This is a genomic window from Halobacteriovorax marinus SJ, from assembly GCF_000210915.2.
GTDB classification, from domain to species: domain Bacteria; phylum Bdellovibrionota; class Bacteriovoracia; order Bacteriovoracales; family Bacteriovoracaceae; genus Halobacteriovorax; species Halobacteriovorax marinus.
Window position 1 is genome coordinate 230,687 of record NC_016620.1, and the last position, 115,343, is coordinate 346,029.

The window sequence follows — 115,343 nt, forward strand, 5'->3', positions numbered from 1 at the left end:
AGTCAGAGGGTTAGGAACAAATATTGCTCTAGTAACTTTCACTGTTGATCCGGAATACGATACGCCTGAAGTCCTTTTTAAGTTCGCTCGAAAGAGACATGCTAATCCTTACGTGTGGAGCTTTGTAACTGGAACTGAAGAGCAATTATCAAAAACAATAATAGATGGCTTTAAAGTCCCAATGGGCAAGCGTGAGCCTATAACAGGTAATGTTGACGGAGAAGAAGTTTCACTGATTGATATTGCCCATAGTGAGAAGTTTGTTTTGGTAGATTGGAACGGTTACGTTCGCAAATACTACGAGACAGATAAGCACAGTATTAATCAGATGATGATTGATGTTGGCCTACTTGCTAATAGTAACGAAAATAAATAAGGAGAAATATAATGTCTGAAGTTCATCACCATAGCCACAAGAAGTTGTATATAATTATTTTCTTCGCTCTAGCGATCTTAACAGTTGTTGAAATTATCATTCCAGAACTTGATATAGCTTATTACTTAAAAGCATCTTCACTTGTTGGACTTGCTCTTGGAAAAGCTTTCTTAGTTGCATACTTCTATATGCACTTAAATGAAGAAACAAAGTGGATGAAATGGATCGCAGCAGTTCCTTTATCAGCATTTTTATATGCAGCTGTTTTGATTGCAGAATCAATGTTTAGATAAATTAAAATACATTTAAAAAAAAGAGAAAGCTCCCAGAAAGGGAGCTTTTTTTATGTCTATTTGTATTGTGCTTCTTTCATTAAACGCTTGGCACTTTCTATTAAATTACCAATTGTCCCAACATTTGTACTGTCTACATTGAAGCTTCCAAAGTCTTGAAGTTGAGCAGAGATCTGTGCTTTTGGATTAACAGGATACTGGTTAAAAGCATTAGCAACAGGAGCCTGAACTTCTGCTGAAGAAAGGTACTCTAGAAGCATTGTTGCTTCTTTTAATTTTGTAGAATGCTTAACAATTCCGATTCCAACTCCATTCACATGTGCATTTGAACTTCCTTGATTTGCAAAGAATGGTCTTACAGGATAGTCAGGGTTTTCTTCAATGAATGGAACAAGATAATAAGAATTAACTAAAGCAACATCACACTTTCCGGCAGCAATCGCACGAATCATATCACGATCACTTGATGTAACTTCCATTGATAAATTTCTTACCCATCCTTTGAAGATTTCAAGTGCTTTTTCTTCACCATTGTGAGCAACAACAGATGCCGCGAGAGACTGAGTATAAGAGCTTCCTGAAGTTCTTACACATAATCTACCTTGCCACTTTTTACTTGCAAGTTGAGAGTAAGTAGAAAGCTCGCTTCGTGAAACAGTATTCTTGTTATACATGATAAGTCTTGATCTATAAAAAATTGTGAACCAATTCTTATTCGTTTCAATGAAGTTTGCAGGAACATTTTTTTCAACAAGCTTAGAGTTGAAAGGTTGGTAAATTCCTTCGTTAGTTGCAAGCGTATGATAAGCAAGATCTTTGTCTAAGTGAAGATCTGCTTCAGTGTTCACGCCTTCTTCTTTAATTCTTTTAATAAGATCTTTACTCTTTCCACTTACAACTTTGATTTCAATACCAGTTCTTTCTGTGAATGGTTTAAAAACAGCTTGTAGTTGGTCACCTGGGTAAACAGAGTAGATCGTTAAAGATTTAGCTGCGAATACATTTGTACTAAAAAGTACAAAAGCTAATAGAAAAGTTTTTAATGTCATGTTCATTCTTTGCTCCATAGTTGTAAATTTGTTTAGAGCTATATATGAAATGAATGTTTGGGTTGTCAAACAAAAGCGACAGGCTTAAGTAAGTATGAATAATTTCTGCTACTTAAGCCTTGGTGAAGTTATAATTGAAGTGAGATAGTTATGATCGTATCGTTAAGATTAATCTTATCTAATACATCTAAACCATCAACTACTTGACCAAACACTGTATAGTTTGAATCTAAATGAGTTAGCGTTGTTAAAGCTATATAGAACTGTGAATCGGCACTATCAATGTCTTCTGGCTTACGGGCCATTGCAACTGTTCCCTTGATATGTTGAAGTTTATTAAATTCAGCCTTAAGTTTTACTCCACTTCCACCGTTACCTGTACCTGTAGGATCTCCAGCTTGAATTAAAAATTTAGGATGTACTCGATGGAACTTTAGCCCGTCGTAGAAGCCCTCTTGAACCAATTGAAGAAAGCGAGTTACGGTGTTTGGTGCATCTTTTGGATAGAGTTTTATAACAATATTTCCCTTGGCCGTTTTTAAGATAACAGATTCGGCGGAAAGCCCGCTATCACTGACTTTAAGGTCGCTTGCAGTAATGCTTTTTGTAGCATTTATTTCGTTAGGAATGACTTGTTTTTTCTTTTCACTACATGAATTGAAAAAGATAAGGGCGAGAATTGGGAGAATTTTGATAATTTTCATAAAACCTACAGTTTTTTAAATGTTTTTTATAGTAAATAGTAGTGCTGACTAATGGCTCCTATAATTAGGGGCTTAAGTCAATAAAATCACACAATAGAATTATGGAAAAAAAAGTAAAAAAACACAAATATTTTTAAAATCTTTGTTGACAGGTGAGCAGGAAACTCATAAATTACGTCTCACATCGAAACAACAAGTTTTGGAAACGCACGGGGGTGTAGCTCAGTTGGGAGAGCACTTGCTTTGCACGCAAGGGGTCGCAGGTTCAACTCCTGTCATCTCCACCATTACTTAAAAAGTTTCGGCTCTTTAAAATTCGAATAATAGTTAAAGATATGCGGCTTCGGCCAAATATCAAGATGAGAAGATCCCAAATAAGTATAAGTGCAAACTTAAAGACTTGGCGTAACTAAATCTTGGATGCTGTAAAAAGTTGATGTTGTTTATGTTGAATTCCAAAAGCCAAGAGCCAAATTTAATTTGGAAGATTTAGAGCACTGTATATTAATTCAATTTTTATAATGAAGACAACAGTTCATATTTGCTTGGAGAGTTTGATCCTGGCTCAGAACGAACGCTGTCGGCATGCCTAACACATGCAAGTCGTACGAGAAAGCACCTTCGGGTGTGAGTAGAGTGGCGCACGGGTGAGTAACGCGTAGGTGATCTACCATTTGGCGGGGGATAACCAGGAGAAATTCTGGCTAATACCGCATACGTACTGCAATTTTGAAAGTAGCAGTAGAAAGAATGCCTCTCCTTGGAAGCATTTACCAAATGATGAGCCTGCGTAGCATTAGTTTGATGGTGGGGTAATGGCCTACCATGACTACGATGCTTAGCTGGTCTGAGAGGATGATCAGTCACACTGGAACTGAGACACGGTCCAGACTCCTACGGGAGGCAGCAGTGGGGAATATTGCGCAATGGGGGAAACCCTGACGCAGCAATGCCGAGTGAGTGAGGAAGGCCTTCGGGTTGTAAAGCTCTGTCAGAAGGGAATAATGGTGTAGGGTCCAATAGGCCTTACATTTGAAGGTACCTTCAAAGGAAGCACCGGCTAACTTCGTGCCAGCAGCCGCGGTAATACGAAGGGTGCAAGCGTTGTTCGGATTTATTGGGCGTAAAGCGCGCGCAGGCGGATTGTTAAGTCAGATGTGAAATCTCGGGGCTCAACCTCGAAACTGCGTCTGAAACTGATAATCTAGAATCTCGGAGGGGGAAGGGGAATTTCGCATGTAGGGGTAAAATCCGTAGAGATGCGAAGGAACACCAGAGGCGAAGGCGCCTTCCTGGACGAGTATTGACGCTGAGGCGCGAAAGCGTGGGTAGCAAACAGGATTAGATACCCTGGTAGTCCACGCCGTAAACGATGTGCACTAGATATTGGAGGTTTGACCCCTTCAGTGTCGTAGCTAACGCATTAAGTGCACCGCCTGGGGAGTACGGTCGCAAGACTAAAACTCAAAGGAATTGACGGGGGCCCGCACAAGCGGTGGATTATGTGGTTTAATTCGAAGCAACGCGCAGAACCTTACCTAGGCTTGAAATCCTGAGAATCTAATGGAAACATTGGAGTGCTCTTCGGAGAATTCAGTGACAGGCGCTGCATGGCTGTCGTCAGCTCGTGTCGTGAGATGTTGGGTTAAGTCTCGCAACGAGCGCAACCCCTATCCTTAGTTGCCAGCATTAAGTTGGGCACTCTAGGGAGACTGCCCGGGCTAACCGGGAGGAAGGTGGGGATGACGTCAAGTCCTCATGGCCCTTATGTCTAGGGCTACACACGTAATACAATGGTACATACAAAGGGAAGCGACCTGGCAACAGTGAGCAAATCTCAAAAAGTGTATCTCAGTCCGGATTGGAGTCTGCAACTCGACTCCATGAAGTTGGAATCGCTAGTAATCGGAGATCAGCACGCTCCGGTGAATACGTTCCCGGGCCTTGTACACACCGCCCGTCACACCACGGGAGTTGGTCTTACCTGAAGTCGTGGCCCTAACTGCTTGCAGAGGGGAGCGCCTACGGTCGGACCGATGACTGGGGTGAAGTCGTAACAAGGTAGCCGTAGGGGAACCTGCGGCTGGATCACCTCCTTTTAAAGGAATACGAGTATCATTGATACTCTATACCGGTCAAAGCGCTTATGCTTTGGGATCTTTTTTCATCTTATAACTTTAGTTATTTTAACCAATTTTATGGGTCTATAGCTCAGCTGGTTAGAGTACGTCCCTGATAAGGACGGGGTCGCTGGTTCAAGTCCAGCTAGACCCACCATAAATTTGATCTTTAACATTCACATAACAGAATCAGATAGAAGACGAGAACCTAAAATAAAAATAAAATTCAAACCAAGAAACAAAAACTTGTGTAAAACTTTAGATAGATAAAAGCTACTAAGGGCATATGGTGGATATCTTGGCAGCAAGAGGCGATGAAGGACGTTTACTAGGTAACGATATGCTTCGACGAGTGATCAAGTACGCTTTGACTCGAAGATTTCCGAATGGGGTAACCTCGCTAGCAGAAATGCTAGTGACTATACAGTGAGTAAAGTAGCTGTATTAGAGCGAACGCAGGGAACTGAAACATCTAAGTACCTGTAGGAACATAAATCAATAGAGATTCTGCTAGTAGCGGCGAGCGAACGCAGAAAAGCCCAAACCGGCCAGTTTACTGCCCGGGGTTGTAGGACCTCATTTAGGATTCATGAAGATTAGGAGAACGTGTTGGGAAGCACGACCAAAGAGAGTGAAAGTCTCGTATCCGAAAGTTTGATTGACCGAGAGGTATCCTGAGTAGGACGGAACACGAGAAATTCTGTCTGAATCTGGGAGGACCACCTTCCAAGGCTAAATACTCCTTGCTGACCGATAGTGAACCAGTACCGTGAGGGAAAGATGAAAAGAACCCCGATAAGGGGAGTGAAATAGAACTTGAAACCATATGCTTACAATCGGTGAAAGGGTTATTGTAAAGCCTGATCACGTACCTTTTGCATTATGAGCCGCCGAGTTACGGTGTGTAGCAAGGTTAAGCCGTCGCAGGTGTAGCCGTAGGGAAACCGAGTCTGAATAGGGCGATTAGTTGCATGTCGTAGACCCGAAACGGGATGAGCTTGCCATGAGCAGGTTGAAGCGGAGGTAATACTTCGTGGAGGACCGAACCCATATAGGTTGAAAACTGTTGGGATGACTTGTGGTAAGGGGTGAAAGGCCAATCAAATTCCGTGATAGCTGGTTCTCTCCGAAATGCATTTAGGTGCAGCGTTTGATGATTACTGACGGGGGTAAAGCACTGAATTGGCTAGGGGGCTTACCAGCTTACCAAACCATATCAAACTCAGAATACCGTTAAGTACAGTCAAGCAGTGAGACTATGGATGCTAAGGTCCATAGTCGAAAGGGAAAGAGCCCAGACCGACAGTTAAGGTCCCTAAATCGTGTCTAAGTGGGAAAGGTTGTGGAATTACTTTGACATCCAGGAGGTTGGCTTAGAAGCAGCCATCCTTTAAAGAAAGCGTAATAGCTCACTGGACTAGTGATTCTGCGCCGAAAATGTAACGGGGCTAAAGATACGTACCGAAACTTCGGAATTATTTATAATTGGTAGGAGAGCATTGTGTTTACTGATGAAGGCGTACCGGCAAGGAGCGTTGGAGGCATCACAAGAGCTGATGGCGGCATGAGTAGCGATAAGAAATGTGAGAATCATTTCCGCCGAAAATCTAAGGGTTCCTGGACCAGGTGACTCCGTCCAGGGTTAGTCGGATCCTAAGGTGAGGCCGAAAGGCGTAATCGATGGGTAACGGGTTAATATTCCCGTACTTGGTAATTGTCGCTTGACATGAAGGAGTGACGGAGAAAGGTAGCAGAGCCAACTGTTGGATGTTGGTTTAAGAGTGTAGGAGGAGATCTTAGGCAAATCCGGGATCTTGTTAACTCTGAGACTTGATGACGAGGGCCTAGCCCGAAGTTTGTGATCCTATGCTTCCCAGAAAAGCTTCGCATGAAGATAATTATCAATCCGTACCGTAAACCGACACAGGTAGATGAGAAGAGAATTCTCAGGCGCTTGGGAGAACTCTAGTTAAGGAACTCTGCAAATTGGTGCCGTAACTTCGGGAGAAGGCACGCCTTGCTTGGTGACATCACTTGCTGGTGAAGCTGAACGAGGTCGCAGTGAAGAGGGGGTAGCGACTGTTTATCAAAAACATAGGTCTATGCAAACTCGCAAGAGGATGTATATGGACTGACGCCTGCCCGGTGCTGGAAGGTTAAGAGGAGAGGTTAGCTTTCGGGCGAAGCTTCGAATTGAAGCCCCAGTAAACGGCGGCCGTAACTATAACGGTCCTAAGGTAGCGAAATTCCTAGTCGGGTAAGTTCCGACCTGCACGAATGGCGTAACGACTTCCCCACTGTCTCAACTAGAGGCCCAGCGAAATTGGAGTGCGCGTGAAGATACGCGCAACCCGCGGAAGGACGAAAAGACCCCGTGAACCTTTACTGTAGCTTGACATTGGGTTTTGATTAACATTGCGTAGGATAGGTGGGAGTTTTTGATCCCTGCATTCCGGTGTAGGAGTAGACATCCTTGAAATACCACCCTTTGTTAATTGAAATCCTAACCTACGATCCTGATCGGGTCGGGGGACAATGTCTGGTGGGCAGTTTGACTGGGGCGGTCGCCTCCTAAAGAGTAACGGAGGCGCACAAAGGTTCGCTCAAGCCGAATGGAAACCGGCTGTAGAGTGTAAACGCATAAGCGAGCTTGACTGCAACACAAACACGTGGAGCAGGGTCGAAAGACGGTGTTAGTGATCCGGTGGTTCCGAGTGGAAGGGCCATCGCTCAACGGATAAAAGGTACTCCGGGGATAACAGGCTGATCTCCCCCAAGAGTTCACATCGACGGGGAGGTTTGGCACCTCGATGTCGGCTCATCGCATCCTGGGGCTGGAGCAGGTCCCAAGGGTTAGACTGTTCGTCTATTAAAGCGGTACGCGAGCTGGGTTCAGAACGTCGTGAGACAGTTCGGTCTCTATCCTCCGTGGGCGTAAGAAATTTGAGAAAATCTGACCTTAGTACGAGAGGACCGGGTTGGACGAACCTATGGTGTACCGGTTATGTCGCCAGATGTACCGCCGGGTAGCTAAGTTCGGAAAGGATAACCGCTGAAAGCATCTAAGTGGGAAGCCCATTTCAAGATAAGATTTCTATTAGACAGCTTGTAGACCACGAGCTTGATAGGTTGGGGGTGTAAGTGCAGTAATGCATTGAGCTGACCAATACTAATTTGTCGTTTTGCTTTTATCTATTTTATTTTAGGTTCACTTCTATTTGGTTTTGTTTTGTGAATGCCAAAGATTGATTGATTAAATTTTCATGGTTGTATTGACTCTGGCAGCTGTGAGTATTATAAGAGTTCATCTAAATTGAAAATTCGATTTGGGTGTGTCGATAGCGACGAGGAAATACCTGATCCCATCCCGAACTCAGAAGTCAAGCTCGTCAGCGGCGAAAGTAGTGCCAGGGGGACTTGGTGTGAGGCTAGCACGATGCACCCATTATTTTAAAAAAGCTCATCTTCGGATGAGCTTTTTTTTTGCCTTTTTTTCAAATTTGATTCTTCAAATATGCCTTTAAACCTTAAGTATTTCGCAGATTTTTCTTTTAGTGCAATAACTTGCGCGATACAATATTGATATGACTTCAAGAATCTTAAAATTACAATTAATAGGCTTTTTTGTTATTACTCTAATTGCATTTTATGCATATTACTTTTCAGACGTTTTACCAGATAATTTCTTTCTCATTTCCTCGAGTACTAGTGACGTTAACTTTTTTAGTTATTATTTAACCACTTTTGTAGCATTGGTTGGTTATTATACTGGGCCTTGGATATTTCTACCTTTCTTTTTCTTTGGTCTTCTCTATACTTTTATATTTTCTAAGAGAGACTCTGCTCTAGATTGTTTTAATGCTTTAACAATTCTAGGAACATTTCTCTTTATGACATATCTAGTTTACCCAAGCTTTATGGGTGCAGGAATTTTCTATATCTTAGAGAATAATTTTTCAGGAATGATGATTTTTCTCTTTACGACTTTTAGTCTAGTTGGCTTTTTAGCAGGCTCTTTTCGTGAATCATTTAAAGATAGTGTTATTGCTGTATTTGAGTTCATTAAAAGTTCTCCATCTAAGCTTGCAAAGGCTTCAACTCAGATCTCTCCCGCTCAGATAAATACTAAGATTCAGAATAAGGGTGATGATTTTGTTTCTAAGGTAAAAACTAAAGTTCCTCTTCTTCTTAAAGGTGAATCCAAAAGCGATGAAAAACCAAGCTTTGTTCAAAGAATGGAGCAGGCCAATAGTTCTGCCCCTAGTGAAGCAAGTACTGAAAAGAAAGAAGAAAAGTCTCCATTTTCTTTATTTAAGAAGTCTATGTCTGATGAGGATGTAGAAGATGTAACACCAATCGAAAAGTCTGAAGCTAGTGAAGCTGAATCTAAGAGTGTTATTAATGAAGAAAAACAGGCTCCAGGTGGTGGTGTTGTAAGAATGGCATCTTCACTAGGCTCGGCTAAACTTAAGAATTCAAAGGCCGGCGCAGAAGAAGAAAGCCAATACTATTCTCTAGTAAAGACAATATCTCGAAAGAAAGAAGTAAAGAGAGTAGGACACCCAGATGATAAATACTTTGATGAAATTACTGAAATTATCGAAGAGAAGTTAGCAGAATTTAAGATTGATGGGGTGATTATCAATGTCTTAAAGGGACCTGTCGTAGATACATTCGAATTAGAATTGGGCTCTGGGATTAAGGTTTCTAAAGTGACTGGTGTGACCGAAGATCTTTCAATGGCGTTATATGGAGCACCTATTCGAATTGTTTATCCCATGAAGGGAAGAACAACTATTGGGATTGAAGTTCCTAGAAATCCACGTGAAATTATCTACTTAGACGAAGTACTAGACTCACAAGACTTTAAAGATTCAAAGACAATGCTTCCAGTTGCAATGGGGAAAGATGCTTTTGGTGATACATTTGTTGTCGATTTAGCGGCCATGCCTCACATGTTAGTTGCTGGTGCAACAGGTGCTGGTAAGTCGGTTTTCATTAACTCTCTTCTCGTTTCATTGCTGGTAAAGAAATCTCCAAGACAAATGAAATTGATTCTAATTGATCCAAAGCAACTTGAACTTGCTGTTTATCAGAAGCTTCCTCACCTTGTTATGCCTGTTGTAACTGACGCAAAAACTGCTTCAATTGCTCTGCTTTGGGCAGTTCAGGAGATGGAGAGAAGATATTCAATACTTAAAGAGTTTGGTGTTAGAAATATTGCTGGCTTCAATGAAAAACTTAAGACTGCAGATCCAGCAATGATTGCTAAGATTCACCACTTCTATGAAGACTCTGGAGCTGATGAGTATGAGCTTCCATGTTTAGTTGTCGTCGTTGATGAATTTGCTGATCTTATTTTAACGAAGGCCGGAAAAGAAATTGAAATGAATATTGCAAGACTCGCGGCCAAAGCAAGGGCGGCAGGTGTCCACCTCGTTCTTGCAACACAGAGACCTTCTGTTGATGTTATCACAGGGGTTATTAAGTCTAACTTCCCGACGAGAGTCTCGTTTAGAGTGACTTCATCCACGGATTCAAGAACAATTCTTGATAAGATGGGTGCTGAAAAACTTCTTGGTAAAGGTGATATGCTTTATAAAAGAGGCGTTGAGATGACACGTGTTCACTCATCTTTTGTTGATGAGGCCGAGATTGAAGTTCTGACTGAAGAACTGAGTAAGATCCCACAAGACTTTAATGAGAATGCTATGGAGTTCTTGGAAAATGGTGGAGAAGTTGAGACTGATGAATACACCTATGGGTCTCACGTCGTTTCTCCAGACAGTACAAGCTCTGATGATGATATGTATAATCAGGCTATTAAGATTGTGATGGAGTCTAGATCTGCCTCGGCATCGATGCTTCAGAGAAGACTTAGAATTGGTTATAATAGAGCAGCAAATCTTATTGAGGAAATGGAGACAAAAGGAATTGTTGGTCCAGCGCAAGGCTCAAAGCCTCGCAAGGTTCTCGCTGCGTCAGACTCTCTGTAAAAGATAAATTTTTACCCTGCAAATAATGCTTTTTGGTGGTCATTTACACCTTGAAGCATTATGATCTCTATGCTATTTAAAAGCACCTAAATTATTGCAATAGTGCAAAATAACATTCCCTCTTGGGACGGTCTGCCATTTTTGGTAGCTAGAGGGATTAGACTAACCAACCTAGGAGTAAACATGTCTAATGAATTAAAGATCCAAGATTTATTATCTGCTGGTGCACACTTTGGTCACCAAACTCACAAGTGGAACCCAAAAATGAAGAAATACGTTTTTGGTGAGAGAAACGGTATCTACATCGTTGATCTTGGAAAAACTATTCCAGCTGCAAAGAAAGCTTATGACTTCTTAAAGAAAGTTTCTGCTGAAGGGAAGCCAGTACTATTCGTAGGAACTAAGAGACAAGCTTCTGAAACAGTTAGAAATGCAGCGATCAGCTGTGGAGCTAACCACGTAACTTACAGATGGCTAGGTGGAATGCTTACAAACTATAAAACAATCACTCTTTCAGTAGATAAACTAAGAAAAGTTGAAAAAATGAAAGAAACTGGAGACTTCGGACTTTTAACTAAGAAAGAAAGATCTAAAATTGAAAAAGATGTAATCAAGCTTGAGAAAAACCTTGGTGGTATCAAAGATATGAGAAAGATCCCAGGTGCTCTTTTTGTTGTTGATCCAAATGCTGAGAGAATTGCTGTTCAAGAAGCTAACGTTCTAGGTATTCCTGTAGTTGCTATCACTGATACTAACTGTAGCCCAGACGGAATTGATTATGTTGTACCAGGAAATGATGATGCAATTAAATCTGTATCTCTATTTGCTGATTACTTTGCAAGTGCTGTAAACGAAGGTCTTGGACAAGCTAAGAAAACTGGAAAGCTTTCTAAAGATGCTAAGGGCGTTAGAGACACTTCATTAGAAAAAGAAATCATTTCTAAGTATGAAAATGATATCGATCTTAAAGAAGAAGAGTAATTAAAAATTATATTTTAGCGAGGAATAAAAATGGCAATTTCTGCAAAAGACGTAAAAGATCTTAGAGAAAAAACTGGTGCAGGTATGATGGACTGCAAGAAGGCACTTACTGAAACAAATGGTGACCTTGAAGCAGCTGTAGATTACCTAAGAACAAAAGGTTTAGCTAAGGCAGCTAAAAAAGCTAGCCGTATCGCTGCTGAAGGTACAGTTGTAACTTTAGTAGAAGGTAACAATGGTGTAATCCTTGAAGTTAACTGTGAGACAGACTTTGTTTCTAAGGGTGATGACTTCCAAGGTTTTGCAAAGAATATGGCAGAGTATGCTCTTTCAAATAAGTCTGGTTCTGTTGACGAACTTAAGTCTGCAAATGAAGGTGCTATTACTGAATTAACTATGAAGTGTGGAGAGAAAGTTGATCCAAGAAGACTTGTTTCTCTTTCTACAAACGGACTTTTAGGTTCATATAACCACGGTGGAAAAATCGGTGTAATCGTTGATTTAGAAACTGATAAAGCTGATGCTCCTGAGGTTGTTGAACTTGCAAAAGATATCTCTATGCACGTTGCAGCTGCAGCTCCAACTTTCCTAAGTGGAGATGATATCGACGAAGGTTATAAGACAAGAGAAGCTGATGTTTATAGAGCTCAGTTAAAAGAAGAAGGGAAACCAGAAGAAATGATTGAAAAAATCGTTCTTGGTAAACTTGGAAAACTAGCTAAGGAAGTATGTCTTCTAGAGCAAGCTTTCATCAAGAACCCTGATTTAAGCATCAAGAAGCTTGTTGCTGAAACAGCTTCAAAAGTAGGTGGAAATATTGCTGTTAAATCTTTCCACAAGATCAACTTAGGTGAAGGTATCGAGAAGAAAGAAGATAACCTTGCTGATGAAGTTGCAAAAATGACGAGCGGTCAATAAGCGATTTAAAATTTTATATAAAAGAGGGGACAATTTAAGTCCCCTTTTTTTTGATCTACTTTAGGGCATTGGAGTGTGAGTGAAATATAATAGAATTCTTTTAAAGTTGTCTGGAGAAGCTTTGGCCGGGAGTCAGGGTAGCGGTGTCTGTAATGAAGTTTTGAACCAGATTTGTGATGAGGTTAAAAACCTTCATAAAATGGGCGTAGAGGTAGCAATTGTTATCGGTGGTGGAAATATTCATAGAGGTGTTGCTGGAGCGACAAAGGGAATGGATAGAACAACTTCTGATCATATGGGAATGCTTGCAACTGTAATTAACTCACTAGCAATTCAAGACTGTTTAGAGAGAAAAGAAGTTAAGACTCGAGTAATGACAGCGATTGAAATGGCCGAGATAGCAGAGCCTTATATTCGCCGCCGTGCTGTGAGACATTTAGAGAAGAAAAGGGTTATAATATTTGCCGCGGGAACAGGAAATCCTTACTTTACAACTGATACTGCTGCGGCGCTTCGTGCCAATGAAATCGATGCCGACGTTATCATGAAGGCAACTAAAGTTGATGGTATTTACGATAAAGATCCTGTGGTACACAAAGACGCTGTAAAGTTTGAAGAATTAAAGTATATTGATGTACTAAATAAAGGTATAAAGGTAATGGATTCTGCAGCAATTTCATTGTGTATGGATAATGAAATTGAGATTATTGTCTTCAATATGTTTGAGAAAGGTAATATCCAGAAGGTCGTTATCGGTGACCATGTAGGCACAGTAGTTAAGAAATAAAACGGAGATATATATATGATGGATGAAATTAAATTGGCGTTAAATACACAGATGACAAAGTCAATTGATTCGTTAAAGTATCAACTAACAAAAGTGAGAACTGGTAGAGCATCAGCAAGTGTTCTAGATGGAGTTCATGTTGATTATTACGGGTCTCCAACTCCAGTTGCTCAGGTAGGACAGATTAGTACTCCTGAAGCAAGACTTCTTCAAATTCAACCATTTGATAAGACAATGATTGCTGCAATTGAGAAAGCAATTCTAGGTGCAAATCTTGGCTTAACTCCATCTAATGATGGAAATTTAATTAGAATTCCTTTTCCGGCCTTAACGGAAGAAAGAAGAAAGGAACAAGTTAAAGAGATTAAGAAAAGTGGTGAAGACGCGAAAATTGGGATTAGAAACTCAAGACGTGACCAGAATGAAGTTGTAAAGAAAGCTGAGAAAGCAAAAGAGATTTCTGAAGATGAGTCAAAGAAATTTCAAGCTGATATACAAACTATTACTGACAAGTACGTTGCTGAAGTAGATGTAATTATCGAAGCAAAAGAGAAAGAATTACTTTCAATTTAATCTATGAAAGAAACGAACCTCAAACATATTGCAATTATAATGGATGGCAATGGGCGCTGGGCCCAGAGTCGTTCGCATGAGCGCATTTGGGGTCATATTCGTGGTTCAAAGATTGTATCTAATATAGTTGAAGAGGCAGATGACTTGGGAGCTAAGGCCCTAACTCTTTATGCTTTTTCAACTGAGAACTGGAGCCGACCTGTAGGAGAAGTGAAGGTTCTCTTTAAGCTGTTAAAGAAGTTTCTTTTGAAAGAGAGAAATAGAATATTAAAGAATAATATTCAATTTAAAGTAATGGGTGACATTACAAAGCTACCTGAAAAAACTCAATCACTTATAGCAGAGCTTGAGAATGACTCTAAAGATAATAAGGGTCTTAAGCTTACTTTTGCTTTTGGTTATGGTGGAAGAGATGAAATAGTTCAGGCCGCTAATAAATTTATCAAAGAAAACCCTGGAAAAGAGTTAACGGAAGAGCTTCTCCAGTCCTATCTATTAATGCCTCACCTAGGAGATGTAGATCTTCTAATTAGAACAGGTGGGGATCAGAGAATTTCAAACTTCTTGTTATGGCAATCAGCTTATGCTGAGCTTTATTTTACGCAAACAAAGTGGCCAGACTTCACTAGAAAAGAATTTAAAGAAATATTTGAATTTGTTTCAAAGAGAGAGAGAAGATTTGGAAATGTATGCTCTTCCGATTTACAGACATCAAAAATGATGGCCGTAGAAAACAAGGAATTAATTACTAACCTTTAAGGTGAACTCTCATGTCTAACACACAAAAAAGAATTGCTTCGGCAGTAGTCCTAGCTTTAATTGTAGCGATTTGTATTTACTTTGGTACAAAGACCGCCATGGCACTTATTTTAGTAATTGGTGTAATAAGCATTGATGAACTATTTGTTAACTTCCTTAAAGGCTCGAGAAAAACAATTACCTATCTTCTCTCACATGGTGCCTTGATTGCTCCCTATGTGTACTTAAACTTTTTAGACTCTAGTCCTCACTTGGTTGAAGCTTTTGTAAATGCGGGTCTAGTTCTAAATTTATTATTACTGATTTATTTATTTTACACACCAATGAGTTCAAAGTTTGTTGTAGGGAAGTTACAGCAATACAGAATGAGCATTACACTATTAGTACTCCTTCCTCTCATGTCGCTGGCTTCAATCTTTCAATATAATAAATGGATCTCCCTCTTAGTTATTCTACTGCTAGTTAATTTTGGAATGGATACAGGAGCTTGGTTTTTTGGAAAAAACTTTGGAAAGCATAAGCTGTGGCCAAGTGTGAGTCCGAATAAAACAATAGAAGGGGTTGTTGGTGGAGCTCTGACTTCGGCCTTTGTTGGTGGGATCTTCTTTCACTTTCTCTTTGGAAAGATGGAAGTAAAATTGTTTATATTCTTTGCATTCCTGGGCTTGATGTCTCAAGTTGGCGATTTAATACAGTCTAAACTAAAGAGGCAATGCGAAATTAAGGATAGTTCTGCACTTATACCGGGACACGGTGGAGTTTATGATAGAATAGATAGTCTAATGTTCTTGACTCCGTTCTATGCAGCGGCGATCAAGTATTTTTATTTTGGATAGGTTAAAAAGATGATCGAAAAAGTACTTATATTTATTTTATTCTTAGGCCCTTTAGTTTTCTTTCACGAGCTAGGACACTTTTTATTTGCCCGTCTTTTTGGGGTTAGAGTCCAAGTCTTTTCAATCGGATTTGGTCCTAAGATTTTGAAGTTTAAAAAAGGTGATACTGAGTACGCTATCTCTTTAATACCACTTGGTGGTTATGTGAAAATGTTTGGAGATGATCCATTCAATGGAGATGCGATTCCAGTTGAAGAGAGAAAGTATAGTTTTACTCATAAGAGTAAATGGGCAAGATTCTGGATTGTTTTTGGTGGTCCATTGGCCAACTTTATTATGGCCTATGTTATCTTCTTCTCTCTACTTTTAGGCGGAGAGAAAATGCCTGAACTTAGAATGGGTCTAATCCCTGAAGGTACTAAGTTCTCAACTCTTGGTATTAAAACAGGAGATGTTTTAAAGAAGGTGAATGGAGAAACTATTTCGTCTGCTGCAGATATGGCCTTAACAGATGGCGGAATTCAAACGCTAACAGTTGAGCGCTTTAACAAGTTAGAGACTGTAAATATTGGAATGACTGGAGAAGAGTTCTTTGAAGAGATGGCAAATTATCAACCATTTCTTAGAAGGCCAGTTATGTCTTCAGGAAGTGGAGAGATTTTCGCACTCTCACTTAACAAAGATAAAGTAGATTGGAGTGAATCCTTAGATGAAATTGCTGAGAATGCTCAAGATCAAAGTCTCTATATTTTCAAGCTACCTAAAGGTGTAGACTTAGGGCAAGCTGAAATTAAAGAAGAAACTCCGTTTGTAAGAGAAGTTAAGCTTGGTTCAAAGGGACTAGAGAGCTTCTTCACTACTATGAGAAATGAAGATCTATATCCGAAGGATATGTTTGTTAAAAGTATCTCAATGAATTCCCCTGCAGAGAAGGCCGGAATCCTTGGTGGAAATGTTATCCTTGGTTTAAATGGTGCTGCAATATTTAGCTTCGAAAATCTTCGCGCTACACTACAGAAAACTGACTCTAAAGATGTGATGGTAAGTATTCTTGCCAATGGTGAGGTGAAAGAGTTAAGCCTTACTCCAGATGTTAAGCCTCAAGGAGATAAGAAAGTAAAACTTATAGGTGTATATTCTGATGGAGTATTTCAAGGAATGCGATTCGTAGATACACCTTCAAAAGGACTTGTCGGATCATTTACAGGTGCCTTTGCAAGAACTTGGGATTCTATTGTAAAAACAGTGGCCGGCTTTAAGAAGTTAATCGTAGGTGAAGTATCTTTAAAGTCGATTGGCGGACCATTAGCAATTGGAAAAGTTGCATCTGATTCATTTCAAACTAGTTTGTCTTACTTTTTTCAATTAATGGCCCTTATCTCAATTAATTTGGGTGTCATTAATCTCTTCCCAATTCCAGTCTTGGATGGTGGACATATTTTATTTTTAGGACTTGAGTTCTTAAATAGAGGTCCTGTTTCAAGAAGAAAAATGGAAATAGCACAACAATTTGGCCTATCGATGCTTCTAATGCTAATGATAGGTGCGATTTTTAATGATGTTGTGAGATTTTTCTAATGGCCTATTTATTTATTGATACGTCTGACCACTTGGTTCTCGGTTTATTGGATGAGAATTATAGGTGGTTGGATTTTGTGGAAACTGAGGATAAGAAGAGCTCAGCTTCCATTCATTCCCATGTCTACAGCTTACTTGAAAAGAGAAATTTAAAAATTAAAGAAGTTCAAGGTCTCTTTCAAGTTGCAGGTCCTGGATCATATACGGGGATGCGAATCTCTGAAGGGATGGCCCAAGTTCTAGAGTGGCAAGACATTCCAATTTATTCATTTTACCATTTCTCAGTTCCATTTATCTTAGGCATTGAAAGAGGCGCTTGGGTATCTAAGGCATTTAAGGGTGAGATTTTTCTCTATGAATGGAGGGGAGAGAAGGTAGAGAAGTCACTGCATAGTGAAAAAGACCTAAGTTCTCTTCAGGAGAAATTGTCACCGGAGCTAGGAGAGTTTTGGACTCACTTTGATGGTGTCATTGATCAAATCTCTCGCTCTAGTGCTCAATTGATTAAGGAGAAACCAGAGGAGGTTTTTTCTTATGTTGCTGAGAGTCAGTTAAGGGAGAAACCCTTTTATTACAGATCTTTAGAAAATGAGTTCCACGTAAGCAATAAATGACATTGGCGCAATTTGTTGATAGATTTATTGTATGGGATTAACTTACCTTCCTAAATGGATATATTCTTGTATCACTTTTGTGGCATTGCTCTTAATGCTAATTATTGGCGTGTGGGGATTTCTATTTGCGGCCCTTGTCTACGGAATACTCTTTGCCATTTTTAGAAAGCAGAAAGAAGACTTTAGAAAAGATTCGAATGAGAATGTAATTGTCTCACCAGTTAATGGAAGAGTTTATAAGATTGAAAAAAATGTTGATCATGAATTCTTTGGCAAAGATATGACAAGTGTCCTCATTCAAGTTCCATTTTGGAAAGAGTTTGGACTTTTCTTTCCAGTAAAATCAGAGATACATGATGTTCAAGCAAGCTGTGATTCATGCTTAGATCACTTAGTGAAATTTAGACTAGTGAATGGAATGGATATCGGTCTTGCTGTTGGACAAAATATATTGCGCTTAGCTCCTCAAATAATGGTCTTACCAGGTGATAGAGGAAAGCAGAAAGTGAATTTTGGATTTCTTCCAATGGGTGGGGAAGTGAGAGTTTTCATCCCATCTGCATTGGAAGTATTAATTAATGAAAAAGATGAAGTAGTTGCTGGGCAAGGAATCCTTGCAGGTATTCCTACTGATATTGAGGAAAAATAATATGATTGATCAGCCTAAAAGGTTAGCTTTCTTTCTACCTAATACATTTACAGCTTTAAATATGGCCTGCGGTTTTGCGTCTATAATAATGGCCTGGAAGGGACAATTTTATAATGCAAGTATGATTCTATTGCTGGGGGCGATTTTTGATTCTGTTGATGGGAGAGTTGCCAGAATGACGGGGACTCAGTCTCAATTTGGTGAGCAATTTGATTCTATTAGTGATGTTGTCTCTTTTGGAATGGCTCCTGCTTTCTTGGTTTATAATTGCTTCTTTAAAGATTTAGGGCGACTTGGAATGGTTGTTTCTTTCTTATATCTACTATGTGGTGCTTTAAGACTTGCAAGGTTTAATGCCAATATTGATAAAGTTAGTAGTGACTACTTTCAAGGTCTACCAATTCCAACTGCGGCTCTAGGTCTTGTGGGTTATGTTCTTTTAGCGATTGAATTTCATTTAATTAAAACGCTAACGCCATTTACTATTTTCTATGTTGTTCTCTATTCTCTTTTGATGATTTCGAATATCCCTTTCTATTCTTTTAAGAATGCGACTTGGGTTAAGACTCATAAGAAGAGAGTGCTCGCAATTATCTTTTTATTGCTGGCCCTCATCTTCACTTACGAGCAGTTAATGATAGGTGTGATTACTGGAGCATATGTTCTAGGTGGATTAGTTTATTTTATAACTCATAAAGGCGCTTTAGAAGATGTCTTTTCATGGAAGAGCGAAAATGATGAAATCAATGAAAGTAATTAAAGTAGCATTTACAATTTTACTCATGAGCGCAAGTTTTGCGCAGGACTTTGGTCAAAGAGTAGATGGTGATATTCCAAATGCAATGGATGAAGTCGAAGGTGGAAATAGTCCTTATATACAAGGCTCTGATGAGAGGCCTATGGATAAGGTTGAGAAAGGGAAGACTTCGGCGATGGTTCCGGGTGAAAGTGATTATGGAACTAAACAGTCTGAGGGGAAAGACGCCACTCAATTTAATATTGGAGCACCATTTAGTGGAACAGAGTCCGATCAGTATATCACTTACACAAATAAAGATATTTTAAAAGGCCTCTCTAAAAAATCTAAGTCTTCGTTCTCGTTAAAGTTTTTTCAAAATAATTTTGATTACACAGATAATAGAGGAGTTTACGATAGAACATTCGGAGGAGACTCTGGAGCAAAGGGTGGCTCAATTCACTTATCAAGAGATAAATTTCTCTACAAAGGTTTTATAAATATTGGCTACGGTGGTGGAGCCGGTGTTGGCTATAGTACAGGAAAAGGGATTTTCTCTGATGACGGTACTGTGAGTAATACTAGATTTAATCTCTACTCACTTCCTCTCGATTTAAGATTGGTTCTTGAACTTCCAATTGGTGAAGTCATTAAGCTCTCGGCGGCCGGTGGTCCTAGTGCTATGGGACTTATTCAAAATAGAAGTGACAGAGACGACGGTGATAAAGACAAGGAAAAGAAGCAAGTTGGATTTGGATATTTTGCTGAGGGAAAATTTAAGTTGAACCTTGGCCATCTGTTTACAGATACAGGATTCGAATTTTATAGAGATCATGAAGTGAGTTTTATGTCTCTAGATCTTGCTGTTCGTATGCAAAACTATAGTGGTTTCGGTGATGATATCGAGATTAGTGGAATGTCTTACGGAGTAGGTTTTACTTTTGAGTTTTTATAAAATAATTCTTAGGTATAAGGGAACTCAATATCAGGGCTGGCAAAAGCAGCCCCACACTAGTCAAACTATTCAAGGTCAATTGGAAAAGGCTTTGAAGAAAATATCAAAGTCAGATGAAATTCATACGATAGGCTCGGGAAGAACTGACTCTGGGGTACATGCCTTGGGTCAAGTGGTGAGAGTTCAAATTCCTCTAGAGCTTGAGCCTCTATCACTTCTTAAGGCCCTCAATTCTCACCTTCCAAATGATATTGAATGCATTCATAGTGAAAACTCAAGTGAGCTCTTTAATCCAGTTTTTGATGCTAAGGATAAAACTTATAAGTATCTCTTTAGTTTAAATGGAAGAAGAAATGCTTTAGTTGATGATTCTATGACCTGCCTAGATAGACCAATGGACATTGAAAAGATGAGAGAGGCGTGTGAGCTCTTTATCGGTGAGCATGACTTTGCTGATTTTTATACTGTTGGAACTGATATTTCTAGCACGGTAAGAGTTATCTATGATTGTAAGCTGCACTTAGAAAAGCAGCAGGGATTTCTTGGGGAAGTTTATCCAGAGCACTATATTTTTGAAGTTAAAGGGAGCGGATTCCTAAAGCAAATGGTTAGGCTTATGGTGGGAACTCTCTGGAATATTGGTCTTGGTAAGGTGGAGTTAGCAGACTTGAAAATGGCCTTAAATTCGCCTTCGGGCGCAAAGCTTGCTGCTGTCGCGCCATCTAACGGTCTCTATTTGTGTGAAGTTAATTATTAAATGCCAGAATTGAATATCTAACTCTAGCTAGGGCCTCACTTTCATTGACTTTTGGGCTTATTCCCGATACTTTCAGCACCTATAAATTATACGAAATGATGCAACTAGTTATGCGAGGGTAAGATATGTCTTATACAGTTGAAACGATTAATGATTGTACAAAGAAACTTGTATTTAATTTTGAAACTTTAGATCTAACTGCTGAAATTAAAACAGCAATTATTCAAAAACAAAAAACAACATCTCTTAAGGGATTTAGAAAAGGTAAAGCTCCTTTGAGCATGGTTGAGCAAGTTTACGGACCTCAGATCCAATCAGAAGCGTTAAATCAATTTGTTCAAAATCAATTCTTTGATGCTGTTCAAAAAGAAGAGTTAAGAATTTGTGGATACCCAACTTTTGAAAATATGAATTACGAAGAAGGGAAATCTGTAAAGTTTGATGCTTTAGTAGAAATTTTTCCAACAGTTGAAGTTAAAAACTTAGATAAAATCACTGTAGCTAAAGAGACAGTTTCTGTATCTGATGAAGACGTTGCAGCGATGGAAAAGAATTACCTAGGTTCTAGAGCAGAGATGAAAGAAGTTGAAGGTGATGTTAAGTTAGAAAAAGGTCACTTTGCAGTTCTTAACTTCCAAGGTGAAAAAGAAGATGGTGAAAGACCAGAAAATATGAAAGGTGAGGAATTCTTACTTGAGATTGGTTCGGGACAATTTATTCCAGGTTTTGAAGATGGAATGATTGGAATGAAGAAAGGTGAGAAGAAGAATATTGAATTAACTTTCCCTGGTGACTACCACGTAGAAGATCTAAAAGAAGCTAAAGTTACTTTTGAAACTGAGCTATTAGAAATTAAGCAAAAGATCTTCCCAGACTTCACTGATGAACTAGCTAAAGAATTTGGTTTTGAGTCAGTAGAAGATTTCAAAACTAAAACAAAAGATAATCTTTTTAAGCAAAAAGAAAGAGAAGTTGCAGAGAAGATGCACCAAGAAATTCTTGAAAAGCTAATTGAAGCAAATACATTTGATGTTCCAGCTTCTCTTGTATCTCAACAAGAAGCTAGCTTAAGAGAAGACCTTTCTAGAAACCTTAAAGGACAAGGTTTCAATGATGAGATGCTTAAAGAGTATTTTGAGAAGTGGTCTGGAGACATGACTGATAAAGCAACTTTCCAAGTTCGTTCAGGATTAATTTTAGATAACCTTGCTAAGAAATTTAACGTTGAAGCAAGTGACTCTGACTTTGATGCTAAGATTGAAGAAATGGCCGCTGGATCAGGAATGCAAGCTGATCAAATCAAGAGCTACTATGCTTCTGATGCAAAGTTAAAAGGAAATTTAATGTATGCGATCAGAGAAGAGAAGACTTTTGAGAAGATCAAAGAAGAAATCAAGTTAAAGTAATATCTTAAAATTTAAATTGATATTTATAAAAGGGCCCACTATGTTGGGCCTTTTTTTATTCTAGAAAATATTTAATTTATTAAAAGCTGAGGCCATCTTTTGAACAAACTTAGAAGGCTTCATAAGTTGTTGCATGGATTCTTTGGCATTTTTTTCGGCCGAGTCCAGAGTGATCTTTGTCTTGGTTGCAATAGAACCTGCTCGATTGATTTCTCTTAATTGTTGTTGTGCTCTTGTATCATTTGTTACTTTCATAAAGAGCGTATCGGAGGATGTGAGGAAAACTTGAGAGAAAAACTAGGTTTCTCCCAAGTGCTTGAAATTATTTCTGTATTTGGGCCTTCATTAAACGCTCTCTTTGAATGAGGTGATCACATAGGATCCAATCGTTTCCAGCGCCACGACCGACAGGCTTGAAGTTCTCAGTTATAATTCTACCTTCTTCAAGTAGTTCCTCATTAACGTGAACTTTAACAACCTCTCCTGTAATAATCTGTCCACATCCTGGCTGGTCACCGTAGCTTAGATGGTCTCTATAGATACATTCAAAGTGAATCTTACTCTCGAGAATTCTCTTGGCCTTAACCATGTCTGAATCAATTGGAGTGAGCCCAGCTAACTTGAATTCATCTTCACCGTATGGAAGTTCAACTGAAGTAGTATTGATTTGGTCGATAATATCTTCACTAACAAAGTTCACTACGAATTCTTTTTCTCTGAAAATATTTCTTGGAGTATCTTTCATTTCACCAGTAGAGCTCTTAATCATTGGAGAAAAAGCTATAATCATCGGCTTCGCACTTACTGCAGTAAAGAATGAGAAAGGAGCAACATTATTTGTTCCGTTCTCATTAATTGTTGAAACAACTGCTATAGGTCTTGGAAGAATTGATCCAATTAGAAATTTGTAATTATCTTTAAATTCACCATTTGTTTCAAATGTTTTCATCGTCATATTTAATTCCTTTTTACATCCAACTTTTCCAATAATCTTTCACTTCATTTTCCACAAACCAAGTCGTAGGAGCTAGTGGAAACCTTGTATCAACCATCACTGCAAATTCATCAGTGTGAGTTTTTTCATCTACACTATTAAAGGCCTTTGGATGAGGTCCGTGATGAATCCCCTGTGGATGAAACGTAAGTGCTCCAGCGTCTATATTGTCCCTGCTGAAGAAATCCCCTTGGTGATAGAAGAGAACTTCATCGTAGTCTATATTTGAATGGTAGAATGGAACTCGTAAAACCCCATGCTTTGAATCTTCTAGCGGTCTTTCCACAAATGAGCATACGACAAAGTTTCTGCATACAAATGTAGTATGTCCCGATGGTGGAATGTGATAGCGATGAGACATGACCGGGCAAATATCATAGATCGATAATTTGCTTGGATAAACAGAACCTTTCCATCCTTTTGCATCAAGAGGATTAAATGGATAAGTGATTGTTGTAATATTTCCAAGTCTCTTTACTTCAACTTTATACTCTTCGAGATCTTGCTCTGATCCAATAGCACACTCAGGTGTTTCAATAACAGTTTGATCATAAAGAGCATTTGGCCCTAGCATCCCTCTATCAGGTTGCTCAAATTCAGACTGAGACTCTATTTTGAAAATCTTTGTCTCATTGTCAATAAAGAGCTTGTAAGTGGTACCTCTTGGAATCGTAATATAGTCACCTTTCTTATAACTTAGGTGTCCATAGATTGTTTCAAAGCGTCCTTCTCCCTGATGAATGAAATATAATTCATCAAAGTCGGCATTTCTAAAAAAGCACTCGAAGCTCTCAGTATAGCGAGCAATATTTATTGTCACATCATTATTAAAAAGAACGGGTTGAAAGTAATTCGCTTTAAGATGATCGCCGAACATAGGCTTTTGGCATCTTGGTTTTAAATCACCTTCAATATTTGTCCAATTTACAGGAGGGTTTTGATGATAGATTTGACTTACTCTACCAAAGAATCCCTTTCTTCCGTGCTCTTCTTCGTAGAGGCCTTCTGGAATTTTTACGTGCGCCTGTTTAGAAAATGTTCCGCTAGATTTAAAACTTTCCATTCTTTGATCCTATCTTATTCTTTAGTGTTCCGATTCCCTCAACAAATAATTCAATCTCATCACCTGGTTGAATCCATTTATCAATCTCTAGGCCGCATCCTGTTCCCACAGTTCCCGAGCCAAAGAGATCTCCAGGTAGGACCCACTCATCTTGTGAAACATGAGTGATCATTTGCGCGAATGAGAAGTGAGAATCTCCAGACTGTCCTCTAGACCATTCCTCGCCATTAATTTTGGCAGTCATAAGTAGGTCTGGTTCAATTCCATCAAATTCATCTATAGTTGTAATTACTGGTCCAATGATAGAGCAGAAATCTTTTCCTTTTGCAGGTCCTAGTCTGATGGCCATCTCTTTCTTTTGAATATCCCTAGCGGAGATATCATTGAGAATAGTGAAGCCAAAGATATGTTTAAGGGCATCTTCTTCTTTTATATTGATACCCTCTTTTCCTACCACCATTCCTAGTTCTAGTTCATAGTCTAAGATATTAGTGTAGCCAGGCCATAGTACTTCTTCTTCTGGTCCAATAAAACCGTGAGTCGATCCTTTGTAGTATGCAGGAATTTCATACCAAGCTTCTGGAATAGGTTCGTTTCTTTTCTCAAAACCTTTTGCAACATGTTTTTCGTGAGCATAGAAGTCTCTATATGTTGCAATTTTATCTAGGGGCTTTGTAAGTGAAATACTTTCATCGTCTAATTTATAAAATGTAGGAGTACCATTTCTTGTCTTTAAGTCTCCAACTAATTTTAAAAACTGAAAGAGTCCATAGCTATCTTGAAGAGAGTCTAGAGGGTCATCACATAGATTAAGAACACTAAAGAGTGAACTTGGGAGAGTTCTATTGGCCCTTTCGTAAGGATTATACTTTCCTTCTCTTTCATAATCACAGGCCCAAACAAAATTCGGATCAATGATAATACCTTCGTTTTCATCAAGGATTCCTAGTCTTGTACTTCCACCTGGAACGAGGTTATTTCTGTAGTGACAAATTTTCATTTTGTAGGTCTCCCGAATAAATCATTATACTTAGGTAGGATCTTCACCATGGCCTCGAAGTAGTGTTGCATTTCTTCTTTATTTCCAAGTGAAACACGAACATACTCAGGCATTTCATTTGCTTTTAATGGGCGAATGATAACACCTTCATTTAATAAATTTTCAAACATCCACTCGCTGGCTTCAAGTGATCCAGTTTTATAAGTTATAAAATTTGTAATGGACTTAATAGGGTTGAAGTCATGCTTTGTTAAGAAATCAAAAGTTTCATTATATCTCTTCTTATTATTCTTAAGAGTTCTACTTAGATGAGGAGTGTCGTTGAGGGCTCCTTTGGCTCCAAGTTGTCCAATAAGATTCGGTTCAAAGGGCAACTTAACCTTACTAAGATTTGAAATTAGCTCATCATGCGCAAAACCATACCCAACTCTAATTCCAGAGAGTCCATAGGCCTTAGAGAAAGTTCTAAGGGTAATGACATTATCATAGCGGTAATCCATTGAGTCTGGATAATCATCACAGTCTTTAGCAAATTCAAAGTAGGCTTCGTCCAGGAGAACGATGACGTGATCTGGAACGTATTCCATTAGATAATCAAATTCTTTCTTTGTGATATAGGTTCCTGTTGGATTATTTGGATTTGCTATATAAATTGCCTTCGTCTTACTTGTAATTGACTTCGCTAGGGCCTCAACGTCAAATCTATAATCACTAGTAAGAGGCACTTTCTTTAAGTTGGCCCCAACACTTCTTGCTAAGATATAGAAACCAATGAATGTGTTTTCACAAGTTAAAACTTCGTCACCAGGTTGTAGAAAAGCTCTCGCAATATAGGCCATGATCCCTTCACTACCATTTCCTAAAATAATATTTCCAGGCTCTAAACTATAGAGGCCACAAAGTGACTTCTTAAGCTGGAAGGCATGCATATCAGGGTAGCGGTGTAGATCCCATAAACCACCAGTCATTTCTTTAATGGCGTAAGGAGACGGTCCAAGTGGGTTTTCATTACTGGCCAGTTTTGAAATTTTAGTGAGGCCTTTTTCTCTGGCCACTTCATCAATAGGCTTTCCTGCCTGATAAACTTTTAAGTCTTTCAAATATTCAGGAACCAGCGTTCGCGCCAACTTTTCCATGAGAACTCCTTATTTTTTGTATATAGTTTTCTATCATTTCTGAGGCCTTTTGTGTGTATGAAATTCAACTTGTAACAAAAGTCCGGGCTTTTTATAATGGTTCAATGACATCAAAATACTATTACGGTCAATTCACTGAAGAACATCTTAAGTTACTGAAAACAGGAATATCCCTTTATAATGAAGAGAAGTTCTGGGAGTGCCATGAAGAGGTGGAAGACCTATGGCTTGCAGACTATGGTGACGATGCGCGCTACGTTTATTGGGTTGTTATTCAAGTTGCCACCTCACTGTACCACTACCTTGATGATAACTTGAATGGTGCAGAGGGAATGATTCGAAAGGCAAAGAGAAAGTTAGAAATCTGTGAGAAGAAGAATGTTGAGACCGAGCTATTATATAAGTATTTAAGCTGGGAAAAATTCAAAAAAATTATTAGAAAAATTCCAGAAAAAAGTAAGATTGAAGACTATAATGAATTATATAGTTTCAAATTTAAAAATCCAAACCATTGGGACAAGTTATGAAAAGGGCCGTTAAAGCTATTAGTAAATCATTTGAGATTTTAAAGAGAGATAAAGTCGTTTTTCTCTTATCTTGTATACCTGTGTGTGTTGGAGTCATTGCTTACTATTATCTAGGTTCGTACTTCTACCAAGACCTTCTTGAGTGGGGTAATGAACTTGTAAAAAAACAGATTAGTAGTAGTGAGATGTTAAAGTATATCTCATGGCTATTTACAGCAGTGTTATCAGTAATACTTTACTTCTTAGTTAGCTGGACTTTTGTGCTCTTTGTTTCAATTGTTGCTTCCCCATTTAATGACATTATCTCGGGTAGAGTAGAAAAGGCCTTACTAGGACAAGTTCCTCAGGACTTTAATTCGGAGAAGTTTTTTAAGCGTGTTCTAAGTGTATTAAAGAATGAATCGAAGAAAATATTATTAATTATTTTCTTATCCATTCTCTCTTTCTTCATAGGGCTATTCTTCCCACCTATTTCCTTTGCTATCTCGGCTCTCTTACTCGCTGTATCTTTCTTGGATTACGCGTGGTCTAGAAAGGAGCTAACATTTGGAGACTGTGTTACAAATATTAGAAAGTCTTTCTTAACGTATTTAGTAACGGGATGTGCTTTTATGGCCTTATTTTCAATCCCAGTGATCAATCTCTTTGTTCTTCCATTTGCAGTTATTTATTACTCGGTACTCTTTTATTCTAAAGAGAATGGGAAGATCATTTGAAAACGAAATTTCTAGTACAATGTCCAAGGAATAGAGATGATATTATGTGTCTCTTTCCCTTCTTTCTAAAACTCAATGAGTTCTACCCTGAAGCAGAAATTAATGTTGTAGTAGATAAGGGCCTAGAAGAGGTTCTCGAGTTACTTCCCTTTAAAATAAGAATTTACCCACTGCCGGAGAGCTTAAATACAATTGCAGGTATTCATAAATTTGCAGTTAATGTTAAAGATGTTTTCAATATAGACTTCTTCTTCGATTTCTCATTTGATCTTAAGGGCGCATTAACAGGATTTTGCTTTAGAGCAAAGACGAGAGTGGGAGAGGAGTTAGGAGCAAAGAAATTTCTTTTTAATAAGAAAATGGGTGTTGCTCCAAATAGAACTCCTCTAGATCTTATTGCTATAAATTATTTAAATTCAATTTTAGATGTAGAAATAGATGATTTCTTTTACAGGCTTCCAGAAATTGAAGATGGTGAAGAAGAGCAAGAGAGCAATGTTCATCAGCTCTTTGAAGATACTAGGCCACATTTCTTCCTATTGAAAAATAGCACTAAGAATTTTGAGCTTTGGAAAGAGTTTCTACTACTAATGGATAGAGGAATTGTTGTTATTTGGGATATGAAGAATTTAGCTCAGTGGCAGGAGTTTAAAGGACATCCAGAGTTAAAGGTTGAATTAATTATTCAAGGTGAAGTTGAAGGGCTATCTTTTCTTCCGGACCTTATAAAGAAGTCTGAATACATTGTGACAGACGATAAATACTTAGCACACGCATGTATTTTCTATGAAAAACGAGCATTCCTCTTTTGTAACGATGACTATACTCAGATAAATTCTAATTATTTTTCAAATATTGAAGACTTAATTATTACTGAGCAAGATGATGTTGTTGAAATATATAAAAATGGAAAGAGAAAAGAGATAAGAGTCATGGATGAAGTTCAGGACCTCATCCATGACGTTATGAAATTATGATTTGAAGTTTTCTAGGTTCTCAGTAATTGAGCTTTTCTTTTCAAGCAATTCAGCATGTTCTTCTTTTACTTTTGCGATAACTTCTTCTTTTGCATTAGAGATAAATTTTTCATTGGATAACTTCTTATCAAGTTTATCTAGCTCTTTTTGAGTTTTCGCTAAGTCTTTTTCAAGCTTTTGAATCTGTTCCGTAAGATCAATTGAGCCATCTAGTGGAATGAAAACCTCTGTATGAGTAGTGGCCTTCATCACAGACTTGGCCGGCTTTTGAGAGCTCTTATCTTGAACCTTAAGCTCTTTAACTCTTGCAAGGTCAGAAAATCCATTAACATTTGCTTCAAAGAAATCTCTTAATTCTTTGTGATCACTAAAGAGAGATGCACTTATTTCTTCTTTTGGTTTTAAGTTTAGAGATGATCTCAAGTTTCTAAGAGAAGTGATAACCTCAATAAACTTATTCATTAAGTCTTGGTCACTTTCAAAGTTTAATTCATCACTGTACTCTGGATACTCTTGAATGATTAAGAGGTCCTCTTCACTATCTTTTAAATAGCTCCATAGCTCTTCAGTAATAAAAGGAGTAATTGGGTGTAGAAGAGTTACAATTTGTCTAAATGTATACTTTAGGACAGTTGATCTTCTCTGGGCCGCTTCCTGGTCTTCACCGTGAAGAATATTTTTAGAAAGCTCTATAAACCATGAGCAGAACTTATCGTAAACAAATGCATAAATTGCAGCACAAGAATCATCAAATCTATATTCTTCCATCGAGTCATTCATGACCTTCGTCACTTCATTTAACTCTGAAATTATCCATTTTTCTTGCTGATCTAGATTCTTAGGGAGCGTGATATCTCCTTTCTCTAAGAATGGTGAAATAAATCTAAAGGCATTCCAAATCTTATTAATAAAATTTCTGTATCCTGCAATTCTCTCAGGGTCTAGATTTAAACCTCTGTTATAACCAGAACCAGCAGCAAGAGTAAATCTAAAAGCATCGGCTCCGTACTCTTCAACAGTCTCTAGAGGATCAAGCCCATTGCCTAATGACTTACTCATCTTTCTTCCAAGCTTATCCCTAACGAGGGCGTGTATATAGATATCGCTAAATGGTTTTTCTCCCGTAACTTTAAGAGACATCATCATCATTCTAGCTACCCAGAAAAAGATAATATCAAAGCCTGTAACTAAGCATGTTGTAGGGAAGAACTTATCGTAACCTCTCTCTTTCATTCTCTCTGGGTTTGGCCAGCCTAATGTAGACATTGGCCATAATCCTGATGAGAACCAAGTATCTAATACGTCAGGGTCTTGAGTGACATTTTCGCTACTACACTTTGAACATTTCGTTTCATCAACTTCACTTGCCCATTGGTGTGAACAGTCAGAACAATTAAACACAGGAATCTGGTGACCCCACCACAATTGTCTAGATAGACACCAATTCTTAGGCTCTCTCAACCAAGAGAAGTATGTATTCTCCCATTGTTTTGGAAAGAAATTAGTTTCTCCATTCTCAACACACTCAAGGGCTTGCTTGGACATGTCTTGAACATTTAGAAACCACTGCTTTGAAACCATAGGCTCAATGACTGATTTAGATCTATCACCGTGACCAACTTGGTGCGTATGTTCTTTTTCTTTAACATAGGCACCGATCTCTTTTAATTTCTCGACTACCTTCTTTCTTGCTACTTTTGTAGTAAGCCCTGCGAATTCACCTGTAATCTCTGCAAGGGTACCATCTTTATTGAGAATATTTATAATCTCTAAGTTATGTCTCTTTCCAATATCAAAGTCATTGAAGTCATGGCCTGGAGTTACTTTTAAGCAACCTGTTCCCATTTCAATATCAACGTGCTCGTCACCAACGATAGGGACTTCTCTATTGCAAATTGGAACGATGGCCTTTTTTCCAATTAGGTGTGAGAATCTTTCATCATTTGGGTTAACTGCAACTGCAGTATCCCCAAGAAGAGTCTCCGGTCTAGTTGTTGCAATCTCTAACTTAATGTCACTATCTTTTACACTATAAAGAATATGATAGAAGGCACCACTAACTTCTTTGTGCTCTACCTCGGCATCTGAAATTGCAGATTGTAAAACAGTGTCCCAGTTAATGATGTAATCTGATTGATAGATTAGACCCTCATTGTATAGCATGACGAAAACTTTTCTCACGGCTTCGTTTGCTTCAGGGTCCATCGTAAACATTGAGTAGTCCCAATCGGGAGAAGCACCCATTGTTTTTTGTTGTTGAGCTATAATCCCACCGTACTCTTCTTTCCATTTCCAAATTTTTTCAAGAAACTCTTCTCTAGAAAAATCGTGTCTTGTCTTTCCCTCTTCTGCCTGAACTTGTTTTTCAACAACCGACTGAGTGGCAATACCTGCGTGGTCCATTCCTGGAAGCCATAGGGCTTCAAAGCCTTTCATTCTCTTCCATCTAATTAATGTATCTTGATTTGTTACGTCTAGTGCGTGTCCTGCGTGAAGTCTACCAGTCACATTTGGAGGGGGCATAATAATACAGTAGCTCTCACCGGTTTTTCCAGGTCTTGGTCTAAAGTATTTCCCATCTTCCCACATTTTATACCACTTATTCTCAACCTCATTTGGTGAATAAGTCGTAGATATATTATTCATTTCTCCACTAGTCATAATGTAACTTCCTGATTGGTAAATTCACTTTAAAAATGCTGAAACTATAACATAAGAGCTGCCTTAGAGAAATCTTACAGGGCTTAAAAACTGATAAATTTAAAATTGATTGTGCTGTGCGAGAGGCCCCGCGTCCAGAGATTGATTACTATATAAGAATTCTTTAATTAAGGGGAGAGTGTGAGCAATCAATTAAGAGTTTTGATAGTGTGTTTCTTTATGTCTTCAGTAGGTGCTTATGAGTGGTCTAGGACATCGTTGAGTTATTTAAATGGTTCCAGTTTTCAGTTAGGAGACAATAATAGAGTTGAGTACTCCTTTGAACATGCTGGAGGATGGAAGTATGGGGACAACTTCTTTTGGTTTGATGTCACAGATCCTCAGTCTTCAAATGACTCAAGTAAAACGGCGATTTATGGCGAATGGGCCCCTAGGCTTAGTTTTGGAAAAATCTTTGGTTTCTATAACGATGAGGGATTTTTTAAAGATGTCTTGCTCAGTACTACATTTGAGCATGGTAAGAGTGGAGTTGCTTCAAGAGCAAGATTAATTGGTCTTGGAACAGATCTCAATATTCCTCTCTTTAAGTTCTTTCAAGTAAATTTCTATGTGAGAGATAATTTAGATGCTGAGGGAGTGAGTTTTCAATCAACAATAGCCTATAATCTGCCTTTAGACATCTCAGATAGATTGTCTCTTTATTACAGTGCTTATATTGATATTGTAATTGGAGATGAAGGGAATCGATCAGATAATTCATATAAAGAATCTCACTGGCACACGGCTCAGCAATTGGCCTACGATGTAGGTAAAATGTATGGCTATGCAGATATTGCTTATCTTGGTGTTGAATACCAATACTGGAATAGAAAATATGGAATAGAAGGTGGTCCAGTAGAGAATAATCTAAAGCTATTAATTAAGTGGATCTTTTAAATATCTAGTAACCAATCATTGACTGGCTCTGGAAGGCTCTCAGGCTTTTTGTAGTTTGGATCTGGCTCTGGAAAAAGGTCACCCTTTTTAATTTTAAGCGACTGCATATCATCTTTTGGTATCCAGTCGTTAGATGGGTTAGGTAAGTCTGAAATATTGGTGCTACTTCCTTTACTTGGAAAAATTTCAATATTCCCTATAACATCATCAATCTTTTGTAACGTTGACTCTCTATTGGTTAGCTCTCTACTATATTTAAAGAGGGAGAGTTGATTCAACTCCTTCATTGGAGGCATTTTATCAAAGCTAGAAGTTTGATAGATTGTCTTGGAAAGAAAAGCTAGTCTCCTAATAATTCTAAAGTGCAATGGTCTAAGGGCCAAGTTAATTTCTTCGCTCGTCGATAAGTTGAAGAGACTAATCCAAGGACTAAGTAGAGTTATCTTCTTGTCGAGTTTTAATAATTCGATATTCTTTAGCTTCTTACTCTGCGCTTTCTGCGTAAGGTAAGTCTGGTAGTATTTATATTTTATAATTGATTGAAGATCTTTTATGACTGCTCTAAGGATCCAGCTTGCAAACGGATTTAGCTCGTCTTTTGCAGTATTCGCTTTTTTCATTAATTCATTAATGATGGGTTGGTTAACTCGAATAGACTTAATATTTTCAGAGTTGTGATAAGAGAGGACCGCCTTATAGATCTCCATTTTCGTGAGCAGGAAGAGATCATTTTTCGGAATTTTAGTAAAGAAAGCATCGCTCATTACAATATTAGAGAGAAGGTCATCTTTATCTTCTTTGCTAAGAGGGTAGTGATTTATCGATTCAATAAGTATCTTGTACTCAGTGGGCATGTCTTTAACACTTAAATTGATTTTTCCCTTATAGGCATCTCTGAAATCAACTGCATTGATATTGAAAATAAATATAAGTGCGATTAAAGATTTCATCATCACTGCTTATCCTGCTTCATGCTCTGATTAAGTATTGAGTCGTTATTATTATTTTCTTTTGTCGCATTTAATAAATAGAATTTTCCGTGCTGAGGAATTATGAGCTTTCCATCCATATTGATAAGGGAGCTAACTGCCCTGAAGCTACTTAAAACTTTAACTTCTTTCGATGTCGTATTGAGTGAAGCTGCTTCAAAGTGAGCTACTTCTCGTCCATCTTTAATCGATTTAATAAAATAAACTAATTCACTAGAGGCATTACAAATAATTGAACCTCTATCATTATCCTTAGAATCATAGAGGATTTTTCCTTTAGATACTTGAAAATTACTTCTAGAGTACTGAGTGATGGAAGAGTACTGGGAATCCTTTCTTATTCCAAAAGTTCCGAGGTAAATAGAATCTCCAGCTGAGCAAAGTTCATATCGATTAAGTTCATTTTCTGCTTTTAGAATGAGATTTGATTTTCCACTCGCTCTATTGAACTCAATGAGACCTGCTACAGCAGAGTTGTTTAAATTAGAAAAGAGTATTCTCTTCTCATCTAACATAACCCTTTGTGGAATAAAGTAAGGATTTTTCGAGTTTTGTAGGTTTATTTCAAACTTTGTAGCAATAGAGTTTAGGTTTATAAATGTAAGAGTTGATTTGTATGGGTTAAAGAATGAGGCCCAGCTATCATTTAAATGTAGTCTAGAGTCGACACCTTCTCCGATAAGCTTTACTTTCTTTCCTCCGTATGGAGCTACGTAAATCTTATTTAATTTTCTAACACTCATATATGTATGAAAGCTCTCATTTTGCTCAATAAGTTGTTTCTTTTGAGCTTCTGAAGATCGAATAGAGTATTGAGTACCTTCTTTTCCTTTTAAGACTTCCTCTACATTGTAATTGGTTGAAAGAAGTAAACTCCCAGATCGTCTTTGATAGTATGAAAACTTTCCATCCTCGGAGATGAAGCGAAGATTGTTTGTCGCTTGCTTTGTTGCTATCTCTGGTAGAGTGATCTCTGCTCGAGTTGATAGGCATAAAGTGAGGAGAATAAAAATAAACCTACCTAATTCCATACAACGTCCAAGTTTCAAGAGGGTGAAGTTCTTTATAATTTGCTACAGCGTTAAATACCATATTCCAGGAAATATTCTTGGGAGTGTGAAGATCTGAAATCGCTCCTCTAAATACAAGGCTTACTTGATCACTTTTTTCTATAACACCATCTATAATGAAAGGAAGAGGTCTGCACTCATTGAGAGAATGCCTCATAAAAGATTGTGGATAGAGATCTTCAGCGCAACCTATCCCATGTACAATTCCATCTTTTGTGTTGGAGAAGAAGAACTTAATTGCCGTAAGATTTCTTAGAACTTTCGACTCTTTTTTTAGGGTGTCATTAATCAAATTTGAAGTTGCATACTTTTCATTTGAAAAAGACGTTGGGAAGTAGTCATAGAGAACTTGACCCTCATACTTAAGGTAATCAATTATTTTTGTCTCATAGTAAATCTCTTTAGGACAGTGAATAGATGTACAATTGCTAGGATTGTAAACAATGTGACATCCTGTTTTATAACCGAGGCGATTAGGGTTATATATTCTAGAGTTTACAAGCTTACAGCTTACCTCAAAAGGAGTTCTCTCTACTTTCTTAAGAATTTTAGCGATGACAAAATCCTCTGAGAGTTCAGAGTTCTCAGATGCCCCAGGAACATAAGGATGACATTCCTTTAGATCTGTCGCTAAGTTTTTAAAACAAATTTTAAGCGGCCATCCCTTAGCATTGTTTGCATTTATATTTAAGTTGGCAAAAGTTAGATTTGATTCTGTTGCGCAAGTAAACTCACTAGAAGCATATTCATCTTTCTTAAAGTGACTAATTATACGATGAGCATTTACAATACCTTCATTGTCTACAGACCCTGGGCAATCATGATACTTGGTGACTAGTTGGGCATTATTTAATGAGTTTGAAATTTCATTACAGCTCTCTAGGGGAAAGAGAGATGGATGTCCCTTGCTACCATTTGTTAGACAATATGGTGATTCATTTTTAAATTTTAAGGCACATTTTTTTAGATCATTCTTTGTGACTTGATCCTTTCCAAGAGCATTTCGGCATTTATACTTAAGAAGATAATCTGGCTTTTCACCGGTCGCGATTTGAGACCAAATATCTTTTGCTAAGTATTTATCACAAAAGTTTTTCTTGTTATCAATATTTTCACAGAGGTTCTTTAAATAAGTTCTCTGAAAGTACGGCACTAAAGGCACTAGTCTTTGAGCTGTACTTACTCTCGCCTGAAGAACAGATCTTCGTCTTCTTTGAACTGAGCTAAGAGCTGGAAGGATATTTTGTGCTTTCTCTCCACGGCTAATTGTTTCGTGGATACCACAAAGAAATGGTGTATTTGGATTCTTTTGCCAATCGTTTAGAATTTGCTGGCATTGCTGATCTGTTGTTGGAGTCGGAAAAGAAATATTTTTCATTGTTTGAGCGAGGGATTGATTTTCAAATAATTTTCCAAGCTCTTTATTGTTAATACATTTCTTTTTAAAGTAGAGTTCAAGAAAATTACTTCGAGTTAATAAGGCTCTTTCTCTATTATTATTTTCATCTCTATAATTTACGATAACTCTATTAACGAGCCCTCTTGATGTTTTTATGAGGTTATTCTGAAAAAGTGAGATCAGTTGACACTCATCTTTTTGATCTTTTAAAAAATTTAAATATTTATTCTCACTATTGAGTAGGAGAGACTTAACAAAGAAAGGATCTAGCTTTAGCTCTTTTACTTGGTTCTCATCTGTAATGAGTAGGCTCTTTTCTTCAGCTTCTTTAATGAGCGCCGAATATTGATTCTTCTCAATCTCAATAATTTCAAGTAAGGACTCAATTATCCCTGGAGTTGTTTCAATTTTTGGCTTTAGATTTTCTTGTGAATAACTTGGAAATATATATGCCTGGAGCAGTAGCCCCAGGCACAAAGTAATTTTAGAGAATTGTTTTTGCCAATACTGAGGCAACGTCTTCGATTTCAACTTCATCGGTATTAGTTTTCTCATTCTTTGATGAGTGGAAATTAATCATACAGTAAGAACAAGCTGTTGCTAATTTAGGAGCTTTTGTTTCACCAATTTGCTCAAGCCTCTTTTCTGCAAGGTGAACTCCCTCTGGAAGTTCATACCACATATTTCCACCGCCCATTCCACAGCACATGGCCTTATCTTTGTTCATCTCCATTTCTTTAATACTAGCTCCTGAGGCCTTTAAGATTTCTCTTGGAGCGTTGTATTCACCATGGTGACGACCGAGATAGCAAGGGTCGTGGAATGTAAGCTCTTCATTGAGCTTTTTCTCTGGTTTTAGTTTACCACTTCTGATCAATTCTGCCAGTAATTCAGTGTGGTGAACGGTTTCAAATTGTCCATCTTCGAACTTTCCATACTCTTTACCGATAGTGTGGAGACAGTGAGGACAGTGAGTAACTACTTTTCCAAAGTCGTATTGGTTCATATTTGCGATATTTTCAATGGCAATTTCATAGAATGTGTACTCATCACCAAATCTTCTGATCGGATCACCATTACACTTTTCTGTTTTCCCCATAACGGCAAAGCTAACACCTGCTTTAGTGAGAAGCTTAACAGTATCTTGAACAACTTTTTGGTTATTGGCATCATAAGAGCCTGCACAACCAACATAGTAAAGGTAATCAACCTTTTTACCTGCTTCAATTACTGGAACATCCATTCCATCGGCCCACTTGAAACGATCATCTTGAGTGATCCCCCAAGGGTTCCCGTTTACTCTAACCTTATTTACAGCATCAGCAGCGGCTGGAGGGATATCTCCTAGAGTAAGAGTTTTATATCTCTTCGCTTCCATAATGATATTAACGTGTTCAATATTTGCCGGACACTCTTCCATACAAGCACCACAAGTTGTACAAGCATCAAGTTCATTAGAGGCATAAAGAGGATTTTCCCAAATATCAGCGTCTTTTTCACCTTTAGCTTCAACTTCAAAAACGAAGTCTCTAGCTTTTGTGATGATAGTCTTTGGATTTAGATTCTTTCCTGCATTTAGAGCAGGGCAAACATTAGTACATCTACCACACTCTACACATGTAAGGAGGTCAATTCTATTCTTAGAAGTTAGCTCTGATAGTTTTCCAAGACCAAATGTTTCAGCATTTTCGTCTTCAAAATCCATAGGTTGTAATACGGCCCCTCTTCTTTGAGGTGTAATGAGTGCTTGAAAAGGAAGCATAAAAATATGTGCAAATTTTGAATGACCAATACTTGCTACAAAGGCCATTGTGTTGGCCATGTGAAAGAACCAAAGGACTCTATAGATTGTAGCCAAAGTTCCATCACCCATATTGAATGTTTGAAAGAGACTCGCTAGACACCATCCGATTGGGGCCCAAGTTCTTTCTCCCTCTGGCATACCTGTACCAAGAATTCTAATACCTTCAATAAGATATCCAATGACTACTAAAGAAGTAAGCATTCCATACATGAAGAGTTCTTGCTTTGGTTTTGTTGCCTGTAGGTAGTCTGGCTTGTTGATATATCTTCTCTTAAATGCCATGGCGATCCCTGCAAGAACCATAAGTCCTGCGAAGTCGGCAGCAAATGAGACAACAATATAAAGTGGTCCCTTGAAGATTTTAAAAGGAGTATCGTAGTGAATGGCAACAAGGTCTGTTGCAATCCATAGGATGAAGAATCCCCAGAAGATAAGACCATGAAAGATTTTAACATCTTTAGATCTAGGTACTTTCCCTGTTAATAGAGCTGTTTTAAAAAATGCTCCCCAGTTTAGTTTTTCTGGAAGTAATTTCTTTAGTCCCTTAATACCTTCGCCAGCAGTGATAAACATGATCTTTCCATGAAATCCATAGGCCATGTAGGCGAGACTTGCAAAAAATAAAACATACATCGCCACTTTGAATGACGGCGGTATGTTCCACATAATTTCGCGCGTTGCCATAGTTGCATCCATAACTCTTCTCCTAGAGTGATTAAGCTAATCAATTTTCTTTTCAGTTTCCTTAATAGAATAGTTGATTTAGGGTAATAATTGAATGAGAAATTTTAGGCACATAGCCTATTTACGTCGATATCTCTCTGCTTAGGAAAGAAATTTTGATTAAATTCATCTTAGAGTCCCATTACTTAAGTATTAATTTAATACTACCTGTCTTTTTCGCCCTGCTTCGAATGAGAAGAGAGCTGAAAATGACGACTAAGTTATTTGAGTATTTGAGCTTAATGCTCTTCTTTTTGACGCCATCTCTACCTTTAGCTTTAAACCTAAAAGTTAATCTCTCAGTCACGGCGCTTGGAGGCTATATTGCTTGTTTAGTCTATCCAATGATTGAATCTCAATTGAACGAAAATACTCTGAGACAGAAGAGAAGGGCACTAAAAAAATTGCCTTTACTCTTTATGGTTATATTTTTCACTATGTCTAATCATGTGGAGATGATTTACATATTTCCATTCGCTGCTTTAATTATTTTATTTTTGAAGCGCAATTTAGCGGGAGTCTTTTTTTCCTGGCCGCTGTTGCTTTCGGGGTTTTTGGAAAGTTCAGCTATAATAAATATTATAACAATTATTTCATTTGCTCTCGCAATATACTTATTTGAGGAAAAGAATGTTCAAGAACATTAATATACTTTCATTAATTTTTTTACTCGCTTCTTGTTCTAAAGTTGAAACCATAGGACTTAAAACACATAGTTTTAATTCAAAACCAAAGAGAATTATTTGGATTCAAGCAGCTGGCGTCACTGAGGAGCACTTCGCACTTTCTAAATTTACAAGAAGTGTCGTGGAAGAGAAGACTTCATTTGAAAAGTCTCTTTGCATGGGAAAGATTTGGAACTTTAATTTATATCAATTAAGACCGGACTCTAAGTCTGGTTTCTTGGCCCAGTCATTTGGTACAAAGAATATCACTGGTCAATGTAGTGATTATGAAAATAAACCAATGTGGTCATACTTTAAAAGCATTGGATTTAAAGTGAGTGCTCTTGAGAATGGAGTTAATGATAAGCAATCATTATTAAATGCTTGGAAGTGCAATTCGACAAGAAATGAAATACCTAAGTCTATGAGCTTGTGGAAGATGACAGATACTTCAAATCAGTCTGCTAAGAGGTTCCACTTTCAAGAGGAGATGAACTTTACTGATGGTGAAGTTCTATATGATAGAAGTTGTAGGGCCGGAATTTGTTATGCGAGTCTTTACAATAATGCTGTTGAGATTTCTAAAAACTTACAAAAGAATTCAGTGCGAAGCCTTCTTATTATTAGAGACTTTAGTATCGAAAATGCGATAGTTAGAAAAGATGTTGAGGGCTTAAGAGATAGAGTTAATAGTTTAGAAAAGCTTTATAACTACTTCCTCGCTGAAGCGAATAATTCAAACGATACTCTTGTTGTACTAACAGGTTCTGGTGGTAGAAATATTGAATTGCCAAGAAGAGGAAAGCAATGGGAGAGGTTTGATCAGAAAGGAAGCTATGTTCTTTATAAGAGAAACTCTCTAATGTCTCCGGTTCTTGCAGATGGAGCGGGTGCAGAGAATTTTTGTGGACTTTATGAAGAGAGTGATATTTTTAAGCGTTTTCTTTGGTCTCCAGAGGAAAAGAAAGTTCCTCTGGATTTGATTAACCTTTAAGAGTTTAAATTACTAATCTCATCTTTTGTAATGAGGTAATATGTTTTGCAGTAATCACATTTTGCCTCTAATTCATTCTTATTTTCAAAGATTTCATTGAGACCTGATGAGTTGCAGAGAGAGGCAATTGATTGAACCATTCTCTCTCTCGAGCAGTTACACTTAAACTCAACTAACTTACTTCCTAAATATGTAAAACCAAGTGCTTCAAAGTGAGATTGGATATCCTCTTGCTTAGTAGTCGACTTGGAAAACAGATCTTGAATATGCTTTTGGTTCTTAAGCCAATACTCTTTCGGAGACAGTTGTGTAACAACTGCTTCTTCTTTATCAATATTCGCTTTTGGTAACTGCTGTACCATGACACTTTGATCAGACTCCTCACTAATATGAATGTCTGCTTTTAATTGGTAAGAGTCTTGAAGTATCTTATTAACAACTTGATGAAAATCAATGTCATTTAGCTCAATTACAGAAGTATATGGAGTAGGGTTGTTTGGAAAAACTTTAGAGAGTCTACATGTTCCAGTAATTTTCTTTGGAAAAGTATTGAACTCTTCAGGCATAAGAAGTGTTCTCATTCTTCCTGCAAAATTCATCTCTATTTTCAATTTAAAATATGGGTCAATTGAATCAATAAAGAGTCCCATTCCTTCACCTGCTTTCAATAAAGAGATCAGATTTTGTGCAGTGAGAATGGAGTCTCTAAAATAAGCGAATCCCTTGGCCTTAACATCGTGAATAATTGCAAGGTCATGAATGAGTTTCTGACCATCAAGGAAATGAACTGTGAAGTTATTTTCTCTATCTAAAAAACTGTAGAGGCGGCTTTCATCTAACATTATGCTTTTAACCTTTTTTTGATATGATTGACTCTGAAATCTTTAACATAACGAGACAAGTTGTGTCATGGGGAAATTCTTGTGCTTAGCGTTTATTTATATGAGAAATCTACAGAAATATATAACTTAGACTTCATTGAGAAATCTAATAATAAGTTAGTTATTATTTGTCCTCATCCTGCGGCAGCGGATTCACTGCGCTCAAAAATGACTGACCCAAATGCTGTAGAAGTAATAACGATTTCAAAATTTTCAAATGATCTACTTCAAAAAGTTGATCCAGACATTTCTCTTAGAAGAAAAGCTGATCTCTTAGGGGAGATGGCCACTATTTGGAAGAAGGGTCTTGAGAATTATCCTGCGGACTCATTTTTCGACAGTTTTAATTTATTTACAGAACTTAGAGGCTACACTCTTGATTTTGAAATGATTAAGGAAGTTCTTCCTTTCTATGATGAGGCCATTCAAAAAAGTCTTCCAGTCTATTGGATGTACTTTGAACAGTTGGGAATTGTTGACGAACATAAGGCCAATGAAATTCTCACTCATCATTTGAAATTAGGAATTGAAGAGGAGAGTGAGAAGAAATATCTCTTCTGGGGCTTTAATCACGTAAACTCAGGACAGATTGATTTAATAAATGCCCTAGGCATTAGAAATACTGTCTATATACCATTTTCAAAAGAAGTATTTAAACAAACGCGATCAACAGATTGGATTCGTTGGTTTGAAGCCGCCGATTTGAATGAGGAAGTTAACGACTTTAAAGCAAAGGTTGCAAGTTATACTTTTGCGAAGAAGAGGCTGTCTCAAAAACTTAAGTCCATACTTTCAAAAGAAGACTTTTCTCAAATAGTTCTAGGAGAGAAAAAGGTAAGTGTTGATTCTTGCCTTGAAATAAGTCACGGAAGCACACAGTTTAGGGCGGGTGCAGATCTCTTCAATGCTTACTCTAAGAGAGTGATGGATCAAGTTGAAAGATTTATAGGCAATGGAGTCTCAGTAGATGAGTTGGTTGAAGAGCTTGAGGGAGAGTCAAAGAGTATTTTATCTCAAGATATTGCCAAGAAAGATTTCAGACTTTTAAAAATTTATAAACTCTTATTAGATATTATTAGGGACTATAGAGAGTTGTCCGACGATAACGAAACAATAAAATTCTATGACCTACAAGTTTTTAGAGAAATTCTTCAATTGAATTTACCAAGAGATTATTTTATTCCAATCAACGAAGGCGAAGCTCAAAGTACGATCAGTGGTCTCAATGACTTGGAATCTTTAGTGAATGAGAAAACAATCTTCTTATTGAATGATTCTTATCAAGGAGTAAAGAAGGGTGGAAGTAAATATCAAGAAGATATTATGAAGTTCCTTTCTTCACTAGGCCCAATTCAGAGACCGGAATTAGAGTTTTTGATTGTAAGGGAAAAGTTTAGGGAAATAATCATTGATTTAAACCCAACCTTTTGTCTCCAAGAAGGATATGTTGAAGGGGATAGAAGTTGGAGTGAATTCTTTAGAGGTGTCGAGTTTGAAGAGTTAAATACTTTGGAAGATGGAGAACTAGTAAAGAAAGATATTCTTGAAGTAGATGAAGTGCATTTTGGGGAAAGGATATCAGCCAGTAAAGTTCAAACATTCCTAGATTGTCCAAGAAAGTTTTATTACTCTTACATGGATAGAAAAGAGATAGAAGTAATGAATTCTTCAGATCTGAAACCAAATGAAATAGGAACTCTAGAGCATGAAGTTATTGAAAAGTATTTTGAGAAAATAAAGTCTTGGGATGCTCAAATCCTTAAGGAGACAGTTCAAGAGGTATTTCTTGAATACACCCTGAAGAATAGAAAGAGTTTAAACTCTGTAAAAGAGAAAATCTCGCTCTACGAAATTAGTAACTATAGTGAAAATGGAATTAAATATATTCTGCATATACTTGATGAATTACCTGGAAGTGAAGTTGCTTTTGAGGTGTCTCTTTCAAGTGAAGGAAATGTTGCAGGAAAAATAGATTGTTTAATTAAGTATCAAGATATGTTCGCTATCTTAGACTTTAAGAGATCAAAGGCGAGTGTCGCAAATAAATCTGAAATAGAGAAGTTTTCAAAGATTCAATTACCATTTTATTTAAACCACTTTGGTGGAGATGTGAGCAAAGTTCTCTTTTGGGGATATGTAAATCTATCTGACTTAGATGAGTGCTTAATTTTAAAAGGTGGAGCAGAGTTGGCAGAAGACTTTATGAGCAAGGTAGGTTTTCCTCTTTCAAAGAGGAAGAGTTCATTAGATGATACCTTGGGATGGTTCTCTGAGTATCGAGATTTTGAAGAGAAGTTAGTAGCTGAACTTAGAGAACAGAGCTCATGGCCAGCAATTCCGCAAAAGGATGATGTGTGTACCTTTTGCTCTGTTGGAAATTTATGCAATAGAGGGTCGATGTAATGAGAGCACCTAATGATGAGCAGAAATTAGCAATAGAGCATACTGGGGGAGTTCTCCTTAGTGCTGGTGCTGGTTCAGGAAAAACTTTTGTTTTAGTTGAACATGTTATTTATCTTGCTTCGAAGTTTATTAGTGAAAATAAGAAAGATGATCTATTAGAGTTTGAGCTAAGTATTCAGTCATATTTTTCAAAAATTGTCTTAATGACATTTACTAAGAAGGCTGCCGGAGAAATTTATGAGCGACTTATTCATCGTGTTGAAGCTCAAATTGAATATGTAGAGAGCGATATTGAATACTGGGTCGTAGTGAAAAATGCTATTGATTTTATGACAATTAGTACAATTCATGGCTTTTGCTATAAATTAATCGGGCAAGGTCTAATTCCGGGTCTATCTTCTAGTGTCGCAATTATTTCAGAAAGTGAGTATAGAGAAAAGATCAGTAAGCTATACGAAAGATGGTTTGAAAATCATATTGAAGAAATTCCAAGTGAAGAGTTTCGAAAGATAATCTCTCTAAATTCAAATCAAATTATAAACTCTATGTTAAGTGTATTTGGCTCCCCTGAAATTAGGTTAATGTGGAAGAGATTGGACTTTGACTCATTTGACGCTGAAGTAAAAGAAGCATGGCCAAAGATATGGAGTTTATTGGGAGTAGATGAAATTTGGAAGAGTCCAATTGATCTGGTTGCCTATAGTGAGTTTTCCGATAAGCCGTGGTTCGTTGCGATGTCAACAATTCAAAGAAAGCACCGAGAAAAAGCAAAGTGGGAGAGTTCTGATTTTGAAGAAGTCATTTCCATGTTTGATGGAATATCGAGGCTTACTGCTCCAGGTAAGAAGATTAAAACGCCTGATCTAGAAGATCACTTCAATCTCGTAAAAGAATATAGAACATTCATAAAGAAATATTCGGAAGATATTATGGAGTCTCTAAATTCTCGAGAGGGAGAATTGAAGAAGTGGTGGGATTCAATATTCTTAATTTTTAATTATATTGAGGATCATTATAGAGATATTCCGGGGGTGACTTTTTCGGATTTAGAGTACTACGTGTCTTTAAGTCTTGAAGATAAAGAAAATCGAGAGAGTATTGCCTCAAATTATAAGTACTTCATAGTGGATGAATTTCAAGACACATCTGAAATCCAATTTGAGATGCTCTCAAATATTATAGATGGAGACTTTAATAAGCTCTTTACTGTCGGTGATATGAAACAGGCCATATACGGCTTTAGAGGGGGAGAGCTAGGTGTCTTTAAAGAATGTATGGATAAGACACCAACGACTCTAAAGTTATCAAATAATTATCGCTCCAAGGCTGGAATTATTGACTTTAACAATTATGTCTTTGATTACTTATTTAAAGTAGGTCTTAACTTTGAGGGAGTCGACTCTCACAGTGTACCTGTAGATTACCAGAAATTTCCATTTGAAAGAGATAGTGAAAACTTTGGAAAAATAATCTCTACTAAGTTTGATGTGAAGGAGTTTTATAAAGATGATGAAAAGCCTAAATCAGATGATTTTTCAATTTTTGAATCCAGTATTTTTATAGATCAGATCAAAGATATACTCGATAGCACAGATGAAAATATCTGTATTCTGTATAAAAATTTATCACCTTCAAAGTATTTAATTAATGAGCTAATTAAAGAGGATATTGGCTTTACTGCACAGGTGAAAGTTCCATTAGGTGAAGATCCAATCCTTTCGATATTTAGAAGCTTAATTGATTATCTTCTCTCTAGTCGTGATAGAGTGAGTTTAAATAATTTAGAGTTTTACCTAGGTGGCTTCTTCTCATTACTTGGTATAGCAAGGACTCAAAGTCTGGAGAGTTTTATCTTACAATTTTGTGAAGATATTAAAACACTTGGAGTCTATAATAGTTTTTTAAAGTTTTGCCATGCTGTGGGCGTTTTAAATTCTAACCATACGAATAATGGACAAATTGTTAAAGAGCTATGTGAAATGTGTGGTGATAGTATTGAATTTATCCAAGTGAAGCTACTAGGTTATTCTTCAATACGTTACTCGATTGACTTTGAGTATGGGAAAGATTCAAAAAGAGTTCAAATAATGACGGCCCACGCTTCTAAAGGACTAGAGTTTGAAAATGTATTTCTTGGTGGAATACACAATAATGGTCACACAGTTCCAGACTTAAACTTCTTTGGAAAGCTCCCTTGGAGTTTTAAGTGGAAGAAAAGCTCAAGACAAAAAAGCGGTTATTCAACACCTATTCTAATTTATGAAAACTTACTAAATAAGAAGAAGGGCTTTGCTGAATCTAAAAGACTTTTCTATGTTGCAGCTACAAGGGCCCAGAAGAATCTTTATTGGGCCGATTTATCTTTTGATGGAAAGCCTCTTGAATCTTCAAAGAATAGTTGGATCTGTGGTCTTAGAAAGTGGCAGGAAGAGGACTTAATAAATAAGATCGACTTTATGGAGGCCATAAAGAGTGAACAAAGAAGTCTTGAGGAGCTAGATGTTCAATTTGTAAAATTAAAGGCGCCTTTATTTCATATGGATAGTTTGGGAATATCTTCTCCATCGGTTGAGTCGGTAAGAGAGCTGGGAGTTATATCTGAACTTTCTGTCACTAGGCTAGCGACACTCTCTCAGTGCCCACGAAAGTTTTATCTATTAAATGTATGTAAGTTTAACGAAGAAGATGTAAACGAAATAACTGGAAAAGATTCCGTCTTTAGCGGTGTTAAGAAATCTGAAAGTATAGAAGAGGGCGGTGTTATTGTTTCGAGTGCTCAAAGAGGAACAGAGATACATGAAGCGCTAAGCTTTGCCATTAAAAGAAATTGGATTGCTCCGGCATCATTTATTGATAGAGGAGTGAAGAGAGACTTGAACTCGTTTAACTGGGCAGTCTCAAAACTAAAAGAAAAAGAAGTTGATTTTAAATTTGTCTCAGAAGAGATGATTAAGTTTCCTTTCTTTGGACAAATGATTTCTGGAACGCCTGACCTCGTTCTCATACCAAATGACTCTGGTAAAGGTCTGGAAATTTGGGACTTTAAAACAGGAAACAGAGAAGAGAGCAAAGAAGTACCGTATTGGTTCCAATTAAAATCCTACGCTTATGCCTACCAAACACTGTATCCTGAGTATAAAGATCAAAGTGTTAAACTTGTTTTATCTTTTGTTGATATGGGTGAAAATGTTGAAATCGATATATCCCATTCGCAACTAAAGGAATCTCTTCATCAGGAATGGGTAAAGACATCTAAACCTGACCTAATTAATCAATCTCATTGTGATCAATGTACATTTGGAAATTTATGCCACCCTTAGGTGGCATGGTTTTTTGAACTCCTCTCATATGATAGAATAAGTGCATGAATATAGAAGGGCAGGAGCCCCGATTTTAATTTAGCAGGACGCGCATTGTATGAATAAATTCATAGTATTCTCTTTTTTACTAGTTACTTCTTTATTTTCATTTCAATCATACGCAGCAGAAGGTGATGCTTATGATTTTTCATGGCTTGATCCAGATAAAGAGGTTTTCGTATTACAAAATCGAAAATTTAGAAAGGCCGGAAGACTCCATGCCACAGGAGGTTTTGGATTTACGACCTCAGGTGCATTCGTAGATGCAAAAGCATTTCAAGGCCGTGTTGGATACTTTATAAAAGAAGAATTTGGTGTTGAGTTTCTATACTCTAAAAATAGCGGAGAAGAAAATTCTACTGCAACATCAGTTCGAAACCCTGGTGGACCAGGTTCATTTCCATTTAGAAGAATTGTCGATAACTACATGGGAGCGATGTTCTTATGGTCACCTTTCTATAACAAGATAAATACATTTAATAAAATCATTTACATGGATTGGATTCTTGGAATTGGTTTTGCAAAATTAGAAGAGACAAATAATAGAAATGAAATTACTTCTAGTGGTGGAGATACTTCACTTACTACTGAATCTCATACTGGTCTTATGTGGGACATTGGAGCTAAGTTCTATATCACTGAACGTTGGGATATAAGAATTGACCTTACTTCTGTTAACTACAAAGCGATGGAAGCGAAAACTGTTGGCGCTGAAGAAATTCTTTATAGTAATTATGATCTGACAGTGGCTTTAGGTATAACTTTCTAAATAAGGATGAACAGGATGTTCTTCATGAAGAAAAAAATAGCGCTCGCATTGACTTTTTTAAGTCTGAGCACGATGGCAAATACGGATGTAGCATGGAAGTACCTTGTTCAGAGCAAGGGTAGTGTTCGCTATTATCCAAGTGTTATTCAAAATCTAGTTAAAGAGAAACTTTACTTTGCTTCTATTCCTTATATTAAGGAATTACTGGCAAGAGGAAAAAGCTTTAACAATAAAGAGCTGGATTCATTAATTGATGAAGTTGTCACTAATGTAGGTGTGAAGCAATTTGAGGTTTTACCTGTATCTTTCCTAGAGAAGTCAAAAGCTCCAACGTTGAGATATATTCTTGCTAAAAAGTATTTTAGAGCAGGGAAGTATGATCAAGCTCTTAAAGAACTCAATGGCACTATACCAGCGAGACATTCATCGAAGCCTTTTGCTCTATTCTTAGAGGGTTCAATCTTTTCAGTTACAAAGAAATATTCATCTGCAATTAAGACATATGATGAGTGTATTTCTAAGTCGGAATCAATTAGCAATCAAGGTAATGAGAATAGAAAGAGACAGCTCAATATTAATAGAGATTACTGTATTGTAGGTAAGGCTAGGGCCAACTTCTCTCAGGGGAAGTATGAACAAGCGAATCTCGACTATTTAGATCTAACAAAGTCATCACATATTTGGCCTGAGATTCTATTTGAAGAAGCCTGGAACAGTTTCTATATGAGAGATTATAATAGAACTCTAGGAAAACTCGTGACTTATAATTCACCATTCCTATCATTTATATTCAATCCAGAAATTGATGTTCTAAGATCTCTTACATATATGGAGCTTTGTCTTTGGCAAGATACATTGAAAGTCGTGGATGATTTCTATAGAAAGAATGAAAAGAACCATAAAGATATTGAATCTTTTCTAAGAAAACATGGAAAAGATTATAAATACTTCTACCTTCTTGCAAAATCAAAGATGAGCGGAAAAGAAAGTGGAAATGAACTTCTAAATAAAATGCTTCACTCTATAACGAGAGATCCAACCTTTAGAGAAATGTTTGATTTCTTTCATACTGGGCGTGATGAATTTGAAGTGATTAATAAACTTCCAAAGAGTCAGATGAAAAATATCTTAAAGTTAAACTTGAAAGAAGCACTAGTTCTTCAAAGAAATCTTGTAGGTGCTTATGTGAGAAAGAGGCTTCATCTTGGATGGCATCAAGTAAGAAAAACATTCTTAGATATGAGTTACATTAAATTAGAAGTACTTTCTCGTAGAAAGGAAAGTCTATATTCTCCAGATGTCTCTATGAATAGGGGACGTGGTGATATTAGAAACTTAAAGCGTACTGATAAGCAATATTTTTGGAATTTTAATGGAGAGTTTTGGGCAGATGAGCTTGGTGATTATGTCTTCTCTCTAAAATCGGAGTGTAGTGGTAATGCTCTTTAGAACTTATTTAAGAAAGATTATCTTATTGATGGTTATTTGTAGCTCTCTTGGAGTTTACGGTAATGATAATGCTCGAAGAAGCGAGCTAGTGAAAGTTATTGATCTAGAGCTTAGAGAAGTTACACGTCTTAATAAGCAGTCGAGAACTTCTGATCCAGATCTCTTACTTCGTATGGCCGAATTGTTACTAGAGAAGGCTAGACTTGTAAAAGAATTAGAAAACTCTCGATTTATGCAATACGATGCTGAGAAGAGGCAGAAAATAGATAAGAAGAAATTTTTTAAACAATCTAATAGCTACTTTGTTCAAGCACAGAAAACATGTCACTTAATTCTGAAGAAGTTTCCAAGATTTAAGGGGAAGGCCGATGTTTATTATATAATGGCCTATAATGCAAAAGAGTTTCAGCAGGACAAGAAAGCACAAGCTTACTTCTCTAAATCTGTTAAATCTACAGGTAAAACGACTTTTACATCAACGAGATCAAAGGTTGCTCTCGCAGAGATTTACTTTAATCAAGGTCAGTATAAGCAGGCAATACCTCTATATGAAAATGCTTTTAGAAATAAGAAATTTAGAGATAAATGGTACACAAAAGATAGTGTAAACCTTGCTTGGTCATATTATAGAGTCGGTAAAACAAAGAGCGCGATACGTTTAATGCGTGAAGCTTATAAGTTAAGTAAGAGTCCAAATTATGTTGATATGAGTTTCTCAATTGAAAGAGATCTTGCTTACTTCTATACAGACTCTGGAAGAGTTAATGAAGCCGTTCAATTTTATAAGAGTATTGGGAAGAATATAGCTTCAAATCTTTTAAAGGTTTCTACTTACTTAATGAATAGAGGAAAGTATTCCCCTGCTGAAAAGACATTAAAGCAGGCCTTGAATTATAAAGTTTCTGAGCAAGAGGATATTGAAATCAATATCAAGCTCTTAAGTTTATACGAAAGATTTGGAAAGTATCATAATCACCAAAAAGTGGCGAAAACACTTCTTAAGTATCATGAGCAAAAGAAGCTTAACCCTGAGCAGGTGAAGGTATTAGAGTATCAGTTAAAAAGAATTAGTGGGATTGTTCAAAAGCAGGTGAGTGGAAAACAGTATAAGAGTCAAAAGAAGACTTTATACAGTAAGGCCAGACTTGCGGTAGGATACTTTGCATTATTATCTCAATTTGATCCTTTGAATGCCCACAAGTATACATTTCTTGGTGCTGAAACGTACTTTGCAGCGGGGATGAATAATAGTGCCGTTGAAGAATACGCGAACTCTCTACAAAGAGCTCAAGATATTAAGAATGCGAAATATATTAAGTTATCTAATGAAGGAATGATGGCCGCACTAGGTGGTAAGAATATTTCGAAAAAGAGTAAGGATAAGTATGTAGAAATAGCATATTTAAATTCTCTAAGAGCTGATAATAAATCAAAGCAGGCAGATAAAGTATATCAAAGGTTATTCGGCCTTTACTTCGATAGAGGAGATATTCCTAATTGTGAGAAAACACTTCTCTCATATAAGAATAGTTTCCCAAGAAATTACTCTACTCAGGAGGCGATGCTTGCCAGAATTCTAGATCATCATAAAAAGAAGGGTGACTTAGAAAGTATTAAGACTTGGGTTGCTCGTATTAATAGTGGTGATTTTAAAGTTACACCTAAATTTGCTAAGAAGACGAAGATTATTATGCTTTCTCTTCAATTTGATAATGTAGAAAAGGCGACTAGTAAAGGTGATAAGAAGAAGGCCCTTGCTCTTTATGTTGCAATTTATAAAGATCCTACAACAACTGACAGTGGTCGTGAGAATGCGTCTTATAATATTGCCACTCTCTTTCATGAGTTAGGCGATACCTATAGAAGTTTTGCTTGGTCAAAAAGAGCACTTAGTCATATGAATTCAAAGAATGTTAAAAGGTTTCAAGGCTCATTTTTGAAAATCTCAAATGATTTATTTGAACATCAAAAAACAAAAGAGAGTGTTGAGCTTTACGCCACTGTATTGGATAAGATTTGCTTAGAGAGAAGTAGTAATAAAGCAACTTTTTTAAAGAATGCAGTAAACGTCGCACTTGCTGATGGAGATGCAAAAACGGCTAGAGCTGTCTTGAATAATAGTTATAGATGTAGAATATCTTCGTCAGTCTTGGATGAACTAGAGCTTGAGATGCTTAGGTTTGAAGTTGAAAATAATAATTGGTCAGATGCCTTAGCTCAAATTAGAAAACTAAGTAAATCAACTCGAATATACCCAGACTTAATCTATCCGCTCTCTAAGGTGAGAAATGCGTATATAGCAGCTGGTAGAGTTAGTAATGCTAGAGAGCTTGAGAGAGAGATTCTTTCTTATTACTCAAAAATTAGAAATAAGCGAAAAATAGAAATTGAAGGACTAGATGAAGTTGCTCTAATTAGAATTCAACTCTTAGAGAGTAGAATTCAGTCCTACAAAAGTATTGAACTAGCATTTCCAGATTCAAAGTTTAATAGCTTACTACAAAGAAAGTTCAAACTTCTAGACGGACTAACAACAGATTTAATCAATGTCATGAGTGTTGGATCTGGGAAGGGAATGATTAAGAGTTATGATCACTTAGTAGATGTTTATAAGCATATGATTCATTCTATTGATTCTTTTGTTCCTCCTGGAAAGTCTCCTGAATATGTAAGTACTTTTAAAAAGAGTATGAATAATATTTTATTACCTCTTAGAAAGAAAGTAGATGACTTTAAGAGAGAGGCCATAGCTAAAATCAATAAGGATAATATCTTATCAGATGATAATAAGAATATTATTTTCGAGGGTAAATTCTCACCAGAATTTATACTTGGAAATAATGGAGTGTTAATGGATAGAGGTGGAAGCAGATGAAGTATTTATTACCTTTAACTCTATTATTGCTGAGTGCCTGTTCATCAACTTCAAAGAATGATGTGACGGCCAGCTTTTCTCAAGGCGCTATTGACGAGTTCTCTTGGGTTGAGAATTCAGACTTTCAAAAAGTTCCTGAGGTGCCTTTTAATTCAAGGTCAGACTCTTATACTGGAGAGGTTTCAACACAAGATTCACTATCAACTGAATCCTTGGCGAGAATCCCTGAACCTAAACTAGAGCAAGTAGAAAAGAGTAATGATCTCCTTGTGCAAGGAATGACTCATTGTTATAGAAGAGATTTTGATGCTGGTATAAAAATCTTTCAAGACCAGTATAAGAGATATGCATCCCACCCAGGTTATTGGAACTTTGTAGCCAATTGCTATTATCTTCAAGGGAATATGAGAAAAGCGACTCTCTACTATAATAAGTCTAGGGCCCAAAAGAAAAACTATGCTCCACCAATTAATAATTTAGGAGTTATCTATCAAGCCCAAGGTCGTGACCAAAAGGCATTGGCTGCTTATAAAAGGGCTTCTGAGGTTGGTGCATTTAGTATGACGCCAATGTTTAATCTTGGTCAGTTATATCTGAAGTATCACCTTGTTAATGATGCAAAGATCATTTTCTCTAAGTTGTTAAAAAGAAATGCTACAGACGTAGATGCTCTTAATGGTTTAGCAACAAGTTATTTGATGGAAGGTAATGCTAAGGCTGCAGTAAGTCTATTCTCAAGACTTACTTCTGTTCATTATGCAAAACCACAAGTTGGGATAAACTTCTCATTAGCACTATCTGATGTGGGTAGAAGTAAAGATGCGCATACAATCCTTTCGTCTATTGATACGGCGAAACTTGGCGGCTATGCGAGTTATTATAATAAAGTACTAAGTAAAGTTTCGGGAGCGAAATAATGAAGATTCTTGCACCATTATTTATTTTATTGATGGCCTTTACTTCTGTTAAAGCTCAGGAGTCTAATAAGAAAGTTGTCTATAGATATAAGAAATATGAGAAATTCGACTTTGAAGATTTAGTAATTGAAGGTGAGACTGGTAATCCTGGAGACCTTTCAATTGCTCCAAGATATCAGAGGAAATTTAAAAATAAACTACCATATAGAAAGAACTTCAATGCCGAGATTAGAAAAGGTGTTGAAAGAGTTCGTTAACAGGGATTGATACGTGAACATAGATGTTCTAACAGAGCTTAGTGAAGCTTATGAGTTATTACCAGTAGGAGTAACTCACGGCCAGGAAGGTAAATTAATCAAAAAGAGAAGAGTTCTTGTAGGAAGTACAAGTGCTTGTGATGTTCAGATTAATCACCCTTCTATTAATTCTATTCATGCCGTAATTGAAATTTCCAATGGCGTATTTAAAGTATTCGATATGGATACGGCGATGGGAACATATGTAAATGGTAAGAAAGTTATTTCAGAAAAATTTGAATTAAATGATACGATTAAATTTGGTTCACTCGAATTTGCCTTTAAAGTTTATTCTAAGGACGATCTGCCTCCTCCGCTAGATATGCTTGCAGTAGAATTACCTCCAGTAGTAGCAAGCACTCCTGTAGTTGATACTCCAGTGAAGAGCGAAGCCCCTGAATCTATTGAGCAAGCCGAATTACCAAAAGCTACTCCAAAGCTTCCAAAGAAGTCACCAGTTTCGTCAACTAAGACAGAAACACTACCAAGAGTAGAATATCCACTGGGAGCTGACCCAAAAGCTGACTTTTCAGAATATATTTTTGAAGATGTTGAAACTCTTTATCCTATCTTTGATTACGCACCATCAAAGAGGTCAGTTGAAGTTATTATTTTACATAAGGATAGAATCCATAGTGTTGATTATTTAGCTTATAAAGAAGGGATCTATCATTTTGTTGGGGCCAATCCGGGTGCAAGAGATGTTGAGTACGCCTACCTCGGTAAGAAAGAAAAGATTCCATTTGTGGAAGTTAAAGGAAGTGATGTTTATCTATCATCACTGCCTGGCTATAAAGAGATATGTTTAAATGATTCCAATAAGACATTTGCTGGTGGTCAATATCTTTTAAATGATAGTGATATTGTTAGATATGTTAATGGGGATCTACAGGTCTATGTAAGGGGAACGGATGCACCACCTAGAGTTGCACATGCACCAATCTTACGTAGAGACAAAGAGTTTATGAAGTGGCTCTTTCTAGTCTTTTTATTCTGTCTGATCTTTCTTGGTTTCTTCACTTTCTATGCTGTTGATGAAGAGCTTGAAACAGAAAAGGCTCCAGAGAGAATTGCAACGATACTTTATAAGCCTAAGAAGTTAACTATGTCTAAATCTAAGGCCATAGATAAAACTAAGAATAAACCTAAGAAGGTTATTCAAAAATCTCCTAAGCAGGAAAAGATAAAAGTTACTAAGGAAGTAAAGAAGATTACTCCTAAACCTGCTAAGAAGAATGTTGCTAAAACTGGTTCTAAGAGCGCAAAGTCTACGGCACCAGCAAAGAAGGCAACTGCTAATAAGGGAAGAGTTAATAAGAATATTAATAAAGTCTCACCAACTAAGAAAACGGGAGGAAGCCCGACACAAGCTAGAAACTCAGTGAGAAAGGCAAGAGCAAACCGTAATGCTAAGGGAGCAGTAGATACATTTAAGTCAGCAGATTTCTCTAGTACACTAAGCTCGCTTATGGCCAAAGGTGGTGGAGCAAAATCTATTCAGGCCGTAAATACTGTTAGTGCTAATCCTGGAAGTGGATCTAGTATTGGAGGAAGTGAATCATCTACTCTTACAAGAGCAAAGGTTTCTAATAATGTTGGAAGCTTAACAGGTGTTGCCTCTGGAAAGTTAGATTCTTCAAAGGGTGTAAGTGGACTTGTAAATAAGAAGAGTATTTATACAGCAGGTGTTCCGTACGAAGAAGTTGTCCTCGGAGGAATGGACCCTGATGTAATTAGAAAAATTCTCGTAGATAATATTCCTCAGTTTAGATATTGCTATCAGCAAGAACTAGATAAGGCGCAAGCTGCGTTCAATGGGGTTGTTAGATTAGACTTTGTTATTGGTGCCTCTGGGAATGTCACAAAAGCCAGTGTGGAGTCTGCTTCAAGAGGATTGCCGAGTAAGGTTAAAGGATGTGTTGTTAACGTCCTTAGAGGGATTAAGTTTCCTGAACCACTTGGCGGTGGAGTTGTTGAGGTTAATCAACCATTTAATTTCTATCCTAAGAGAAAATAAAATGAAGGGCCTTTTAAAGGCCCTTTTTTTGGCAATAATTGATTGGTATGCCCACTCGAACATTTGTTGTATCATGAAAATATGAGGTTCGTATGATAAAGCAAATGAGTCGTTTGAAAATAGGCGAGAAAGCAATTATTGATAGTTTTCCAGAAAACTCTGAAGAGTCATTAAGGTTATTATCCTTGGGTATTCTACCTGGAGATGAAATCGAAGTTACTTCGAAGGCCTTATTCTTTGGACCTCTTTCCTTGAAACATTGTAACGACACTTTCTTTGCAATTAGACGTAGTCATGCGAGTAAAATTTTCGTGAGAGTGATAGAATGAAAGAAGCTAGAGTCCTAATTGTTGGCTTTCCTAATTCAGGGAAGTCTTCTCTTTTTAATTTATTAAGTGGTCAAAAGCGAAAAGTCACAAATTATTCAGGGATAACAGTTGATGCTGCCGAGGGCATGCTCTTGTCTAATTCTAGTTACGAAGAGAAAGTGAGTATTGTCGATCTTCCAGGGATGTATAATCTAGTTCCAACGAGTATTGATGAAGGAGTTTCTCTTCATGCTCTATTAAATTTATCTGTAGATAAACCTTATGATCTAGTAGCACTTGTTGTAGATTTAGAGAGGTTTGAATCATCAATGTCTCTTTGTCTTGCTCTAAAGGAATTAGTTGGCGAGAAGATGGTTTTAATTATCAATAAAGATGATAAGGGCGAAATTACTAGAGAGCAGTTAAAAGTTCTCGAAGAGCTAACTGGATGTCGTGCTCTTTCTACTTGTTCAAAAAAAGAAAGATCAAGAGAAATTGATCGCTTTTTAAGGGATAATCTTCAGAGAGAAGGGAAAGTTGAGCTAGGAGAGATCACACTTTCAAAAGAGTCTCTCTCCTATATTCCAGACTTTAAAGAAATCAAATCAATAAAGATAGAAGAAGACCAAAGGGAAGTCATCTCTAAGCTAGATAATTACCATAAGAGAGCGAGAGAGATTGTTGATAAAGTCGTAAAACCCGACACAAGAAAAATTAAGGTTACAAAGAAATTAGATCAAATCCTTATTCATCCTCTCTGGGGATCATTGATCTTTGTCGCAGTTTTCTATTTAATCTTCAATTCAATCTATGAATGGGCAGGACCCTTAATGGATATGATCGATAATCTCGTTGCAATATTTGGTGACTGGGTGGCCAGTACTTTACCTGAAGGGTATTTGAAGAGCTTAATTGTTGATGGAATTATTGCAGGAGTTGGTGGGGTTATAATCTTTGCTCCTCAAATTGGAATCCTCTTCTTTTTACTAAGTCTTTTAGAGCAATCGGGCTATATTTCTAGAGCTGCAGTGCTAAGTGATAGAGTCATGAGTATTTTTGGTTTAAATGGTAAAGCGTTTCTTCCCTATCTCTCCGGCTTTGCTTGTTCAATTCCTGGAATAATGGCAGCGAGAACAATACCTAGTAAGAAAGAGAGAATCGCTACAATAATGACTCTACCAATGATTACTTGTAGTGCACGCCTTCCTGTTTACATCTTGCTAATTGGAACTTTTGTTCCAGAAAAAAAGATTTTTGGCTTCTTAAACTCTCAGTCTCTATCTTTCTTCTTTCTTTATTTCTTAGGAAGTTTTTTTGCTCTAACCATGGCCTTAGTCTTTAGACTTTCATATTTTAGAGGAGAGACAAGCTCCTTCTTTATCGATCTACCATATTATCAAAGACCAAGGTTGAGGATTGCATTTGGAAGTGCATTACAAAAAGTTAAGTTCTTTTGTAAGAAGGCTGGCTCAATTATTCTAGTTCTCTCTATAGGTATCTGGTTTGCATCTACCTTTCCAAGGTTAGATGCCAACTCTATAGCAGGGTTGTCTGATGATGCTGTCGCCTCAATGCAATTGGAACACTCATTGATAGGGAAGATAGGTAAAACTCTTGAGCCTGCGCTAGAGCCAATTGGGATGGATTGGAAGATGGGTGTAGGGTTATTAGTGGCCTTCGGAGCGCGAGAGTTATTTGTTTCTACGATGGGAACGATATATGCCCTAGGTGAAGTAGATGAAGAGTCGTCTACACTTAGGCAAAGATTAAAGATGGAAAAAGATAGTGTGACTGGTGAGCCTAAGTTTAATCTTGCTGTTGCTTGGTCAATTCTTATTTTCTTTGTCTTCTCTTTGCAGTGTACGAGTACATTGGCAATTCTTAGAAGAGAGCTTGGAAACTGGAAGCAGCCTACTTTTATGTTTCTTTATATGGGGGCCTTAGCTTGGTTGGGGTCATTTATTACATATAATATTCTAAGTTAGGGCACAATTACCTATTTTCTTGGCAATATTAAGACCAGATGGCCGATGTAAGTGCTGGATTTTTAGTAGGGCGCTGATGTCCTATATAATTCAGGCATGATACAGAAAATTAAGAGCTTCACTGACTTTAGACTGAAGCTCGTTCTCACTATTTTATTTGCGGTACTTTGTATTCTAGAGTTTGTAGACGGTAGGGTTGATGTTTCAGACTTCACGATACCAGCTCTATTATTCATTGTATTCAGTGAGATTATCTACACCTTTATCCGTACTCGCGGTGTAAGTAATGTTGAGTATAGTGATTCATCAACACAATTAAGTATTTTTGAAAGAGGGAATTTAGGCTTTATTGGGTGGGTAAGGCTCTTAGATAAGAGACAATTATCTAGATTTATTTTTAATATAACTATCTTTTTTATTTTTCTAGTCGCTCTTATTTTAGATCTTAATATAGTTGCCCATGGGACAAATGATCTTGTGGTGAATATCTTTATGGTCTTGTGGGGGAGTGTCTTCTTTCTTGTTTCAATTAAGGAGCTACAAAAGGCATTTAGTTACTATAATGTATTTATAACTCAAGTGGCCTTTTGTTTAATTATGAGCTTTTTATTCTTGCTGTAAGTTACTCTTCAGACATCACGACAAATTTATACTTTCCAAAGCCCGCTTCTGCTGTCGTGTACATCAATTTCTTTATGTAGCTATATTTGATTGTTTTATCGACAACGAGGTTAACAACGCCTGAGAACTTCTTGGCATTTGGTGAAGACTTTTCAATCTGCTTAATAACTTCTTTCTTTTTAACGAGCTCGTTATAAAGAGGAATGATTCTTCTACCCGTTTTGTCTTCAGCTAGTGAATCATTCTCGGCTTCGAGAATAATTTTATTATCAACCCAGATAGTAGAAGGGGAGACTTGTATAATAATCCCAGAAGTATTGAGAGATTGTGATTGAGAGCTTGGAAGCTCAATTCCCTTAGGGACGTTGAGAACGATTCCAGAGGCATTATAGTTCTTAAGTAGAAAAACGAGAAGAATTACGAGAATATCTAGAAGAGAAGTGATATCGATATCCATCACTTTCTTCTTTCTTCTTACTTTTCCTCTTGCTGATATTGATCTAACTCTACTCATAATTAACTCTGAATGTTTCCAAAAACAATATTGTTAAATAATTCTTTAACTCTAAGATCCATCCCGTCTTTTGTTTTGGTCCAAATATCAGGATCTGTTTTCTTAAGGTCTCTAACTGTGTCCATGATCTTAACAATATCTTCGTAACTCAGATCAACTTTTGGCTCTAAAACAACTGTATTCTCGTCGACGTTTTTTTGTTTTAGGTCAATAAGATAGTCTCTTAGTGCTTGTAGGTCGTAATCACCCTCAGCATTCTTACCAATAGTTTTTCTAACGTACCCTGGAACACCTGTTAGGATTTGAATTCTTGTGTTGAGAATTTGAAGTGTAAGAGCAAGTGGTTTCTTATTGCTCTTAGGTGGCTGCCTATCTGAAACGATAGGCACATCACTTGGTATTTCATTAATATTTAAAAAACGAGATGACATGAGAAGAAAGAAGATGAATATAAAAACCGCATCTAATATAGGAATTAGATTTGGCTTTTGAACTTCTTTTTGAATCTTTCTTCTACTAGGTGCTCTATACACTGTAACCTCTATCTCAATACTTTCTTAGTTTTCTTTTTCTTGTTTTGTTCCAAGTAGGTCTAGAAGCTTAACAGAGAATTCATCAATCTCATTAATGATCTTCTCTGACTTTGAAGCTAAGAAAGCATGAAGCATCATAACTGAAATTGCTGCAAGTAAACCTAGGAATGTTGTGTTCATCGCCTTAGAGATACCTAGAGCAAGTAGTTCTTGCTTTTGTGCTGGGTCAGCTGAACCAACAGCTGTAAATGTTTCAATTAGACCTTGAATAGTTCCAAGGAGTCCAAAGAGAGTAGAGATGTTTGCAATTAATTGCAGGTAATTCAGTCTAAGCTCTACCTTTGGGATCACTTCAAGTGCAGTGGCATCAATTGCATTTTGCATTTGAGCAGTTGATTGATTAGATCTCTTTAATCCGCTTTTTAGAACCTTCGGTAGTGCAGCCACTGATCCCGAGCAGACTCTAATCGCGCCTTGAATATCATTTGATAGGATGTATCTTTGAAGCTCGTTCATAAACGATGCACCATCTACATCTAGCTTAAAAGATAATTTTGAAAAACGTTCTATGGCAATTGCAATTCCGATGGCCCAGATTAGTAGGATAACCCACATGAAGATACCACCACTTTGGATGAATTGTGCAATTCCGTTCATTGATGTCGATACAGCTGTTGCTTCCATAGAAACAAAACTCCTTGTTTATTCCAACTAGTTATAATTACATTGTAGTGGAAAATAGAAGTTTCGCTATGGTTTCATTTTGGGGCAAATACTGCCCCTGAGGCTTCTAGTAGTGCTCTGGAAATAGCTCTCGCTCAATTCCTTCGATGAAGTTATGAATAATTTTAATGTGAATTTCTTGGATTCTATCAGTAAGTTTAGACTCAACAATAATTGGGATATCAACCATATCTTTTAGTTTCCCACCATCTTTTCCTAGTAGGCCAATCGTTGTTACTCCTCTTGCTTTTGCTTCATTAACAGCATTGATAACATTTGGAGAATTACCACTTGTAGAAATTGCTAGGAGGCTATCACCTTTTTGTCCAAAGGCTTCAACCATTTTTTGAAAAATGGCATCGTAACCAAAGTCGTTTCCAACACAACTCATATGACTTGGATCGCTAAAAGACATTGCGGCCAAGGCCCTTCTATCTTTTCTATATCTTCCTGTAAGTTCCTCTGCGAAATGCATCGAATCACACATTGAGCCACCATTTCCGCAGCTATATATTCTTCCACCATTATTCAATGTTTCAATGAAGACTTTAATAGACTTCTCCATTGCAGCAATATTAGTTTCATTTGAAATAAATTTTTCAAGTGTATTCTTTGCGTCGTTTAAGGCTTCAAGGATAAATGTAGACAAGACCTGCTCCTAAAAAAAAAGCGGAAGATAACTTCCGCTCAAATTAATTATATCTGTAAGTTTAGCAAATTAAGCTAATTCTTCCAAAGTCTTTTTGATTTCGTCTTTACCTTGAAGACCAACTAAAGTTTTTGCTGGCTCACCATTCTTAAAGAAAATCATTGTTGGGATACCACGGATACCGTACTTCTGTGCTAGGTCTCCATTTTCATCAACATTAACTTTTAAAATTTTAGCGTTTTCACCAACTTCTCCTGCAACTTCATCTAATACTGGAGCAAGTGTTCTACATGGTCCACACCACTCGGCCCAAAAGTCTACTAGGACAGGCTTGTCAGAGTTAATTACATCAGTGTCAAAGCTAGCTTGATCAGTTTTTCCTACGTTACTCATATTTTCTCCTACTCTTTTCTTAAAAGCTTGAATATATATTTGTATCTTATTAGTGCTCGCTTGTATAGATGTGTTACAATGATGCTGTAGGTTAGGTTGAACAAATGCAAATAATTCCTCGTATTTGATAAGAAATCAATAGGATAGAATATCGATATGGATAGAAAATATTTATTAAAATCTTCGATTAAAGTTGCACGCATATCTCGTATGATAGCTAAGGCGATTGATTTATTTATTGCACTTATTTTATCTGTTTTCTTCTATCCTGTTGGGACAATTTTGGCCCTCTTCTATATTGCAATTGCAGACAGCCTGCAAAATGGTCAGAGTGTTGGAAAGAAGTTTATGGGCTTCGCTGTAATTTCTCTAGAGGACGGTAAGCCTTGCTCTTTAAAACAATCTGTCATTAGAAATCTCCCGTTTCTCATTCCTTTATTTTTTGCAATTATTCCTATTTGGGGATGGATCTTTGCCATTTTACTGGGAATACCTCTCTTGATATTAGAAATTTATTTACTTCATAAATTAGATTCAGGTCACCGCTTGGGAGACGTTATGGCAGACACTTCTGTGATGGCCAACGATGGTTCAGGCGAGCAAATTAAGAAAAGAAAAGATAGTTGGTTTGACCCTGATAGCCAAATGACTTGATTCCTTTTCAACATCATTAATTGTCGGTACATTTATATCCTCAAAATTCAAATTTCGAATGGGAATAAATATGGCCAAAAATCGTTTAATTATCGTTGATATTAGTAGTTTTATATTTCGTGCTTTCTATGCAATACGCGTTTTACATTCACCTGAGGGCGTTCCTGTAAATGCTGTTCACGGTGTTTTGTCGATGCTTCTAAAATTACTTTCAAAATATCAGCCATCTCATATTCTCTTGGCCCGAGATACAAAGGGTGGATCTTTTAGAAACGAGCTCTTTGATCAGTACAAGGCGAATAGGTCAGAACCACCTGAAGAGTTAAAACCTCAATTCGATCTTATAAAGCAATTGATAGACCATATGGAACTTCCAAGCTCTACTGTAGAGGGCTTTGAGGCCGATGACTTAATTGGTTCCGCTTGTGTGCAATGGAAGTCTGACTTTGATGAAATTCTCATTGCCTCTGGCGATAAAGATCTTATGCAATTTGTTGGTGATAATATAAAGATGTTAGACACCATGAAAGATAAGACCTACGACCGCGAAGGTGTTTTTGAGAAAATGGGAGTTTATCCAGAGCAAATTGTAGACTACCTCTCTATGGTTGGGGATGCTTCAGATAATATTCCAGGTATGAAGGGAATTGGTGCTAAGGGTGCTGCTAAACTTCTTGCCGAGCATGGAACTTTAGAAAAGTGTATTGAGATTAAAGATACTCTAAAAGGAAAAAAGCTAACGACAGCTTTTGGTGAGTATTTAGAGGATGGACTTCTCTCAAAGAGCCTAATTGAAATCAAAACAGATGTTGACCTTGGATTAAAGTCGACGGACTCTAAATTTAGTTTCTACCCTGCTGACTCTCTCTTTGATTTCTTGAGAGGTCTTGGTTTTAAGTCAGCACTTGTAAAGCTAGAGGATTTGAAATTTGCACATCATCAGTCAGAGCAAGACGGAGAGTTCTCCGTTAATGTCGATGGGCCAAGTATTAAAGTTGGTGAGTGGAGTGATGCTGAGTTAGAGTGTGATACATACTTAGGCCTAGACGTTCAGTATACGAACCTAGATACGCGCAGTCTTGATATTCACTCGCTTTCTATTTCTAAAAATAAGAATGAAGCTTTTTATATTAAAGAAGAGCAGGCAAAGCCTCTCTTAGAAAAGATCTTAACGACAGACACTCTTAAAGTCGCAACAGCAGATTATAAGTCTCTACTTTATTACTCTCTAAGAAATGAGATAGAAATTAGTGCTGAGGTTTTTGATGTCGTTCAAGCGCAATTTGTGGCCAACCCTGGAGAGAAGAACACTATTGAATCTCTTAGCGAAAAGTTTCTTGGAAGCTCTATACCAGCTTTCGAGAAGAAGAAGCCTCTTCCAAGTGAAAATGAAGAAGACCTTGTTCAAGAGATCTCAACAGCGAGGGCACACTCATGTTTTAGAGTGAGTGAGTTCTTACTTGAAGAGTTAGAGAGAAAAGAACTTCTTAATGTCTTTCATGATATTGATAATAAACTTACTCCAGTCCTAGCGGCAATGGAGTATGAAGGTGTTCACATTAATAAAGCATTCTTTAGTGAGTATGAAAAAGAGCTGCAAACGAAGCTAGATGAACTTCAAGCAAGTGTGGATAAATTCTCTAAGGAGCCTGTTAATCTGAATTCACCAAAGCAAGTAGGGGTTCTCTTATTTGAAGAGTTAGAGCTTCCGGTAGGAAAGAAAACAAAGACAGGCTACTCTACAGACTCTTCTGTACTAGAAGATTTAGCTGCAAAGGGATTAAGTGAAGTTCCAGCTCTAATTCTAGAATATAGAGAGGTCGGAAAAATTCTTTCTACCTATGTTAAGGCCATTCCAGAATTATTGAATGAAGCTTCTGGTAAGATTCATACGCACTTCAACCAAAATGTTGCGGCGACAGGTAGACTCTCTTCTAATCATCCTAATCTACAAAATATTCCAATTAGAAGTGAGTTAGGTAGAAGAGTGAGAAAAGGTTTTATTGCAGGTCCAGGAAAGATCCTCTTGGCCGCTGACTACTCTCAAGTAGAGCTTAGACTTTTGGCACACTTTTCAAATGACAAGACAATGATAGACGCTTTTAAGAAGGGTGTTGATATTCATAGAAGAACAGCTTCTGAGATAATGGGCGTACCAGTTGAGGAAGTTGGCTCTAACGATCGCTCTAAGGCCAAGGCCGTAAACTTTGGACTAATGTATGGACAGTCATCATTTGGTCTCGCTGCTGCTTTAAAGATTCCTAGAAAAGAAGCTAAGGAGTATATTACAAATTACTTCGAAAGATTCTCTAGCGTTAAGGGTTACCTTGATCACTTAAAAGAAGAGTGTGAAAAGACTGGCTACGCAATAACGCTAAAAGGAAGAAAGAGATATCTCGCAGATATTCACTCGACCAATAGAACAATTAAGGCCAACGCAGAAAGGGTTGCCATTAATAGCCCAATCCAGGGAACGGCGGCAGATATCATCAAGCTTGCGATGATTAATATTCAGAAAGTTCTAGATGACAAAAAACTTAAATCTAAAATGATTCTACAAGTTCACGATGAGCTAATCTTTGAAGTGGTTGAGAGTGAATTGGAAGAGATGAAAACTATCCTTAAGGATGGAATGGAAAAAGTGGTTTCTCTATCAGTTCCCTTAGATGTCGACATGGGTGTTGGGGTTAATTGGTTTGATCTAAAATAGTCTTATTCTTGGCAGGGGTCTTATGGACCTATCTCGTATAAGTTATTGATAGTATGAGGGTTATTGTTTTTTATTTAGCTTATTTAACTAAATAACCGATAATAACTCTATGTTAATAACGAATTTCAAAAAGCAGTACTTACTTATTTTGATTCTTCTCTTTTCCATCTCTTGTAAAAAGGATGGTAATACTCAAAGTGATATTATCTTTGGTCCTAGTGCGGGGAATGATACGCCCTACGTGCCAAGTACCGGAGAAGTTACTGACGTTATTGAGCCTGGAGTAGGAGGACAGAATAGCTGTCCCGATGTTCGAGTTGATAGTGATGGAAATATCTCTCTACCAAAAATTTCACCAACAGGTTGGAAGGGAGAGTGGTCAAAGAAAGTTATTAGCGTACTAGAAAATAAGAAAGAAATTTCAGATTCAATGCTAAAAGATCCTAACTTAATTAATAATAAATCTCTTAGTAAAATTAATTGTCAGGGTTACAAGTATGCAACAGAGAATGAACGCAAGCAGTTTTGGGTCACTCTTATAGCTGCTATGACCTATGCTGAAAGTGGCTACTCACCTAAGAAAGGTTACAAAGAAGCAAATGGAACGATCTCTGCGGGTTTACTGCAGATAGATTATTATAATGCAAATGCATACTGTTCTGAGGCGAGGTCTATGGGGAGAAGGTTCACTCATAGAGATATGCTGAATCCAGAGTTGAACCTTGAGTGTGGAATCCATATTCTTCAACAGCAATTAACTGCGAGAAGACCTCGCGCAATTAGAAGAGTTGGAAAGGGGAATTTATTCGTTGAGCAATCGTGGGGAGACAGTACAAATTGGTCTGTTCTTAAACTGGGTAGAAATGGTAACACTAAGGTTTTAAAGCAGTTTAGAAATCATCTTGGGCAATTACCATTTTGCTCTAGAAACAAACCGCTACCAAGGAAATTATCTAACCACAATTGTTCTGATGATAATGAACTTTGTGTGAATGAGATTATGGTCGGTGAGATGAATAGTGAATGCTCAGATATCTACGATTCAAAAATTGCTAAGGCTGAAATTGTAGATGAAACTGAAGAGGAAATCATCGGTGCTCCACAATTAAATAGAGAGCAATAAAAAAGAGGAGGCGCTATGGCCTCCCCTTCATTCACAAAAAAACACCATTCAATTTATCAAACACTAAAACTAAATTGAATAGTATGAGAGGGATTAGAATTCGAGTCCTTCACAAAGACTCTTATCTACAGGAGTTGCTTTATCTTTTTCGAGCTCGCAGTCATTGGTATAAACTTTTGCCTTTCCATTTTTCATTCCACATTCTGGCCTATAAATTTCATAGCAAAAAGTTGGGCCATCAAAACATTGGTCCACACTTAGTAGAGTAACATCTTCAGATGCTCCCCAATTATTTCTTACGACTGTAAAAATCCCTTCTTCGCAAGCAGCTTGCTTGGAAACATTCTCCGATACTTTTAAGGTGACTTCATCAGTCGTCAGGGTTCTTTGATCACTCGAAAGTGTCCCTTCGACTTGAAATGCAAGGTTTGCATTTGCGTTATTAAAAGATAGAAGCAGGATTACTGTTGATAAAATTGTTTTCATAAAACCTCCAATGCGTAAGATTTTGCAATGAGGGGGCCAAAAATATATCCAGTAAAATTAGATACTTAGATTGAGTCTGTTCCAATATGGGAACGCGGAGAGTCTAAAACTGTGCTTAGAGAAGAGCATTTTCCTATTTTTTTTTGACGGCAACCCTTGACGATGATCAAATAGCTACCATTTTACGCACATATAAATTTTATGAATTTCTATATTAACTTTAAGGAGGACCTATGCAGGTTAGACCACTTCAAGACAGAGTTCTAGTTAAGAGACTAGAAGAAGAAACAAAGACTGCCGGAGGAATTATTATTCCAGATAACCACACAGAAAAACCAGTTCAAGGTGAAATTGTTTCTGTTGGGCCAGGTTATAGAAAGGAAGACGGATCTTTTAGAGAATTAGATGTTAAGGCCGGAGACAAAGTTCTTTTCGGAAAATATGCTGGAACTGACGTAAAAGTAGAAGGTGTAGATTATTTAATAATGAAAGAAGACGACATCCTAGGTGTGCTTCAATAATAACTAACAATCTTTATTAGGAGATTAAATCATGGCAAAAGAATTAAAATATAGCGAAGACGCAAGATCACTTATCCTTAACGGAGTTAATACTTTAGCAAACGCAGTTAAAGTAACTCTTGGACCTAAAGGAAGAAATGTAGTTATCCAAAAATCATTTGGTGCTCCACACATTACTAAAGATGGTGTTTCTGTAGCTAAAGAAATTGAAATTGAAAATAACTTTGAAAATATGGGCGCACAGATGGTTAAAGAAGTCGCTCAAAAGACTAATGAAGATGCAGGTGATGGAACGACGACAGCAACAGTTCTAGCTCAAGCGATCTATAGAGAAGGTGTAAAGCTTGTTACTGCTGGTCACAACCCAATGGATCTTAAGAGAGGAATTGATATTGCTGTTGAGAAAGTAGTTTCTAAACTTCAGGAAATGTCTAAAGAAGTTAAGACTTCTGAAGAGATTGCTCAGGTAGGAACAATTTCTGCAAACAATGACACTGAAATTGGAACACTTATCTCTGAAGCAATGGCGAAAGTTGGTAATAACGGTGTTATCACAATTGAAGAGTCTAAGACTGCTGAGACAACTCTTGATGTTGTTGAAGGTATGCAATTTGATAGAGGATACCTTTCTCCATACTTCGTAACTAATCCAGAAAAAATGGAAACTAACTTTGATTCACCAATGATTCTTATTACTGATAAGAAAATTGCAAACATGAAAGAATTAGTTCCTGTTCTTGAAAAAGTTGTACAAGCTTCTAAGCCACTTTTAATTATTGCTGAAGATGTTGAAGGTGAAGCCCTTACAACTCTAGTTGTTAATAAGTTAAGAGGAACTTTAAATGTTTGTGCGGTTAAAGCGCCAGGATTTGGAGATAGAAGAAAAGAAATGCTTAAAGATATTGCAATCCTAACTGGTGGTACTGTTATCTCTGAAGAGCTAGGTATGTCTCTTGAGTCTACAGAGCTTGAGCACTTAGGTTCTGCTAAGAAAGTTACTATTGATAAAGAAAACTCTACAATTGTTGACGGTGCAGGAGATAAAGATGCAGTTGATGCAAGAGTTGCAACGATTCAAAAGCAAGTAGAAGAGTCATCTTCTGACTATGACAAAGAAAAACTTCAAGAAAGATTAGCTAAGCTTTCTGGTGGTGTTGCTGTAATTAACGTTGGCGCTCCAACTGAAACAGAAATGAAAGAAAAGAAAGATAGAGTAGAAGATGCTCTTAACGCTACTAGAGCAGCAGTTGAAGAAGGAATTGTTGTTGGTGGTGGTTCAGCTCTAGTTCACGCTTCTACAGTTCTTGATGGACTTGAAGGTGCAAATGCTGAAGAAACTTTTGGTATTAAAATTGTTAAGAGAGCTGCAGAAGAGCCACTAAGACAAATCTCAGCAAACGCTGGGCTTGAAGGTTCTGTAGTTGTTAATGATGTAAAGAGAAAGGGTGATGTAACTTACGGTTTCAATGCGAGACTTGGTAAGTATGAAGATCTAGTTGCTGCAGGGATTATCGATCCTACAAAAGTAACAAGATCAGCTCTTCAAAATGCTGCATCTGTTTCAGGATTAATGCTTACGACTGAAACAATGATCGCAGATCTTCCTAAGGAAGACGCCGCTCCTGCCGGAATGCCTGGTGGAATGGGTGGTATGGGCGGAATGCCTGGCATGATGTAGCCGCGCGTGCAAAACGCGAAAGCGTTTTGACGTCGCTAGGCACCTTGGCACATGACAGAAGCGTTAGCGCCTGTCGTGTGAGCAAGGAGCACGTACAAAATGCGTAGCATTTTGACGGTCGCTTTACCGTTGTGCATTTGCGAAACGTCAGTTTCGTAATGCATGGGCGGATCGCGTGCAAGCAAGGAGCACGTACAAAATGCATGAGCGGATCGCGTGCAAGCAAGGAACACATCCAAAAAGCATCAAAAGAAATAAGTAAGAGAGACCACCAGAATTGGTGGTCTTTTTATTTCCCGCTTCAACACTTCATATTGAGTTAGAGTAAAACTTTCACTTTTCTTATATCTTTATTTGATGTTCTAGATCGATAGGACTATTTTGAGAGTAGCTATTCTATTTTAGGGGAGCTGCTCAACTTTTTCTGCCTAGAAAGGTTCGTAACTTTTACCTAAAATATATTTAAGGTATTAACGCAAAGTCCTCGCGCTTGCAAAAGAAGTTACTAATGAAGTCGTTTATAAAAGTAAGATACATTCTCCTTGGGAAATTTCTAAAAGATTCTATAAGTGAAGATAGAACTTACTTTGCACTCACATTAATTGTTGGGTTTATTTCTGCGATGGTGGTTATAGCACTTCACCATGGGGTGCTATACCTGAGAGAAGTATTTAAGACATCGGGCTCATTTACTTGGGAGAGTTTTCTCTACGGTGGTGTGGCCATTTTTGTTTCAGGTTGGCTTACCACACGCAAGTTACCTTGGACGGCTGGCTCAGGTATTCCAAATGTTCGAATTGCTCTTGCCGTATTTCATGGGAAAATCTCTCTTAAGGATACTGTCGGAAAGTTCTTTACCTCTCTTCTATCATTAGGATCTGGAGTCTCTCTTGGTTTAGAAGGCCCTGCGGTTGCGACCTGCTCGGGACTCGGTTCATTTCTAGGTAATTACTTTTCGCTCTCTAAGAAGAGAGTTCAGGCCTTAGTTGCAGTGGGAAGTGCCAGTGGAGTTGCTGCTGCTTTTCATACACCAATCTCCGCCGTTGTCTTTACTCTTGAAGAAGTTGTGGGTGACTTAAATGCTAAAATATTGGGATCCATTATTATCTCAAGTGTTATTGCCGTTGTAACTTCTCAGATGCTCACTAATACCACGGAAATCTTTCAAGAAGTACATTACAGATTAGTTGATCATAGAGAGCTTATCTTCTATCTCGTGATAGGTCTTACGGCATCAGTCATTGGGCCAATCTGGATGAATACTGTTTTAAAGTTTCGTGAATTCAATCAAAAATATATGAACAATCATAAGCTTAGCTTTATAATGATTGCTTTTTGTTGCGTAGGTCTTTTAAGCCAAATTCATCCAGGTGTAATTGGGAGTGGAAGTGGAACTTTAGAGGGAACCCTTCTTTCATTAATTCTTGATCCAAAGATTCTCATTACGCTCTTTCTATTAAAATTTATTTCAACATCTATTTGTTATTCGAGTGGAATGAGTGGTGGTCTATTTATGCCAACTCTTTTTATGGGGGCGACAATGGGAAGTTTTATTGGAGTGACGTGCTCTTATTTCTTCCCTGAGATCACAACCATGAGCGGTGCCTATGCTCTTGTTGGAATGGGAGCCTTCTTTGCTACTGTGATTAGAGCGCCCTTTACTTCAATACTAATGGTCTTTGAGCTCACTCGTGATTACAATATTATGCTTCCTTTAATGATTGCCAATATCACTGCTTATGTTATTTCTGCGAAAATAGAGAATAAATCTATTTATGAGAAAATTTCTGAACAAGACGGAATCCATCTGCCGAGTCATGAAGATAATGAAATCCTCGAGTCTCTTAATGTTGAAGATGCGATGGAGAGAAATGTCATTAGTTTAAATTCTTCTCTCACATTAATTGAAGCATATAAGGGTGTGAGAAAGGAGAGTATCTCCGGTTATCCTATTCTTAAAAATGGTAGATTGATTGGAATGATTGCTAAGTCTGATATGAGTGCTGCTATTGGACGAAAGGAATTTCAAAAGAAGCTAGAACATCTTTGTGAGAAGAAAGTTATTAAAATATACCCTGATCAATCCCTTATGGTGGCCTTTCATAGGTTGAAGAGATTTCAAATATCAAGACTACCCGTTGTAAGTAGACTAGATGATAAGAGAGTCGTCGGAGTTATTACTGCACAAGATATCGTTAAGAAGTTTGGCTATGAGTTAAATGAAACTTCTAAAGAGATGGAAGATCTATTAGAAGACACTGAAATTACATAGAGAAGTTCATCATATCCTATCTAACTAAACAAATTATTTACAAATAAATCCATGAGGGATAATTTCCTTGCACTATTATTTATTAAACAAGGAATACTCTATGAAATTTGTTTTCATAATGCTGTTTTCAGCAATTTCAATGTCATCTTTTGCTCAATTTAAAAGTGAAGACTCGGCGTCAGTGAATATAACTGGTGGAAATACAGATCTAAAAACTTATACATTTAAATCGGATAACTCATATACAGTTGAGAAATCAGTCTATAGAGCACATGGTAGTTATCACTATGGTGAATCTGATAGCGTAAGAAGTGCTGAGAATTGGGACTTTGGTCTTCGTTATGATTATAACTTTCTTCCTACTACAGGTATGTATGTTGGAGAGCTGATTGAAGCGGATAGATTTGCAGGATACGATAGAAGATATAATACTGACTTGGGTTTAACTCACATCTTCTATAAGTCTGACTCTGCTACATTCTTAGCTGAAGCAGGTTTAAGATATGCAATTGAAAAGCCTCTCGATAACTCTGAAGATAAGAAAGATTTTAAAGGAAGAATTTACACAGAAATTACAGAGAAACTTCAAGACAATCTAAAAGGAAAGTTTTGGATTGAATATCTTCCAAACTTCTCAGAGAGCAAAGACTACTTAGTTAATCTTGAGCCTTCTCTTATTATTACTCTTACAAAGACTTTCTCAATGAAGACAGCTTATCTTTGGAAGTATGATAATGAACCTCCTACTGGTAAGAGTAAGTACGATCATAATTATACTCTGTCACTACTTGCAAACTTTTAGGAGATATAAATGAATACATCTATGGATAACTTACAAAAAATTTTAATGGATAAGGCTATCGCAGTAGCTCCGAAATTAGCTCTCGCACTAGTTACGCTTGTTATTGGTCTTTATATCGCAAACTTCGTCACTAAGTTATTTACTAAGGCCTTAGGAAAAAAGAAGGTAGATACAGCAGTTTCTCATTTTCTATCAGCAATAATTGGAGTCTGCTTAAAGGTTGCAGTATGCCTCTCTGTTCTTGGAATCTTGGGAGTTCAAACAACTTCTTTTATCGCTGTTCTAGGTTCTGTTGGTCTTGCTTTTGGTCTAGCACTGCAAGGAAGTTTATCAAACCTTGCTGGTGGAGTTCTTTTAATTCTTTTAAAGCCATTTAAAGCAGGTCATGTTATCGAAGCTCAAGGTGTGATCGGGAAAGTTGAGTCTATCTCAATGGTTTACACTAAGCTTAGAACTCCAGATAATAGAATTTTAACAATTCCAAATGGTCCTCTAGCCAATGGAGTGATTAATAATATTACTTCTCAGTCTACTCGAAGAGTTGATTTTATTTTTGGTGTTGGATACGGAGATGATCTTAAGAAAGCAAAGGAAGTTATTTTTAAAACAATTACTTCTGACTCAAGAGTTATGTCTGAGCCTGAGCCATTTATCGCTGTATCAGCACTTGCAGACAGTAGCGTAAACTTTGTTGTAAGAGTTTGGACAAAGAGTGATGATTACTGGGGTGTAAACTTTGATGGAATCGAAAATGTTAAATTAGCATTAGATGAAAACGGAATCAGTATTCCATTCCCTCAAAGAGATGTTCACGTCATCAAAGACTTATAAAAATAGAATGGGCCCGACAAATTGTTGGGCCTTATTTTTTAAACCAACAACTTGGTCTACTTCCTATTCCACTTAAACATGCCCACTCTTCCATAGAGGAAAAATCATTCTGACATAGAGAGCCTTCAAGTATTGTATCAAGTCTACATTGTGCTTCTGGATAGCTCGCTAGAACACTTTCTTCAACCACTGAGGTACTCGGTGTTTCGAGGCTTAGCGCAGGAGTGTCTCTGTAGAGATATGTGATGATCTTTGAAAAACTTTCTGCTGCTTTCGCACTATTTAAACAGTGCTCATCATTATTGCATTTATCGATAACCCCAGGGCCTAGGTGGACTTCATCACCTAGATAAGGAAAGGCCTCAAAGTAACGCTTGAGACAATGTGCACTTGCAAAGTAGTCGGCTTGACCCTCAGCACTTCCCCATGCGAAGTGAGGTAGAGAGTTCATAGGTTCTCCTCCGAGAAGGTGACCTACTTCATGACAGACAACAAAGGCCCAGCCATACTCATTCACTCCAGGGATTCTGGCCATTCCTCCCCAGAAGTTTAACGAGAAGAGTGGAGGGTTATCATTGTGGGCCCAGGCACTAAAGTAGCTCGTATCCCAGTCCGCATTAAATAGGACAGCGATTCCTTTTTGAGCAAACTCTAATCTGTATAGCGACTCTACTCTGTTAATAATCGAGTAAAATAAATCTTCGTTAATAGTGGACGTCGTAGGGTCCGTAGGTAGGATTTCCCATCTTGATCGGTCAGCGCTCCAAGTTAGAATAGAGCTTAAAAGACATGTAAGTATAAGAAATTTCTTCATAATTACTCATATCTCTTGAAGAGGAAATTATGAAGTGTCCGGGTCATTTTTTCATAGTGAACCGCGTCCTATTAGACAATCTTTGGCACGAGATAGGTGACGGATATGAATAAAAAGATTAAGATAGGCACCTAGAATTACGGGGAATAGAAATGGAAGAGAATAATCAGAATACAGAAGCTCCAGTGGATCCATCTGTAGAGAAACTAACTAAGATTAAAAAAGAATTACTTTCTTGGATTTATATAATTGTAACGGTCTTTGCATTTAAATCTTCATTTTTTGAGCCAAACCATATTCCTTCGGGATCTTTACTTCCAACAAATGCCATTGGGGATTTTATTCTCGTAAATAAAATGTCTTATGGATTTAAGCTTCCTTACTCAGATTTATTTGGTGACCCAATCTATTTGACGACACCATCTGACCCAAAAAGGGGAGATATTATCGTATTTAGATACCCAAGAGATAGAAATATCCTCTACGTTAAGAGAGTGATTGGTTTACCAGGTGACGAGGTTGAAGTTTATAATAATAAGGTTTACTTGAACGGTAAATTGATTGAAACAAAGCCGGTAGCAAAGGAAGAGTATATAGACCTATTTGACGATAAATTCGACAAGAAGGGAATAGAGTTTGAAGCCGTTGAATTAGACGGTAAGAAGTTTGTTACAGCTGTGAATAATAGCATGCCTTATCACTTGAATATCCCTAAGGTTAAGGTTGAAAAAGGTCATTTCTTTGTAATGGGTGACAATAGAGATTACTCTAGTGACTCAAGAGTTTGGGGATTTGTACCTTTTGGTCATATTCGCGGAAGGGCCATGCTTGTATGGTTCAACATGGTTTACCCATGGTCAAAGGAGAAATTCCACTTTAGACCATGGAGAATTGGGACGCTACTCTAGCCTCTTGTTCTCGCTTCGAGCTCAGCAATGAGCTCGGAGGTATCAATATCTTTTAAGAGTTCTGCCTTATCTCTTTCTAAGTAACTATTTGTCTTTCTAATTCCAGCTAAGTAGAGCAGTGAGAAGTACTGCTTTCTGTCTAGAGCATATCCACCTAGTTTGGGGTAGAGGTCGTCATGATCCATTTTAAGCTTCTCTAGCATCTCATTTGGATTTATTCCTGCTCTAGAAGAGTGGGTGAAGAATATTGGCTGTGGGACTATAAAAATTTCTTTAATTTCATTATTCATGTGGAATTTATAGTGAAAAATTGGTTATGTGAAAAGTCTCAAAAGAAGAAGATAGTAAAAATAACTTGATCTATGAAGTGCTTGTTCATAGTCTAAGTATTCAATCGACAACTTATGTGAAGCTAGTGAAATTCTAGCGCTGTCCAGCAACGGTAGAGCCCGATCCATACTTTGTTTTAGTCTATCCCTGAGGAGGAATCATGAAGCTATCGTTTATTGTAGCAACACTTCTGTGCTTTAATTTACAAGCACAAACTAATATTCTGGTGAGTGCAGAAAAAATTTCTTTGGATAAAGATCAAACGGTCTCTGATGTCGACGTCATTGATGCTGCAGAGATTGAGGCCTCTGGAGAGAGTTCTCTAGTGGACTTACTTGCTGATAGAGCATCTCTTTATATTAATTCAAATGGTGGTTTCGCAAAAGCAACCTCTCTATTCTTAAGGGGAGCTGACTCTAGTTATACATTGATTGAAATTGACGGCGTTGAATATAATGATAGAAGCTCTGTTGGTGGAGCAGCTATTCTAGAGCATATTGATTTATCTAATATTGAAAAAGTTGAAATTCTTAAGGGAGCACAAAGTGTTCTCTACGGCTCTGATGCAATGGCAGGTGTAATTAAAATTACGACGAAGACTCCAGGGAAGTATGTTGGAGCAAATGCTTCTATTGGTTATGGGAGTTACGATAATAAAAGGGCTTCCTTTTCTACATCTCAAAAAGGTAAGACGATGAATTATGTTTTGGGAATGAGCTTTCAAGATGTCGAGGGCTTCTCAAGCTATAATGAAAAACGAGCTCCTTTTGCTGAAAGAGATGGTATGAACAATTTGACTGCCACATTTAAAGGGATAAAGAAGCTAGGCTCTACTGATCAACTGATGTTTAATGTCAGAGGGGTAAAGGCACAAAGTGACTTTGATGCAAGTACATCTGACAAGCTAGACTATATGGGAAGGGACGAGCAACTTATTGCCGGAGTGAGCTATAAGAAGCGTATTGGTGATTACTGGATACCAGAGTTAAGCATTACTTATAACAAGTCAGATCGTCTCTCTAATTCTTTTTCTCTTTCACGACTTGTTGCCGAGACAAAGAAGGTTGAACTTAAAAACCCTCTCTATATCAATGAATCGATTACAATATTGAATGGCCTTGAATATGAAGATATAGAGGCGAGTATTGAGAATATAAATAATAAGAAAAATTATAATTCATATGCAACCTATCTCAATTCCCATTTACAAAGAGGGGACTTAAAGCTGCAGGCAGGACTCAGGTGGTCAAAAGAGAAAAGTCTAAGTGATCAGATCGTGTGGAAGGGAGGGGCGAGTTATAGGTTGTTTGAGAACACTTTCGCAAAACTGAATGCTTCTACAGGATATAAAAGTCCGAGCCTTTATCAGCTCTTTAGTATTTATGGAAATGAGCAACTTAGAGCGACTAAAAGTAAGAGTTATGACTTTACTCTTGAGCAAAGATTTAGCGCTTTCGTTTTGAGTGGAACTATTTTTCAGAATGAATATGAGAATGTTATCGACTTTGATAGCACACTTAATAAATATACCAATACATTTAAATCTGAGACTAAAGGAGTTGAGCTTGGTTTGGATATTTCTACAGAGAAATTCGACCTTAGCAGTAGTGCAACTATCCTAAGGGCCTTTAATAAATCAGCGGGAAGTGATGGGGTTTATTTGGCGAGAAGACCAAGAGAGAAATACTATCTGGGACTTAAGTATAAATTTAATGAGAAGCTTTCATTGAGTAATGACTATAATTACGTAGGAAGACGGGAAAATAGTGACTTTGATACTGTTGTTCTTAGCTCTTACTTGCTGGTGGGCCTAAATCTAAATTATGAAATATCAAATGATCAAGCAGTTCTATTAAAGATTGATAATGCTCTAGATAAAGAATATGAGCAAATCCATGGATTTGGAACAGCTGGGAGAAGTTTCTTCCTTAGGTATAACTTTAAACTATAATGAATAGCTCGCTCATCTTTGGAATATTTATATCTCTAGTTTTTCACTCACTATTAGTGATTGATCTAAGTATTAAGAGTGAAGCAGAAGTAACGATGAAGATGAGCTCTTCAAAATCATCATTTAAAGTTAACTTGAATAAGGAGAAGAAGTCCCCTGAGCGTAAAGGTATTGGTCAGAATAAGAAAGTTAGCAATGAAGTTAAAACAGATGAATCTAATTTGGCTAAGACTTCCGTCCACGTTGCGAATCAATTTAAGCCTCAATATCCCTATCGCTCGAGACTCTTCTCAGAAGAGGGAGTTGTCTTTGTGAATGTTAAAATTGATAAGAGCGCTAAGGTTATTGATGCAAGTATTGCAAAGAGTAGCGGGTTTGAGAGACTTGATAATGCAGCACTTGAGGCGGCAAGAAAGAGCTTTTTTACGGTCACGCAAAAGGGAAGGGAGAGTGTCGTAGAATATGTGTTAGAATTTAATTTCAAATTAAATGAGGGAGAGTAAGAGTGCTACTAAGGATTTTGGTTATTTTTGTACTTTCTTTTGCTGCTTTAGGTGAGCAAAGAATAAGTAGTACTGTTCCAAGTCTTAGTGAAACTTTATATGAGCTTGGACTTGATTCTGAGGTCGTTGGTGTGAGTAGGTTTTGTCTATTCGATAAGAAATTTTGTAGTAAAGATAAAATTGGAACATCTCTAGATATTAATTATGAAAAAATATTGAAGCTAAATACAAGTATTGTACTTCTTAGTTCTAAGGCCTCATCTAAACAAATTAATAACTTGAAAAAGTTAGGTGTTGAGACAATAGCACTTGCTCATGACAGATTAGATGATGTCTTCCATTCCATCAATTTCTTAGGAAAGAAGTTCTCTAGAGAGAAAAGGGCCAAGGAATTAATTGATAATTTAAATAAGTACTTAACAAAGAAGTCCAAGAAAAAGCCTTTGAAAGTGTTATTTCTGATCTCGAGCTCTCTTCGTGATGGTGAGATTGTAAAGGCATTGGCCGCTGGAGAGGAAACTTTCTACTCTGATATCCTAGATAGAATTGGACACCAAAATGTGCTATCTGGAGGAAGTGCCGCCTATCCAGAAATAGGAAGAGAGAGACTTCTATCTCTAGAATACGATGTTATTTTTGAAATCTATGGCGCTCATAATAAGGACTCTATGAAGAGTCATGAGCAAGCTTGGAAAAAAATATTGAAAGAAAGTAAAAAGACTAAGTATATTCAACTTTATGGAGACTATCACTTTATCCCTGGTCCTAGAGTATGGAAGATTGCAGAGGATATAAAGAATTCTTTAGAGGTGAGCCATGTTAAAAATTAAGAACCTCTCATTAAGTATTGATAAGAAGGAAATCTTAAAAGATATCTCTCTAGAATTTCTCCCAAACTCTCAGACGACAATTCTTGGCCCAAATGGTTCAGGAAAATCTTCTCTTATTAAATGCATTATTGGTATTAATGATATGTGGAGTGGATCAATTGAGCTAAATGGAGTCGATATAAGAGAGTTAACTTATTTAGAAAGAGCAAAAATTATCTCTTATGTTCCACAGTTTCTTGAGGTTCATGCAGATTATAGTGTTTGGGATTTTATGGAGATGAGTTATTACCCTCATCTCGAAGATATGCGAACTCTTAATAATTTTGAAATTGAAAAAGCAGATTCGATATTAAATGACTTTAATCTTTTAGATTTTAAACATCGCTCTCTTCTTAGTCTTAGTGGTGGAGAGAGGCAGCGAGTCTTTATTGCAGCTTCAATTTTTCAATCTCCAAAAATACTCCTCTTAGATGAACCGACATCTTTCTTAGATCCTAAAATTCAAGATGAAATAAATAAAATAATCTTCTCTTTAGAGAAGAGGATGAGTGTTGTTCTCGTCTCACACGATATTAATTCTTCAATTTTAAATAGTAAGAGAATTATTGCACTTAAGAAGGGAGAGCGCTTCTATGATGGAAGTGCAGTTGAATTTATTAGTAAGAAATATCTAGATGAGTTATTTGAGAAGTCTTTCACTCTTGTAAATCACCCTGAAGAAAAAATGAAAATGATTGTGCCGGAGATTTATAAGTCATGAAATTAAAATTTCTCGCCCTTTTCTTTCTTTTAGTTATAGTTTCCCTTTTTTCAATAATGATTGGCCCTGGAGATTTTAAATTTTCGGATCCTGGGTTTTCTAATATTGTTTGGAATATAAGGCTTCCACAACTCTTAATGTCCTTTCTTGTTGGAGGTTTACTTTCCTTGAGTGGACTTCTCTTTCAGGCCATGTTTAAGAACTCTCTTGCAACACCTTATACGCTGGGAGTAGCTAGTGGTGCAGCTCTAGGGGCTTCTCTTTATTTTACTCTTGGTCTCTCTCTCTCCTTTACTTTCTTTAATGGTGTTACAATTTTTAGTTTTATAAGCGCACTTCTTTGTGTTGTGATCGTATACTCGATGGCGATTAAAAGAGGTAGAGTGAGCACTCACTCATTATTATTATCTGGTGTCGTACTCTCAATGATTTGCTCAAGCCTAATTCTCTTCTTACAGTTCATGGGACAGGAGAGGGATGCTATTCAAGTGGTTAGGTGGCTAATGGGAGGAATTGATGTGGTAGGATTTAGTTCTCCAGTGCGCTTGATTCCAGTAGTTCTTATTTCTCTTTTTTATTGTTCTTTTAACGCGAGAAAATTGAATATTATGTATCTAGGTGATGATATTGCTCTTACTCGTGGAGTAAATATTTATAAGTTTAGAAAGTCTCTCTATATTGTTAATTCAATAGTAGTGGCGATGGTAGTAGCAGAGTGCGGTCCAATAGGCTTTGTGGGGCTTCTAGGGCCTCATATGGCAAAGAAAGTCTTTGGTCACAAGCATCAGCAATTGATACCTGCGAGCTTTATGGTGGGCGGAATACTCCTTAATCTTTGCGATCTTCTTTCAAGAAATATTATGGAGGAAACTCTATTGCCTGTAGGAGTTATGACTGCTCTGTTGGGTGGACCATTCCTCTTGTATCTTCTTTCTAGGCCTACAAAAAGCTGAGTGAAATTGTTGTAAGATTTTATGTGGGGTCAAAAAAATGTCTCTTTAAGGTTTCTTTTGACACCTAATTTTCTTAATTATTTAAAGAACTTAAATAGTCTTTATGTAGTTTCTTCTGCTGTTATCTTTGCAAGCTTCCGTGAATAGGTAGGGCCAGAAAATGTAAGATCACTTACTTTCAATGTATTGGACTACTAGTGGCAATTTGCCTGTTTCTAATCCCATGAAATCAGGAATATCTTAATATTGCCCCTATGGTTCGTAGGGGCAATATGCTACTCCTATGGGGATTTTGACAGTTTATTAAGGGGAAAACTTGGCATCAGCTTTGCTATATATAAAGCAAGAGTAATCAAGGAAGAATACTCGAGAATATCAAGGAAGATAAAGCCGATTTATGAAGTTTCTACGGATGGAGACGAAGTAGTAAAAAGGTTGGTTAAGATTTACAGGAAGTGAGTCGAGACAAAGAAAAAAGAGTTAGACGATCCTAGTTTCCCTCTCTCTAGTTAGGAAGATCAACTCACCAAAAAAGTATTGGTACCCGTAGACCTGATGATAGAAGTAACTTAAATAAACAGTCTATCGGGTACCTTTCTTCTTAATTATGCCACAAGTTTTTTCAATTCATCAATACTACCTTCAAGACTAACAGCAACACTAATTAACTCTTTTGAAGACTCTTCTACTTGATGAGCACTCTTAGTTGTTAGTTGGTTTGCACTATCAATTTCTTGAACCGCTGTATTGATCTCACCAACACCTGAGCTTTGCTCTTGAGAAGCAGTAGCAATCTCATTGGTTGATTCAGTAACTCGTATAAACATTTGATCAATTTCTTTTAGAGTTTGTTCACATCTCGCAGAAATATCTAAGGTTTGAGTGATGATTTCTTCACTCTTTTTTACAGCACTGCTTACTTCTGATTTAGAGTTCTCGATCATCGAAGAGATATTCGAAAGACTTCCCTCAAGAAGCTCTGAGATTTCATTCGCAGAGTTACCACTCATGTGAGCAAGGTTCCCAACTTCTTCCGCTACAACAGAGAATCCCTTTCCATGTTCACCAGCTCTTGCGGCCTCAACTGAAGCGTTGAAAGAGAGTAGCTTTGTTTGGAAAACAATATCGTTGATAACACTTGTCTTATCTTGAACGTTATTAAATACTCCTAAGATCTCTTCAAATCTTTTGTGGTTATTATCAACTTTCGTAATAAGCTCTGAAGAAGCTGTGTTCATATCTTTAACTTTTTCAGCTAGGTTTAGAATCATTTGTAGACCCTTATCTAGTTCTCTCTTTCCTGTATTTACTAGGTCAGCACTAGATACTGCCGTTGAAGTATTCTTATTCACCATTTCTGAAATCTCATGTAGTGAAGAAGATGTCTGAGTTACACTCGCTGACTGCTGCTGAGACGCCGAAGCAAGCTCTGTCGCTCTTTGACCTAGAAGGCCAGAAATATTATTAAGAGTTAAACTCTCATTAGTAACGTTGTTGATTGTACTTTCAATTTTTTGCTTAATGCTTCTGATGAAGTAGAAGCTCAGTCCAATTGTAAAAAGAAGACATCCACCTAGGATTGAGAACATAAGAAGTTCAACTTCCTTATAGTGTTCTCTCGCAACATCAAAGTCTACTTTTGCTTTTGTTTGAATAACTTCTTGAAGTGCATCGAGCTGGTCTCTACTGCTTTCAAATGCTGGACCAGTTACGTTGAGAGATGTATTCATTAGAGTAGCGTGATCTCCCTCGTATCCACTTTCTGTAAGTGGCATTGATGTATCACTGATCGTTACCCAATCTTGATATTTCGTCTTGAATACTTCAATGATTTCTTTCTCTTCTTTAGTTTTTGCAAGCTTTTCGTATACAGAGAATCTTTCTAGAACTTGCGCTCTATTCTTATAGTATTCTCCAACTTGTTTCTTCTTTTGTTCACTATCAAGACCAGATAGAAGAAGTGTTCTCTCCGCAACTAGAGATTGTTGAAAATCTCTGTCGGCCTGAACAAGGTTATCAATAGAAGGTAGACTCCTAGAGAATACGCTATCTAGCTCCTCACTTATGCTGGTTAAGCCAATGTAGCTAATCGCACAGATGATGACCTGAAAAGCAAATAGAAATGAAACCAGTGTAATGATTTGTGTTTGAATTTTTAATTTCATGGTTAGCAGCCCTCTCAATTAATTATGAAGCAATCAATAACTCTTCGGTGAAAACGTAATTTATTTTACTAAAAGTTTTCCTTAAGATTTCTTAAGCTATGGGCAATCTTTTCCATCGAACTCCTCTGGACTCTAAGTTTCTCAACCCTCCTTAGAAGTAAACCGATTCGTAAATTATGATAAACTCTAGTCGAGAAATATTTATATTCTACTTAAAAAATGACAATCAAATGTCAGAGAATTATTTCTATCTTGCTGATTTATTTAAGAATTATGGGATTTCTCTTGTTCCTGTAACACTTCGAGAACTGAAGGATATCAAGCATAATAATAGAGAATATATCGTATCTATAAACTCAAGTATCACTAAGTATGCTAATTTTCTTAAGGCCAGAAAGAACTTCTTAGACCACATGGTTCTTAGTAAGAAGTTCTGCCTCTTTGATCTATCAAGTTTTGCTATGGCCGATATTGCGGCCAAAGGATTTAGAAATAAGTCCTACCATTATTTCCAACTACCTGTTGAGTTGAAAGAAGTGGTAAAATTAATAGCACTTACTATTTATGAAGATAGAAGAACAAAGTTGACATGGCCTGGGGGAATACGTTCAAAGCTTCCGGCAGATGTCGGGAGTAGCATGTGAAAATTAGCCAAGAGCAAATTATTTCCAGGCTTATTACTTTGATAAGACTTGATGCCAAGAATTTATTTGAAAGAATTAAAACCAGAGAAGTTGAGTATCTAACAATCTTCTCTCTAAAAAGAACCAGATCACATTTTCCATCAGTGTTTAGATCTCGCTATAAGAAAGTTGGCATTGGAGATCTAAAGTATCTTTCACCCGAGTTAATCGTTGTTCTTAATGACTTCTACGAAACGGTAGATAAAATGGAGTGGTATTTAACATCGACTGAAGATATGCCACAGACTGTAGATGATAGAGTTCATTACTTTATTAAAGAACTCACTCGTAAGTATGATCTGCTTATGCTCTACTTTGATGGTGAAACAGAAGATGAAACTGAACCTGAAGCACTCTTAGAGGAAATTGATCTTCCTGAAGAATTTGAACTCGAAGAAAGTGAAGAGTCTTTTGAGGAATTATCTGACGAGGTTTTAAATGATCTAACTTCGAGTTAGAATATTTCTATGTTTAAAACTATTGCTCTTATCTTTTTTATTTCCCTACCTACTTTTGCTAGACAAGCAATTTCAGGGAATCGCTATCAACTTCTTTCCGGAGTAAGAAAGCAAAAAGAGAGTATTCAATTTTGGGATAAGAAGTTTGCTGGTGAAGACTATCTTTATGGGAAAGCTCCTGCAAAATTTCTAGCTGAAAATTATGGCTATATTCCTTTAGCATCAAAAGTCTTAGATGTAGGAATGGGCGAGGGGAGAAATACCGTTTTCCTAGCTCGCAAGGGATATAATGTTACTGGTGTAGATATCTCTGCAATTGCGGTGAGAAAAGCTCGAAGGCTAGCGGCGGAACATGGAATTAGAATTAACGCTGTAGTTTCTTCTATGGAAGACTTCAAGGGTGAGAAGAGTTCCTTTGATGCCATACTTGTCTTCTACTATGTCGACCGTGAGTTAAATAAGAAGCTGATTGAGTGGCTTAAGCCAGGCGGTATTTTAATTTATGAATCTCACACAAAAAAGCAAAAGACTCTTGCTGGAAATGAGAAGTATGAGGATAAGTACTTACTCAAAGAACTTGAGCTTCTTAGTATGTTTCCAGATCTTCGCGTTCTAAAGTTTGAAGAGCCTCTTCACAGAGGAGAGTTCACTAGTTCAATCATTCTTCAAAAGCCTTTGAGATAATTTCCTACTTTCTGAAAAAATAAAGATTTGAGACAATAAGAGCATGAAAACTTTTGTTTGGACTTTATTATTTCTGCTGACGGGTCTCTCTATGGGCGAAACTCGTAAAATGAGTGAGCAGGGTGTGTTCTCTGGTCGAGTGTCCTACTTGCGAGAAGAGGCAAGTCTAGTGAGAGTTAAAGTCGAATTTGAAAATGTAAAATACGTTAATAAGAAAGATAAAGTTGAATTCTGGGATCAGCACAATCCAAACTTTCACTGTAAGGCCTATGTGGCAGGAAAGAGTAGTAGCTATCTCTTATTAAAAGTTCCCAATATGAGAGATTGCTCATCTAGAGTTACCTTGGGGGCTGGTCGCTATTTAAAGTTCTTTAGTGAGGATCTTGAAAATAATATTCGTATGGGTAAGGAGCTGATTGAGATTCTTGTTAAGAAGAAAATGGCGCTTACCAGCAAAATTTTGTCCCGCAAAAAGCAATTGGACAGTCACATTGAAAAGGCCGACGCTGTGAATAAGAGGTATCAAGTATTACGCGACAAGTTAGAAGCGCAGTGGCGCAATGAGTTGGCCGCGTTGGAAGAAGACCGCTTGGATGCACTTAGAAATTACAAGGGCTTGGAAGTGAGAATAAATGAAATAGACTTTAAATTACAAAAATATAGAATTTCTGATGAAAATTTAACCCTAGATAGATGGTCTCTAGACCCAAGATTATTCTACAAAAAGTAGATTCTCATTGAGCTAAAACCCCATAGAAATTACATATTTAAGTGCAAATTTGACATATGTTCCTTAACATTTCAGTCAAGATTATATATGCTCGTGCAGCCAATTAAAGCAAAGGATAAGAAATGGATACAACAAAGAAATTTATTGCGGCATTTGCGTTCGCAGTTTTATCATTTTCAGCTCTTGGAGTTGGAAGTCCTAAGGCCATTAAGGGTGGAACATTCAAATATAATCTAGGACAAGCGCCTACAACTTTGAATCCACTATCATCTACAGATGCTTACGCCTCTTCAGTTCAATCTTATATTATAGAAAGTTTAGCTGATAGAAATCCTGATACATATGAGTGGCAGCCTCTTCTTGCAAAGAGCTGGGAAGTTTCTAAGGATGGTACAGAGTACACATTCACGCTTAGAGATGGAGTTAAGTGGCACGACGGAAAGCCATTAACAATTGAAGACGTTAAGTTTTCTTTCGACGCAATTGTCGATCCTACTAATAAATACAAAACGGCTCAAATTAAGCCATACTACGAAAATATTGCTTCAGCAGAAGTAATCGGAAAAAATAAAATCAAATTTACAGCAAAGAAAAAGTACTTCGGAAACTTTGATGTTGTTGCCGGACTTTCTATTGTTCCAAAGCACATCTACGAAAATCCAACAGAGAAACAACAAAAGAAATTAAATAAGACTCTTATTGGAACGGGTCCTTATACTCTTGATGGTTACAGAAGAGGTAAGCATATAACTCTTTTAAATAATAAGTCTTGGTGGGGAGCTAAAGATCCAGCAAGAAAGTTTGAGCACAACTACGGTAGAATCCTTATGAGGTTTGTTAAGGATGGAACAGTTGCAATTCAACGTCTTCAAAAAGGTGACCTTGACTTCAACGGTTTAACAGTTGAGGAATTTGAAAGAAAGACAAATGGTCCTCAGTGGGGAAAATCTGTTTTCAAAGTAAAGACTCAAAATAAAGCACCTACAGGTTACGGTTTCATTGGTTGGAACCTAAAGGACAGAATCTTCAAGTCAAAAAAGGTAAGAGTTGCTCTTTACCACTTACTAGATAGAGAGAAGATGATTGAGAAATTCCGTTTTGGTATGTCTCTTCCAGCAACAGGTCCTCTTTATAGACAATCAATTTATGCAAACGAAAAAGTGAAGCCAGTTCTCTATGATCCAAAGAAAGCTCTTAAGCTTTTAAGAGAAGATGGTTGGGCCGATACTGATAAGGATGGAATCCTAGATAAAGTTATCGACGGTCAGAAAGTAAATCTTTCATTTACAATCCTTGAGCCAAATCAAGAATTTGTTAAGTACCTCACAATTTATAAAGAAGATGCCAAGAAAGCTGGTGTAGATATCAATGTTAAATTTGTTGAATGGAACACATTCATTAAGAAGCTTGATGAGAGATCATTCGAAGCCGTAAGACTGGCTTGGTCTGGTGGATCGATCAACTGGGATCCTAAGCAAATTTGGCACTCAAGCTCAGCTTCTGCTTCGGGGTCTAACTTCATCTCTTATTCTAATCCAAAGGTTGATAAGTTAATTGATGAGGCGAGAGTAACTCTAGATAAAGAAAAGAGAATTGTGCTTTTAAAAGAAGTATATAAGCAAATTGCTGAAGATGTACCTTATGCATTCTTCTTTAATGAGAAGTATAGATTCTACGGACACACAGACAGACTTAAGCGTGAAAAAGATACGTATCAATTTGATCTAGGTCTAAGTTACTGGTGGCTTAAAAAGTAATACACCAGAAGTTGAAGCTGATAGGAGTTAGAGTTGTTTAATTATATTTTAAGAAGAATCCTGCTGATGATCCCTGTTCTTTTAGGGATCACTGTAGTGACATTTGCCATTATAAATGTTGCGCCAGGTTCGCCAATTGAGCAGAAAATTCAACAAATGCGTTTTGGTGGAGTTGGTTCAGATGGCGGTGGTAATGCTGGTATGAATAATACCAGTAAAGATAGTGCCATAAGTGAAGAAGTTTTAGAGGCACTTAAAAAGCAATATGGTTTTGATAAGCCTGTTCATGTTAGATATTGGATTTGGCTTAAGAATATTGCAAAGCTAGACTTTGGAGAGTCATTCACATACGAAGAGCCAGTACTAGACGTTGTCTCTAGTAAGTTTCCGGTCTCTCTTCAATTTGGTATTGTTTCTCTCTTGTTCTCATATTTGATTTGTATTCCTCTTGGTGTGATTAAGGCCATTAAGAATGGAACTAAGTTTGATATGATCTCAAGTGTTGTCTTATCTGGAATGTATTCAATTCCAGGGTTTATGTTAGGTATTATCCTTATTGTATTCCTTGCTGGTGGAGCTTTCTTTGAGTGGTTTCCTGTGGGTGAGTTATACTCAGACGATTACTATGATTTAGATCTTTGGGGAAAAATCGTAGATAGAACTCATCACTTTATTTTACCACTTGTCTCTTACATGATTAGTCAGTTTACAGTTCTAACTCTTCTGATGAAGAACTCACTTATTGAGGAAATTAAAAAGGACTACGTAAGAACTGCTAGAGCAAAAGGTCTAAGTGAAAAAGTTGTTTATTTAAAGCATGCTCTTAGAAATGCTTTGATTCCAATTGTGACAGGGATCGGTTCTTTCTTGGCAGTGTTCTTTGCAGGTTCTCTTCTAATTGAAACAATCTTCCAATTAGATGGAATGGGTCTACTAGGTTATCAATCACTTCTCGAGAGAGACTATAATGTTATTATGGGGCTTGTGTTTATCCAGTCTTTAATAATGCTCGTTGGTAACTTAATAAGTGACCTTTGTTATGTTCTCGTTGATCCAAGGATAGATTTCTCATGATTGAAAAACGAATTAAAAATGAATTAACACTTAAGAGGTGGAGACGTTTTAAGAGAAATAGACCTGCGGTTGTGTCAGCGGTTATTTTTATTATTTGTTTAGTCTTAACTTTTGCGGCTCCATTGATCGCAAATAGTAGACCTCTTTATTTAAATTATAAGGGAACAAGTTATTTTCCTGTCTTTAAGCAATATCATCCAACAGAGTTTGGGATAAAGACAACGTTAATAATGAACTACCGAAAACTTGAATTGTCAGATGACGATACAGCTATCTGGCCAATTATTAAGTGGAATCCTAACGAAAGTAATAGTGAAGTAGATTATTATCCAGCACCACCTACTGAAAATAATATTATGGGAACAGATGATAGAGGACGCGATGTATTCACTAGAGTTCTCTATGGTTTCAAATATAGTATTGTTTATGCTGTCGCCGTCTGGTTTATAACATTCTTGTTAGGTGTTGTTGTTGGTGGAATTAGTGGTTTCTTTGGTGGAAGAGTTGATATTCTCACTCAAAGGGCCATCGAAGTTCTAAGTACTGTTCCGCAATTCTTCTTACTTATTATCTTAATTGATATCTTTAGTCCTTCTCTGGGAATGCTTATCATCATTTCATGTCTCTTCTCATGGATTCCGATTAGCTACTATGTTAGAGGGGAGTTCTTAAAGAATAGAAAGAAAGAATTTGTTGAAGCAGCTAGAGGGATGGGTTCTAAGAATGGAAGAATCATCTTTAAGCATATTCTTCCAAACTCGCTTTCGCCTATAATTACTTTTACGCCTTTTGCAATCTCTGGTCATATCATGGGACTGGCTTCTCTTGATTACCTAGGATTTGGTCTTCCGGTTCCAACTCCATCTTGGGGAGAGCTTTTGGCCCAAGCGCAGAAGAATTTTACTATTGCATGGTGGTTGGCAGTTTATCCTGGTCTGGCCCTAGCGGCGACACTATTTCTACTAGTTCTTATTGGTGATGGTGTTCGAGATGCAATGGACCCAAAACTTTCAGAAAATTAAGAGATCTTAATACTTTAGCCCTCATTTTGAGGGCTTTTTCTTTAATAAACAGCTAAATTTTGCTCACAGTAATTCCGATAGGATACTGTGAGAGTTTATTTATTATCTATACTTCTATTCATTTTTACTTTGCAAGCAGGTGCTATAACCTGCGAAGAAAGGATATTAAATCAATACAATGATGACTTTCACCGCTTTCTAGAAGAGAAGTTTTCAGAGAATTCTAACTTAGAGCTATTTAAGACATTTGGCTTTCTTGGTAAACCGACTGAGCATGGCTTTAAGATGGTTTTAAATACTTCAATTGATGCAATGGCAGGCTCTGAGTCTATGAAGTTATTTGAACAAGCTGCGAGTGAGTTTGTTAAATCAAAGGCCAGGGGTGGGACAGATTATGAGGTCCTTAGAGGGCACCTTTTCTTTTTTCCTGAGGATTCTAACCTCGTCTGCCAATCAGCTTCTGTGTACCTAGATGAAGCGGCACCTATTTGTTCAATAAATGAGATTAAATTTAATAGTGGTCGCATTGGAGAGCTAAAGAGCTTTCTCGATAATATCTTCGAAAATATTCCTCAAATGGAGTTAGAAGAAGTTGATCCCAATCCATATAAAGTTGAAAAGAGAGTTCGCATCAATATGAAAGATGAGCTCTTTTCAAGTACGAACTTCGAACTAAAAGTCGTTGGTGGAAATTGCGATCTTGAGGGAGGCCTTAAGAGAGAGTTTAACTGTACAGCAGTACTAGGTGAGAGTATTGAGTTAAACCTTAGGGTTGAAAATTTAAATGATGACATCGTTTTAGAGGTTTCTTCTAAAGATGGATATTCCCTTAATCCAGTTGAGGGGAAAACTTATGAATATGAAATAGAGAAGAAGTCATTAAGTAAAGAAGACGAAATCCTCTCAAGTGAGAACTTTGAAATTGTATCTGGAGAGTGTAAGGGGGAAGGGACGAGAATTATCTGTGAAGCACCTTCTGAAACATATACTCTAAAAGTTATCCCAGAGGGAAAAACAAGTGAAGAGATGTCTCTAGATCTGAGTCCAAGTCATGGCTTTGAACTTAAGCTTCGACCTGATGAAAGCGCTCAGTTTAAAATTGTTCAAGCGTTCTTCTATGATTCCAGTGAAAATAGTTTAGAGGAATTGGCCAAGGTGGAGTTCGCCACTAACGACAATTGCACTGTCATATCTTCAAAAATAAAAATTTTAAAATGTAAGAAGCTTCTTGAGCCATACTCTGTCGAGGCCACTTATTCAGGTTCAGTTGTTGAGGTTAAACGCGTCGAGATTGGCTCGTTCGAAGAATTTTCACTTAAGCTGACAAGAAGTAATGCTGATTCACTTTCTCAGGATGATCAGGTTGTCGTTCTAGGTGATGGTGAAGAAATTAGTCCATCCTCATTTGATGAATATGGAATTAAATTAAATATCACGACAGATCCAAGTCATGAGTTTACGTATTCTAAATCGCAATCACTTATTTCATCAAAGAAAGAAGATGAATCTTATAGCTTGAAGATTGATTTACTTCACAATTCTAAAGTGGTTGATTCAAAAAATATTTCCATTGATAAGTATATTGCTGGTGATAATTACTTCTTTGACATCATAAAGGGAAATAGAAGATGTCAGTACCGCTTAATGAAATTTGCAGGTAATGATAACTTTCTTGGAATTGGTCAAGAAGAGTATATTAGTAAATTGATGAAGGTTGAGGTTGAGGCCAGTAGAGCTAGCTGTTCTGATGTTCAACAGGGGAAAGATTCAATCCAAGGTTTTTGTACGCTTAGAAGAGATAAGTTACAAGATAGGGTTACTATAAAGTTGATTAGTAATGGAGCAGTCGTCAGAAGTACGAGCTGTCTTATCGTTAATGAAGATTATAATGATGATGACGAGGATGAAGACGACGATAGAGTGTTTAGATCTTCTAGTAGTAGCTCTGCCTATGCAGATCAGCTAACTGATTCAATCTCTAAGGCCATTCCGAATTACTTTAGTTCAAAGTATCAAACTCAACAACCTTCATATTACAACCCGCTTATGTATAACTACGGGTACTATCCTTATTCTAATTATTCCCCAGGCTATTATCAAAGCCCGGGGTTATGGAATACGATGTATATGTTTAATCCTGCGACCTATTAATTATCATTGATCGGAATAAGTTTAATTTCCTTGGTAATTATCTTACCTTCTCGCAAGATATCAGCTTTAACAATATCTCCAACTTTGTATGCTTCAAGTACGTGGTAGATATCATCAATTGTATTTACGTTCTTTTTGTCGATCGCCAAAATTATATCTCCCGGATAGTGACGACCATATTGATCTCTTGTGAAACCTTGTAGTCCGGCCTTGCCTGCACCACCTTCTGGGTCAACATAGAGAACGACAATCCCTTTTTCTATTCCGAGTCTAGCCTTTTGGTATTCACTCGCAGGTCCAATGCCGATACCTGGTCTAGTAACTTTTCCATTTTTAATAAGATCGGGAACGACCCTTTTGATGATAGCAACTGGTACAGCAAATCCAATTCCTGCACTTGATCCTGACTTACTATAGATCACAGTATTCATACCAATGAGCTGGCCTCTAGAGTTTAGGAGAGGTCCACCGGAATTACCTGGATTAATTGAGGCATCTGTTTGGATCATTCCGTAGATTCTAACGTTTCCAATTCCCATAATCTTTCTATCAAGAGCAGATATAATTCCACTTGTAATTGTATGGTCGAGACCAAATGGATTACCTATGGCCATGGTCTTTTGTCCAACTTTTAATATTTTTGATTCACCGACTTTAATTGGATAGAGAGTCTTAGGTCTTTCTACTAACTTTAAAACTGCAACGTCTTTATTGCTAACTTTTCCAACAAGCTTGGCCTTATATTGCTTCTTGTCTCCGTGGAAAGTTATGAGAAAACTATCACCACCTTCTATCACGTGATAATTTGTGATGATATGCCCGTCAGTATCCCAGACAAAGCCAGTACCTGCACCTACTGGGATTTCTGTAGCATCGTAGTCAAAGAAACCTCTTCGTGCCTTTTTTATATTGGTAACGTTAACAACACTCTTAACAGTACTCTCAAAAACGGAAACCGTATTTTTCTCGTCTTCAAGTAAGAGGGAACTTTCTGATGACTGTGAGGCCAAGGATAAGAATAAGGAAAAAATTAAAATGACTGCTTTAATACTTTTCAAAATTACACTCCATATCTTTGAGTTTAGTTGATGGACTTCCTTTATATAGATATAATGAATTTCGTTTCTATCTGCAAGAAAGCTTTGCGTAAAAATACTGTCAACTGGGAGAAAAATCTTGGAAATTCAATACTTTAATAGAGGGAATCAAAATGTGGAGGTAGAGAAGGTCTACGGTGATGCCGGTGTGAAATGGCTATACCAGTCCAGTTTGGGAAAGTTTCTCTCTGCTCCTTTGGTTAAGGCCCCTATTAGTGTTCTCTACGGTGCGCTTCAGAGTTTTCCAATAAGTAGGTTAAAAGTCCCAGGCTTTATCAAGAATTTCGATATTAAGATGGAAGAGTTCTTGCCTGAGGAAGGCCAGACGGGTGCAGATTCTTACTCAAGCTTCAATGCTTTCTTTATACGTAAATTTAGAGAGGGAGCTAGAAGAATCAATATGGCTAAAAATATTATGCCGGCCTTTAGTGAGGCAAGGTATTTTGGATATGAAAGTATTACTGATGATAAATTAATCCCTGTTAAAGGAAAGTTTCTAAATGCAAAGGAGCTTCTTGCTAACTCAAAGTGGGAAGGGACATTTACGGATGGTCCTCTTTTATTGGCGAGACTTTGTCCTGTGGACTATCATCGTTTCCACTTTCCAGATGATGGTAAGGTTCTTGATCACTATAAAGTTGGTGGTCTTTACCACTCTGTGAATCCAATTGCTTTAAAAGAGAAACAAGATATCTTCTCTACTAATATTCGTGAAGTCACAATCATGGAGACTGAGAACTTTGGTAAGTTGGCCTATGTTGAGGTAGGCGCCATTTGTGTGGGAAGAATTGAGCAAAGTACTGACTTAACGGACTTTAAAAGAGGAGAGGAGAAAGGCTATTTTCTCTTTGGAGGTTCAACTGTCATCGTTATTGGCGAAAAAGGAAAGTGGTCTCCAAGCCAGGATATTCTAGAGTATACAGAAAAAGGTATGGAGACTTATATTCAACTCGGTGATGAAGTCGGGCTTAGTAAGTAAAGCTTGCAAAGACAGGGAAGTGGTCTGATGGATAGATCTCTTCTCTATGTTCTTTGATAATTTCAATTGATTTCGTTTTAAAGAAACGATCCGTAAGTATCCAATCGATTCTACTTCCCTCGTCGTGAACACCATCAAATTTATGAAAGCTTGTTTCTTCTTCTTTACCAAGAAATTGCCAAGCATCGTAGAGATTTGTCCACTCTCTATTGATAACTTCCCTGACATCTTCAGCAGGTGATTCGTTAAAGTCTCCTGTGAGAATAATTGGGAGGCTCTTAGTGTTTATTTTCTTTATCTCTGATATGAGAACTTGAATCTGTGATCTTCTCGTGTGAGATTTTACATGATCAAGGTGAGTATTAACGTAAATAAACTCTTTCTTTGTATCTTTAAATACTCCATGAATCCAAGTGCAGAGTCTAGGAAATGCAGAGTCAAAAGACTTTGTTCCGGCTTCGTAAGGTGTTTCACTCAGCCAAATATCTCCGCTTTCTTTTACCTCTACTGTGAGGGGATTAACGAAAATACATGGGTACATTCTCTCTGTTATCCACGAGCGGTGACCATCAATCAGAGTGTGGGCAGGTAGAAGTTGATCTAGATCTTTTAATTGAGGCTCTCTTCCTTCCTGTGTTCCGAGTAGATCGGGAGCAAAGTTATTTATGAGCTCACTGAGTAGAGACTTTCGTCCCGCCCAGTCATTTGGGGCGTCAGCAGGATTATCGAATCTAATATTTGTACTCGCTACTTTTAACATTTAGAACCCTGTGTTTCATATTGAGAACGCTTATTTAAAGGTTATTGAATAATCAACGCTTTAGCAAATATTAAAGTTGGCACCTCACTTGCTTTACATCATTAGTAATCGCCCGCAAGGGGCAGAATCAATGTTCAAATAGGGGAGAGCAATGGTCAATGTTGAAGAAATACAGAAAGATTTATTAGAGCAATATATGGCGATGTTTAAGAAGCCAACAATAGCAAATCTTTCAAGAGACTCAGGTATTCAAAAAACAAGGTTCTTTAGACTTTTAAATGGAATGGATATGAGATTGTCTGAGTTTTTAATTCTAAAGGAGAGGATTCTTACTCTATCGAATACAAACTCATCAGAGAGCTTACAAAGTATTGCTCATGAATGTGAACTTCAGCTAGAGCAGAGTGAAATTAGCGAATTAGCGCAGATGATGAAGAGAAAAATGAGAAGAGTGAACTTACGAAGAACGATAAAAATTCAAGAAAAAGCAGCATAAGGGGAGCGCATATGGATTTACTAATTGAGCAGAGATATGTACTGGAAGCCATTTCAAAGGGAGCAAAAACTCTCGATAAGATCTTGGAGTCAACAGGTCTAGATAATTCGATGATTAATAATATTATTCCTGAACTCCTGATTAATAATTTAATACAGTACAAGAATAAAGAATACTCTATTGACTTAAGTAATACTTCTCTCTGGAAAAATGAAGTTAATAAAAAGGAAAATATAAAACAAGAAATTAGAGATCTACTTTGCTCAAGCGTTGATCTAATGCATAAAGAAAAGGCCCTACATCTTAGGAAAGTTTACTTGAGTGAACTTGAAGAGAAGTTATTGAATATTGAACTGGCTAGAGTTGAGAAGCTCATTAATGATATCTATGAAAATAAAAAAGAAGTGGATAATGTTAAAAATATGAAAGTCGTCTATTGGGGCTACTCAAATTATCGAGATATGATTTCTTTAAAGGGAGCCTAACTAATAGCTCTTAGTAATTCCCTTCTTGTCTCTTGCAGTAGTTCTAAAACCTCTTCGGCCTCTTCTTCTGTGTATCTGGAGAGGCCACAGGCGGGTGCTAGCCAACAATTTAATACATTATCTCTAAGCACCGGCTTCCAATATTCAAAATTGTGGCATAGAGAAATACTCTCATCATGCGTGCTCACCACTCCTACAATTGGCGTAATACCTCTGGCCAGTAATTCATTGATAAACTCTTTTGGCTCTTCGATTAAGTTCGCATCAAATGAGAGGTGAGTAATATTATTTGAAGTTATATATTCCATAGTCACTTTATTGCAGCAGTGTAGAGCAATTGGTGAAGCATGAGATTTCATCTTCATTTGAGGATCATCAATAAAGTGAATTTCCCTTTTCATGAACTCTCTTTTGGAGTCATGAAAGCATTGTGTTTTAAATGTCCCAACTTCTTTTACTTTTTGGATAAAAAAATCAAAACACTTAAAGTCTTCAATAGTATGAATCTTTAGAGAAGATTCTATTTTTGTAAGTTCTGGTAGAAAGGGAATATCAAATTTTAGAGAAAAGTTTACAGCACTTTCAATATCTGTGTGAGGAAGGCTTCCAATTCCAGTGATGGGTAGGAGTTTATCCATCATAGCCATAGGTTTCTAGCATATCTCTTAATAGGTCAACGAGCTCATGGCGCACATCAATTCCCTCTGGAGATTCACTACAGCAACATAGATAACCCAACATTGTTGGCCAACTGGTTACTCTCTCTTCTTTCTCTAACCAGTGGTGGAAGAACTCTATGGCCACGGTCCATTCTTTTAAAGAGTATGTCGATCCATCAACGGAGTTAAAAAGTATTTCAATGGCCTTATGACCATCGGGGTTAGAGCGAGTAAATTTATAAATATACTTTACGAGAATATTAAAGGACTTTGGAGTTTCACTTGAGAGGGCGAGTTTTACCAACTCATCATCACTTAAATCTCTAGTGTGAATAATTTGTCTAGCAGCTTCAACGCTCTTGTACCAAAGTTCTTCATCACTATTCTTTGTTTTTATTGCTGACTCTAACACTTCTTTCACTTTTACTCTGGGTTATAGCCAAGATTTGGTGCAAGCCATCTCTCAACTCTCTTAATTTCCATATCTTTTCTCTTAGAGTAGTTCTCTACTTGATCTCTTGCAATCGGGCCGAGCGTAAAGTACTTAGCACCAGGGTGACAGAAATACTGTCCTGAGACTGAAGATGGAGGATTCATTGCGCAATTCTCTGTTAGAGAAACACCAATCTCACTCTCTACATTTAGAAGGTCCCACATGATAGGCTTCTCTGTGTGGTCTGGACAAGAAGGGTAGCCTGGTGCAGGTCTTATCCCTCTATACTTCTCTTTGATGAGATCTTCATTGCTGAAATTCTCTTCTTTTCCATAACCAAACTCATCTCTTATTACTTTGTGCATATATTCGGCAAAGGCTTCAGCAAGACGATCTCCAATGGCCTTAACCATAATGGCGTTGTAGTCATCGTTTCTTTGCTCATAGATTTTTGCAAACTCCTCAACTTCATGTCCCATTGTTACAACAAAGTTTCCGAGGTAATCTTCTCTTCCAGATTCCTTTGGCGCAATATAGTCACTAAGGCAGAGGTGAGGCTTATGTTCCGACTTTTCTTTTTGCTGTCTTAGATAATGAAATGTTTCAATCTTCTTTCCATTATCATCGTAGACTTCAACATCATCGCCAATAGAGTTGGCTTTGTGAATTGATACAATGGCCTTAGGTGAGAATCTCTTCTCTGCAATAACTTTTTCTAAAATAATATTAGCATCTTTAAATAAAGACTTTGCTTGCTCACCATACTTTTCATTATTTAAAATTTTAGGATAGGTACCTTTAAGTTGCCACGTCCAAAAAAGAGGTGACCAATCGATATAAGGAACAATTTCCTCAAGCGATACATCTAGATACTTCTTTATTCCAGTAAAGCTTGGAGTGGCAATCTCTTGCTTTTCCCAGTCACAAATGAACTTCCACTCTCTAGATTGCTCTAAAGATACTAATTTACTTTGATCCTGCTTGCCGAGATCAAAACGCTCTTTTAGCTTTGCTTGATGCTCTTTAAGCTCTTTCGTATAAGCAGGGGCAGTTGTAGGGTTCAAGAGTTTTGAGCATACTTCTACAACGAGAGAAGCATCTCCAACTTGGGCGACTGGTCCACTATAGTGTGGAGCAATCTTGATTGCATTGTGGGCCTTACTTGTTGTGGCCCCTCCAATCATAATTGGACAGCTAAAACCGAGCCTTTCAAATTCTTTTACGTTATAGATCATCTCATCAAGAGAAGGGGTAATCAGTCCACTCATTCCGATAATACAGGCGTCGTGCTCCTTGGCCTTTTTAATAATTTCTTCGCAGCTAACCATGACTCCTAGATCAATGACTTCGTAGCCATTACAAGCGAGAACAACTGCAACAATATTCTTTCCGATATCATGAACGTCACCTTTAACAGTAGCGATGACAAATGTTCCCTGCTTTCTAGCATTGGCATTCTTCTTTCTCTCTTCTTCCATAAATGGTTCAAGATAAGCGACGGCTGCCTTCATTACCCTGGCGGATTTAACAACTTGAGGTAGGAACATTTTCCCTGAGCCAAAAAGCTCTCCCACAACTTTCATTCCTTCCATCAAAGGTCCCTCAATAACATTGAGAGGAATTCCTAATTCTTGTCTGGCTTCTTCTGTATCTTCTTCAATATGAGTTGAAATACCTTTAACAAGGGCGTGAGTCATTCTCTCTTGAAGAGTTCCATGTCTCCACTTGTCATCTTTAACTTCTTTCTTCTTTCCCGAACCTTTAATCTTCTCAGCAAAGTCTACTAGCTTCTCTGTGGCATCTGGATGTCTATTTAACAGAACATCTTCCACCAATTGTAGGAGATTAGGTTCAATATCTTCGTAAACACCAAGCATCCCGGCGTTTACAATTCCCATATCTAATCCGGCCTTGATCGCGTGATAGAGAAATGATGAGTGAATTGCTTCTCTTACGACATTATTGCCTCGAAATGAAAAAGAAACGTTTGAAACTCCACCACTTGTTAGAACTCCTGGACAAGTTTCCTTAATTTCTTTTACCGCTTCGATAAAATCAAGAGCGTAATTATTATGCTCTTCAATTCCGGTGGCCACGGTTAGAATATTTGGGTCAAAAATAATATCTCTAGGGTCAAAGTTAACTTTTTCAACCAATATCTTATAGGCCCTTTGGCAAATTCTAACTTTATCTGCTTTATCAGCGGCTTGCCCCTCTTCATCGAAGGCCATGACTACAGTGGCCGCACCATAGGATTTGATAAGCTTTGCTTGCTCAATAAACTTCTCTTCCCCCTCTTTCAAAGAAATGGAATTTACGATTCCCTTTCCTTGCATACACTTAAGACCTTCTTCGATAACTTCCCATTTTGAACTATCAATCATTATGGGAACCTTACAAATCTCAGGCTCTGATGCTACGAGATTCATAAATTTGATCATACATGCTTTGGAGTCGAGGAGACCTTCATCAAAGTTGATATCAATAATGTTGGCACCATTCTCAACCTGTTGCCTCGCTACTTCAAGAGCTGTGTCAAAGTCACCATTTTTAATAAGCTTTGCAAACCTTGGAGAGCCCGTGACATTAGTTCTTTCTCCAACCATATAAAATGGGCGAGACTGATCTTCTCTATCAATATAGAGAGGCTCAAGACCAGAGAGGTTCATCACTTCTTTAAGAGTTGGCTTAACTCTTGGCTTTTTCTCTTCAAGCTTTTCTCTAATCGCCTTAATGTGAGAAGGTGTTGTCCCACAACATCCTCCTACAAGATTTAAGAAGCCAGAGTCTGCGTAATCTTCTAAGAATGTTGCTGTATCAATAGGTAGTTCGTCATACCCTGTATCACTCAGCGGATTGGGAAGACCTGCATTTGGATAACAACTTGTATAGCAGTCCGCAATTTGCGAAAGACGATCCATATAAGGACGCATTTCTTTAGCACCAAGAGCACAATTGATACCCACACTAAGTGGATTTGCATGTCTAACTGAATTCCAGAAGGCCTCAATTGTTTGACCAGATAGAGTTCTTCCTGATGCATCAGTAATTGTTACTGATAACATTACTGGTACTCTGTAATCTAGTTCATTAAATAATTTATCAATAGCAAAGATCGCACACTTAATATTCAAAGTGTCGAAAGTTGTTTCTGGAAGTAGGATATCAGCTCCACCTTCTAAAAGAGCTTTGGCCTGCTGATAGTAATTTTCAACTAACTCATCAAATGTAACTGCTCTGTAAGCAGGGTTGTTTACGTCTGGTGACATGGAAGCCGTCTTATTCGTTGGGCCGAGAGCTCCGGCAACAAAGCATTTTCTTGTAGGATCTTTTTGCATCATCTTTTCACATGCTCTTTTAGCAATGCGAGCGGACTCAACATTTATTTCATAAGCAAGATCCTCTAGATGGTAATCCGCCTGCCCAATTCTTGTCGCACTAAACGTATTTGTCTCGATAATATCAGAACCGGCCTCGAGGTACTTGAAGTGAACTTCTTCAATAATATCGGCGCGTGTAAGAGAGAGAAGATCATTATTTCCTTTTAGTGGACTAGCGTGATCTTTAAATCTCTCTCCTCTAAAGTCTTCTTCTTCTAACTTATATTGCTGAATCATTGTTCCCATAGCTCCATCCATGAAAACAATTCTTTTATTCAATAGCTCGAGTAATTCATTACCCATTGTTGTATATGGTTTTAATTCTGACATTTATACTTACCTAAATTTTTTAACAACCTTAATGACCGATTCAGTATCATTCATAATATAGAAGTGAAGGCAAGGAACTCCAAAGTCAGCAAGACCTTCACATTGCTTTATGGCCCACTCTAGACCAATATCTTTTACGTGGTCTTGATTAGACATAACTTCATCTACAAATTCATTTGGAAAATCCACGTAGAAATGTTTTGGAATAGAGGCCAGTTGTCTTACACTCTTAATAATCTTTATTCCTGGAATTATTGGAACAGTTATACCAGCGTCGCGGCACTCTTTAACAAAACTGAAATACTTTTCATTATCAAAGAACATCTGCGTTGTAATATACTCTGCTCCCGCATCAACTTTTGCTTTGAGCATCTGTATATCAAACTTCATATTCGGAGCTTCAAAATGTTTTTCAGGGTATCCTGCAACACCGGTACAGAAGTCTAGAGGTCTTGCTCCTGAGATATCAGAAATATATTCGCCTTTTTTGATACCATCAATTTGTCTAACAAGATCAATTGCATAATTATTTGTATGCCTTCCAGTATCAATCTTCTTATTGTAGTTGGGGGCGTCACCTCTAAGTGCGAGGACATTGTGAATACCAAGAAAGTTTAGTTCAATAAGAGCATCTTCTGTTTCTTCTTTAGTGAAACCAAGTGAGAGAAGATGAACGCAAGTATCGATATTGAATCTATTTTGAATAATTCCACAAATACCAATTGTTCCAGGTCTCTTCTTGAAAACTTTTCTCTCAATCGAACCATCAGCTTTTTCATTATAAAAAGCTCCAGCCGCATGACTTGTGACATCAATCCAAGGTGGGTTGTAGGGCTGAAGGGCCTCAACGATATCAATAATATCTTGAACTGAGCGTCCTCTTGGCGGAGGAACAATCTCATAGCTACAAAGTAATTCTTTATTTTTTGCACGATCTAAATGTTCGATGATTTTCATTTCTTGAATACCTATTCTATAGAAGTAATTTAAGCTTCTATTCTATAGCTGATAGGACATTTTTGATAGGTGTATATTCAAAAAAAGTAGGATAGGAAAGGGCCTGGAGTAGCTTAAATATTAGCTACCCAGGCGATGGTGAGATCTTTAGGCACAAAGTGTGTTTATAGAAGGTGATATAGGAATAATCAGTGAGACCTTAGTCCCAAGATTAAAGATTGAACTTATTTTTAACTTACCTCTCCACTTTGTTATAACTTTCTTAGCGTGGTAGAGGCCTAGGCCACTAGAGTCTTTTGAGCTAAAGCCCAACTCTGATACTTTTGAAATTTGCTCAGGTGAAATTCCATGTCCATTATCAGTAATGGATATAATGAGTCTATTATTCTTGATAATGCCTTTGACTCTGATAAAGCCCTGGTCTGAAATCGCGCTGACTGAATTATTTAAAATATTAGAAATAACGCGCTTAAATTCTTCGGCCTGAATATTACAAAGAGAATTTTTAGCATTGCTTGCAAAGGAAATTTTGTAAGATATATTTTGCTTTTGATACTCGACTTCTTTTTCCTTAATAATTTGGTCAATTAATTTATATGGTGAAATCTGCTTTGTTTCTTCGTGAGAGTCCAAATTCGATACGAGCTTCTCAAGCCTTTTCATCGTCATGGAGATAATCTCTTTTTGATCTTCGCTCCATCCGTCATTGGTCTCAAAAACTGTCTTTAATACGCTCATTGGTGAGGCCATATCGTGCTTGAATTGTTGAATGTGTAAATTCTGTGGTTGCATTGTCTCTCCCTATTTTATTTTCTGAGACAATAAATAAAGTAAGTGTTGCTGGAGGGCAATAAAATACCTCGCTGAGTCAAACGCCTCCTGTCATGCTGGGATGCGTCCCATGGTGATATGGGTTAAGTATTTAAAAATGCGTTGATTTGTATGTGAAATATGCATCTATTGTGGGACAGGATCTTTGTATATGGCGGGAAAATATATCCATTCTCTCATCGTGAGAGGAGCAAAATTGGAGTTTGGCCAAGGGCTAGCCGATTTGAAGTTATAGAAATCTATTTTCAAAGAGGCTTATAATGACTCAGAAACTACTCCTAGTTCTTCTGGCCACTGTTTTTACCTTTGCGGCCAAGGCTACCAAGATTCAAATCCTTCATACAAATGATTTGCACTCACATCTAGACCACACTGATCACTTAGAAGAGCAAGGTGGTTACGCCAGATTAAAGACTTTAATCTCTTCTGAGAAAAAGAAGGCAAGTGATGCGGGAGTTTTCAATCTCACAATGGATGCCGGAGATTTTCTAGAGGGGAATATCTACTACCTGGCGGACAAGGGAAGAAAAGTTTTTGAGCTACACGATATGATTGGCTTTGATGTCGTCACGATTGGTAATCACGATTACTTGATGGGGACAGATGACTTGGACTCGATCCTCGGTGATGTGAAGCCTAGTTTTTCATTCTTAGGCGCAAACCTCTTCACAACAGATAGGTTTCAAAATATTAGAGAACAACTAAGGCCATATACTGAGTACGAATATAACGGAGTGAAGATTGCTATTTTAGGACTTACGACAAACGATATTCTTTATAAGTGGAGAATTAATGAAGGTGGAATTCGTGATGAATACGATACATGCAAGGAGTATACAGAAATTCTTAGAGAAAGAGGTAATGATGTCATCATCGCTCTTACTCACATGGGACTTAGTAAGGATAAGAAATTAGCAAAGAAGTGCCCTGAGGTTGATGCTATTGTTGGTGGGCATTCTCACCATATTTTAGAGGAAGTTTTATACGTAGAGAATAAGCTTGGAAAAAATATTCCTATTGTCCAAACAGGTTTTCATGGACGTTTCTTAGGGAAGCTAAATCTCGATTGGAATGCAGAAGATAAGAAATTATCTGTTGATAACTATGAGCTCTTACCTGTTGTCGCTGAGCCAGACTTAGAAGTATTGGCAAAAATAGAAGAGGCCAATGAAGATCTCTATGAAGAGTATGGAGAAGATTGGCTTCAAGAAGTCGTTGGGCGAAGTGAATTAAAGTCACCTCTAGAAGGTGGTAATAAGCATATATGGGGACACTTTATTAACGACTCTATGAAAGAGCAGACTGGAGTAGACTTCTCAATTCACGTGGAGCCTCTCTCTGGACTCAATTATCCAACACACTCAAATATTACGAGACGTGATCTTTATAATGGAAACCCAAGAACGTTTGAATTTGATCATAAGTATGGATACAACGTTTATACTGCAAACTTAAATGGTGCTCTTGTTAAAACTCTGTTTAAAATTGTTATGAGAACAGGTCTTCCGCTCTATGTTTCAGGGATTACTTTTGACGTTAAGAGAGAGACTGACAAAGGTTACGTAATTGAAAACCTTCGCTACAAAGGTGAGAAGATAAGCTCATTTAGAGATTACTCTGTAAGTTTCACAGAAGCCATTGTTAGAGGAGGACACTCCATCAGCAAGTTAACAAAGTTAATTCTAAAGGATGGTGAAGATTCTGGAATTTCAATGTGGGAAACTATGGAAAATAAATTGGAGAGAATTAAAATATTAGATGAGAATTACCTCGATGATTATGGCCGTAAAAGTAATGGCGAAAAAATCGATCGAGGTTATATCCCAGGTATAAAATAAGAGCGGCCTAGAGCTGCTCTTTTTCTTCAATCTTCTTGATAATTGTCCAGTTCATCGTCGCCAATAAAAGTGAGATAACTGGAGAGAGTAAATTGAAAAAACAATATGGAAGATAAGTCAGCGTCGCGACTCCTAGTGTTGCTGAATTATAGGCACCACCACTATTCCAAGGAATCAGAACAGAAGTCACAGTTCCTGCATCTTCAAGTGCTCTAGAGAGATTTCTCCTATCTAGTCCATATTTATCATAAGCATCGCTAAACATTTTCCCCGGAACAACAATCGCAAGATATTGATCAGATGCAGTTGCGTTTAGAACTAAACAACTTCCAAGAGTTGCACCAATTAGTGATCCCGTTCCTCTTACCATCTTTAAAATCGCACTAGAGATTTTCTCTAGCATTCCTGTCGCATCTAGTGACCCACCAAAGACCATTGCTGAAAAGATAAGCCAAACAGTAGAGAGCATTCCACTCATTCCACCACGATTAAGAAGAGAGTTAATCGTCTCGTGTCCTGTATCAATGATAAAACCTTCGTAAGTAACTTTTGTTATAAGAGTGTAGTAGGCCTGAAGACTGCTATCACCTCCAGCTAACTCAACCATCATATCTCTTTGAAAAATGAGGGCCGTAATAATCCCAATGAAAACACCAATCGTAATGGCCGGTAGTGCAGAAACTTTCTTTCTAACAAGAATAAGTACGATTATAGGTGGAATGAAGAGCCAAAGAGAAATATCAAACTTCTCTTGAATGGTTGAAAGCATAAGGTCAACAGTTTCAGTATTTAAGCTATGAGTCTCGTAGCTGAATCCAAGAATTGTGAAGCCAATAACTGCGAGAATAATAGCAGGTCCCGAGGTGTAAACCATGTGTCTAATATGATCAAAGAGATTTACCCCAGCAACTGCAGGGGCGAGGTTTGTAGTATCAGAAAGAGGGGACATTTTATCTCCAAAGTATGATCCCGATATAACAGCGCCAGCAACTGCCCCTGACGGAAGACCTAGAGTTTCTCCAATACCAATTAGGGCAATTCCCACTGTTCCGGTCGTGGACCAACTGGACCCTGTGGAGAGTGAGACAATGGCACAAATAATACAGGCCACAGGAAGAAAGACTGCAGGGTTAATGAGCTTTAGACCGAAGTAGATCATGGCCGGAACTGTTCCACAGAGAATCCAAATACCAATGAGCGTACCAACAACAAAGAGTATAATCAGTGCTGAAAGGGAAGTCGTAATGGAGTGAATAATTCTTTTTTCTATGTGATCGTATGTAACTTTTAGGTGGAAAATTCCAATGAGGGCGGTAATGAAGGCGGTGGTTAGTAGGGCGATTTGGTTGGCTCCGCCGGTAGCATCATCTTTAAATATAATTACATTGATAACGAGTAGAAAGATGAGGATGATTACGGGGATGAGTGACACCATGAGACCTGGCTTCTTAGCACTTTGCATTTAAATTCCTTGTTTTTTATTTATTCCATCTTAGAGGGAATGACACTCTTTGGCAAAAATCAAATATATAAAAGATCGTGGAATGAATTTTAATTCTTTGCTAAAATGGAGGAATATTTGATGTTAGCTTAGGAGTGAGCTTTGTCAGAATTAGTCGAAATTTCAAGTGAATACATACAAGCAAAAATCTCTACCTCTGGGGCAGAGCTCAAGAGCTTACTGGATACAGAGTCATATAAAGAATACCTTTGGCAATCTGATGAGAAGTGGTGGAAGCGCTCGGCTCCCATTCTCTTTCCTATTGTAGGAAAGTTATTAGATGATAAGTACCGCATGGGGAATAAGTATTACTCAATGTCTCAACATGGCTTTGCTAGAGATATGGAATTTCAAGTTGTCAGAGCGGAGAAGGACTCAGCACACTTCAAGCTTGAGTATACTGAAGAAACTTTGAAGGTTTTCCCTTTTAAGTTTGTTCTAGAAGTGAAGTTTAAAGTTTATGGGCCAAAGCTCTTTGTCGACTACGAAGTGAGAAATGTAGATCGAAGAGATATGCTCTTCTCAATAGGATCGCACCCAGCTTTTAATGTACCTCTAGATGAAGGGGATAAGGCTTCTGATTATTATATTGAATTTGAAGAAGAGGAGTATGGTGGAGCTTACTATCTAGAAAATGGGTTAGTTAATTTTCATGGGGCTCCAGATAGAAGAATGTTTAAAGGAAAAAAGATTCCTTTAACTGAGAAGTTATTTAAGCATGATGCTCTAATCTTTAAGGATATTGCCTCTTCTAAGGTAAGCTTAAAGAATACATCAAACTCAAGATCTGTCGTCGTCGAGTTTGAGCACTGTCCCTATCTCGGTCTATGGGCCCCTGATGGAGCGCCATTTGTTTCAATTGAGCCGTGGAGTGGTGTTGCCGATGGAGTAGACTCTAAGAATGATTTCTTTGAGAAAGAGGGATTAATCACCTTAGAGTCGGGAAAATGTTTTCAGAGTAGTTATTCGATTTTTGTAAATTAAACTTTCATGATTGTTGTCGCCAAGCCAAAGAGGATAATCATAAGTGCTCCGAGCTTATTAACAACTTTTGACTCTAAACGCTCAACTTTATCATCGAGGCGTTCAATCTTATCCTCGACACGCTCAAATCTTAAATCGACATCATCAAATCTTTTAGAGAGTTGATCACAGCGCTTATCGAATTTATCTTCAAGTTGATCGCAGCGTTTATCGAATTTATCTTCGATTTGATCACAACGCTTATCAAATTTATCTTCGATTTGATCACAGCGTTTATCGAATTTATCTTCGATTTGATCACAACGTTTATCGAATTTATCTTCAAGTTGATCGCATCTCTTATCAATAAAGTGACTCATATCTTTGAGCTGCGCAGAAGTTACGTATTGATGATCTTTAAGGTCTTCTCTTGTTGCAAAGTTTGCATTCATAAGATCCATCCAAGTTTTGACAGAAACTTTAGCCTGCTCTGAAGTAAAGCCGGCCTTCTCTAGTTCTTCAGTATACCTTAATGCGTTAATCATTTCATCTCCTTGTGTAAGTATTGGATACTTCACAGCTCTTATGCAGACATGGTGACAAACGCACTTTTTTAAGTGTTTGATATTATTGTGAACAATGATTGAGTGCCCATATATTTGAGCGATCTCTCCATTTAAAAAAGTTATACTCTAGAACCCATTCAGGATAGGAAAGGTATTTAAGCTCACAGTTATAACTTCTTCGAAGTTGTTCTAGGTCGCTATACTTTGTTGTAAAAGTGTAGAAGCTTCCCGCTGTAGGGATTTGATCCTTTGTTAGGGTGAGCTGCTTTCTCTTGTATACTTCCATTTCAAGTTCAGGGTAGCGGCCTTTTCTATCTTTAAAAATATGCACAGTAAGGGGAGAGCCCTCTTTAAAGTGATAGAGAAATTTATAAAACTTTAAGGGTGTATAGGCCGGCTTAAAGCTAACGATTGCAACACCTATTAAGTTAATGGAAAAGAGAAATATAAATACTCTCTTATAATTTTTAAAATTTATAATCCTAAAGCACATATACAAGGAGATCCAAAGCAGTGGGTAAATAAACCTCAGCTCCTTGTGTCCAATCATACTGTGGAAAATAAAGAATGCGATAAAGAGTGTCGCCTCTAAGCTTTTAGGGAACTTTTTAATGAAGACTAATGAACTAGCAATAAAGAGAAGTCCAAAAATATTTAATTTCTTTAAAGTAAGTGAGAAGTATCCCCACCAAGGGCTAACGCCAAAAGAGCTTATCTTATCTTTTATAAGGTTTTCTGTAAGGTAGTTAATAGGTGTTAGAGTAAAATGAGAGTAACCTAGAAAGTCAAAACCAAGACCAATGAGAACTCCTATTGTTATTGAGCTCGCGAAATACTTAAGCCATGTGATGGGACACATTTTTTCTCTGATGAGTATCCATAGTCCAAAGGCCAGAGAAAGAATTCCCGTTTGGTGCCTGAGTGAGAAAGCAAGTCCTAGGAGAAGCCCTCCTTGTAAAAGACTCTTCTTTGAAATTTCCTTTTGAATTGTTAAGAATCCGAGTAGTAGAACACACGTCGAAATATTATCGGAAGAGGTCCTTGAACTCATAAAGACGATTGGCCAAAAGAAAAGGGCAAATATTTCAAAGAGTGTGCTCTGTACTTTTGGAAGCTTCTCTTTATAGATTTGTATAAATTTGAACAGAGTAAAAAATCCTAGGCATGCTGAAAATAATCTTGCGATAGTTGCAAGCGCGAATGGATTTTCTAGTCCTAAAAACTTAAAAGGTGCGAGTAGAGCAACGTAGAGGTAGGGAAGTGTCCATGGGCGAATTTTTGTCTCTAGCTCCCAAGTCTGTAGCTGATCAAGGATGCCGAGTTTGTAAAATGCGAAGTCTAGGGTGTAGTACTGCTCATCTGGATGAAGAAAGCCGATGGATAAGAGTGATGTTAAAATAAAAACAAAAAAGGACAATAAGTAAATTCTCTTTTGATCTGTCATAGCTTAATCCAATTACCTTCATTGAGAATTTTAAAACCATTTAGAAGAAATTATACGTTTTATGAGCGTCTGTAAATCTTGGTGTTGTTTAAAATTGGAGATTTCAGTATTAATAAACTCTTTCAACTCGGAATCTTTGAGATCATTAATTTGGGTAATTGAGATATCCTTACCAGTGAGGAATTTGAAGTAGCGTGTTGTAGCACAGGCGTAGAAATCTCTTGTTTTAGAAATTTGTGAGCCAAGTTGATCTAGGTTATTAACTTTAGTGTTTATGAAGTTATTTTCGATATCTCTATAAACAAAGGAGCCGCTTGCCTTAGTGAGATGATAGTCTTTAATTGTATCAAAGAGCATCGCGTTCTTTGGTGCACTCTTTGTCCCTTGGTGATACTTGATATGGGAGCTTCCTTGTTCTGAGACATCATTAATAATTAATTCTGCATTTCTAAGCAATCCGGCCATAGTATCCATTGTCGCATGACAGGACATACAGTTCTTATCTTGGCTCCAGCTTAGCTTTGATTTCTTATTTATAAAGCCAATAGAATCTTCGGGAGAAATTACTGGAAGGTCTCTACAAAGTAAGTCTCTAATTAGGTTCTTTGAATAGGCCCTCATGAGCACTTTTTTTCCATCTGAAATATTTCCGTGAGGCCTACCATTATTAAAAAGAATATATGAATTACTTCCAAGAATTCCTCCTCCAATACTTTTATGAATATCTACCGGAGTAGATGAGAAAACAGGAAAGAATAGTTGGTTACTATGGGCGGGAAGAATGTCCTTCGTTTTAACCTCTGTTACACCAATAAGAGTTCCTCTATCTAGATGTGTGGGAGACCATGTCGTTGAATCAGTTTTTGAGAGCATGACTTTATACTCTTCTCTCTTCTTTATTTTCTCATCGCTTCCTGCTGTGATTAAGAAGTCTGAGTTGTGATCTGATTCTCTGATACCTTTTAATGTGTCACTTCCTTGAACAATAGTTGAATAGGAGAAGTTAGAGTTAAATAATGCTCTGGTTAAGAAAAAAGCAGGCTCCTCAAGCTCTACAATATCGTAGAGAATAGGAGAGTCATCCGCCATGTAGGCCATATAATTGGGAAACCAAGAGTTATGGAAAGATTGAAATGTTCTTAATACTTTTTGGCCTTCAAGGTTTTTTAAAGGAGTTGCTATTTTACTCTCTTTTCCTAGTTTGGCTGTCTCGATTAATTCTTGGCAGGCCATCTCTGCGCTCATCTCTTTCTCTTTAATTGCAATAAGTCTCTTATTGTCGTTCTTTGGAGATGTTCCGGTGAAGATTTTGTGGCATTTAATATACTTTTGAAGATCATTATCTGATTTTGAAATTTTCTGCCATTTCTCTGAGACACAGAGAAGATGAGATGCTTTTTCTACTATACTCTTTGAGTTTAAATTATAGAATAGGCCCTTTGTGAGAGAATACTTTTTAAGGAAATTAAATCTTAATGTATTTGAGTTTAGAAGTTGTGTTTTAATTTGATTCGCAAAATTAGAGGAGTTTCTCATATCTGGGTAGAATTTGAGAATGAGCTTCGAGATCTTGTCTTCGATGCTATTTGCACTTGAAAGAGAATTGTACAAGTAATTTGATACATCTTTATTTTCTGCTAATTGATCACAGGCCTTCTTTGTCAGTGCAAATCTTGATTGAAAGTCTGTGGAAAATGGAGAGATCTTAGATTCTGAAATACCATTTCTACAATAGAATCGACTCGACTTATTTATAAGTTGATCCTCTTTTTGAACTTCAATTTTCTCCATTAAAGAACAGGGACCGCCAAATGAATTTGGCCTAGAGAGAATATTGTCCTCTATAATATCTTTAGAACTCGGCCCATAGATTCCCTCTAGAATAGATGCTGTTAGAAATCTATTTGAATACAATTCTTCTGAGTGAGTAGATGAAATAAGAATCAGACAAAGGAGTACTCTCTTCATATATCCTCCTTGAATTTAGGAAGGATATTTCCTTTGGGGTCCTCTTTTACTAGACTGATTCCTCCTTCTGTAGATTTTACTTTGAAAATATCAGCGATAGTCGTGATTATGTCTCCATATCGCATCTCTCTGTGAAGTCCTGGGTGATAATTTGCTTCTCCCCAAGTGCAGAAGTGATCCTTTAATATATTGCTAGAACTCTCTTTTATGGATCCAATAATATTGAAGTTATTAATCTTTCCACTTATTAGGGTAGAGGTGTGACCTTGCCAGCCATGATCACTTCCCGCTTGATTCTTCTGAGGGGAGCGCTCAAATTCACTCGTAATATGCATTAAAGTTTTGTTAAATTCCCCAGAGATTTTTAAAGTGTTTTGAAGCTCAAAGAGGCACGTAGAAAAGAGGTGATAGATTTTACTATAGCCAATGAGGGCCGGAAGAGTTCCGATATAGTGAGCATCATTTGTAAATTCTAAATTCTTCTTTTTACTACTAGTGAAGCCTAGAGACTTATTAGCGGAGAAAGTAATTTTATCCCCATCTATTTTATGAGTAATGGAGTTTAGTGGTGCCGCTTGTGATATTTTAAGATTATCAAATGGATCAATATTTATAATTAGAACATTTGTAAGTTTAAACTTTAGTGAAATTTCAATCAGCGCAAATCTCTGTGCAAGCAATTCGTAGTTTATCTCTTTGAAAATATTGTTTAGATCATTGTCTGTTAGAATGTGATCTAAGAATTGGTACGCTCCCAAGTAGTCTAGTGGGTCAGTGGACTTATCTTCATTAATTTGAAATGTTGCGGGAAACTTAACACCTTTAATTTCTGTGTCTGTTATATTTTTTAATTTAAAATTCTTGTGAGCAGCTTTAATAAGCTTGTTGTACTTCGCATTTAGGGTTTCAAATTCTTTATAGATTTTTTCAAATGGAAGTTTGCTGATTTTATTAATTTTTTGATAGTGAAAACTATCTCTTGTCTTAAGTTTCTCACTTAAAGAGCTAAGGAAAGTTTTAATAGTTTCTTCGCTATTTATTTCTTTATCATTTTTAAAAAGATCGAGTATTTGCTTAATATAATTCTGGTCATCGACACAATTTGTAGCGCTAATCCCACTTGGTGTTTTGAAGGATGAAATGACTCCCTTATATAGGTCAGCATGATTTCCATTTACTGCAATGGCCTTAAATGGTCTCTGACTTGTGCTAGCAATTTGACCACCAAGACTAACCTGTCCTTCACTTGAGGACTCTAAAACTTTAGAGTTCGTATCGTGGCCATCTTTATTCATATTACAACCACGGATTACGAGGGCATTATTTAAAACCTCTTTCATTTTAACTGCTGGGCCATTACTTGTAGGAATCTCATTACCAAGTAGTGATGAAAGATAGAAACCGTGGTGCTGTATGGTCTTGTATTGAACTTGCTCATCGATAAACTCAGTTCCAATCATAGGAGAGCTTTTAAACTTTGATTTATCTGTTGGTTTAAGCGGGAGATCAAAGAGCCACCTTGGAGGAGACTCATAGAGGCTAAATAGAATGTAATTCATCTCTGAAGAAGTAGCGGATGGCCGCTTCGGATTGTCTTGGTCCTCATAGTTGGCCAAGGACTTTGGTGTAGCTGCGCACAGTAGGAGCAGGGAGAGGAATTCTTTTCTATTCATATACTTAGTATATACGATATTGAGAGAATAATTCGATATTTTTCCTGTTTTCAGTAGGTTGTCTGCCTAACATTAAAATCTCTTGATAAATATATAATATTTTCAAATTCTATTCGGTCAATTTCGGTTATTTGCTATGTATATACCCAACAACGATATACGTGAGGGCAAAATGCTTATGGAAACAGCAGTATCTAACAATGAGACAATTGTTGATGCGCTTGCACTGAGAATTCGGACCTATAAAAAGGAGCACCCGAACTTAAGTGGAGCGCAAATAGCAAGACGTTTCAATATGACGTCATCGTCATTGAACCGAATTGAGAATGGGGATGTAAGAGTTCCTACAATTGATCAAGTTTTAAAAGTTCTTAGAGGAACAGGCGCATCGGGTGATATCTTAAAATATCTCGATGCCAACTATCCTTCAATTGCTGAGACTTATAGAGAAGTCTACGACACAAGAAACACGGAGTTCATTTCCCAGGACCTCGAATGTCACCTAAACGATAAGGACAAGTTCCTTATTATCTTGTTGGCACTAACAGGTGATGGAACTACTAGAGAAGAAGTTCTCTGTGAGTTCGGTCGCAAGGGTCTTTCTGAATTAGAATACCTTCTTGAAAAGGGCCACCTCGTTGAGGAAGATGGTGTGATTGGGAAGAATGATAAGATTTTGAATACTTCGTTTGAGACGTTGAAGAATTTGTTATCTTACTCTGTTGATCAGTGTTTTGACAGTTCAAACATGTTATCAGGTGAAAACTATATCGCTTATAGCTCAATCGGAATTAATAAAGAGAAAGCGTTGAAGCGTATTATTGGCGTAATGAAAGAAGCTCAGAGAGAAATATCAGAAATTTTGAGTGACCCTGATCTAGAAGGAAACGATAAATTCTTCTATGGTCTTGCTGTCGATTCTTTAATTGCTACGGGCGCTGGAAAACAGCATTCTATTAATGTTGGAGGTTTACAGTGAAACAAATTATAGCAGTGACCTTTTTATTATTCTTTTCAGCTTCTAACGTTGTGGCAAAAGGAGGAGTCGGCAGTTCAGGCGGTGGCGGAGGAGTCAAGCCTGAGCAAAGACAGTCTTTAGAGGAACAGATGAGGCTAAGGCAAAATGGAGACGTTAGAATTGTCGCTGAAGCTATGTCCGGGAATGGAACTGGTGGTGGAAAAATCACTCAGGCAGATCCAGTAGAAGTTAAAATCTCTGACCTTTATGAGCTGACTCTAAAAGACGGAACAGTTATTAAGGCCGACGAAATTAAAGAATTCTTTAAGAAATAAAAAATAATTGGCAAGTCTGGAGCATATTCTTTGCTGCAGGCTTGTTTATTTTCCCATCGATAATTAAAATTTAGTAATGGAAAATAAAACTATTGCTAATATTTTAGCCGAACATATTGCAACCTATAAAAAATCTCATCCTAATTTAAGTAGTCAGCAAATTGCTAAGAAATTTGGTGTGACCAGTTCTTCCTTCAACAGAATTGAAAAAGGAGACGTATCAAATCCTACGATTGACCAAGTCGTAAAGATTCTTGGTGGGGTTGGGAGGCATGCTGAGATTGTGGGTTATCTGAGTAAGCATTATCCTATTGTAAGTAAAACATTTAGAGACTTTTACACAACTGAAGATGGAGTCAACTCAGGGGATAAGCTAAGTATATATATTCAAAAAAGAGAATTTGCACTTCTCATTTTGTATACTCTTGTTTGTAAAGATGTCACAAAGAGTGAAATAAAGAGAGTTTTTGGAGAGATAGGGGAGTTGAGACTAGAAAAGCTGATTGAGGAAAATGTTATAAGTGTTGATATGAAAGGTTTTGTGGGAGAAGTAAATCACTTTATTAAACTAGATCCTCAGGCAGCAATAAGTATAAGTAAAACTTTGTTGGACGAATGCTTTGAAGTATATGTTGATGGGGATTGGAATAGTATGCTTTGGGTTGACTGTAAAAGAGTGAAGAAGGATGTTGTTCCAGAGGTAATTAACATTTTAAATCAAGCATATAAAGACATAGACAATATCTTGAGTGATGAGAAAAATGAAGGTGATCATCCTATGTTTTACCTTCTCTGCACCGACAGCTTGTACCCAAAAATAAAATAATTCATCTTAATGAATAAGATTCTCAGCGTATTTGGACTCAAGCTAACTGCGAGAAGAGTGTAAATAATATTTGAAATAAATGGATACTATAATCGCGTCCTTTTTTTGTTCTAAGTCGAGAGCAAAAAGTTGCCATCTCGCTTGCCTTGTTAGTCATGTTTTTTATTCAAGGGAAAAATATGGCAAAGGTCTTAAAATACACATTAGATTTTGGAACGAGTAATACTCTCTTGGGAGCTGTTACTGAGTTTGGGAAGGCTTTTGCGCATGGCGGGCTTTAATGAGGTGAGCTTTACTTATGAGCCTGAAGCAGCAGCTAAAAGTGTAAAGATAAAGACTGATAAAGGATTAAATGTGCTAGTCGCCGATCTGGGAGCGGGAACAAGTGACTTTAGTGCCATTAGAATGAATAACGGAAAATTCGACTCTTCTGATATCTTGTCCGTATGTGGAATAAATGTAGCAGGGGATAGCTTCGACTATTCACTGATGAAGAATTTTATATTACCAGAGTTAGGATCGAGGGTTAAATTCAAGAAGCCCGGTAGTCAAATTGAGCATGGAATATCTAAGAAGCTTTTGAGCCAATTATGTAGTCCTGCAATTTTCTCCCTTATTAATGGCAAAGAAATCTCTCGCTATACTGAAGATGCTTTGGAATTTTTGGAGGATGAGGAAGATATAAGAAAGGTGATGAATTTGGAAAATCTATTTGATTCAAAGTTAGGATTTGATCTTATGAAGGAAGTTGAACTCTCAAAAATTGAGCTTTCAAAATTTATGGAAAAAAAGCTTTTCTATAGTAGGAGTGGAGTTAAGTTCGGATCAAAGCTAAGTAGATTGAAGTTTCATGAATCAGCACAAGACCCATTAGATAAAATCATGGACACTATTGATGAAGCATTGCTCCTCGCAGAACTGAAGGAGATGGATATTGATCAAGTTCTCTGCACTGGTGGAAGTGTTCAAAATCCTCAAATTCTAAAGCTCATCAATGGAAAGTTTGGAGAGGAGAAAGTCGTTCTTTCTAAGAATCAAGATGATGTTGTTGGGGGTGTGGAGTGAAGGATTTTTTAAAATAGCCGAATAACGTCTTGTTGGTTATAATCTTAATAATTTTAGAATGAGGTTGAATGAATACTTTGTATGGCTTCACATTTATGAAGGACGGCGTCCGCTACGACTATCCCTTTAGGGAAATGCTCAACTGTATGGAGTCGCTTGTGGACAAGTGTTATGTTGCTCTCGGTGAAAATGATGATGGTACCAGTGCAGAGGTTGAGAAGTTCTCTAAGGTTGAAGTTATCCCGACTATTTGGGATATGAGTAAAATGGGTGATGGTGGTTTAGTCTTTTCTGAGCAAACCAATATTGCATTGTCAAAGTTACGTGAGAATCATGCGTCTGAAGAAGGTGCGTGGGCAATTTATCTTCAAAGCGATGAAATTATTCATGAAGATGACTTTGAGCAGCTTAGAAAAGATATTGATGAGGCTGAAAGAAGTGGATGTGATGCTATTCGTTTTAGGTATTTTCACTTTTGGATGAGCCATTATAGAATTGCAATTAATAAACGATGGTACCCATGTGAGATTCGAGCAGTAAAAGTTAATTCGAATGTTGTTAATCACGGAGACGCACAAGGGTTTTCAGGTTTTACTAAGGTCTATGAAAGTGATGTTCATATTTATCACTACGGCCATGTCAGAGATGCCGCTAAGAGAGAAGAGAAGCAAAAGGATCTAATTCAGAGAATTCGACCTGGAATGAAGTTTTCAAAGTACTTAAATAGAGAAAAGAGAGCATTCGCTAAGACAAAATCAATTCCAATAAGAGTTAAGCACTCTAAGGTTATGCAAAGTCGAATTGAAAGAATGGGAGAAAATTATAACCTCTCCAAAGTTTCAAAATATTATATTGTTGGAGACAAGGATGACTTCCCTAGAAATATTGCAGAAAAAACTTTTATTTCAGAGGTAATCTTTAGGGAGTCAGTCTCAGAGGTTCCTTTTGAATTTAGAAAAGAGAGAATGTTTATAGTAAACCCCACATTGTTTGAGCGTATCCAGTGGGGAAGTTGCTCATATGTCTCTATGGAAAGTAAGCTTTCTAGAGAATGGAAAGTGGATACTCAGTTAATGATTGATCTTGGGGGGAAGACGCTTTGAAAGTCGTATTACTTCATGATTGGTTAACTGGCTTTAGAGGTGGAGAGCGCGTTCTTGAAGTATTTTGTGAGATTTTTCCGGATGCTCCACTATACACTTTGATATATGACAAGGGTTCTACTAGTCCTATAATTGAAAATAGAAAAATCAAGTCATCATTTTTAAACTATATACCTGGAGTAAAAAAACACTACAGAAAATTTCTTCCCTTGTTTCCTCTTGCTGCACAAAGTTTAAAGATTATTGAAGATGCCGATTTAGTTATAAGTTCTTCTCATTGTGTAATAAAGGGAGTTCGCAAGCCAAGTGGGGCAAAGCATATTAGCTATATCCATAGTCCAATGAGGTATTTGTATGATCAGTTTGATGTTTATTTTGGTAAGGAAGCACCTTTTTATCAAAGACTTGGAGCAATGATATTTAAAAACTACTTAATTAAATGGGATTTGCAAAGTAATTCAAATGTTGATGTTCCAATTGCAAATGCTAATTTTGTTCAAGAAAGAATTCGTAAATATTATCAATTAGATTGTGATGTCATTCATCCATTTGTAGACCTAAAAGACTTTAAAGAGAACCAAGAAAGCCCGGCAGAAAAAGAAGATTATTATTTAATGGTAACGGCTTTTGCTCCAAACAAGAGAGTAGACTTGGCGATAAGTGCATTTAACAAACTAGGTAAGAAATTAAAAATTATTGGCTCAGGCCAACAAGAGGATTATCTTAAAGAAATTGCTAATGAAAATATTGAATTTTTAGGAAATTTGTCACGAGAAGAAGTAGTAACACACTTTTCAAGAGCTAAGGCCCTAGTCTTTCCTGGTACTGAGGATTTTGGGATAACTCCGTTAGAGGCGTTGGCCAGTGGGACACCAGTTATCGCATATCGGTTTGGTGGTGTACTTGAAACATTGAATGATGATGTTGCTGTATTTTTTGATAAGCAAGATAAAGCAGGCTTAATTGGTGCAGTCGCAGATTTCGAGAAAAAAGTCTTCGTAAGGTCTAATCTTTATTCTAGAGCGGAAGAGTTTTCGAGAGAAAAATTCATAGAGAAAATAAAACATTTAGTAGAAAAGACTATGGAAAGTAAAAATGGCTAAGATTTTGGTTACCGGAGGAGCAGGGTATATTGGCTCACATATTGTAAATTTACTTCGATCAACCGAGCATGAAGTCGTTGTTTACGATGATTTATCTACAGGAAGAAGGGAGAGTGTAACCTTTGGGCGCTTAGTTGTCGGTGAGCTAGAGGATATTGAGAAACTAGAGGGATTGATTCAAGAAGAAAGATTTGATGCTTGTTTTCATTTTGCTGGGTCTATAATTGTTCCAGAGAGTGTTGAAAATCCTTTAAAGTATTATAATAATAATACTCAAAATACTTTAGACCTAATTAATCTCTGTGTAGAA

General features: G+C 37.3%; 101 protein-coding genes, 2 tRNA genes and 3 rRNA genes (2 of these 106 running past the window's edge). 72 read left to right on the plus strand and 34 right to left on the minus strand.

Annotated features, from left to right (window positions below; all coding sequences use genetic code 11):
- On the plus strand, positions 1 to 376 hold the 3' portion of the coding sequence (locus BMS_RS01090) for an SCO family protein (RefSeq protein ID WP_014242944.1). It extends 308 nt beyond the left edge of the window; the window shows 376 of its 684 coding nt (coding positions 309-684); its start codon lies off the left edge, out of view; its stop codon occupies positions 374 to 376.
- A gap of 11 nt (positions 377 to 387) precedes the next feature.
- On the plus strand, positions 388 to 669 hold the full coding sequence (locus BMS_RS01095; protein WP_014242945.1) for a cytochrome C oxidase subunit IV family protein: 282 nt from the start codon (positions 388 to 390) through the stop codon (positions 667 to 669).
- Positions 670 to 725: 56 nt separating this feature from the next.
- On the opposite strand, the gene BMS_RS01100 is transcribed toward BMS_RS01095, so the two are convergent.
- Both BMS_RS01100 and BMS_RS01105 read right to left on the minus strand, forming a co-directional pair.
- Entirely contained in the window at positions 726 to 1,724 is a 999-nt protein-coding gene (locus BMS_RS01100) for an extracellular solute-binding protein (protein WP_014242946.1), read from the minus strand.
- A 122-nt stretch (positions 1,725 to 1,846) separates the two neighbouring features.
- Entirely contained in the window at positions 1,847 to 2,422 is a 576-nt protein-coding gene (locus BMS_RS01105; protein WP_014242947.1) for a peptidylprolyl isomerase, read from the minus strand.
- A gap of 211 nt (positions 2,423 to 2,633) precedes the next feature.
- Between BMS_RS01105 and BMS_RS01110 the strand changes: the two genes are divergently transcribed.
- From BMS_RS01110 to tig, 19 genes are all read left to right on the plus strand, one after another.
- Positions 2,634 to 2,709, plus strand: a tRNA-Ala gene (locus BMS_RS01110).
- A 255-nt stretch (positions 2,710 to 2,964) separates the two neighbouring features.
- Positions 2,965 to 4,521: ribosomal RNA gene (locus BMS_RS01115) — 16S ribosomal RNA — on the plus strand.
- A 101-nt stretch (positions 4,522 to 4,622) separates the two neighbouring features.
- A tRNA-Ile gene (locus BMS_RS01120) sits at positions 4,623 to 4,699 on the plus strand.
- A 109-nt stretch (positions 4,700 to 4,808) separates the two neighbouring features.
- Positions 4,809 to 7,736 (plus strand): 23S ribosomal RNA (locus tag BMS_RS01125).
- 134 nt (positions 7,737 to 7,870) lie between these two features.
- A 5S ribosomal RNA gene (gene rrf, locus BMS_RS01130) occupies positions 7,871 to 7,987 on the plus strand.
- Together the 16S, 23S and 5S rRNA genes with 2 tRNA genes alongside form the textbook arrangement of a ribosomal RNA operon.
- 139 nt (positions 7,988 to 8,126) lie before the next feature.
- Positions 8,127 to 10,538 (plus strand): DNA translocase FtsK, encoded by a 2,412-nt coding sequence (locus BMS_RS16555; protein WP_014242948.1) that lies wholly within the window; start codon positions 8,127 to 8,129, stop codon positions 10,536 to 10,538.
- A gap of 183 nt (positions 10,539 to 10,721) precedes the next feature.
- Positions 10,722 to 11,519, plus strand: coding sequence for a 30S ribosomal protein S2 (rpsB, locus tag BMS_RS01140; protein ID WP_044557150.1), 798 nt, complete (start codon positions 10,722 to 10,724; stop codon positions 11,517 to 11,519).
- Positions 11,520 to 11,549: 30 nt separating this feature from the next.
- A complete protein-coding gene (gene tsf, locus BMS_RS01145; RefSeq protein ID WP_014242950.1) occupies positions 11,550 to 12,437 on the plus strand; it encodes a translation elongation factor Ts in 888 nt (295 codons plus the stop codon).
- Between the two features lie 79 nt (positions 12,438 to 12,516).
- Positions 12,517 to 13,224, plus strand: a complete 708-nt coding sequence (gene pyrH, locus BMS_RS01150) for a UMP kinase (protein WP_014242951.1) — start codon at positions 12,517 to 12,519, stop codon at positions 13,222 to 13,224.
- 15 nt (positions 13,225 to 13,239) lie between these two features.
- The gene (frr, locus tag BMS_RS01155; RefSeq protein WP_014242952.1) at positions 13,240 to 13,797 is read left to right on the plus strand and encodes a ribosome recycling factor; all 558 of its coding nucleotides are present in this window, start codon (positions 13,240 to 13,242) and stop codon (positions 13,795 to 13,797) included.
- Between the two features lie 3 nt (positions 13,798 to 13,800).
- Complete coding sequence (uppS, locus tag BMS_RS01160) at positions 13,801 to 14,556, plus strand: polyprenyl diphosphate synthase (RefSeq protein ID WP_014242953.1); 756 nt, start codon at positions 13,801 to 13,803, stop codon at positions 14,554 to 14,556.
- 11 nt (positions 14,557 to 14,567) lie between these two features.
- Positions 14,568 to 15,392, plus strand: coding sequence for a phosphatidate cytidylyltransferase (locus BMS_RS16560; protein ID WP_014242954.1), 825 nt, complete (start codon positions 14,568 to 14,570; stop codon positions 15,390 to 15,392).
- Positions 15,393 to 15,401: 9 nt separating this feature from the next.
- Positions 15,402 to 16,970 carry an RIP metalloprotease RseP gene (gene rseP, locus BMS_RS01170; protein WP_014242955.1) on the plus strand — a complete coding sequence of 523 codons (1,569 nt, stop codon included), beginning with the start codon at positions 15,402 to 15,404 and terminating at the stop codon, positions 16,968 to 16,970.
- Complete coding sequence (locus BMS_RS01175) at positions 16,970 to 17,584, plus strand: glycoprotein endopeptidase (RefSeq protein ID WP_014242956.1); 615 nt, start codon at positions 16,970 to 16,972, stop codon at positions 17,582 to 17,584. Before rseP ends, BMS_RS01175 begins: the two co-directional genes overlap by 1 nt.
- A gap of 31 nt (positions 17,585 to 17,615) precedes the next feature.
- The gene (locus tag BMS_RS01180) at positions 17,616 to 18,233 is read left to right on the plus strand and encodes a phosphatidylserine decarboxylase (protein ID WP_014242957.1); all 618 of its coding nucleotides are present in this window, start codon (positions 17,616 to 17,618) and stop codon (positions 18,231 to 18,233) included.
- Between the two features lies 1 nt (position 18,234).
- Positions 18,235 to 18,993 (plus strand): CDP-diacylglycerol--serine O-phosphatidyltransferase, encoded by a 759-nt coding sequence (gene pssA / locus BMS_RS01185; RefSeq protein ID WP_014242958.1) that lies wholly within the window; start codon positions 18,235 to 18,237, stop codon positions 18,991 to 18,993.
- On the plus strand, positions 18,968 to 19,924 hold the full coding sequence (locus tag BMS_RS01190; protein WP_044557151.1) for a hypothetical protein: 957 nt from the start codon (positions 18,968 to 18,970) through the stop codon (positions 19,922 to 19,924). Before pssA ends, BMS_RS01190 begins: the two co-directional genes overlap by 26 nt.
- Positions 19,911 to 20,681 carry a tRNA pseudouridine(38-40) synthase TruA gene (gene truA / locus BMS_RS01195; protein ID WP_014242960.1) on the plus strand — a complete coding sequence of 257 codons (771 nt, stop codon included), beginning with the start codon at positions 19,911 to 19,913 and terminating at the stop codon, positions 20,679 to 20,681. The genes BMS_RS01190 and truA overlap by 14 nt, the downstream gene beginning before the upstream one ends.
- 125 nt (positions 20,682 to 20,806) lie before the next feature.
- Positions 20,807 to 22,087, plus strand: coding sequence for a trigger factor (gene tig, locus BMS_RS01200; RefSeq protein WP_014242961.1), 1,281 nt, complete (start codon positions 20,807 to 20,809; stop codon positions 22,085 to 22,087).
- Between the two features lie 60 nt (positions 22,088 to 22,147).
- Here the strand turns inward: tig and BMS_RS01205 are convergent, their stop codons facing one another.
- The 5 genes from BMS_RS01205 to hisC all read right to left on the minus strand — a co-directional run bounded on the left by BMS_RS01205 (position 22,148) and on the right by hisC (position 26,280).
- A complete protein-coding gene (locus tag BMS_RS01205) occupies positions 22,148 to 22,342 on the minus strand; it encodes a hypothetical protein (RefSeq protein WP_014242962.1) in 195 nt (64 codons plus the stop codon).
- A 67-nt stretch (positions 22,343 to 22,409) separates the two neighbouring features.
- Entirely contained in the window at positions 22,410 to 23,042 is a 633-nt protein-coding gene (locus BMS_RS01210) for a flavin reductase family protein (RefSeq protein WP_044557152.1), read from the minus strand.
- A gap of 13 nt (positions 23,043 to 23,055) precedes the next feature.
- Positions 23,056 to 24,144, minus strand: coding sequence for a homogentisate 1,2-dioxygenase (locus tag BMS_RS01215; RefSeq protein ID WP_014242963.1), 1,089 nt, complete (start codon positions 24,142 to 24,144; stop codon positions 23,056 to 23,058).
- Positions 24,131 to 25,144: a fumarylacetoacetate hydrolase family protein gene (locus tag BMS_RS01220; RefSeq protein WP_014242964.1), complete on the minus strand. Its 1,014-nt coding sequence runs from the start codon at positions 25,142 to 25,144 to the stop codon at positions 24,131 to 24,133. Before BMS_RS01220 ends, BMS_RS01215 begins: the two co-directional genes overlap by 14 nt.
- Positions 25,141 to 26,280 carry a histidinol-phosphate transaminase gene (hisC, locus tag BMS_RS01225; RefSeq protein ID WP_014242965.1) on the minus strand — a complete coding sequence of 380 codons (1,140 nt, stop codon included), beginning with the start codon at positions 26,278 to 26,280 and terminating at the stop codon, positions 25,141 to 25,143. The genes BMS_RS01220 and hisC overlap by 4 nt, the downstream gene beginning before the upstream one ends.
- 104 nt (positions 26,281 to 26,384) lie before the next feature.
- On the opposite strand from hisC, the gene BMS_RS16565 reads away from it, so the two are divergent.
- Genes BMS_RS16565 through BMS_RS01240 form a run of 3 tightly spaced genes read left to right on the plus strand, consistent with a single transcriptional unit; the run spans position 26,385 to position 28,500 of the window.
- The gene (locus BMS_RS16565) at positions 26,385 to 26,807 is read left to right on the plus strand and encodes a DUF309 domain-containing protein (RefSeq protein ID WP_014242966.1); all 423 of its coding nucleotides are present in this window, start codon (positions 26,385 to 26,387) and stop codon (positions 26,805 to 26,807) included.
- On the plus strand, positions 26,804 to 27,523 hold the full coding sequence (locus BMS_RS01235) for an EI24 domain-containing protein (RefSeq protein ID WP_044557153.1): 720 nt from the start codon (positions 26,804 to 26,806) through the stop codon (positions 27,521 to 27,523). Before BMS_RS16565 ends, BMS_RS01235 begins: the two co-directional genes overlap by 4 nt.
- Complete coding sequence (locus BMS_RS01240) at positions 27,520 to 28,500, plus strand: glycosyltransferase family 9 protein (RefSeq protein ID WP_014242968.1); 981 nt, start codon at positions 27,520 to 27,522, stop codon at positions 28,498 to 28,500. Before BMS_RS01235 ends, BMS_RS01240 begins: the two co-directional genes overlap by 4 nt.
- Here the strand turns inward: BMS_RS01240 and BMS_RS01245 are convergent.
- Positions 28,495 to 31,161 carry a valine--tRNA ligase gene (locus BMS_RS01245; protein WP_014242969.1) on the minus strand — a complete coding sequence of 889 codons (2,667 nt, stop codon included), beginning with the start codon at positions 31,159 to 31,161 and terminating at the stop codon, positions 28,495 to 28,497. The two genes, BMS_RS01240 and BMS_RS01245, sit on opposite strands and share 6 nt — an antisense overlap.
- A 180-nt stretch (positions 31,162 to 31,341) precedes the next feature.
- Between BMS_RS01245 and BMS_RS01250 the strand changes: the two genes are divergently transcribed.
- Positions 31,342 to 32,097 (plus strand): hypothetical protein, encoded by a 756-nt coding sequence (locus BMS_RS01250; RefSeq protein ID WP_014242970.1) that lies wholly within the window; start codon positions 31,342 to 31,344, stop codon positions 32,095 to 32,097.
- Here the strand turns inward: BMS_RS01250 and BMS_RS01255 are convergent.
- The 4 genes from BMS_RS01255 to BMS_RS01270 are packed head-to-tail and all read right to left on the minus strand — an operon-like array spanning position 32,094 to position 38,055.
- Positions 32,094 to 33,050 carry a hypothetical protein gene (locus BMS_RS01255; RefSeq protein WP_044557155.1) on the minus strand — a complete coding sequence of 319 codons (957 nt, stop codon included), beginning with the start codon at positions 33,048 to 33,050 and terminating at the stop codon, positions 32,094 to 32,096. The genes BMS_RS01250 and BMS_RS01255 overlap by 4 nt on opposite strands.
- Positions 33,050 to 34,117 carry a hypothetical protein gene (locus BMS_RS01260; protein WP_014242972.1) on the minus strand — a complete coding sequence of 356 codons (1,068 nt, stop codon included), beginning with the start codon at positions 34,115 to 34,117 and terminating at the stop codon, positions 33,050 to 33,052. Before BMS_RS01260 ends, BMS_RS01255 begins: the two co-directional genes overlap by 1 nt.
- On the minus strand, positions 34,104 to 36,092 hold the full coding sequence (locus BMS_RS01265; protein WP_157868208.1) for a hypothetical protein: 1,989 nt from the start codon (positions 36,090 to 36,092) through the stop codon (positions 34,104 to 34,106). The genes BMS_RS01260 and BMS_RS01265 overlap by 14 nt, the downstream gene beginning before the upstream one ends.
- On the minus strand, positions 36,040 to 38,055 hold the full coding sequence (locus tag BMS_RS01270; protein WP_014242974.1) for a heterodisulfide reductase-related iron-sulfur binding cluster: 2,016 nt from the start codon (positions 38,053 to 38,055) through the stop codon (positions 36,040 to 36,042). Before BMS_RS01270 ends, BMS_RS01265 begins: the two co-directional genes overlap by 53 nt.
- A gap of 236 nt (positions 38,056 to 38,291) precedes the next feature.
- Here BMS_RS01270 and BMS_RS01275 point away from each other — a divergent pair, with 236 nt between their 5' ends.
- Positions 38,292 to 38,729, plus strand: coding sequence for a hypothetical protein (locus tag BMS_RS01275; protein WP_044557157.1), 438 nt, complete (start codon positions 38,292 to 38,294; stop codon positions 38,727 to 38,729).
- Positions 38,713 to 39,741, plus strand: a complete 1,029-nt coding sequence (locus tag BMS_RS01280; RefSeq protein ID WP_014242976.1) for a hypothetical protein — start codon at positions 38,713 to 38,715, stop codon at positions 39,739 to 39,741. Before BMS_RS01275 ends, BMS_RS01280 begins: the two co-directional genes overlap by 17 nt.
- Here BMS_RS01280 and BMS_RS01285 read toward each other — a convergent pair.
- Positions 39,738 to 40,583: an Hsp33 family molecular chaperone HslO gene (locus BMS_RS01285; RefSeq protein WP_014242977.1), complete on the minus strand. Its 846-nt coding sequence runs from the start codon at positions 40,581 to 40,583 to the stop codon at positions 39,738 to 39,740. The two genes, BMS_RS01280 and BMS_RS01285, sit on opposite strands and share 4 nt — an antisense overlap.
- 81 nt (positions 40,584 to 40,664) lie before the next feature.
- On the opposite strand from BMS_RS01285, the gene BMS_RS01290 reads away from it, so the two are divergent.
- The 11 genes from BMS_RS01290 (at position 40,665) to BMS_RS01340 (ending at position 57,621) form a co-directional block, all read left to right on the plus strand.
- The gene (locus BMS_RS01290; protein ID WP_044557158.1) at positions 40,665 to 43,025 is read left to right on the plus strand and encodes a PD-(D/E)XK nuclease family protein; all 2,361 of its coding nucleotides are present in this window, start codon (positions 40,665 to 40,667) and stop codon (positions 43,023 to 43,025) included.
- Positions 43,025 to 46,345, plus strand: coding sequence for a UvrD-helicase domain-containing protein (locus BMS_RS01295; protein WP_014242979.1), 3,321 nt, complete (start codon positions 43,025 to 43,027; stop codon positions 46,343 to 46,345). Before BMS_RS01290 ends, BMS_RS01295 begins: the two co-directional genes overlap by 1 nt.
- A 97-nt stretch (positions 46,346 to 46,442) precedes the next feature.
- Complete coding sequence (locus BMS_RS01300; RefSeq protein WP_014242980.1) at positions 46,443 to 47,153, plus strand: outer membrane beta-barrel domain-containing protein; 711 nt, start codon at positions 46,443 to 46,445, stop codon at positions 47,151 to 47,153.
- A 24-nt stretch (positions 47,154 to 47,177) separates the two neighbouring features.
- Entirely contained in the window at positions 47,178 to 48,602 is a 1,425-nt protein-coding gene (locus BMS_RS01305) for a tetratricopeptide repeat protein (RefSeq protein ID WP_157868209.1), read from the plus strand.
- Entirely contained in the window at positions 48,592 to 51,477 is a 2,886-nt protein-coding gene (locus tag BMS_RS01310) for a tetratricopeptide repeat protein (protein ID WP_044557160.1), read from the plus strand. Before BMS_RS01305 ends, BMS_RS01310 begins: the two co-directional genes overlap by 11 nt.
- Positions 51,474 to 52,394, plus strand: coding sequence for a tetratricopeptide repeat protein (locus tag BMS_RS01315; RefSeq protein WP_014242983.1), 921 nt, complete (start codon positions 51,474 to 51,476; stop codon positions 52,392 to 52,394). Before BMS_RS01310 ends, BMS_RS01315 begins: the two co-directional genes overlap by 4 nt.
- A complete protein-coding gene (locus BMS_RS01320) occupies positions 52,394 to 52,651 on the plus strand; it encodes a hypothetical protein (RefSeq protein WP_014242984.1) in 258 nt (85 codons plus the stop codon). Before BMS_RS01315 ends, BMS_RS01320 begins: the two co-directional genes overlap by 1 nt.
- A 13-nt stretch (positions 52,652 to 52,664) precedes the next feature.
- Positions 52,665 to 54,707, plus strand: a complete 2,043-nt coding sequence (locus tag BMS_RS01325; protein WP_014242985.1) for an AgmX/PglI C-terminal domain-containing protein — start codon at positions 52,665 to 52,667, stop codon at positions 54,705 to 54,707.
- A gap of 92 nt (positions 54,708 to 54,799) precedes the next feature.
- The gene (locus BMS_RS01330; protein ID WP_044557161.1) at positions 54,800 to 55,036 is read left to right on the plus strand and encodes a FeoA family protein; all 237 of its coding nucleotides are present in this window, start codon (positions 54,800 to 54,802) and stop codon (positions 55,034 to 55,036) included.
- Entirely contained in the window at positions 55,033 to 57,000 is a 1,968-nt protein-coding gene (feoB, locus tag BMS_RS01335) for a ferrous iron transport protein B (protein WP_014242986.1), read from the plus strand. The genes BMS_RS01330 and feoB overlap by 4 nt, the downstream gene beginning before the upstream one ends.
- Before the next feature lie 96 nt (positions 57,001 to 57,096).
- Positions 57,097 to 57,621, plus strand: coding sequence for a hypothetical protein (locus BMS_RS01340; protein ID WP_014242987.1), 525 nt, complete (start codon positions 57,097 to 57,099; stop codon positions 57,619 to 57,621).
- Between the two features lies 1 nt (position 57,622).
- Here BMS_RS01340 and BMS_RS01345 read toward each other — a convergent pair whose 3' ends face one another.
- The 5 genes from BMS_RS01345 to trxA form a co-directional block, all read right to left on the minus strand.
- Entirely contained in the window at positions 57,623 to 58,135 is a 513-nt protein-coding gene (locus tag BMS_RS01345; protein WP_014242988.1) for a biopolymer transporter ExbD, read from the minus strand.
- Positions 58,136 to 58,137: 2 nt separating this feature from the next.
- On the minus strand, positions 58,138 to 58,668 hold the full coding sequence (locus tag BMS_RS01350) for an ExbD/TolR family protein (RefSeq protein WP_014242989.1): 531 nt from the start codon (positions 58,666 to 58,668) through the stop codon (positions 58,138 to 58,140).
- Between the two features lie 24 nt (positions 58,669 to 58,692).
- Positions 58,693 to 59,352 carry a MotA/TolQ/ExbB proton channel family protein gene (locus BMS_RS01355; RefSeq protein ID WP_014242990.1) on the minus strand — a complete coding sequence of 220 codons (660 nt, stop codon included), beginning with the start codon at positions 59,350 to 59,352 and terminating at the stop codon, positions 58,693 to 58,695.
- Positions 59,353 to 59,458: 106 nt separating this feature from the next.
- Complete coding sequence (gene gmhA / locus BMS_RS01360; protein ID WP_014242991.1) at positions 59,459 to 60,040, minus strand: D-sedoheptulose 7-phosphate isomerase; 582 nt, start codon at positions 60,038 to 60,040, stop codon at positions 59,459 to 59,461.
- A 69-nt stretch (positions 60,041 to 60,109) separates the two neighbouring features.
- Complete coding sequence (trxA, locus tag BMS_RS01365; protein WP_014242992.1) at positions 60,110 to 60,433, minus strand: thioredoxin; 324 nt, start codon at positions 60,431 to 60,433, stop codon at positions 60,110 to 60,112.
- A gap of 156 nt (positions 60,434 to 60,589) precedes the next feature.
- Between trxA and BMS_RS16570 the strand changes: the two genes are divergently transcribed.
- From BMS_RS16570 to BMS_RS01380, 3 genes are all read left to right on the plus strand, one after another.
- Complete coding sequence (locus BMS_RS16570) at positions 60,590 to 61,087, plus strand: RDD family protein (protein ID WP_014242993.1); 498 nt, start codon at positions 60,590 to 60,592, stop codon at positions 61,085 to 61,087.
- 70 nt (positions 61,088 to 61,157) lie between these two features.
- Positions 61,158 to 63,797 carry a DNA polymerase I gene (gene polA / locus BMS_RS01375; RefSeq protein WP_044557162.1) on the plus strand — a complete coding sequence of 880 codons (2,640 nt, stop codon included), beginning with the start codon at positions 61,158 to 61,160 and terminating at the stop codon, positions 63,795 to 63,797.
- A 109-nt stretch (positions 63,798 to 63,906) separates the two neighbouring features.
- Entirely contained in the window at positions 63,907 to 64,920 is a 1,014-nt protein-coding gene (locus tag BMS_RS01380; RefSeq protein ID WP_014242995.1) for a transglycosylase SLT domain-containing protein, read from the plus strand.
- Between the two features lie 93 nt (positions 64,921 to 65,013).
- Here BMS_RS01380 and BMS_RS01385 read toward each other — a convergent pair whose 3' ends face one another.
- Positions 65,014 to 65,406, minus strand: coding sequence for a hypothetical protein (locus BMS_RS01385; protein WP_014242996.1), 393 nt, complete (start codon positions 65,404 to 65,406; stop codon positions 65,014 to 65,016).
- A 233-nt stretch (positions 65,407 to 65,639) separates the two neighbouring features.
- Between BMS_RS01385 and BMS_RS01390 the strand changes: the two genes are divergently transcribed.
- From BMS_RS01390 to BMS_RS01410, 5 genes are all read left to right on the plus strand, one after another.
- Positions 65,640 to 65,927, plus strand: coding sequence for a co-chaperone GroES (locus BMS_RS01390; RefSeq protein ID WP_014242997.1), 288 nt, complete (start codon positions 65,640 to 65,642; stop codon positions 65,925 to 65,927).
- A gap of 31 nt (positions 65,928 to 65,958) precedes the next feature.
- The gene (groL, locus tag BMS_RS01395) at positions 65,959 to 67,605 is read left to right on the plus strand and encodes a chaperonin GroEL (RefSeq protein ID WP_014242998.1); all 1,647 of its coding nucleotides are present in this window, start codon (positions 65,959 to 65,961) and stop codon (positions 67,603 to 67,605) included.
- Positions 67,606 to 68,113: 508 nt separating this feature from the next.
- Positions 68,114 to 69,877: a chloride channel protein gene (locus BMS_RS01400; RefSeq protein WP_014242999.1), complete on the plus strand. Its 1,764-nt coding sequence runs from the start codon at positions 68,114 to 68,116 to the stop codon at positions 69,875 to 69,877.
- A 100-nt stretch (positions 69,878 to 69,977) separates the two neighbouring features.
- On the plus strand, positions 69,978 to 70,679 hold the full coding sequence (locus BMS_RS01405; RefSeq protein ID WP_052590548.1) for a DUF481 domain-containing protein: 702 nt from the start codon (positions 69,978 to 69,980) through the stop codon (positions 70,677 to 70,679).
- A gap of 9 nt (positions 70,680 to 70,688) precedes the next feature.
- The gene (locus BMS_RS01410) at positions 70,689 to 71,510 is read left to right on the plus strand and encodes a mechanosensitive ion channel family protein (protein ID WP_014243001.1); all 822 of its coding nucleotides are present in this window, start codon (positions 70,689 to 70,691) and stop codon (positions 71,508 to 71,510) included.
- Positions 71,511 to 71,541: 31 nt separating this feature from the next.
- Here BMS_RS01410 and BMS_RS01415 read toward each other — a convergent pair whose 3' ends face one another.
- Positions 71,542 to 72,324, minus strand: a complete 783-nt coding sequence (locus BMS_RS01415) for an ImmA/IrrE family metallo-endopeptidase (protein ID WP_014243002.1) — start codon at positions 72,322 to 72,324, stop codon at positions 71,542 to 71,544.
- A 152-nt stretch (positions 72,325 to 72,476) separates the two neighbouring features.
- Between BMS_RS01415 and lepB the strand changes: the two genes are divergently transcribed.
- Complete coding sequence (gene lepB, locus BMS_RS01420; RefSeq protein ID WP_014243003.1) at positions 72,477 to 73,232, plus strand: signal peptidase I; 756 nt, start codon at positions 72,477 to 72,479, stop codon at positions 73,230 to 73,232.
- Here lepB and BMS_RS01425 read toward each other — a convergent pair.
- Positions 73,229 to 73,522 (minus strand): hypothetical protein, encoded by a 294-nt coding sequence (locus BMS_RS01425; RefSeq protein WP_044557166.1) that lies wholly within the window; start codon positions 73,520 to 73,522, stop codon positions 73,229 to 73,231. The two genes, lepB and BMS_RS01425, sit on opposite strands and share 4 nt — an antisense overlap.
- Positions 73,523 to 73,722: 200 nt before the next feature.
- Between BMS_RS01425 and BMS_RS01430 the strand changes: the two genes are divergently transcribed.
- The 5 genes from BMS_RS01430 to BMS_RS01450 are packed head-to-tail and all read left to right on the plus strand — an operon-like array spanning position 73,723 to position 78,559.
- Positions 73,723 to 75,513: a TonB-dependent receptor plug domain-containing protein gene (locus BMS_RS01430; protein WP_014243004.1), complete on the plus strand. Its 1,791-nt coding sequence runs from the start codon at positions 73,723 to 73,725 to the stop codon at positions 75,511 to 75,513.
- The gene (locus tag BMS_RS16575) at positions 75,513 to 76,016 is read left to right on the plus strand and encodes an energy transducer TonB (protein WP_014243005.1); all 504 of its coding nucleotides are present in this window, start codon (positions 75,513 to 75,515) and stop codon (positions 76,014 to 76,016) included. The genes BMS_RS01430 and BMS_RS16575 overlap by 1 nt, the downstream gene beginning before the upstream one ends.
- Before the next feature lie 2 nt (positions 76,017 to 76,018).
- Complete coding sequence (locus BMS_RS01440) at positions 76,019 to 76,846, plus strand: ABC transporter substrate-binding protein (RefSeq protein WP_014243006.1); 828 nt, start codon at positions 76,019 to 76,021, stop codon at positions 76,844 to 76,846.
- Positions 76,833 to 77,606, plus strand: coding sequence for an ABC transporter ATP-binding protein (locus tag BMS_RS01445; protein WP_014243007.1), 774 nt, complete (start codon positions 76,833 to 76,835; stop codon positions 77,604 to 77,606). Before BMS_RS01440 ends, BMS_RS01445 begins: the two co-directional genes overlap by 14 nt.
- Positions 77,603 to 78,559: a FecCD family ABC transporter permease gene (locus BMS_RS01450; protein WP_014243008.1), complete on the plus strand. Its 957-nt coding sequence runs from the start codon at positions 77,603 to 77,605 to the stop codon at positions 78,557 to 78,559. Before BMS_RS01445 ends, BMS_RS01450 begins: the two co-directional genes overlap by 4 nt.
- Positions 78,560 to 79,164: 605 nt before the next feature.
- Here BMS_RS01450 and BMS_RS01455 read toward each other — a convergent pair.
- Complete coding sequence (locus BMS_RS01455) at positions 79,165 to 80,724, minus strand: HAMP domain-containing methyl-accepting chemotaxis protein (protein WP_014243009.1); 1,560 nt, start codon at positions 80,722 to 80,724, stop codon at positions 79,165 to 79,167.
- Between the two features lie 230 nt (positions 80,725 to 80,954).
- On the opposite strand from BMS_RS01455, the gene BMS_RS01460 reads away from it, so the two are divergent.
- The 8 genes from BMS_RS01460 (at position 80,955) to BMS_RS01495 (ending at position 89,283) form a co-directional block, all read left to right on the plus strand.
- Positions 80,955 to 81,368 carry a hypothetical protein gene (locus BMS_RS01460; RefSeq protein ID WP_014243010.1) on the plus strand — a complete coding sequence of 138 codons (414 nt, stop codon included), beginning with the start codon at positions 80,955 to 80,957 and terminating at the stop codon, positions 81,366 to 81,368.
- Positions 81,365 to 81,865, plus strand: coding sequence for a hypothetical protein (locus BMS_RS01465; protein ID WP_014243011.1), 501 nt, complete (start codon positions 81,365 to 81,367; stop codon positions 81,863 to 81,865). The genes BMS_RS01460 and BMS_RS01465 overlap by 4 nt, the downstream gene beginning before the upstream one ends.
- 9 nt (positions 81,866 to 81,874) lie before the next feature.
- On the plus strand, positions 81,875 to 82,549 hold the full coding sequence (locus BMS_RS01470; protein ID WP_014243012.1) for a class I SAM-dependent methyltransferase: 675 nt from the start codon (positions 81,875 to 81,877) through the stop codon (positions 82,547 to 82,549).
- A gap of 43 nt (positions 82,550 to 82,592) precedes the next feature.
- Positions 82,593 to 83,279 (plus strand): hypothetical protein, encoded by a 687-nt coding sequence (locus BMS_RS01475; protein WP_014243013.1) that lies wholly within the window; start codon positions 82,593 to 82,595, stop codon positions 83,277 to 83,279.
- Between the two features lie 122 nt (positions 83,280 to 83,401).
- Positions 83,402 to 85,036, plus strand: coding sequence for an ABC transporter substrate-binding protein (locus tag BMS_RS01480; RefSeq protein ID WP_014243014.1), 1,635 nt, complete (start codon positions 83,402 to 83,404; stop codon positions 85,034 to 85,036).
- A 33-nt stretch (positions 85,037 to 85,069) separates the two neighbouring features.
- Positions 85,070 to 86,110, plus strand: coding sequence for an ABC transporter permease subunit (locus BMS_RS01485; RefSeq protein WP_014243015.1), 1,041 nt, complete (start codon positions 85,070 to 85,072; stop codon positions 86,108 to 86,110).
- Positions 86,107 to 87,132 (plus strand): ABC transporter permease subunit, encoded by a 1,026-nt coding sequence (locus tag BMS_RS01490; protein ID WP_014243016.1) that lies wholly within the window; start codon positions 86,107 to 86,109, stop codon positions 87,130 to 87,132. Before BMS_RS01485 ends, BMS_RS01490 begins: the two co-directional genes overlap by 4 nt.
- An 87-nt stretch (positions 87,133 to 87,219) precedes the next feature.
- Entirely contained in the window at positions 87,220 to 89,283 is a 2,064-nt protein-coding gene (locus tag BMS_RS01495) for a hypothetical protein (RefSeq protein ID WP_014243017.1), read from the plus strand.
- On the opposite strand, the gene BMS_RS01500 is transcribed toward BMS_RS01495, so the two are convergent.
- Positions 89,280 to 90,341, minus strand: a complete 1,062-nt coding sequence (locus tag BMS_RS01500; RefSeq protein WP_014243018.1) for a S1C family serine protease — start codon at positions 90,339 to 90,341, stop codon at positions 89,280 to 89,282. The two genes, BMS_RS01495 and BMS_RS01500, sit on opposite strands and share 4 nt — an antisense overlap.
- A gap of 118 nt (positions 90,342 to 90,459) precedes the next feature.
- On the opposite strand from BMS_RS01500, the gene BMS_RS01505 reads away from it, so the two are divergent.
- Positions 90,460 to 91,359: a phosphatidylserine decarboxylase gene (locus tag BMS_RS01505; RefSeq protein ID WP_014243019.1), complete on the plus strand. Its 900-nt coding sequence runs from the start codon at positions 90,460 to 90,462 to the stop codon at positions 91,357 to 91,359.
- Here the strand turns inward: BMS_RS01505 and BMS_RS01510 are convergent.
- On the minus strand, positions 91,349 to 92,119 hold the full coding sequence (locus tag BMS_RS01510; RefSeq protein WP_014243020.1) for an endonuclease/exonuclease/phosphatase family protein: 771 nt from the start codon (positions 92,117 to 92,119) through the stop codon (positions 91,349 to 91,351). The two genes, BMS_RS01505 and BMS_RS01510, sit on opposite strands and share 11 nt — an antisense overlap.
- Before the next feature lie 151 nt (positions 92,120 to 92,270).
- Here BMS_RS01510 and BMS_RS01515 point away from each other — a divergent pair, with 151 nt between their 5' ends.
- Together BMS_RS01515 and BMS_RS01520 are read left to right on the plus strand one after the other, a co-directional pair.
- Entirely contained in the window at positions 92,271 to 92,615 is a 345-nt protein-coding gene (locus BMS_RS01515; RefSeq protein WP_014243021.1) for a hypothetical protein, read from the plus strand.
- Positions 92,616 to 92,626: 11 nt separating this feature from the next.
- Positions 92,627 to 93,100, plus strand: a complete 474-nt coding sequence (locus BMS_RS01520) for a hypothetical protein (RefSeq protein ID WP_014243022.1) — start codon at positions 92,627 to 92,629, stop codon at positions 93,098 to 93,100.
- On the opposite strand, the gene BMS_RS01525 is transcribed toward BMS_RS01520, so the two are convergent.
- The 5 genes from BMS_RS01525 to BMS_RS01545 form a co-directional block, all read right to left on the minus strand.
- Entirely contained in the window at positions 93,097 to 93,741 is a 645-nt protein-coding gene (locus BMS_RS01525; protein WP_157868210.1) for a hypothetical protein, read from the minus strand. The genes BMS_RS01520 and BMS_RS01525 overlap by 4 nt on opposite strands.
- Positions 93,731 to 94,180 carry a hypothetical protein gene (locus tag BMS_RS01530; protein WP_014243024.1) on the minus strand — a complete coding sequence of 150 codons (450 nt, stop codon included), beginning with the start codon at positions 94,178 to 94,180 and terminating at the stop codon, positions 93,731 to 93,733. The genes BMS_RS01525 and BMS_RS01530 overlap by 11 nt, the downstream gene beginning before the upstream one ends.
- Positions 94,181 to 94,182: 2 nt before the next feature.
- The gene (gene metH / locus BMS_RS01535; protein WP_014243025.1) at positions 94,183 to 97,902 is read right to left on the minus strand and encodes a methionine synthase; all 3,720 of its coding nucleotides are present in this window, start codon (positions 97,900 to 97,902) and stop codon (positions 94,183 to 94,185) included.
- A gap of 6 nt (positions 97,903 to 97,908) precedes the next feature.
- A complete protein-coding gene (locus tag BMS_RS01540; protein ID WP_014243026.1) occupies positions 97,909 to 98,859 on the minus strand; it encodes a methylenetetrahydrofolate reductase in 951 nt (316 codons plus the stop codon).
- Between the two features lie 147 nt (positions 98,860 to 99,006).
- On the minus strand, positions 99,007 to 99,651 hold the full coding sequence (locus BMS_RS01545) for a sensor histidine kinase (RefSeq protein WP_014243027.1): 645 nt from the start codon (positions 99,649 to 99,651) through the stop codon (positions 99,007 to 99,009).
- Between the two features lie 299 nt (positions 99,652 to 99,950).
- On the opposite strand from BMS_RS01545, the gene BMS_RS01550 reads away from it, so the two are divergent.
- Complete coding sequence (locus tag BMS_RS01550) at positions 99,951 to 101,528, plus strand: bifunctional metallophosphatase/5'-nucleotidase (protein ID WP_014243028.1); 1,578 nt, start codon at positions 99,951 to 99,953, stop codon at positions 101,526 to 101,528.
- Positions 101,529 to 101,535: 7 nt separating this feature from the next.
- On the opposite strand, the gene nhaC is transcribed toward BMS_RS01550, so the two are convergent.
- The gene (nhaC, locus tag BMS_RS01555; RefSeq protein WP_014243029.1) at positions 101,536 to 102,990 is read right to left on the minus strand and encodes a Na+/H+ antiporter NhaC; all 1,455 of its coding nucleotides are present in this window, start codon (positions 102,988 to 102,990) and stop codon (positions 101,536 to 101,538) included.
- Between the two features lie 141 nt (positions 102,991 to 103,131).
- Here nhaC and BMS_RS01560 point away from each other — a divergent pair, with 141 nt between their 5' ends.
- On the plus strand, positions 103,132 to 104,013 hold the full coding sequence (locus BMS_RS01560) for an aldose 1-epimerase family protein (RefSeq protein ID WP_014243030.1): 882 nt from the start codon (positions 103,132 to 103,134) through the stop codon (positions 104,011 to 104,013).
- Here BMS_RS01560 and BMS_RS01565 read toward each other — a convergent pair.
- The 4 genes from BMS_RS01565 to BMS_RS01580 form a co-directional block, all read right to left on the minus strand.
- Positions 104,010 to 104,537, minus strand: coding sequence for a hypothetical protein (locus BMS_RS01565; RefSeq protein WP_044557169.1), 528 nt, complete (start codon positions 104,535 to 104,537; stop codon positions 104,010 to 104,012). The two genes, BMS_RS01560 and BMS_RS01565, sit on opposite strands and share 4 nt — an antisense overlap.
- 82 nt (positions 104,538 to 104,619) lie before the next feature.
- Positions 104,620 to 106,002, minus strand: a complete 1,383-nt coding sequence (locus tag BMS_RS01570; RefSeq protein WP_014243032.1) for a glycosyltransferase family protein — start codon at positions 106,000 to 106,002, stop codon at positions 104,620 to 104,622.
- A gap of 30 nt (positions 106,003 to 106,032) precedes the next feature.
- On the minus strand, positions 106,033 to 107,970 hold the full coding sequence (locus BMS_RS01575) for a hypothetical protein (protein WP_014243033.1): 1,938 nt from the start codon (positions 107,968 to 107,970) through the stop codon (positions 106,033 to 106,035).
- Positions 107,967 to 109,643 (minus strand): DUF1501 domain-containing protein, encoded by a 1,677-nt coding sequence (locus BMS_RS01580; RefSeq protein ID WP_014243034.1) that lies wholly within the window; start codon positions 109,641 to 109,643, stop codon positions 107,967 to 107,969. Before BMS_RS01580 ends, BMS_RS01575 begins: the two co-directional genes overlap by 4 nt.
- 178 nt (positions 109,644 to 109,821) lie before the next feature.
- Between BMS_RS01580 and BMS_RS01585 the strand changes: the two genes are divergently transcribed.
- From BMS_RS01585 to galE, 7 genes are all read left to right on the plus strand, one after another.
- Complete coding sequence (locus BMS_RS01585; RefSeq protein ID WP_014243035.1) at positions 109,822 to 110,622, plus strand: helix-turn-helix domain-containing protein; 801 nt, start codon at positions 109,822 to 109,824, stop codon at positions 110,620 to 110,622.
- On the plus strand, positions 110,619 to 110,936 hold the full coding sequence (locus tag BMS_RS01590; RefSeq protein ID WP_014243036.1) for a hypothetical protein: 318 nt from the start codon (positions 110,619 to 110,621) through the stop codon (positions 110,934 to 110,936). The genes BMS_RS01585 and BMS_RS01590 overlap by 4 nt, the downstream gene beginning before the upstream one ends.
- 76 nt (positions 110,937 to 111,012) lie before the next feature.
- Complete coding sequence (locus BMS_RS01595; RefSeq protein ID WP_014243037.1) at positions 111,013 to 111,762, plus strand: helix-turn-helix domain-containing protein; 750 nt, start codon at positions 111,013 to 111,015, stop codon at positions 111,760 to 111,762.
- Positions 111,763 to 112,029: 267 nt separating this feature from the next.
- Entirely contained in the window at positions 112,030 to 112,827 is a 798-nt protein-coding gene (locus BMS_RS01600) for an Hsp70 family protein (protein WP_044557172.1), read from the plus strand.
- Positions 112,828 to 112,895: 68 nt separating this feature from the next.
- A complete protein-coding gene (locus BMS_RS01605) occupies positions 112,896 to 113,930 on the plus strand; it encodes a hypothetical protein (protein WP_014243038.1) in 1,035 nt (344 codons plus the stop codon).
- Positions 113,927 to 115,033: a glycosyltransferase gene (locus BMS_RS01610; protein ID WP_014243039.1), complete on the plus strand. Its 1,107-nt coding sequence runs from the start codon at positions 113,927 to 113,929 to the stop codon at positions 115,031 to 115,033. The genes BMS_RS01605 and BMS_RS01610 overlap by 4 nt, the downstream gene beginning before the upstream one ends.
- Positions 115,026 to 115,343: the start of a UDP-glucose 4-epimerase GalE gene (gene galE, locus BMS_RS01615; RefSeq protein ID WP_014243040.1), read on the plus strand. 657 nt of this gene lie beyond the right edge of the window; only the first 318 of its 975 coding nucleotides appear in the window; its start codon is at positions 115,026 to 115,028; its stop codon lies beyond the right edge, outside the window. Before BMS_RS01610 ends, galE begins: the two co-directional genes overlap by 8 nt.

Bases quoted from the DNA above. Each gene is read 5' to 3' on its own strand.
- feoB (WP_014242986.1), top strand. From the start codon at position 55,033: ATGAAAGAAGCTAGAGTCCTAATTGTTGGCTTTCCTAATTCAGGGAAG.
- BMS_RS01190 (WP_044557151.1), top strand. From the start codon at position 18,968: ATGATGAAATCAATGAAAGTAATTAAAGTAGCATTTACAATTTTACTC.
- metH (WP_014243025.1), bottom strand. From the start codon at position 97,902: ATGTCAGAATTAAAACCATATACAACAATGGGTAATGAATTACTCGAG.
- BMS_RS01525 (WP_157868210.1), bottom strand. From the start codon at position 93,741: ATGATGGATAAACTCCTACCCATCACTGGAATTGGAAGCCTTCCTCAC.
- BMS_RS01320 (WP_014242984.1), top strand. From the start codon at position 52,394: ATGAAGATTCTTGCACCATTATTTATTTTATTGATGGCCTTTACTTCT.
- BMS_RS01275 (WP_044557157.1), top strand. From the start codon at position 38,292: ATGACGACTAAGTTATTTGAGTATTTGAGCTTAATGCTCTTCTTTTTG.
- BMS_RS01330 (WP_044557161.1), top strand. From the start codon at position 54,800: ATGATAAAGCAAATGAGTCGTTTGAAAATAGGCGAGAAAGCAATTATT.
- BMS_RS01545 (WP_014243027.1), bottom strand. From the start codon at position 99,651: ATGCAACCACAGAATTTACACATTCAACAATTCAAGCACGATATGGCC.
- pssA (WP_014242958.1), top strand. From the start codon at position 18,235: ATGATTGATCAGCCTAAAAGGTTAGCTTTCTTTCTACCTAATACATTT.
- BMS_RS01400 (WP_014242999.1), top strand. From the start codon at position 68,114: ATGAAGTCGTTTATAAAAGTAAGATACATTCTCCTTGGGAAATTTCTA.
- BMS_RS01300 (WP_014242980.1), top strand. From the start codon at position 46,443: ATGAATAAATTCATAGTATTCTCTTTTTTACTAGTTACTTCTTTATTT.
- BMS_RS01585 (WP_014243035.1), top strand. From the start codon at position 109,822: ATGGAAACAGCAGTATCTAACAATGAGACAATTGTTGATGCGCTTGCA.
- BMS_RS01570 (WP_014243032.1), bottom strand. From the start codon at position 106,002: ATGACAGATCAAAAGAGAATTTACTTATTGTCCTTTTTTGTTTTTATT.
- BMS_RS01490 (WP_014243016.1), top strand. From the start codon at position 86,107: ATGATTGAAAAACGAATTAAAAATGAATTAACACTTAAGAGGTGGAGA.
- BMS_RS01390 (WP_014242997.1), top strand. From the start codon at position 65,640: ATGCAGGTTAGACCACTTCAAGACAGAGTTCTAGTTAAGAGACTAGAA.
- BMS_RS01245 (WP_014242969.1), bottom strand. From the start codon at position 31,161: ATGACTAGTGGAGAAATGAATAATATATCTACGACTTATTCACCAAAT.
- BMS_RS16560 (WP_014242954.1), top strand. From the start codon at position 14,568: ATGTCTAACACACAAAAAAGAATTGCTTCGGCAGTAGTCCTAGCTTTA.
- BMS_RS01515 (WP_014243021.1), top strand. From the start codon at position 92,271: ATGGTCAATGTTGAAGAAATACAGAAAGATTTATTAGAGCAATATATG.
- rseP (WP_014242955.1), top strand. From the start codon at position 15,402: ATGATCGAAAAAGTACTTATATTTATTTTATTCTTAGGCCCTTTAGTT.
- lepB (WP_014243003.1), top strand. From the start codon at position 72,477: ATGGAAGAGAATAATCAGAATACAGAAGCTCCAGTGGATCCATCTGTA.
- BMS_RS01450 (WP_014243008.1), top strand. From the start codon at position 77,603: ATGAAATTAAAATTTCTCGCCCTTTTCTTTCTTTTAGTTATAGTTTCC.
- BMS_RS01430 (WP_014243004.1), top strand. From the start codon at position 73,723: ATGAAGCTATCGTTTATTGTAGCAACACTTCTGTGCTTTAATTTACAA.
- BMS_RS01540 (WP_014243026.1), bottom strand. From the start codon at position 98,859: ATGAAAATCATCGAACATTTAGATCGTGCAAAAAATAAAGAATTACTT.
- groL (WP_014242998.1), top strand. From the start codon at position 65,959: ATGGCAAAAGAATTAAAATATAGCGAAGACGCAAGATCACTTATCCTT.
- BMS_RS01175 (WP_014242956.1), top strand. From the start codon at position 16,970: ATGGCCTATTTATTTATTGATACGTCTGACCACTTGGTTCTCGGTTTA.
- BMS_RS01265 (WP_157868208.1), bottom strand. From the start codon at position 36,092: ATGAAGTTGAAATCGAAGACGTTGCCTCAGTATTGGCAAAAACAATTC.
- hisC (WP_014242965.1), bottom strand. From the start codon at position 26,280: ATGGAAAAGTTGGCGCGAACGCTGGTTCCTGAATATTTGAAAGACTTA.
- BMS_RS01310 (WP_044557160.1), top strand. From the start codon at position 48,592: ATGCTCTTTAGAACTTATTTAAGAAAGATTATCTTATTGATGGTTATT.
- BMS_RS01280 (WP_014242976.1), top strand. From the start codon at position 38,713: ATGTTCAAGAACATTAATATACTTTCATTAATTTTTTTACTCGCTTCT.
- nhaC (WP_014243029.1), bottom strand. From the start codon at position 102,990: ATGCAAAGTGCTAAGAAGCCAGGTCTCATGGTGTCACTCATCCCCGTA.
- BMS_RS16575 (WP_014243005.1), top strand. From the start codon at position 75,513: ATGAATAGCTCGCTCATCTTTGGAATATTTATATCTCTAGTTTTTCAC.
- BMS_RS01260 (WP_014242972.1), bottom strand. From the start codon at position 34,117: ATGGAATTAGGTAGGTTTATTTTTATTCTCCTCACTTTATGCCTATCA.
- BMS_RS01345 (WP_014242988.1), bottom strand. From the start codon at position 58,135: ATGAGTAGAGTTAGATCAATATCAGCAAGAGGAAAAGTAAGAAGAAAG.
- BMS_RS01600 (WP_044557172.1), top strand. From the start codon at position 112,030: ATGGCGGGCTTTAATGAGGTGAGCTTTACTTATGAGCCTGAAGCAGCA.
- BMS_RS16570 (WP_014242993.1), top strand. From the start codon at position 60,590: ATGGATAGAAAATATTTATTAAAATCTTCGATTAAAGTTGCACGCATA.
- BMS_RS01340 (WP_014242987.1), top strand. From the start codon at position 57,097: ATGATACAGAAAATTAAGAGCTTCACTGACTTTAGACTGAAGCTCGTT.
- BMS_RS01455 (WP_014243009.1), bottom strand. From the start codon at position 80,724: ATGAAATTAAAAATTCAAACACAAATCATTACACTGGTTTCATTTCTA.
- BMS_RS01215 (WP_014242963.1), bottom strand. From the start codon at position 24,144: ATGGAAAGTTTTAAATCTAGCGGAACATTTTCTAAACAGGCGCACGTA.
- BMS_RS01410 (WP_014243001.1), top strand. From the start codon at position 70,689: ATGAATACATCTATGGATAACTTACAAAAAATTTTAATGGATAAGGCT.
- BMS_RS01285 (WP_014242977.1), bottom strand. From the start codon at position 40,583: ATGTTAGATGAAAGCCGCCTCTACAGTTTTTTAGATAGAGAAAATAAC.
- BMS_RS01550 (WP_014243028.1), top strand. From the start codon at position 99,951: ATGACTCAGAAACTACTCCTAGTTCTTCTGGCCACTGTTTTTACCTTT.
- frr (WP_014242952.1), top strand. From the start codon at position 13,240: ATGATGGATGAAATTAAATTGGCGTTAAATACACAGATGACAAAGTCA.
- BMS_RS01385 (WP_014242996.1), bottom strand. From the start codon at position 65,406: ATGAAAACAATTTTATCAACAGTAATCCTGCTTCTATCTTTTAATAAC.
- BMS_RS01605 (WP_014243038.1), top strand. From the start codon at position 112,896: ATGAATACTTTGTATGGCTTCACATTTATGAAGGACGGCGTCCGCTAC.
- BMS_RS01255 (WP_044557155.1), bottom strand. From the start codon at position 33,050: ATGATGAAATCTTTAATCGCACTTATATTTATTTTCAATATCAATGCA.
- BMS_RS01595 (WP_014243037.1), top strand. From the start codon at position 111,013: ATGGAAAATAAAACTATTGCTAATATTTTAGCCGAACATATTGCAACC.
- BMS_RS01220 (WP_014242964.1), bottom strand. From the start codon at position 25,144: ATGAAAATTTGTCACTACAGAAATAACCTCGTTCCAGGTGGAAGTACA.
- BMS_RS01445 (WP_014243007.1), top strand. From the start codon at position 76,833: ATGTTAAAAATTAAGAACCTCTCATTAAGTATTGATAAGAAGGAAATC.
- BMS_RS16555 (WP_014242948.1), top strand. From the start codon at position 8,127: ATGACTTCAAGAATCTTAAAATTACAATTAATAGGCTTTTTTGTTATT.
- BMS_RS01415 (WP_014243002.1), bottom strand. From the start codon at position 72,324: ATGAAGAAATTTCTTATACTTACATGTCTTTTAAGCTCTATTCTAACT.
- uppS (WP_014242953.1), top strand. From the start codon at position 13,801: ATGAAAGAAACGAACCTCAAACATATTGCAATTATAATGGATGGCAAT.
- BMS_RS01425 (WP_044557166.1), bottom strand. From the start codon at position 73,522: ATGAATAATGAAATTAAAGAAATTTTTATAGTCCCACAGCCAATATTC.
- BMS_RS01210 (WP_044557152.1), bottom strand. From the start codon at position 23,042: ATGACGATGAAAACATTTGAAACAAATGGTGAATTTAAAGATAATTAC.
- BMS_RS01580 (WP_014243034.1), bottom strand. From the start codon at position 109,643: ATGAATAGAAAAGAATTCCTCTCCCTGCTCCTACTGTGCGCAGCTACA.
- BMS_RS01205 (WP_014242962.1), bottom strand. From the start codon at position 22,342: ATGAAAGTAACAAATGATACAAGAGCACAACAACAATTAAGAGAAATC.
- BMS_RS01380 (WP_014242995.1), top strand. From the start codon at position 63,907: ATGTTAATAACGAATTTCAAAAAGCAGTACTTACTTATTTTGATTCTT.
- BMS_RS01520 (WP_014243022.1), top strand. From the start codon at position 92,627: ATGGATTTACTAATTGAGCAGAGATATGTACTGGAAGCCATTTCAAAG.
- BMS_RS01305 (WP_157868209.1), top strand. From the start codon at position 47,178: ATGAAGAAAAAAATAGCGCTCGCATTGACTTTTTTAAGTCTGAGCACG.
- trxA (WP_014242992.1), bottom strand. From the start codon at position 60,433: ATGAGTAACGTAGGAAAAACTGATCAAGCTAGCTTTGACACTGATGTA.
- BMS_RS01095 (WP_014242945.1), top strand. From the start codon at position 388: ATGTCTGAAGTTCATCACCATAGCCACAAGAAGTTGTATATAATTATT.
- BMS_RS01475 (WP_014243013.1), top strand. From the start codon at position 82,593: ATGAAAACTTTTGTTTGGACTTTATTATTTCTGCTGACGGGTCTCTCT.
- tsf (WP_014242950.1), top strand. From the start codon at position 11,550: ATGGCAATTTCTGCAAAAGACGTAAAAGATCTTAGAGAAAAAACTGGT.
- BMS_RS01480 (WP_014243014.1), top strand. From the start codon at position 83,402: ATGGATACAACAAAGAAATTTATTGCGGCATTTGCGTTCGCAGTTTTA.
- BMS_RS01575 (WP_014243033.1), bottom strand. From the start codon at position 107,970: ATGAAGAGAGTACTCCTTTGTCTGATTCTTATTTCATCTACTCACTCA.
- BMS_RS01235 (WP_044557153.1), top strand. From the start codon at position 26,804: ATGAAAAGGGCCGTTAAAGCTATTAGTAAATCATTTGAGATTTTAAAG.
- BMS_RS01105 (WP_014242947.1), bottom strand. From the start codon at position 2,422: ATGAAAATTATCAAAATTCTCCCAATTCTCGCCCTTATCTTTTTCAAT.
- BMS_RS01355 (WP_014242990.1), bottom strand. From the start codon at position 59,352: ATGGAAGCAACAGCTGTATCGACATCAATGAACGGAATTGCACAATTC.
- BMS_RS01405 (WP_052590548.1), top strand. From the start codon at position 69,978: ATGAAATTTGTTTTCATAATGCTGTTTTCAGCAATTTCAATGTCATCT.
- BMS_RS01565 (WP_044557169.1), bottom strand. From the start codon at position 104,537: ATGATTAACGCATTAAGGTATACTGAAGAACTAGAGAAGGCCGGCTTT.
- tig (WP_014242961.1), top strand. From the start codon at position 20,807: ATGTCTTATACAGTTGAAACGATTAATGATTGTACAAAGAAACTTGTA.
- BMS_RS01510 (WP_014243020.1), bottom strand. From the start codon at position 92,119: ATGTTAAAAGTAGCGAGTACAAATATTAGATTCGATAATCCTGCTGAC.
- BMS_RS01270 (WP_014242974.1), bottom strand. From the start codon at position 38,055: ATGGATGCAACTATGGCAACGCGCGAAATTATGTGGAACATACCGCCG.
- BMS_RS01180 (WP_014242957.1), top strand. From the start codon at position 17,616: ATGGGATTAACTTACCTTCCTAAATGGATATATTCTTGTATCACTTTT.
- BMS_RS01470 (WP_014243012.1), top strand. From the start codon at position 81,875: ATGTTTAAAACTATTGCTCTTATCTTTTTTATTTCCCTACCTACTTTT.
- BMS_RS01460 (WP_014243010.1), top strand. From the start codon at position 80,955: ATGTCAGAGAATTATTTCTATCTTGCTGATTTATTTAAGAATTATGGG.
- BMS_RS01100 (WP_014242946.1), bottom strand. From the start codon at position 1,724: ATGAACATGACATTAAAAACTTTTCTATTAGCTTTTGTACTTTTTAGT.
- polA (WP_044557162.1), top strand. From the start codon at position 61,158: ATGGCCAAAAATCGTTTAATTATCGTTGATATTAGTAGTTTTATATTT.
- rpsB (WP_044557150.1), top strand. From the start codon at position 10,722: ATGTCTAATGAATTAAAGATCCAAGATTTATTATCTGCTGGTGCACAC.
- BMS_RS16565 (WP_014242966.1), top strand. From the start codon at position 26,385: ATGACATCAAAATACTATTACGGTCAATTCACTGAAGAACATCTTAAG.
- BMS_RS01295 (WP_014242979.1), top strand. From the start codon at position 43,025: ATGAGAGCACCTAATGATGAGCAGAAATTAGCAATAGAGCATACTGGG.
- BMS_RS01315 (WP_014242983.1), top strand. From the start codon at position 51,474: ATGAAGTATTTATTACCTTTAACTCTATTATTGCTGAGTGCCTGTTCA.